At 54.3% G+C, this 111,601-nt stretch carries 126 protein-coding genes, 1 tRNA gene, 2 pseudogenes and 1 riboswitch (1 of these 130 only partly in view); of the genes and pseudogenes, 92 read left to right on the plus strand and 37 right to left on the minus strand.

Features of this window, described 5'->3' with window-relative positions; genetic code table 11:
* Positions 1–587 precede the first annotated feature (587 nt).
* The 13 genes from C7434_RS14675 (at position 588) to C7434_RS14730 (ending at position 7,573) form a co-directional block, all read left to right on the plus strand.
* Positions 588–782 (plus strand): hypothetical protein, encoded by a 195-nt coding sequence (locus C7434_RS14675; RefSeq protein ID WP_072021722.1) that lies wholly within the window; start codon positions 588–590, stop codon positions 780–782.
* Positions 783–1,435: 653 nt separating this feature from the next.
* Positions 1,436–1,639, plus strand: a complete 204-nt coding sequence (locus C7434_RS14680) for a tail protein X (RefSeq protein ID WP_033739932.1) — start codon at positions 1,436–1,438, stop codon at positions 1,637–1,639.
* Between the two features lie 5 nt (positions 1,640–1,644).
* Complete coding sequence (locus C7434_RS14685) at positions 1,645–1,869, plus strand: HP1 family phage holin (RefSeq protein WP_033739930.1); 225 nt, start codon at positions 1,645–1,647, stop codon at positions 1,867–1,869.
* A complete protein-coding gene (locus tag C7434_RS14690) occupies positions 1,853–2,362 on the plus strand; it encodes a lysozyme (protein ID WP_033739928.1) in 510 nt (169 codons plus the stop codon). The genes C7434_RS14685 and C7434_RS14690 overlap by 17 nt, the downstream gene beginning before the upstream one ends.
* Positions 2,359–2,793 (plus strand): Rz-like lysis system protein LysB, encoded by a 435-nt coding sequence (gene lysB / locus C7434_RS14695; RefSeq protein ID WP_033739927.1) that lies wholly within the window; start codon positions 2,359–2,361, stop codon positions 2,791–2,793. The genes C7434_RS14690 and lysB (C7434_RS14695) overlap by 4 nt, the downstream gene beginning before the upstream one ends.
* Positions 2,675–2,950: an Rz1-like lysis system protein LysC gene (gene lysC, locus C7434_RS22210; protein ID WP_226374589.1), complete on the plus strand. Its 276-nt coding sequence runs from the start codon at positions 2,675–2,677 to the stop codon at positions 2,948–2,950. The genes lysB (C7434_RS14695) and lysC (C7434_RS22210) overlap by 119 nt, the downstream gene beginning before the upstream one ends.
* The gene (locus C7434_RS14700; protein ID WP_133745575.1) at positions 2,880–3,350 is read left to right on the plus strand and encodes a phage tail protein; all 471 of its coding nucleotides are present in this window, start codon (positions 2,880–2,882) and stop codon (positions 3,348–3,350) included. Before lysC (C7434_RS22210) ends, C7434_RS14700 begins: the two co-directional genes overlap by 71 nt.
* A gap of 91 nt (positions 3,351–3,441) precedes the next feature.
* A complete protein-coding gene (locus tag C7434_RS14705; RefSeq protein WP_033739923.1) occupies positions 3,442–4,026 on the plus strand; it encodes a phage baseplate assembly protein V in 585 nt (194 codons plus the stop codon).
* A complete protein-coding gene (locus C7434_RS14710; protein ID WP_033739922.1) occupies positions 4,023–4,373 on the plus strand; it encodes a GPW/gp25 family protein in 351 nt (116 codons plus the stop codon). The genes C7434_RS14705 and C7434_RS14710 overlap by 4 nt, the downstream gene beginning before the upstream one ends.
* A 3-nt stretch (positions 4,374–4,376) precedes the next feature.
* Complete coding sequence (locus C7434_RS14715) at positions 4,377–5,285, plus strand: baseplate assembly protein (RefSeq protein ID WP_033739920.1); 909 nt, start codon at positions 4,377–4,379, stop codon at positions 5,283–5,285.
* On the plus strand, positions 5,278–5,886 hold the full coding sequence (locus C7434_RS14720; RefSeq protein ID WP_033739917.1) for a phage tail protein I: 609 nt from the start codon (positions 5,278–5,280) through the stop codon (positions 5,884–5,886). Before C7434_RS14715 ends, C7434_RS14720 begins: the two co-directional genes overlap by 8 nt.
* Positions 5,883–6,962: a phage tail protein gene (locus C7434_RS14725; RefSeq protein WP_133745576.1), complete on the plus strand. Its 1,080-nt coding sequence runs from the start codon at positions 5,883–5,885 to the stop codon at positions 6,960–6,962. Before C7434_RS14720 ends, C7434_RS14725 begins: the two co-directional genes overlap by 4 nt.
* Positions 6,962–7,573 (plus strand): tail fiber assembly protein, encoded by a 612-nt coding sequence (locus C7434_RS14730; protein ID WP_033739916.1) that lies wholly within the window; start codon positions 6,962–6,964, stop codon positions 7,571–7,573. Before C7434_RS14725 ends, C7434_RS14730 begins: the two co-directional genes overlap by 1 nt.
* A gap of 460 nt (positions 7,574–8,033) precedes the next feature.
* Here the strand turns inward: C7434_RS14730 and C7434_RS14735 are convergent, their stop codons facing one another.
* Entirely contained in the window at positions 8,034–8,477 is a 444-nt protein-coding gene (locus tag C7434_RS14735) for a phage tail protein (protein WP_133745577.1), read from the minus strand.
* Positions 8,478–8,585: 108 nt separating this feature from the next.
* Between C7434_RS14735 and C7434_RS14740 the strand changes: the two genes are divergently transcribed.
* Together C7434_RS14740 and C7434_RS21985 are read left to right on the plus strand one after the other, a co-directional pair.
* Positions 8,586–9,221, plus strand: a complete 636-nt coding sequence (locus C7434_RS14740) for a hypothetical protein (RefSeq protein ID WP_133745578.1) — start codon at positions 8,586–8,588, stop codon at positions 9,219–9,221.
* Entirely contained in the window at positions 9,218–9,394 is a 177-nt protein-coding gene (locus tag C7434_RS21985) for a hypothetical protein (protein WP_166649059.1), read from the plus strand. The genes C7434_RS14740 and C7434_RS21985 overlap by 4 nt, the downstream gene beginning before the upstream one ends.
* A 332-nt stretch (positions 9,395–9,726) precedes the next feature.
* On the opposite strand, the gene C7434_RS14745 is transcribed toward C7434_RS21985, so the two are convergent.
* Positions 9,727–9,975 carry a hypothetical protein gene (locus tag C7434_RS14745; protein ID WP_133745579.1) on the minus strand — a complete coding sequence of 83 codons (249 nt, stop codon included), beginning with the start codon at positions 9,973–9,975 and terminating at the stop codon, positions 9,727–9,729.
* 461 nt (positions 9,976–10,436) lie between these two features.
* Here C7434_RS14745 and C7434_RS14750 point away from each other — a divergent pair, with 461 nt between their 5' ends.
* The 10 genes from C7434_RS14750 (at position 10,437) to C7434_RS14795 (ending at position 17,826) form a co-directional block, all read left to right on the plus strand.
* Complete coding sequence (locus C7434_RS14750; protein ID WP_033739914.1) at positions 10,437–11,015, plus strand: recombinase family protein; 579 nt, start codon at positions 10,437–10,439, stop codon at positions 11,013–11,015.
* Positions 11,016–11,027: 12 nt separating this feature from the next.
* A complete protein-coding gene (locus C7434_RS14755; RefSeq protein WP_039341965.1) occupies positions 11,028–11,321 on the plus strand; it encodes a YciI family protein in 294 nt (97 codons plus the stop codon).
* A 101-nt stretch (positions 11,322–11,422) separates the two neighbouring features.
* Entirely contained in the window at positions 11,423–12,592 is a 1,170-nt protein-coding gene (locus tag C7434_RS14760; RefSeq protein WP_033739912.1) for a phage tail sheath protein, read from the plus strand.
* Between the two features lie 12 nt (positions 12,593–12,604).
* The gene (locus C7434_RS14765; protein WP_033739911.1) at positions 12,605–13,117 is read left to right on the plus strand and encodes a phage major tail tube protein; all 513 of its coding nucleotides are present in this window, start codon (positions 12,605–12,607) and stop codon (positions 13,115–13,117) included.
* A gap of 54 nt (positions 13,118–13,171) precedes the next feature.
* Complete coding sequence (locus tag C7434_RS14770) at positions 13,172–13,468, plus strand: phage tail assembly protein (protein WP_033739909.1); 297 nt, start codon at positions 13,172–13,174, stop codon at positions 13,466–13,468.
* 32 nt (positions 13,469–13,500) lie between these two features.
* Complete coding sequence (locus tag C7434_RS14775) at positions 13,501–13,623, plus strand: GpE family phage tail protein (protein ID WP_013027268.1); 123 nt, start codon at positions 13,501–13,503, stop codon at positions 13,621–13,623.
* Complete coding sequence (locus tag C7434_RS14780) at positions 13,616–15,862, plus strand: phage tail tape measure protein (protein WP_133745580.1); 2,247 nt, start codon at positions 13,616–13,618, stop codon at positions 15,860–15,862. The genes C7434_RS14775 and C7434_RS14780 overlap by 8 nt, the downstream gene beginning before the upstream one ends.
* A 6-nt stretch (positions 15,863–15,868) precedes the next feature.
* Positions 15,869–16,372 (plus strand): phage tail protein, encoded by a 504-nt coding sequence (locus C7434_RS14785; protein WP_033739905.1) that lies wholly within the window; start codon positions 15,869–15,871, stop codon positions 16,370–16,372.
* A 1-nt stretch (position 16,373) separates the two neighbouring features.
* Positions 16,374–17,531: a contractile injection system protein, VgrG/Pvc8 family gene (locus C7434_RS14790; RefSeq protein WP_133745581.1), complete on the plus strand. Its 1,158-nt coding sequence runs from the start codon at positions 16,374–16,376 to the stop codon at positions 17,529–17,531.
* A 73-nt stretch (positions 17,532–17,604) separates the two neighbouring features.
* Positions 17,605–17,826 (plus strand): ogr/Delta-like zinc finger family protein, encoded by a 222-nt coding sequence (locus C7434_RS14795; RefSeq protein ID WP_033739904.1) that lies wholly within the window; start codon positions 17,605–17,607, stop codon positions 17,824–17,826.
* 422 nt (positions 17,827–18,248) lie between these two features.
* Here the strand turns inward: C7434_RS14795 and C7434_RS14800 are convergent, their stop codons facing one another.
* A complete protein-coding gene (locus C7434_RS14800; protein ID WP_226374570.1) occupies positions 18,249–18,656 on the minus strand; it encodes a hypothetical protein in 408 nt (135 codons plus the stop codon).
* A 260-nt stretch (positions 18,657–18,916) separates the two neighbouring features.
* On the opposite strand from C7434_RS14800, the gene C7434_RS14805 reads away from it, so the two are divergent.
* Positions 18,917–19,108, plus strand: coding sequence for a toxin-antitoxin system HicB family antitoxin (locus C7434_RS14805; RefSeq protein WP_033739903.1), 192 nt, complete (start codon positions 18,917–18,919; stop codon positions 19,106–19,108).
* A gap of 754 nt (positions 19,109–19,862) precedes the next feature.
* On the opposite strand, the gene C7434_RS14810 is transcribed toward C7434_RS14805, so the two are convergent.
* From C7434_RS14810 to C7434_RS14825, 4 genes are read right to left on the minus strand one after another with little or no spacing between them, the layout of a single operon-like run.
* Positions 19,863–20,543: a DUF2290 domain-containing protein gene (locus C7434_RS14810; RefSeq protein WP_226374569.1), complete on the minus strand. Its 681-nt coding sequence runs from the start codon at positions 20,541–20,543 to the stop codon at positions 19,863–19,865.
* A 43-nt stretch (positions 20,544–20,586) separates the two neighbouring features.
* Positions 20,587–22,668: an ATP-binding domain-containing protein gene (locus C7434_RS14815; RefSeq protein WP_133745583.1), complete on the minus strand. Its 2,082-nt coding sequence runs from the start codon at positions 22,666–22,668 to the stop codon at positions 20,587–20,589.
* Positions 22,669–22,713: 45 nt separating this feature from the next.
* Positions 22,714–23,736 carry a tyrosine-type recombinase/integrase gene (locus C7434_RS14820; protein ID WP_133745584.1) on the minus strand — a complete coding sequence of 341 codons (1,023 nt, stop codon included), beginning with the start codon at positions 23,734–23,736 and terminating at the stop codon, positions 22,714–22,716.
* A gap of 9 nt (positions 23,737–23,745) precedes the next feature.
* Positions 23,746–24,351, minus strand: coding sequence for a phage repressor protein CI (locus C7434_RS14825; protein WP_133745585.1), 606 nt, complete (start codon positions 24,349–24,351; stop codon positions 23,746–23,748).
* An 89-nt stretch (positions 24,352–24,440) separates the two neighbouring features.
* Between C7434_RS14825 and C7434_RS14830 the strand changes: the two genes are divergently transcribed.
* The 14 genes and pseudogenes from C7434_RS14830 to C7434_RS14895 all read left to right on the plus strand — a co-directional run bounded on the left by C7434_RS14830 (position 24,441) and on the right by C7434_RS14895 (position 33,924).
* On the plus strand, positions 24,441–24,677 hold the full coding sequence (locus C7434_RS14830; RefSeq protein ID WP_014604979.1) for a hypothetical protein: 237 nt from the start codon (positions 24,441–24,443) through the stop codon (positions 24,675–24,677).
* 34 nt (positions 24,678–24,711) lie between these two features.
* Positions 24,712–25,221: a phage regulatory CII family protein gene (locus tag C7434_RS14835; protein WP_133745586.1), complete on the plus strand. Its 510-nt coding sequence runs from the start codon at positions 24,712–24,714 to the stop codon at positions 25,219–25,221.
* 10 nt (positions 25,222–25,231) lie between these two features.
* The gene (locus tag C7434_RS14840) at positions 25,232–25,411 is read left to right on the plus strand and encodes a phage filamentation protein Fil family protein (protein ID WP_133745587.1); all 180 of its coding nucleotides are present in this window, start codon (positions 25,232–25,234) and stop codon (positions 25,409–25,411) included.
* A gap of 1 nt (position 25,412) precedes the next feature.
* Complete coding sequence (locus C7434_RS14845; RefSeq protein WP_133745588.1) at positions 25,413–25,796, plus strand: hypothetical protein; 384 nt, start codon at positions 25,413–25,415, stop codon at positions 25,794–25,796.
* Between the two features lie 70 nt (positions 25,797–25,866).
* Entirely contained in the window at positions 25,867–26,094 is a 228-nt protein-coding gene (locus C7434_RS14850; RefSeq protein ID WP_133745589.1) for a DUF2732 family protein, read from the plus strand.
* Entirely contained in the window at positions 26,094–26,321 is a 228-nt protein-coding gene (locus tag C7434_RS14855) for a TraR/DksA family transcriptional regulator (protein ID WP_133745590.1), read from the plus strand. Before C7434_RS14850 ends, C7434_RS14855 begins: the two co-directional genes overlap by 1 nt.
* Positions 26,318–27,154, plus strand: a complete 837-nt coding sequence (locus tag C7434_RS14860; protein WP_133745591.1) for a DNA adenine methylase — start codon at positions 26,318–26,320, stop codon at positions 27,152–27,154. The genes C7434_RS14855 and C7434_RS14860 overlap by 4 nt, the downstream gene beginning before the upstream one ends.
* Entirely contained in the window at positions 27,151–28,155 is a 1,005-nt protein-coding gene (locus C7434_RS14865) for a phosphoadenosine phosphosulfate reductase family protein (protein WP_133745592.1), read from the plus strand. The genes C7434_RS14860 and C7434_RS14865 overlap by 4 nt, the downstream gene beginning before the upstream one ends.
* A pseudogene (locus tag C7434_RS14870) lies at positions 28,155–30,440 on the plus strand (replication endonuclease). Before C7434_RS14865 ends, C7434_RS14870 begins: the two are co-directional and overlap by 1 nt.
* 83 nt (positions 30,441–30,523) lie before the next feature.
* Positions 30,524–30,712: a hypothetical protein gene (locus C7434_RS14875; protein ID WP_039342025.1), complete on the plus strand. Its 189-nt coding sequence runs from the start codon at positions 30,524–30,526 to the stop codon at positions 30,710–30,712.
* A 16-nt stretch (positions 30,713–30,728) separates the two neighbouring features.
* On the plus strand, positions 30,729–30,995 hold the full coding sequence (locus tag C7434_RS14880; protein ID WP_058707109.1) for a hypothetical protein: 267 nt from the start codon (positions 30,729–30,731) through the stop codon (positions 30,993–30,995).
* Positions 30,996–31,349: 354 nt separating this feature from the next.
* A complete protein-coding gene (locus C7434_RS14885; protein WP_133745593.1) occupies positions 31,350–31,808 on the plus strand; it encodes an STM2901 family protein in 459 nt (152 codons plus the stop codon).
* A complete protein-coding gene (locus tag C7434_RS14890; protein ID WP_133745594.1) occupies positions 31,802–32,101 on the plus strand; it encodes a DUF1493 family protein in 300 nt (99 codons plus the stop codon). The genes C7434_RS14885 and C7434_RS14890 overlap by 7 nt, the downstream gene beginning before the upstream one ends.
* 161 nt (positions 32,102–32,262) lie before the next feature.
* Positions 32,263–33,924, plus strand: a complete 1,662-nt coding sequence (locus C7434_RS14895; protein WP_226374568.1) for a P-loop NTPase fold protein — start codon at positions 32,263–32,265, stop codon at positions 33,922–33,924.
* Positions 33,925–33,952: 28 nt separating this feature from the next.
* On the opposite strand, the gene C7434_RS14900 is transcribed toward C7434_RS14895, so the two are convergent.
* Together C7434_RS14900 and C7434_RS14905 are read right to left on the minus strand one after the other, a co-directional pair.
* Positions 33,953–34,984 carry a phage portal protein gene (locus C7434_RS14900; protein ID WP_133745595.1) on the minus strand — a complete coding sequence of 344 codons (1,032 nt, stop codon included), beginning with the start codon at positions 34,982–34,984 and terminating at the stop codon, positions 33,953–33,955.
* Complete coding sequence (locus C7434_RS14905; RefSeq protein ID WP_133745596.1) at positions 34,984–36,750, minus strand: terminase ATPase subunit family protein; 1,767 nt, start codon at positions 36,748–36,750, stop codon at positions 34,984–34,986. The genes C7434_RS14900 and C7434_RS14905 overlap by 1 nt, the downstream gene beginning before the upstream one ends.
* A gap of 144 nt (positions 36,751–36,894) precedes the next feature.
* Between C7434_RS14905 and C7434_RS14910 the strand changes: the two genes are divergently transcribed.
* From C7434_RS14910 to C7434_RS14960, 11 genes are all read left to right on the plus strand, one after another.
* Positions 36,895–37,746, plus strand: a complete 852-nt coding sequence (locus C7434_RS14910) for a GPO family capsid scaffolding protein (RefSeq protein ID WP_104933724.1) — start codon at positions 36,895–36,897, stop codon at positions 37,744–37,746.
* Between the two features lie 44 nt (positions 37,747–37,790).
* Positions 37,791–38,984, plus strand: coding sequence for a phage major capsid protein, P2 family (locus C7434_RS14915; RefSeq protein ID WP_133745597.1), 1,194 nt, complete (start codon positions 37,791–37,793; stop codon positions 38,982–38,984).
* 3 nt (positions 38,985–38,987) lie between these two features.
* Positions 38,988–39,632 carry a phage terminase small subunit gene (gpM, locus tag C7434_RS14920; RefSeq protein WP_133745598.1) on the plus strand — a complete coding sequence of 215 codons (645 nt, stop codon included), beginning with the start codon at positions 38,988–38,990 and terminating at the stop codon, positions 39,630–39,632.
* A 97-nt stretch (positions 39,633–39,729) separates the two neighbouring features.
* Positions 39,730–40,194 (plus strand): head completion/stabilization protein, encoded by a 465-nt coding sequence (locus C7434_RS14925; protein WP_133745599.1) that lies wholly within the window; start codon positions 39,730–39,732, stop codon positions 40,192–40,194.
* The gene (locus C7434_RS14930; RefSeq protein ID WP_133745600.1) at positions 40,194–40,397 is read left to right on the plus strand and encodes a tail protein X; all 204 of its coding nucleotides are present in this window, start codon (positions 40,194–40,196) and stop codon (positions 40,395–40,397) included. Before C7434_RS14925 ends, C7434_RS14930 begins: the two co-directional genes overlap by 1 nt.
* A gap of 3 nt (positions 40,398–40,400) precedes the next feature.
* Entirely contained in the window at positions 40,401–40,613 is a 213-nt protein-coding gene (locus C7434_RS14935) for an HP1 family phage holin (protein WP_013027023.1), read from the plus strand.
* A complete protein-coding gene (locus C7434_RS14940) occupies positions 40,594–41,109 on the plus strand; it encodes a lysozyme (RefSeq protein ID WP_133745601.1) in 516 nt (171 codons plus the stop codon). The genes C7434_RS14935 and C7434_RS14940 overlap by 20 nt, the downstream gene beginning before the upstream one ends.
* Positions 41,106–41,537: an Rz-like lysis system protein LysB gene (gene lysB, locus C7434_RS14945; protein ID WP_133745602.1), complete on the plus strand. Its 432-nt coding sequence runs from the start codon at positions 41,106–41,108 to the stop codon at positions 41,535–41,537. Before C7434_RS14940 ends, lysB (C7434_RS14945) begins: the two co-directional genes overlap by 4 nt.
* Positions 41,425–41,670, plus strand: a complete 246-nt coding sequence (lysC, locus tag C7434_RS22215) for an Rz1-like lysis system protein LysC (RefSeq protein ID WP_232374217.1) — start codon at positions 41,425–41,427, stop codon at positions 41,668–41,670. Before lysB (C7434_RS14945) ends, lysC (C7434_RS22215) begins: the two co-directional genes overlap by 113 nt.
* A complete protein-coding gene (locus C7434_RS14955) occupies positions 41,633–42,064 on the plus strand; it encodes a phage tail protein (RefSeq protein WP_133745604.1) in 432 nt (143 codons plus the stop codon). Before lysC (C7434_RS22215) ends, C7434_RS14955 begins: the two co-directional genes overlap by 38 nt.
* A complete protein-coding gene (locus C7434_RS14960; protein ID WP_133745605.1) occupies positions 42,057–42,503 on the plus strand; it encodes a phage virion morphogenesis protein in 447 nt (148 codons plus the stop codon). Before C7434_RS14955 ends, C7434_RS14960 begins: the two co-directional genes overlap by 8 nt.
* On the opposite strand, the gene C7434_RS14965 is transcribed toward C7434_RS14960, so the two are convergent.
* Positions 42,496–43,587 (minus strand): hypothetical protein, encoded by a 1,092-nt coding sequence (locus C7434_RS14965; protein WP_133745606.1) that lies wholly within the window; start codon positions 43,585–43,587, stop codon positions 42,496–42,498. The two genes, C7434_RS14960 and C7434_RS14965, sit on opposite strands and share 8 nt — an antisense overlap.
* A 123-nt stretch (positions 43,588–43,710) precedes the next feature.
* Here C7434_RS14965 and C7434_RS14970 point away from each other — a divergent pair, with 123 nt between their 5' ends.
* The 14 genes from C7434_RS14970 (at position 43,711) to C7434_RS15035 (ending at position 54,846) form a co-directional block, all read left to right on the plus strand.
* Positions 43,711–44,289, plus strand: coding sequence for a phage baseplate assembly protein V (locus C7434_RS14970; protein WP_133745668.1), 579 nt, complete (start codon positions 43,711–43,713; stop codon positions 44,287–44,289).
* The gene (locus C7434_RS14975; protein ID WP_133745669.1) at positions 44,289–44,642 is read left to right on the plus strand and encodes a GPW/gp25 family protein; all 354 of its coding nucleotides are present in this window, start codon (positions 44,289–44,291) and stop codon (positions 44,640–44,642) included. Before C7434_RS14970 ends, C7434_RS14975 begins: the two co-directional genes overlap by 1 nt.
* Positions 44,629–45,546 carry a baseplate J/gp47 family protein gene (locus tag C7434_RS14980; RefSeq protein ID WP_133745607.1) on the plus strand — a complete coding sequence of 306 codons (918 nt, stop codon included), beginning with the start codon at positions 44,629–44,631 and terminating at the stop codon, positions 45,544–45,546. The genes C7434_RS14975 and C7434_RS14980 overlap by 14 nt, the downstream gene beginning before the upstream one ends.
* Positions 45,543–46,145, plus strand: a complete 603-nt coding sequence (locus tag C7434_RS14985) for a phage tail protein I (RefSeq protein WP_133745608.1) — start codon at positions 45,543–45,545, stop codon at positions 46,143–46,145. The genes C7434_RS14980 and C7434_RS14985 overlap by 4 nt, the downstream gene beginning before the upstream one ends.
* A gap of 1 nt (position 46,146) precedes the next feature.
* Positions 46,147–47,334 carry a phage tail protein gene (locus tag C7434_RS14990; RefSeq protein WP_133745609.1) on the plus strand — a complete coding sequence of 396 codons (1,188 nt, stop codon included), beginning with the start codon at positions 46,147–46,149 and terminating at the stop codon, positions 47,332–47,334.
* A gap of 4 nt (positions 47,335–47,338) precedes the next feature.
* Positions 47,339–47,767, plus strand: coding sequence for a tail fiber assembly protein (locus C7434_RS14995; protein WP_133745610.1), 429 nt, complete (start codon positions 47,339–47,341; stop codon positions 47,765–47,767).
* Between the two features lie 117 nt (positions 47,768–47,884).
* Positions 47,885–49,057 (plus strand): phage tail sheath protein, encoded by a 1,173-nt coding sequence (locus tag C7434_RS15000; protein WP_133745611.1) that lies wholly within the window; start codon positions 47,885–47,887, stop codon positions 49,055–49,057.
* Positions 49,058–49,069: 12 nt separating this feature from the next.
* The gene (locus C7434_RS15005) at positions 49,070–49,585 is read left to right on the plus strand and encodes a phage major tail tube protein (protein ID WP_014605015.1); all 516 of its coding nucleotides are present in this window, start codon (positions 49,070–49,072) and stop codon (positions 49,583–49,585) included.
* A 58-nt stretch (positions 49,586–49,643) separates the two neighbouring features.
* Positions 49,644–49,946 (plus strand): phage tail assembly protein, encoded by a 303-nt coding sequence (locus C7434_RS15010; protein WP_133745612.1) that lies wholly within the window; start codon positions 49,644–49,646, stop codon positions 49,944–49,946.
* 14 nt (positions 49,947–49,960) lie between these two features.
* Positions 49,961–50,083: a GpE family phage tail protein gene (locus tag C7434_RS15015; RefSeq protein WP_013027006.1), complete on the plus strand. Its 123-nt coding sequence runs from the start codon at positions 49,961–49,963 to the stop codon at positions 50,081–50,083.
* Complete coding sequence (locus C7434_RS15020; RefSeq protein ID WP_133745613.1) at positions 50,076–52,988, plus strand: phage tail tape measure protein; 2,913 nt, start codon at positions 50,076–50,078, stop codon at positions 52,986–52,988. The genes C7434_RS15015 and C7434_RS15020 overlap by 8 nt, the downstream gene beginning before the upstream one ends.
* Entirely contained in the window at positions 52,985–53,467 is a 483-nt protein-coding gene (locus C7434_RS15025) for a phage tail protein (protein ID WP_133745614.1), read from the plus strand. Before C7434_RS15020 ends, C7434_RS15025 begins: the two co-directional genes overlap by 4 nt.
* Positions 53,467–54,567, plus strand: coding sequence for a phage late control D family protein (locus C7434_RS15030; RefSeq protein WP_133745615.1), 1,101 nt, complete (start codon positions 53,467–53,469; stop codon positions 54,565–54,567). The genes C7434_RS15025 and C7434_RS15030 overlap by 1 nt, the downstream gene beginning before the upstream one ends.
* A gap of 60 nt (positions 54,568–54,627) precedes the next feature.
* Positions 54,628–54,846: an ogr/Delta-like zinc finger family protein gene (locus C7434_RS15035; protein WP_014605020.1), complete on the plus strand. Its 219-nt coding sequence runs from the start codon at positions 54,628–54,630 to the stop codon at positions 54,844–54,846.
* A 168-nt stretch (positions 54,847–55,014) separates the two neighbouring features.
* Here the strand turns inward: C7434_RS15035 and C7434_RS15040 are convergent.
* Positions 55,015–55,090 (minus strand) — tRNA-Ile (locus tag C7434_RS15040).
* A 302-nt stretch (positions 55,091–55,392) separates the two neighbouring features.
* Here C7434_RS15040 and mug point away from each other — a divergent pair.
* The gene (gene mug, locus C7434_RS15045) at positions 55,393–55,908 is read left to right on the plus strand and encodes a G/U mismatch-specific DNA glycosylase (protein WP_033739838.1); all 516 of its coding nucleotides are present in this window, start codon (positions 55,393–55,395) and stop codon (positions 55,906–55,908) included.
* A 69-nt stretch (positions 55,909–55,977) separates the two neighbouring features.
* Here the strand turns inward: mug and rpoD are convergent, their stop codons facing one another.
* The 3 genes from rpoD to rpsU all read right to left on the minus strand — a co-directional run bounded on the left by rpoD (position 55,978) and on the right by rpsU (position 60,212).
* A complete protein-coding gene (gene rpoD / locus C7434_RS15050; protein ID WP_028723590.1) occupies positions 55,978–57,822 on the minus strand; it encodes an RNA polymerase sigma factor RpoD in 1,845 nt (614 codons plus the stop codon).
* A 312-nt stretch (positions 57,823–58,134) separates the two neighbouring features.
* Complete coding sequence (dnaG, locus tag C7434_RS15055; protein ID WP_033739835.1) at positions 58,135–59,880, minus strand: DNA primase; 1,746 nt, start codon at positions 59,878–59,880, stop codon at positions 58,135–58,137.
* Positions 59,881–59,996: 116 nt separating this feature from the next.
* Positions 59,997–60,212, minus strand: a complete 216-nt coding sequence (gene rpsU / locus C7434_RS15060) for a 30S ribosomal protein S21 (protein WP_001144069.1) — start codon at positions 60,210–60,212, stop codon at positions 59,997–59,999.
* 278 nt (positions 60,213–60,490) lie between these two features.
* Between rpsU and tsaD the strand changes: the two genes are divergently transcribed.
* On the plus strand, positions 60,491–61,504 hold the full coding sequence (tsaD, locus tag C7434_RS15065) for a tRNA (adenosine(37)-N6)-threonylcarbamoyltransferase complex transferase subunit TsaD (protein WP_006118207.1): 1,014 nt from the start codon (positions 60,491–60,493) through the stop codon (positions 61,502–61,504).
* A gap of 34 nt (positions 61,505–61,538) precedes the next feature.
* On the opposite strand, the gene plsY is transcribed toward tsaD, so the two are convergent.
* A complete protein-coding gene (plsY, locus tag C7434_RS15070) occupies positions 61,539–62,138 on the minus strand; it encodes a glycerol-3-phosphate 1-O-acyltransferase PlsY (protein ID WP_039342115.1) in 600 nt (199 codons plus the stop codon).
* A gap of 108 nt (positions 62,139–62,246) precedes the next feature.
* On the opposite strand from plsY, the gene folB reads away from it, so the two are divergent.
* Both folB and bacA read left to right on the plus strand, forming a co-directional pair.
* Positions 62,247–62,606 (plus strand): bifunctional dihydroneopterin aldolase/7,8-dihydroneopterin epimerase, encoded by a 360-nt coding sequence (gene folB / locus C7434_RS15075; RefSeq protein ID WP_006118205.1) that lies wholly within the window; start codon positions 62,247–62,249, stop codon positions 62,604–62,606.
* 193 nt (positions 62,607–62,799) lie between these two features.
* Positions 62,800–63,618, plus strand: a complete 819-nt coding sequence (bacA, locus tag C7434_RS15080; protein ID WP_054633121.1) for an undecaprenyl-diphosphate phosphatase — start codon at positions 62,800–62,802, stop codon at positions 63,616–63,618.
* A gap of 28 nt (positions 63,619–63,646) precedes the next feature.
* On the opposite strand, the gene C7434_RS15085 is transcribed toward bacA, so the two are convergent.
* Together C7434_RS15085 and C7434_RS15090 are read right to left on the minus strand one after the other, a co-directional pair.
* Positions 63,647–64,864, minus strand: coding sequence for a multifunctional CCA addition/repair protein (locus C7434_RS15085; protein WP_133745616.1), 1,218 nt, complete (start codon positions 64,862–64,864; stop codon positions 63,647–63,649).
* 159 nt (positions 64,865–65,023) lie between these two features.
* The gene (locus C7434_RS15090) at positions 65,024–65,644 is read right to left on the minus strand and encodes a TIGR04211 family SH3 domain-containing protein (RefSeq protein ID WP_006118202.1); all 621 of its coding nucleotides are present in this window, start codon (positions 65,642–65,644) and stop codon (positions 65,024–65,026) included.
* A gap of 264 nt (positions 65,645–65,908) precedes the next feature.
* Here C7434_RS15090 and C7434_RS15095 point away from each other — a divergent pair, with 264 nt between their 5' ends.
* The 3 genes from C7434_RS15095 to hldE all read left to right on the plus strand — a co-directional run bounded on the left by C7434_RS15095 (position 65,909) and on the right by hldE (position 71,587).
* A complete protein-coding gene (locus C7434_RS15095) occupies positions 65,909–67,219 on the plus strand; it encodes an inorganic triphosphatase (protein WP_133745617.1) in 1,311 nt (436 codons plus the stop codon).
* Positions 67,220–67,248: 29 nt separating this feature from the next.
* Complete coding sequence (gene glnE / locus C7434_RS15100) at positions 67,249–70,101, plus strand: bifunctional [glutamate--ammonia ligase]-adenylyl-L-tyrosine phosphorylase/[glutamate--ammonia-ligase] adenylyltransferase (protein ID WP_133745618.1); 2,853 nt, start codon at positions 67,249–67,251, stop codon at positions 70,099–70,101.
* 61 nt (positions 70,102–70,162) lie between these two features.
* The gene (gene hldE, locus C7434_RS15105; RefSeq protein ID WP_133745619.1) at positions 70,163–71,587 is read left to right on the plus strand and encodes a bifunctional D-glycero-beta-D-manno-heptose-7-phosphate kinase/D-glycero-beta-D-manno-heptose 1-phosphate adenylyltransferase HldE; all 1,425 of its coding nucleotides are present in this window, start codon (positions 70,163–70,165) and stop codon (positions 71,585–71,587) included.
* Between the two features lie 38 nt (positions 71,588–71,625).
* On the opposite strand, the gene C7434_RS15110 is transcribed toward hldE, so the two are convergent.
* Positions 71,626–71,964: an accessory factor UbiK family protein gene (locus C7434_RS15110; protein WP_006118198.1), complete on the minus strand. Its 339-nt coding sequence runs from the start codon at positions 71,962–71,964 to the stop codon at positions 71,626–71,628.
* 171 nt (positions 71,965–72,135) lie between these two features.
* Positions 72,136–72,284: riboswitch (FMN riboswitch) on the plus strand.
* Between the two features lie 110 nt (positions 72,285–72,394).
* Here C7434_RS15110 and ribB point away from each other — a divergent pair.
* Positions 72,395–73,051, plus strand: coding sequence for a 3,4-dihydroxy-2-butanone-4-phosphate synthase (ribB, locus tag C7434_RS15115; protein ID WP_006118197.1), 657 nt, complete (start codon positions 72,395–72,397; stop codon positions 73,049–73,051).
* Between the two features lie 182 nt (positions 73,052–73,233).
* Complete coding sequence (ygiD, locus tag C7434_RS15120; protein WP_133745620.1) at positions 73,234–74,016, plus strand: 4,5-DOPA dioxygenase extradiol; 783 nt, start codon at positions 73,234–73,236, stop codon at positions 74,014–74,016.
* A 40-nt stretch (positions 74,017–74,056) separates the two neighbouring features.
* Here ygiD and C7434_RS15125 read toward each other — a convergent pair whose 3' ends face one another.
* From C7434_RS15125 to tolC, 3 genes are all read right to left on the minus strand, one after another.
* Positions 74,057–75,217 (minus strand): glutathionylspermidine synthase family protein, encoded by a 1,161-nt coding sequence (locus C7434_RS15125; RefSeq protein ID WP_006118195.1) that lies wholly within the window; start codon positions 75,215–75,217, stop codon positions 74,057–74,059.
* Positions 75,218–75,225: 8 nt separating this feature from the next.
* Positions 75,226–75,894 (minus strand): DUF1190 family protein, encoded by a 669-nt coding sequence (locus C7434_RS15130; protein ID WP_033739822.1) that lies wholly within the window; start codon positions 75,892–75,894, stop codon positions 75,226–75,228.
* Positions 75,895–76,036: 142 nt separating this feature from the next.
* Positions 76,037–77,509, minus strand: a complete 1,473-nt coding sequence (gene tolC / locus C7434_RS15135; RefSeq protein WP_006118193.1) for an outer membrane channel protein TolC — start codon at positions 77,507–77,509, stop codon at positions 76,037–76,039.
* A gap of 211 nt (positions 77,510–77,720) precedes the next feature.
* Here tolC and nudF point away from each other — a divergent pair, with 211 nt between their 5' ends.
* The 5 genes from nudF to parE are packed head-to-tail and all read left to right on the plus strand — an operon-like array spanning position 77,721 to position 82,177.
* Entirely contained in the window at positions 77,721–78,356 is a 636-nt protein-coding gene (gene nudF, locus C7434_RS15140; RefSeq protein WP_133745670.1) for an ADP-ribose diphosphatase, read from the plus strand.
* Positions 78,353–78,778 carry a DUF1249 family protein gene (locus tag C7434_RS15145; protein ID WP_006118191.1) on the plus strand — a complete coding sequence of 142 codons (426 nt, stop codon included), beginning with the start codon at positions 78,353–78,355 and terminating at the stop codon, positions 78,776–78,778. The genes nudF and C7434_RS15145 overlap by 4 nt, the downstream gene beginning before the upstream one ends.
* Positions 78,779–78,820: 42 nt before the next feature.
* On the plus strand, positions 78,821–79,648 hold the full coding sequence (cpdA, locus tag C7434_RS15150; protein ID WP_033739819.1) for a 3',5'-cyclic-AMP phosphodiesterase: 828 nt from the start codon (positions 78,821–78,823) through the stop codon (positions 79,646–79,648).
* Between the two features lie 3 nt (positions 79,649–79,651).
* Entirely contained in the window at positions 79,652–80,233 is a 582-nt protein-coding gene (gene yqiA / locus C7434_RS15155) for an esterase YqiA (RefSeq protein WP_039342135.1), read from the plus strand.
* 48 nt (positions 80,234–80,281) lie between these two features.
* Positions 80,282–82,177, plus strand: a complete 1,896-nt coding sequence (gene parE, locus C7434_RS15160; RefSeq protein ID WP_006118187.1) for a DNA topoisomerase IV subunit B — start codon at positions 80,282–80,284, stop codon at positions 82,175–82,177.
* Between the two features lie 65 nt (positions 82,178–82,242).
* Here the strand turns inward: parE and C7434_RS15165 are convergent, their stop codons facing one another.
* Both C7434_RS15165 and C7434_RS15170 read right to left on the minus strand, forming a co-directional pair.
* On the minus strand, positions 82,243–82,551 hold the full coding sequence (locus C7434_RS15165; RefSeq protein WP_033739815.1) for a putative quinol monooxygenase: 309 nt from the start codon (positions 82,549–82,551) through the stop codon (positions 82,243–82,245).
* Positions 82,552–82,582: 31 nt separating this feature from the next.
* The gene (locus C7434_RS15170; protein ID WP_033739814.1) at positions 82,583–83,164 is read right to left on the minus strand and encodes an NAD(P)H-dependent oxidoreductase; all 582 of its coding nucleotides are present in this window, start codon (positions 83,162–83,164) and stop codon (positions 82,583–82,585) included.
* A 157-nt stretch (positions 83,165–83,321) separates the two neighbouring features.
* Between C7434_RS15170 and C7434_RS15175 the strand changes: the two genes are divergently transcribed.
* Positions 83,322–84,089 (plus strand): transporter substrate-binding domain-containing protein, encoded by a 768-nt coding sequence (locus C7434_RS15175; RefSeq protein ID WP_133745671.1) that lies wholly within the window; start codon positions 83,322–83,324, stop codon positions 84,087–84,089.
* 288 nt (positions 84,090–84,377) lie between these two features.
* Here the strand turns inward: C7434_RS15175 and C7434_RS15180 are convergent, their stop codons facing one another.
* From C7434_RS15180 to C7434_RS15205, 6 genes are all read right to left on the minus strand, one after another.
* Positions 84,378–85,238 carry a ketose-bisphosphate aldolase gene (locus tag C7434_RS15180; RefSeq protein ID WP_006118185.1) on the minus strand — a complete coding sequence of 287 codons (861 nt, stop codon included), beginning with the start codon at positions 85,236–85,238 and terminating at the stop codon, positions 84,378–84,380.
* Between the two features lie 86 nt (positions 85,239–85,324).
* Positions 85,325–86,176, minus strand: a complete 852-nt coding sequence (locus tag C7434_RS15185) for a class II fructose-bisphosphate aldolase (RefSeq protein WP_133745621.1) — start codon at positions 86,174–86,176, stop codon at positions 85,325–85,327.
* Positions 86,177–86,185: 9 nt separating this feature from the next.
* Positions 86,186–87,277 carry a PTS fructose transporter subunit IIC gene (locus C7434_RS15190; protein ID WP_054633136.1) on the minus strand — a complete coding sequence of 364 codons (1,092 nt, stop codon included), beginning with the start codon at positions 87,275–87,277 and terminating at the stop codon, positions 86,186–86,188.
* 11 nt (positions 87,278–87,288) lie between these two features.
* Positions 87,289–87,603 (minus strand): fructose PTS transporter subunit IIB, encoded by a 315-nt coding sequence (locus C7434_RS15195; RefSeq protein WP_133745622.1) that lies wholly within the window; start codon positions 87,601–87,603, stop codon positions 87,289–87,291.
* Positions 87,604–87,623: 20 nt separating this feature from the next.
* Positions 87,624–88,094, minus strand: a complete 471-nt coding sequence (locus C7434_RS15200) for a fructose PTS transporter subunit IIA (RefSeq protein WP_133745623.1) — start codon at positions 88,092–88,094, stop codon at positions 87,624–87,626.
* An 18-nt stretch (positions 88,095–88,112) separates the two neighbouring features.
* Positions 88,113–89,675, minus strand: a complete 1,563-nt coding sequence (locus C7434_RS15205) for a transcription antiterminator (protein WP_133745624.1) — start codon at positions 89,673–89,675, stop codon at positions 88,113–88,115.
* 392 nt (positions 89,676–90,067) lie between these two features.
* Between C7434_RS15205 and parC the strand changes: the two genes are divergently transcribed.
* The 3 genes from parC to ftsP all read left to right on the plus strand — a co-directional run bounded on the left by parC (position 90,068) and on the right by ftsP (position 94,701).
* Positions 90,068–92,341 (plus strand): DNA topoisomerase IV subunit A, encoded by a 2,274-nt coding sequence (parC, locus tag C7434_RS15210; protein WP_133745625.1) that lies wholly within the window; start codon positions 90,068–90,070, stop codon positions 92,339–92,341.
* Between the two features lie 45 nt (positions 92,342–92,386).
* Positions 92,387–93,124 (plus strand): 1-acylglycerol-3-phosphate O-acyltransferase, encoded by a 738-nt coding sequence (locus tag C7434_RS15215; RefSeq protein ID WP_039342149.1) that lies wholly within the window; start codon positions 92,387–92,389, stop codon positions 93,122–93,124.
* A gap of 146 nt (positions 93,125–93,270) precedes the next feature.
* Complete coding sequence (ftsP, locus tag C7434_RS15220; protein ID WP_039342152.1) at positions 93,271–94,701, plus strand: cell division protein FtsP; 1,431 nt, start codon at positions 93,271–93,273, stop codon at positions 94,699–94,701.
* A gap of 44 nt (positions 94,702–94,745) precedes the next feature.
* Here ftsP and C7434_RS15225 read toward each other — a convergent pair whose 3' ends face one another.
* The gene (locus tag C7434_RS15225; RefSeq protein WP_033739799.1) at positions 94,746–95,678 is read right to left on the minus strand and encodes a flagellin; all 933 of its coding nucleotides are present in this window, start codon (positions 95,676–95,678) and stop codon (positions 94,746–94,748) included.
* 478 nt (positions 95,679–96,156) lie between these two features.
* A complete protein-coding gene (gene dkgA / locus C7434_RS15230; protein ID WP_006118176.1) occupies positions 96,157–96,984 on the minus strand; it encodes a 2,5-didehydrogluconate reductase DkgA in 828 nt (275 codons plus the stop codon).
* 193 nt (positions 96,985–97,177) lie between these two features.
* Between dkgA and C7434_RS15235 the strand changes: the two genes are divergently transcribed.
* A complete protein-coding gene (locus tag C7434_RS15235) occupies positions 97,178–98,086 on the plus strand; it encodes an AraC family transcriptional regulator (protein ID WP_033739797.1) in 909 nt (302 codons plus the stop codon).
* Positions 98,087–98,097: 11 nt separating this feature from the next.
* Here the strand turns inward: C7434_RS15235 and C7434_RS15240 are convergent, their stop codons facing one another.
* The 3 genes from C7434_RS15240 to C7434_RS15250 form a co-directional block, all read right to left on the minus strand.
* The gene (locus C7434_RS15240) at positions 98,098–98,757 is read right to left on the minus strand and encodes a DedA family protein (protein ID WP_006118175.1); all 660 of its coding nucleotides are present in this window, start codon (positions 98,755–98,757) and stop codon (positions 98,098–98,100) included.
* 218 nt (positions 98,758–98,975) lie between these two features.
* A complete protein-coding gene (gene metC, locus C7434_RS15245; protein ID WP_133745626.1) occupies positions 98,976–100,166 on the minus strand; it encodes a cystathionine beta-lyase in 1,191 nt (396 codons plus the stop codon).
* A 78-nt stretch (positions 100,167–100,244) separates the two neighbouring features.
* A complete protein-coding gene (locus tag C7434_RS15250; RefSeq protein WP_033739792.1) occupies positions 100,245–101,051 on the minus strand; it encodes an IclR family transcriptional regulator C-terminal domain-containing protein in 807 nt (268 codons plus the stop codon).
* Between the two features lie 186 nt (positions 101,052–101,237).
* Between C7434_RS15250 and C7434_RS15255 the strand changes: the two genes are divergently transcribed.
* The 6 genes and pseudogenes from C7434_RS15255 to pcaC all read left to right on the plus strand — a co-directional run bounded on the left by C7434_RS15255 (position 101,238) and on the right by pcaC (position 106,290).
* Positions 101,238–101,927, plus strand: a complete 690-nt coding sequence (locus tag C7434_RS15255) for a 3-oxoacid CoA-transferase subunit A (protein WP_054633141.1) — start codon at positions 101,238–101,240, stop codon at positions 101,925–101,927.
* A 10-nt stretch (positions 101,928–101,937) separates the two neighbouring features.
* A complete protein-coding gene (locus C7434_RS15260; protein ID WP_033739788.1) occupies positions 101,938–102,594 on the plus strand; it encodes a 3-oxoacid CoA-transferase subunit B in 657 nt (218 codons plus the stop codon).
* 10 nt (positions 102,595–102,604) lie between these two features.
* Positions 102,605–103,807: a 3-oxoadipyl-CoA thiolase gene (gene pcaF, locus C7434_RS15265; RefSeq protein WP_033739787.1), complete on the plus strand. Its 1,203-nt coding sequence runs from the start codon at positions 102,605–102,607 to the stop codon at positions 103,805–103,807.
* A 3-nt stretch (positions 103,808–103,810) separates the two neighbouring features.
* Positions 103,811–105,151, plus strand: a complete 1,341-nt coding sequence (locus C7434_RS15270) for a 3-carboxy-cis,cis-muconate cycloisomerase (protein ID WP_033739785.1) — start codon at positions 103,811–103,813, stop codon at positions 105,149–105,151.
* Positions 105,148–105,894: pseudogene (pcaD, locus tag C7434_RS22220) on the plus strand (3-oxoadipate enol-lactonase); the annotation flags it as partial. The gene C7434_RS15270 and the pseudogene pcaD, both read left to right, overlap by 4 nt.
* 9 nt (positions 105,895–105,903) lie before the next feature.
* Complete coding sequence (gene pcaC, locus C7434_RS22225; RefSeq protein ID WP_206536933.1) at positions 105,904–106,290, plus strand: 4-carboxymuconolactone decarboxylase; 387 nt, start codon at positions 105,904–105,906, stop codon at positions 106,288–106,290.
* Between the two features lie 9 nt (positions 106,291–106,299).
* Here pcaC and C7434_RS15280 read toward each other — a convergent pair whose 3' ends face one another.
* The 3 genes from C7434_RS15280 to pcaH are packed head-to-tail and all read right to left on the minus strand — an operon-like array spanning position 106,300 to position 108,650.
* A complete protein-coding gene (locus C7434_RS15280; protein WP_033739783.1) occupies positions 106,300–107,232 on the minus strand; it encodes a LysR substrate-binding domain-containing protein in 933 nt (310 codons plus the stop codon).
* A 60-nt stretch (positions 107,233–107,292) separates the two neighbouring features.
* Positions 107,293–107,913, minus strand: a complete 621-nt coding sequence (gene pcaG, locus C7434_RS15285) for a protocatechuate 3,4-dioxygenase subunit alpha (RefSeq protein WP_033739781.1) — start codon at positions 107,911–107,913, stop codon at positions 107,293–107,295.
* A complete protein-coding gene (pcaH, locus tag C7434_RS15290) occupies positions 107,910–108,650 on the minus strand; it encodes a protocatechuate 3,4-dioxygenase subunit beta (RefSeq protein ID WP_033739780.1) in 741 nt (246 codons plus the stop codon). Before pcaH ends, pcaG begins: the two co-directional genes overlap by 4 nt.
* A 233-nt stretch (positions 108,651–108,883) precedes the next feature.
* On the opposite strand from pcaH, the gene C7434_RS15295 reads away from it, so the two are divergent.
* A complete protein-coding gene (locus C7434_RS15295; protein ID WP_033739778.1) occupies positions 108,884–110,776 on the plus strand; it encodes a sugar phosphate isomerase/epimerase and 4-hydroxyphenylpyruvate domain-containing protein in 1,893 nt (630 codons plus the stop codon).
* A 279-nt stretch (positions 110,777–111,055) separates the two neighbouring features.
* Positions 111,056–111,601: the 5' portion of an aromatic acid/H+ symport family MFS transporter gene (locus C7434_RS15300; RefSeq protein ID WP_039342179.1), read on the plus strand. The gene runs 831 nt beyond the window's last position; only the first 546 of its 1,377 coding nucleotides appear in the window; its start codon is at positions 111,056–111,058; its stop codon lies beyond the right edge, outside the window.

Below are 111,601 nucleotides of genomic sequence, written 5' to 3' on the forward strand. Positions count from 1 at the left end.
CATCATGTTGCTGCAGATTAAGGTTTTAAATAATTGAGCCATACTACTTATCATAATTTCAACTCATTCATTCAAATAAGTAACTGGCAACAACGCTATGTCAGGTATTGGATATCGAGCATGCCAGGATAGCGAAGGGAACGCTGAACATCTTTTCAGTAGGTTTTCCCTCCCGCTTTCACCCTTCGCAGAAGTGCACTGGTGGATGGTTGCGCTGTAGGGGGTATCGCTTACCCATCTCCTTTTGTAAGGACGGCTTTATGGCAATCTTGCCTTTAGACGCATCCGCTCAAAAGTGTGTCTGCATTTATGGCTGGTAGCGCTCTGTGTGGAAGAGCATACATGAAATGCTTTCAAATCCGGACGAAACACACGCCACGTTTTTGGCATCATTTAGAGGAAAATCTATTGATTTTTCTTACGCTTCTGCAGGTCAGTGCTGAAGGTTTGTCTTAAGGGAAGGTTAATAAAAGTTGATGCCTATCAACATGATATAATTTTTTACCAACTATCTTAAAACGCTTCCACAGTTAATCAATGCTATGATACTGTATGTATGTACAGTGTTTATTTTGGGGGAGGGAATTGTGGGAAATGAATTACATGAGCGAGTTATGCTTGAGCGCGTTGAGCTTATCGCCAGGCTCACCAGTGAAGGGGCCTGCGGCGAACGAGACAGGGAAATTGCGTTAAATTTGATTGCTGAACTCGCAGCTAACTACACCCTTTCCGATAACCGATTTTCCGTTGTCTTTTCGGCTACGCCTTTAAAAAAACCATGATGCCGGCGTTCTCACTGTAACGTCAGCGGGTTGTCTGTCGCCTGAGCCCACCCAAAGGATGATGTGGGCTCAGGCGCGGGCAGCGGTCCGGGCAAACAGACCTTCACTTCGATCGGTCTTTAGCGTTCCTTACTGTCGTGTCAGGCCACAAAAAACGCCAGGCAGTTGTCACGTTCCTTTCCCGTTTCACTGCTTCGTCCGGCCGCAAACGCTCATCGTTAAAACACGCACTTTTCTTTCCCGTTTCGCTGACTCTTCCGCCTGCGGATCATCACGGCTAAAACACGCACCTTCCTTTCCCGTTCTATTGCCTCTTCCGGTCGTTGAACCTCATCGTTAAAACGCGCGCTTTTCTTCCTTCCTGCCGTTTTTTTAGCCGGAGTCATCCCATTTTTACTGCCTTTGCCCGCTCACTGTTGAGCGGGCGCTCCCGCGTTGAGCAATGCGCTGCTGAAGCAGACACTACTCCTGTCGCGCGCTGGCAACGCAGGCCGCGCTGAGCACATGCCCCCTGTTTACCGCATGGCCTGAGCTTTATGAAACCTGCTTTTGCGACAGGAGATATGGCCTGGCGATGCGGTGCCGGTAATGCAGGCTACCGACAACATTTCGCCCAGCCAACCATGGTTTTTATGCTCATAAGGGGCCAATCAATGCTGATTTATGCACGACAGGAAGAAACGGTTGATGAGATTTGCTGGCGTTATTACGGACGCACGCAGCAGGCGGTTGAACAGGTTTATGCCGCCAATCCTGGCCTGGCAGAAAAAGGCCCAACCTTACCGCACGGATGCAAAGTGGTCTTACCGGATCTGCCCCAGGCGGCTACTGGTGAGACGCTCAATCTGTGGGATTAGTGCCAATGGAAAAAATCAGTTCTCTGATTAATTACCTCATCGGGATTGTCCTGATGTGGTTTGGACGTCACACACCACAGGATATCGCTTTTATGGTGGGCTCTGGCGTTGCTGTGTTAACGATGTGCATCAATGTCGCAACCTTTTTTATCAACTGGTATTACCGCCGCAAAACCTACGAGCTGCAGCAGCGCAACGTTAAGGGGCTGAATTTTGAGCCAGACCGCTAAGCGATGTGCCGTCGTCGCCGTGCTGGCCATGGCCGCACTGCTACCGCAAATCAAGATGCTAAAAACCTCCGAAGCCGGACTCAGGCTGATTGCTGATGCCGAAGGGTGCCGCACGTCACCTTATCAGTGCAGCGCCGGCGTCTGGACTAACGGCATTGGCCATACACAGGGCGTTACGCCTGCCAGCGTGGTGAACGAGCGCCAGGCAGCAGTCAACCTGGTTTATGACGTCATGCGCGTTGAGCGCGGCATTGATCAGTGCATGACACGTGACATGCCCTCCGAGGTCTACGACGCGGTGGTGTCCTTTGGCTTTAACGTCGGCGTACATGCCGCCTGTAACTCCACGCTGGCCGGCTTCATTAACCGTGGCCGCTGGCGCGATGCCTGCCTGCAGCTCAGACGCTGGGTCTATGTCAAAGGGACGTATAACGCCGGGCTGGATAACCGTCGCCAGCGTGAAATGGCCTGGTGCCTGAAGGGGGCAGGATGATGCGACTGATGGTGTTTGCGATCGTGACGTTACTTGCGGCACTGGGGGCCGGCGGCTGGCGTCTCAGCGTCATCGAGGCGCGGCTGGACAAGGCACAGCACAAGGCCGCGGCGCTGGCCGCCGACCTGAGCAACCGGGAGAAGGCCATCGATCAACTCAACCGGGACAGTCAGGCCAGCCGAAAACGTGAGGCCGAACTGCGGCTACAGCAAAACCAGGCCAGCGCTCAGGCGCTGAACCGCGAAACGACAATCAGAAGAGAAACCGATGCGAATCCCGCTTTACGTGCCTGGAGTGCGACTGCTTTGCCTGCTGACGTTATCCGGCTGCACAGCCGTCCCGCCTTCAGCAATGCCCGAGATTATCTGGACTGGCTGTCCACGCGTGACCAGTTGCCCCATCCCGGAGAACCGCCTGCAAACGCAGGGTGATTTGGCGGCAGATAACCGCCAGTTAGAGGCTGCGCTCGCATCGTGCGGGTTGCAGGTAGAGATGATTAAAGCGTGCCAGGAGCAGCATGATGTTGAAAGCAACCCAACTCCGTCAGGTGCTGATAAACAGCGTTCCGCTGCTACAGCAAAATCCTGACAACCTGACCATCAATATTCAGTCCGGCAGTCTGGTCTCCACCCTCGCCAGCTCGCTGTCGTTTGAATACCACTTTCAGCTGGCTGTCGTCATTACTCAGTATGCCGACGATATTGATCTGATCATGGTGCCCGTGCTGGCCTGGCTGCGGGAAAACCAGCCCGACATCATGGTGTCGGAGGAAAAACGCCGCACCGGCTTTACCTTCACGCTCGATGCCACGGGCGAGGGAAAGCACACCGTGACGGTCACGCTCCAGCTGACCGAACGTGTCTGGGTTGAGCAGCAGGAGGGCGGATTACACATCACGCATCTGCCGGAACCTGCGCTGCCAGAAAACGATGCGCGGCCCTGGCAGTTGTATATCAAAGGCAAGCTGGTCAGCGAATGGAAGGCATAGCCACTGCCGCTTTTGCTGAGGCGCTGTTTAGTCATTTCTGAGTAAACGGCATTCGATTGCTGCTTTTCTCCTGCAACGTGAAACTACTGCCATGAACGAGCAAATATTAGAAATCAAGCGCTTGCTGCGCAACATGGTCCGCATCGGTACTGTCTCCGACGTCAATCTGGAGGCGGGCACCTGCCGTGTAAAGACCGGTGATAACACCACTGACTGGCTGCACTGGCTGACAGCCCGGGCGGGACGCACCCGTACCTGGAATGCCCCTTCGGTTGGCGAGCAGGTGTTGATCATGAGCCTGGGCGGCGAGCTGAACAGCGGCTTTGTTTTGCCCGGTGTGTTTTCGGATGCCAGTCCGGCGCCATCGGCCTCTGCGGATGCGCTGCACTGCTCCTTTCCCGATGGGGCGGTTATTGAATATGAGCCCCAGACCGGCGCGCTAAAAGCGGAGGGGATCCAGACTGCCACTCTCAAGGCGGCCGTTAAAATCCTGCTGGATACGCCCGAGGTGGAGTGCACAACGTTACTTAAAACCGCCACGCTGGAAGTCACCCAGGGCGGCACGATGAAGGGCGACGTATCGCACAGCGGCGGCAGTTTCGCCTCCAATGGCAAAGTGCTGCATACGCACCAACATCCGGGCGACAGCGGTGGGACAACAGGAGCGCCATTATGACAACAGCACGCTACAGCGGTATGAGCCGCGAAACGGGTACGACGCTGGAAGAGCTGGATCACATCCGACAATCCGTGCGCGACATTTTAACCACGCCACTCGGGTCGCGGGTGATGCGCCGTGATTATGGCTCGCTACTGTCGGCGCTGATTGACCAGCCGCAAAACGACACGCTGCGTCTGCAAATCATGTCGGCCTGTTATATGGCGCTGCTGCAGTGGGAGCCGCGCATCAGCCTGACCGGCATCAATTTTGAGTCTGCGTTTAACGGCGGGATGGTGGTGGAAATCACCGGCAACCGTGCGGATACCGCGCAGGATTTTTCGTTAACCGTCCCTGTGAGTTGAATCATGCCTACTATCGACCTGAGCCAGCTGCCTGCGCCAAATGTGGTGGAAACGCTGGACTATGAAACGCTGCTTGCGGAACGCAAGGCGACATTGATTTCGCTCTATCCTGCCGACCAGCAGGCGTCGGTTGCCCGCGTACTGGCGCTGGAGTCGGATCCGCTGGTGAAGCTCCTGCAGGAGAACGCGTACCGGGAAGTTATCCTGCGCCAGCGCGTTAACGAGGCGGCAAAGGCGGTGATGGTTGCCTGGGCCAACGGCAGCGATCTGGATCAACTGGGCGCGAATAACGGCGTGACGCGACTGGTACTGACCCCTGCAGATCCCACCGCCACGCCGCCTGTTGAAGCCGTAATGGAGCGCGACGAAGATTTTCGCGCCCGCATTGCTGCCGCCTTTGAGGGGCTGAGTGTGGCAGGGCCATCGGGTGCCTATGAGTTTCATGCGCGCAGTGCCGACGGACGCGTCGCCGATGCTTCCGCCATCAGTCCGTCTCCTGCCAGCGTCACCATTACCGTGCTGTCACGCGAGGGCAACGGCGTGGCGGATAACGATCTGCTGGCAATCGTGGATGCCGCCCTGAACGATGAAGATGTACGACCGGTCGCCGACCGCGTCACTGTTCAGTCGGCTCAGATTGTGGATTATCGCGTCGAGGCCACGCTGTACCTCTATCCCGGCCCCGAAGCCGAACCTATTCGCGCTGCCTCAGAAGCAAAACTGCAGGCGTTCGTGAACACCCAGGCACGTTTGGGCCGCGATATCCGTAAGTCTGCGCTTTACGCCGCCCTGCACGTCGAAGGCGTACAGCGTGTCGAACTGGCGCAGCCGACTGCGGATGTGGTGCTGGATAAAACCCAGGCGGCGTTCTGCACCGGTTATCAGATCACGGTAGGAGGTTCTGATGAGTAAACGCCTGCTGCCCACCGGATCTTCGGCACTGGAAGTGGCGGCGGCGGAAGCCTGCGCAACGCTGGAGGCCATCCCTGCGCCGATGCGCATGTTGTGGAATGCTCAGACCTGCCCGGTCGAGCTGCTGCCTTATCTGGCCTGGGCCTGGTCGGTTGACCGTTGGGATTCAGGCTGGAGCGAAAGCACCAAGCGCAGCGTAGTTGCCGCATCGGAATACATCCATAAGCACAAGGGAACGATTGGATCGCTGCGCCGTGTGGTGGAGCCGCTTGGCTATCTAATCCGCATCAAGGAATGGTGGAACACCAACGAAGCGCCGGGCACATTCCGCCTGGACGTGGGCGTGCTGGAAACCGGTATCACTGAGGCCATGTACAACGAGCTGGAGCGATTAATTGCCGATGCCAAGCCGGTCAGCCGTCATCTGACGGGGTTATCCATCAATCTGGACAGCACCGGCACCGTTCCTGTTGCGGCCGCCAGTTACAGTGGCGATGAGCTTACCGTTTATCCCTATACACCTGAAGTTATCACCGCAGGCGGTTCCGGTTACACCGGCGCAGCGGTCCATCTTATTGACCTGACGGAAGTGAGAGCATGACAACGAAATATTTTGCCATACTGACCAATCAGGGCGCGGCTAAGCTGGCCAATGCCGCGGCCCTGGGTACCCAACTGCAAATCACCCAAATGGCGGTGGGGGATGGCGGCGGCACCTTGCCCACGCCCGATCCTGCACAGACCAAACTGGTCGGCGAAAAGCGACGCGCCGCACTGAATTCACTGAAGGTGGATGCGGCGAACACCAGCCAGATTATTGCTGAGCAGATTATCCCTGAAGGTGAAGGCGGCTTCTGGATCCGCGAAATTGGCCTGTATGACGCCGATGGCGTTATGGTTGCGGTGGCAAACTGCGCTGAAACTTATAAGCCACAACTTCAGGAAGGCAGCGGCCGTACCCAGACCGTGCGCATGATTCTGATCGTGAACAGCACCAGTGCCGTCACATTAAAGATTGATCCTTCGGTGGTGCTGGCCACGCGCCAGTATGTGGATGACAAAGTCATCGAAGTGAAAGCCTATACCGACGACGTGATGAAGAAGCATGTCGATGCGGCAAACCCTCATAGCCAGTATCTGCAAACGGCTAAAGCGCTGGCAGAGATTAAAGATGCGGGGCTGGTGGCGGAGGTTCTCAAAAACCTCGGTTTAGGCGAAGGCTCTGCTTTGCCGGTTGGTGTGCCGGTTCCATGGCCTTCGGAAAATCCGCCAACTGGGTGGTTAAAGTGTAATGGTGCCGCTTTCAGCGCTGCCACCTATCCGCTTCTGGCTAGAGCCTATCCATCGCTTAAATTACCGGATTTGCGTGGGGAGTTTATTCGTGGCTGGGATGATGGGCGGGGGGTTGATAGCGGAAGAAGTCTCCTCTCTTATCAACATGGATCGGTAGTTGTCGGAGACGATGGAGTAAGCACAAATACGCTCGTTACGATAAACAATTTAAATGACCAGTCTCGATGGGGCTACGACAATACACCTTTACCAAGCATTACTGGAATGTATGTCTCAATGACACCGGCCACGAATGATTATGTGTCTAATACGTGGCCCTTGGGTATTTATGGTATAAGCCGCCCAAGGAATATTGCATTTAATTACATTTTGAGGGCAATCTAATGAACAATAAACAAGACTTTCCTTTTGATGAAAATGAACTATCTACAAAAGAACTTTTTTTGGAAGTATACAATTACGATGCCGTAACTGGAGAGTTTAAAAACATATCAAAGGAATATATTTTAAAAGGTGTTGGTATTCCTGCATTTTCAACCATCAAGCCAAATTTATCAGTAGAAGCAGGTACTACTTGCGTTTATGAAAATAATGAATGGAAATTAGTTGATGATCATCGCGGTGAGACTGTATATGACACTAAAACGGGTAGTGAAAAAATAATAAACACCATAGGTCCATACCCAAAAGACACTACGACTATCAAACCAAAAACGAAATATGATTCATGGGATGGCAATTCATGGATAACCGATAGCCGTGCACAGCACGAAGCGGAAGTGGCCTTTGCAGAAGAAAAACGAAATCTATTATTAGCTAATGCGCAAAATATAATTAGTGTCTGGCAGACAGAGCTGCAATTAGACATGATCACTGACAAAGATAAGGCCAGCTTAATCGATTGGCTAACCTATATAAAAAAATTAAAAGAAGTTAAAACCTTTCAGGTACCAGATGTTACATGGCCTTTGCCACCGGAGGAGGCGGCCAACTGATTTCAGAAGCCGTCGATACGTCGACGGCATTTACTATAATTTTATACGCGACAAAAACGATAGCCTTGCCATATCATTATCAATTACATCACCAAACAAAGGTTTAATTTCGAATTAATATGATCACGTAAACTCCATAAATAACTACTTATGAGTTATTACCTATGATTAAAACTGGTATTTTAACATCTGAGCGCCTCCAGGTTATATTGAGATTCAGGGGCATGATTAGTAGATTACACCGCCGCCTTGCCATGTATTAATGTTTATTTAGCTTTGCATATTATTTTTAACCGCCAAATTTTTCTCTAAAAACCCCGATTGCAATTGAATTTTTTCTGTAGTGCTTATAATCTGAAAAAATTAACCCTGTATTTTAGCTGGTAATTTAAACAGAGTTAAGTAATGAGTTATGTAGATGGTGAATAATCATTTAATCTTCATTAATGTGTTCTTTATGTTAAGACGCTCTCACGATGTAGTTAAATGCAATGTTACGAGGACGGTTTTCATTAGCTGTAGGAACGACACGTGAAGCATCAAAATAAATGTCATCTGAAAAATTAGCCTTGTTAGACAAGCTAGGAAATGTTGCGTCTCTTGATCCCGAATCATAAAATGCACCAGAGAAAGCATCAAAAACTATTCCACCACTGCCACTAACCATACCTTGAATATTTCTGATCGCATCTCCCTGCGATGTAAGTATTGATCTTCCATTATCGACACCGCGAGCATTATCCCATCCGCGAATAAACTCTCCACGCAAATCCGGTAACTTAAGCGATGGATAGGCTTTCGCCAGAAGCGGGTAATCAGCTGCGCTAAAAGCGTCACCATTACATGTCAACCAGCCTGATGGCGGTACTTCAGATGGCCAGGGAACCGGCACGCCAACCGGCAAAGCAGAGCCTTCCCCTAAACCGAGGTTTTAAAGTTTTTCCGGGCTTTGTGCCAATAATAAAAAGAGGATACAAACCTCGGTTTAGACGAAAAGCTTTTTGGCCGATTATTGAAGGTAAATATTTTCAGTCAAAATACGACTTATGCAAAACCGACCGCGAGACTACTAAAAATAATCGTTACAGGAGGCGGCGGCGGTGGCGGTGGGACTTCTGCAGTTGGAGCAAATCAGGGAGCGGTTGGCTCAGGTGGAGGGGCGGGTGGTACCGCTATCTCCTGGCATTCAGTCGATGAGCTTGAGTTTCCCATATTGCTAACCGTCGGAAAGGGTGGCTCTGGTGGAGTCGGTGGTAACGAGCCGCAATCAGGGCAAAGCAGCAGTTTTGGTAGATACCTCTCTGCATCAAACGGCGCTCGAGCGGCAAGTGGCACAGCATTTAATTACGGAGAGAATCGCTTACTTTCTAACGGCGGCAGTGGTCTTGGCTATGGTGGTAATCACATGAATGTCAGAGGCTCTGCAGGAACCCCAGCAATTACCTTAAGCTCGGGCTATGAGAGTGGAGGTGGTGGCGCATCGTTTTTCTGTGGAGGGGGAAATCCTATTGCTGCAGGCTCATCTTTGTCTGGTGATCCTGGCGCGTTTGGATCAGGCGGTGGTGGTGCATTTTCTGTTAGTAATTCATCTGCTCAAAATGGAGGGAGCGGTGGCGATGGCATTATTATCATTGAGGAATATGCATGAAAAACTATGCGCGAATTGAAAAAAACACAGTAAGAGAACTATTTTCAACGGAAGATGATATAACGGAATTGTTCCACCCTTCTATTCAGTGGGTTGATATCACAGAATGTGAAGTTAAGCCTGAAGAAGGTTGGGAGTATGTAAAAGGTATGTTCGTGCCGCCCAGGAAATGAACACCACGTCGGAAAAAGACCCGCGGCAGCGGGTCTTAATTTAAATCTCATAAATATCAAAAAGATGCTTATAAAATGATTAGTAAATGATTCTACGTTATGGCTTCAACTGTTATGGATTGCGTTAATAAACTTATGCTGAAGTATATTTTTAAAAATAACCCTTAAAAAGATATAAATTAAAAATCAACCATGGAAAGGTTGAATGTTTTTAATTATTTCTGGCCGGATTATTTCTTCAGGGTTATTAAATTCTTGTGAGAAAAAATTGTTTTTTCCCAATTACCATTCGACTATGACTAAACCTGGCTGCCCCACAGCCCCTTTACCGTTTATTCCTGTTGACCCGCCAGCACCGCCAGCACCATAACCATCGCCAACGTAACCATTTTGGCCTCCAGCACTACCTGCGGAAGATGAGCGAACGGAGCCACCGCCTCCACCGAATGGACATGATGCGCCTGCGCCGCCGCAACCTGTTCCAATCGTCGAGCCCGTTGTTCCTGCTCCATCATTTCCAGTGCTTCCGCGAGGATAACCTCCTCCGCCAGCTCCGCCATACTGCGCTGAACCACCACCACCAGGGTCTCCACCCTGACCGGCGATGAGGGTCAAATAATTGCCAAAAACAGTATTGCCACCAACTCCTCCAGCTTTGCCATCGGAGTTTACTGACGTGGTTCCACCGGCACCACCAGCCCCGATGACTACATCGATCATTTCTCCAGGCTTAACTGCTATGGCGCGCTTAATAACTGACTGTCCAGCGCCACCGCCACCGCCGCCACCGCCAAACTCACTGGTGTTTGTACGGCAACCCCCACCGCCCCCGCCGCCTCCAGCAGCACATCCGGATAAGTAGACAGTGCTTACGCCATCCGGGACCTGGAACTTGCCGTTACTCGTGAATTGTTTAACGCCTCGGGAGCGCGAAATTTCATTTTGAACCGCTTCTACAAAACCGAGGTTTCCGCGAAACAAATCCCTGGCCCCTGTAACCTGCACAATGGCAAACTCCCCCTCTTTTACCAGAGGAAAAACGATGCTGATTGGCTATGTCAGGGTGTCAACAAATGACCAAAACACCGATTTACAACGGAATGCCTTGCAGAGTGCAAATTGTGAACAGATTTTTGAGGATAAAATCAGCGGTAAGACCAGCGAACGACCAGGCCTAAAGCGGGCGCTCAGGACGTTAAAAGAAGGCGATACTCTGGTGGTGTGGAAGCTGGATCGGCTTGGCCGCAGCATGCGTCATCTGGTCATGCTCACTGAGGAGCTGCGTGAACGTGGAGTCAATTTCCGTAGCCTGACGGACAGCATCGACACCAGCACGCCGATGGGGCGTTTTTTCTTTCATGTGATGGGCGCCCTGGCGGAGATGGAGCGTGAATTGATCGTTGAACGCACGCGAGCGGGCCTCTCCGCTGCGCGAGAGAAAGGACGCATTGGTGGGCGGCGGCGCATTATGACGCCGGACGTCGTGGAGCGGGCAAAAAGAATGCTGACGAACGGCGCCACACGTTACCAGGTGGCACTGGTGCTGGATATTTCTGTCAAAACCCTGTATCGCTATCTTCCAGTCAACGCCGCTAAACCCACCGATCACAGTAGTAACTAACAGGAATAAGCGATGTTATTTGCCGTGCGTTTTTACGATCGTGCCGACCGGGCTGATATCCGTAAAATCTATATGGACGCTCATCTACAGTGGCTGGAAAGCGTCAGGTCAGGCGTACTGATTGCGGGCTCCCTCAGAGAGCATGCCACGGCCCATCCCGATGGTGCGTTATGGATTGTGGAAGCCGCATCCAAAGAAGCCGTTGAAACCCTCCTGAAGCAGGACCCGTTATGGCAAGAGGGGCTGCGTCAAAACGTGGATATCCGGCTCTGGAGTAAGGCTTTTGACAGCCCCGTTACCCTGTAAATTATCGCCGCTGTTTAGCCACGCGCCAGCAAACCGCAATCGCATGCATCCTTTCTGCTGACCTGACACTCTGAGCACACCCTCAACACGGAGTGCTACAGATGTCTGATTTTCATCACGGTGTCCGCGTCATCGAAATTAATGACGGCACACGCACCATCTCGACTGTTTCAACCGCCATTGTTGGCATGATCTGCACCGCAGAAGATGCTGATGCAACGGCGTTCCCTCTTAACACACCTGTTCTGCTGACCAACGTGCAGGCAGCCATCGGCAAAGCCGGTACCCAGGGCACCCTGGCGGCCGCGCTGCAGGCGATTGCTGACCAGGCGAAGCCAGTGACTGTCGTGGTTCGCGTAGCAGAAGGCGCGAGTCAGGCGGAAACCACCTCTAACCTGATTGGCTCGACAGACGCGAACGGTAAATACACCGGCATGAAGGCGCTGCTCAGCGCGCAAACTCAGCTGGGTGTTAAGCCACGTATTCTGGGCGTGCCAGGGCTGGATTCGCTGGAAGTGGCGACCGCGCTGGCCAGCATTGCACAGCAGCTGCGTGGCTTTGCTTACGTGTCCGCCTGGAACAGCAAAACCATCTCTGATGCCATGAAGTACCGCGAAAACTTCAGCCAGCGTGAGCTGATGGTCATCTGGCCAGACTTTATTGCCTGGAATACCGCGACCAGCAAATCTGAAATGGCTTATGCCACCGCACGTGCGCTGGGCCTGCGCGCCAAAATTGACAACGATACGGGCTGGCATAAAACCCTGTCCAACGTGGGCGTCAATGGCGTAACCGGCATCTCTGCAGACGTTTTCTGGGATCTGCAACAGACCGGCACCGATGCCGATTTGCTGAATGAGAAGTGCGTCACCACGCTAATCCGCAAAGACGGCTTCCGTTTCTGGGGCAACCGCACCTGTAGCGACGATCCGCTTTTCGCGTTTGAGAACTACACCCGTTCAGCGCAGGTGCTGGCCGATACCATGGCGGAAGCGCACATGTGGGCCAACGATAAACCGCTGACGCCAGTGCTGGTACGCGAAATCATCGCCGGCATCAACGCGAAGTTCCGTGAACTGGTCAGCGCTGGTTATCTGCTGGGTGCGAACTGCTGGTACGACGAAAGTGCGAACGATAAAGAGAGCCTGAAGGCGGGCAAACTGTTTATCGATTACGACTACACGCCGGTGCCCCCGCTGGAAGATCTGACGCTGCGTCAGCGCATCACTGATACCTATCTGGCGAACTTCGCCGCATCCGTAAACAGCTAAGGAGCCGGATAAATGGCACTGCCACGTAAACTCAAGGGGTTAAACCTCTTTAATGATTCAAACAGCTATCAGGGCATTGTAACCGCCGTTACGTTGCCGAAGCTGTCACGCAAGCTGGATACCTATCGCGCAGGCGGCATGAACGGCGCCGCGTTTATCGATAACGGCCTGGACGATGCGGCGCTCGATATGGAGTGGACGCTGGGCGGTATGGATGAGCTGGTACTCAGCCAGTGGGGCGCAACGGCCAACGTTCCGTTACGTTTTACCGGTTCTTATCAGCGCGATGACACCGGCGAAGAGATTGCCGTTGAAATTGAAGTGCGCGGTAAGCACCAGGCGTTTGACTTCGGTGAAGCCAAGCAGGGTGAAAACGCCGAAACCAAAGTCACCAGCAAAAATACCTATTTCAAACTGACCTGGAATGGCAAAGAGCTGATTGAAATCGACACCGTCAACATGGTGGAGAAGGTCAACGGCGTCGATCGTCTGGAACAGCGCCGTAAAAATCTCGGCCTGGTGTAATAACAAAGGCCAGCGCGTTCTGCGCTGGCCCCTCTTGATTGAGATGGAGAAAAAATGGAACAGCTGGATAAGCCGGAACAGAAAGACAACCTGGTGGTGCTGGAAAGCCCGATTTCACGCGGTGATGTAGTGATCGCCCAGGTCGAACTGGTCAAACCGAACGCCGGCGCGCTGCGCGGTGTACGACTGGCCGAGCTGGCCTCGTCCGATGTGGATGCGCTGTTGATGGTGCTGCCTCGCATCACGATGCCTTCGCTGACCAAAGCGGAATGCAATGCGCTGGACCCGGTTGACCTGATTGCCCTGGGCGGCAAGGTGATTGGTTTTTTGTCAGCGAAATCGGCCACGTAAGCTGGCCCCGCGATATGACGGTCAATGATCTGATGGCCGATATTGCCAGCGTTTTTCACTGGCCCCCCTCAGAAATGTATCCCATGTCGCTGGAAGAGTTACTCGACTGGCGGCATAGAGTGATGATCCGCAGTGGAGTAACCTCAGATGAGTAACACGCTCAAGCTGCAAGTGCTGCTGGAAGCGGTTGATCGGGCGACGCGCCCGTTCAGTGCCGTGCGTAAAGAAACAGAAAAACTGTCTGCGGATATCCAGGAAACGCAGGACCACCTGGATGCGCTCAACGCTAAATCCGCGCAGATTGAAGGGTTCCGTGCGACGCGCAAAGAGCTGACGCTGACCCAACAAAATCTCAAAAATACCCGGGCAGAAGCGGCAGCACTCGCCATTCAACTTAAAAACACCCAAAACCCCACCGCGGAACAAACGCAGGCGCTGGATAAGCTGCGTCAGTCGGCTAACGCGCTGCAGCAAAAAAATATTCAGCTGCGTCAGTCGGTACAGGAGCAACGCCAGGCGCTGAATGACGCCGGGATTTCCACGCGCCGGTTGAGCAGTGAGCGCCGGAAGCTGAACCAACAAGCCGAGCAGACGACATCCACCCTCAATGCGCAGGGTCAGTCCATGGATCGGCTGAATCAACGTCAGGACAAGCTCAACCGCATACGCGATCGCTACCGTGCCGGCATGGCGCTGGCAGATAACGTGCAAAGTGCCAGTTCGAAGGCCAAAGACTTTGTTGAGAAGGGCCGAAAAGTCATTGATTACCTGTCACCTGCAAATGAGATTGTGCAAGCCCGCGCGGCGATTACGCAATCGGGTGGCTCATCGGGTGAGGCAAAAGCTGCAGCACCGGCAGTGGCTAACCTTGCAAACGCGACGCAACGTAGCATGCAAGAAAGCGCGTCTTTGGTGCTCAATATTAAAAACGCGTTCGGCATTGCAGATGACCAGGTTGGTCAGTTAGGCGACGTGCTCTCATCGACCTTTGCCAATAAAACCACCGATTTTACCGCGCTTAAGACGGCGATGGTCGCCGTAGGGCCAGCCGCGAAGGACGCTGGTGTAAGCGTCGGTCAGACCGCGGCCATGATGGGCGTGCTGGCGGAAAACGGCATGACGGGCAGCCAGGCCGGTGCTGGCGTCAGCGCCATGTTGACACATGTTCAGGCACCGGACGCCAGCGCAGACAGCGCTCTGAAAGCGTTGAATGTGCAAACCGCTGACGACCAGGGCAACAACCAGCCCATTTTCGCGGTGCTCGGTCAGGTACAGGCGGCATTTGAGAAAAATAAACTCGACGCAGCCCAACAAGCCGCTTATCTGCAGGCCATTTTTGGTGAACAGGGCGCGGCCCCTGCCGCAGTGCTGATGAAGGGCGCAGCAAGTGGCCGACTGGATCAGCTGTCTCAGGCGCCCGCTGCCCAGCCGCCAGCCGCAGACGCGTCGGTTGATACCAGCCTGCAGGCTATCACTCAGGATGGCTTGTCCGTACAGTCCGTACTGACCGGCGTCATGAATATCAATCCTCAGCTCTCGGACAGCCTGCTGACGCTGGCGGCCGGTGGGCTGACGTTGGTGGATTCCCTGGCCAGCGTGGGGAACATTGCCTGGCCCGTCATTAGCGGGCTGAGTACTATCATGGCGGGTGTGGAGCTGCTGGGCAGCGCGTTTGCCATCATCGGTGGCGCGATTACGGCCACGCTGGGGGCGATTACGCTACCGGTGGTCTTGCTTGGCGCGGCTATCGCGGCGGGTGCCATGTTGGTTTACCAGTACTGGGAACCGATTAGCGCTTTTATCAGCGGCGTTGCTGAAGGTTTCAGCGCGGCGATGGGGCCGATAAGCGACGCGTTCGCGCCGCTGAAGCCGGTATTTGACTGGTTCAGTAACAAAGTGTCCGAGCTGGGCGCCTGGTTCTCGAAGCTGCTGGAACCCGTGAAGTTTTCTCAGCAGGAACTGGCTTCAGCAGGGGAGATGGGACAGCGCTTCGGCAACATGCTGGCGACAGCGCTGAAATTACCTGGTGAAGCCCTTAACCAACTGCGGGGCGGCATTGACTGGGTTCTGGGCAAACTTGGCATCATCGATGAGAAATCTGACAAGGTGAAAGACAAGCTGCCACCGCCCAAAATGCGCGAGCAGGACGACGAGGATGAGGATAACGCGGATGCCCGTCCGGCCGCATCGCGCGCCAGCCTTAACAGCACGCTCAATCAGCCTTTGCCCTCGGTTAACAATTCAAACGTGGATAACCGTCAGCACACCGTAACCAACAACATCTATGCGACAGGAGACCCCCAGTCGATCGGACAGGCCGTTGCACAGTATTCCACGGCATCGCCGTGGTCCACGGCTGATAGCAGCTATAACTCCATGTTTAGCAGGGATTAATTCACCATGATGATGATATTAGGCATGATGCCGTTTGTACGGCAAACCCTTCCCTTCGACAATCTGAAGCATGACGTGGGCTATCGCTGGGCAAAAAACAGCCGCGTAGGGCGACGTGAGTCGACCCAGTTTTTGGGTGCCGGTGACGATAAAATCACCCTGTCTGGCGAGCTCCGGCCTGAAATCACCGGCGGCAATGTCACGCTGCTGGCACTGAAGGCGATGGCCGATGAAGGCCTGGCGTGGCCGCTGATTGGCGGCAATGGCATTATTTACGGCATGTTTGTCGTCACAGATTTCTCGGCCACGCATACGGAATTTTACAGCGACGGCAGCGCGCGCAAGATAGGCTTTACCCTCAACCTGTTGCGGGTAGATGATTCATTGACCAGCATGTTCGGCGACTTAAAAAGGCAGGCGGAAGAACTGCAAAACAGGGCCAGTGACGCAGCGCAACGGGTGGGTTCTGTCATCAACAGCGTTACCTCTGCGCTGAGCGGAGGGCGCTGAGATGAGCGATATCGCCCCGATTCCGGTGCCTCTGCGCGTTGCGCCTACGCCGGACTTCAATATCAAAATTGAGACGAAGGATAAAACGGAAGATATTCGCCCACGGCTGATTTCTCTGAAGTTAACGGATAACCGTGGCTTGCAGGCCGATCAACTGGAGCTGACGCTGGACGACAGCGACGGCCAGTTGGTCATGCCGCCTTTTGGCGCAAAAGTCGCCCTGGAGATTGGCTGGAAAGGACAGCCGCTTGCAAATAAAGGCATCTACCTCATTGATGAGGTCACCTACCAGGGCGCGCCGGACACGATAACGGTGGTCGCCCGAAGCGCCGATTTTAGCGGTTCGCTCGATGTTAAAATCACTGATTCATATCCAGACATGACGGTTGGCGAGGCCGTGGAGAAAATCGCGAAACGTAACAACCTCAAGTGGAAAGTTTCGCAGGAGATAGCTAAGAAAAAGATTAAGCATCTCGATCAAACGCAGGAAACGGACGGCACATTTATTACTCGTCTGGCTATGCTGGTTGGCGCGGTGGCGACAATTAAAAAAGAAATGCTGCAGTTCTTTGCCCCCGGGCAGGGCGTGACCGTGAGCGGAAAGCCGATTTCACTCCTGAATCTGAACCGACAGGATGGCGATAAGTATGAGTACAAATTGTTTAAGCGCGACGATTACAGTGGCGTAGAAGCAAAATGGTACGATCAGAAAAAGGCGCAGCAGAAAGGGGTAACCGTCAACACGATACCGCCAGCAACACCGGCGGTGAACCCTGTCCATCCCGCGGCCCAAAATATCCCCACTATCGGGCAACAAGACCCGGGAAAAACCTATGTTTTTGGCAGCAATAAGAAGCTGTATGTACTGAATACGCACTTCAGTAGCCAGGAGGAAGCAGAGGAGGCGGCTAAGGCAAAGTGGCAGGAACTGCAACGCAACCGGGCTACGCTGAAGATCCTACTGGCGCTGGGTGCTGCGGAGTTGATTCCTGAAACGCCGGTCAAAGCTCAAGGTTTTAAATCGGTCATCGATAATCAAAAATGGCTGATTACCAATATCGTGCATACCCTCGATAAAAGTGGCTTTACCACCCAGTTGAACCTGGAGTTGATGACCGAAAACGTGGAATACATCTTAGTTGAAAAGCAAGGTGGTTAGATTTAGTCTAATTATCGTTGCTTTTTGTTTAGCCTTTGGCTAATGTTGCACTATGCCAGAGAGGAGAACAACTATGATGCATTGCCCAAAATGTCAGACCGCCGCCCATACGAAAAGCAGCCGTTACGTTTCGAAAGAGACGAAAGAACGTTATCACCAGTGCCAGAACATTAACTGCAGTTGTACCTTTAAAACCCTGGAGAGCGTATCCGGGATTATCGTCGAACCGGCGCAGATTAATACCGTGCCGGTGATGGCGAAAGGCAGCAATAACCCGTCACCGCAGCTGTTGTAAGCCCAACCCGCGAAAGCGGGTTTTTTTATGGCTGCGGCCTGGATGGGATCGCTGGGAGATCAGGCTGAAGGCCAGCGAGCCGTTGACGTTCAAGGGCGCGAAAGCGGCCTCTGGGAGTGCTGTTAATAACTGTACGGTGGTGAGGGCCGCGGGGCCCTTGGAGTGCTGTTAATAACTGTACGGTGGTGAGGGCCGCGGGGCCCTTGGGGACACTGGCAATTACTGTACGGAATAAAAAGATTTTACTGATATGAGTCAGGCAAAACAGGCTTCCGGTGAAGAGAGAAAAAGCGTGGCGATTTTCGGCAGAAGAAAACGCAGGGGTGATAAAGTATTTTGGTACTAAGAGTAAGTCCGCGCTGGGATTTGAATTCGGTATGCGAATTCCCTTCTTCCAAAGGGAAGAAGGGAAAGGGCCGGAATTAATGAACGCTATCTGTAAGTTTGCTATCGATCATCACCAGCCCCGACGCTGTTTGCACAAAACGCGGCGCGGTTAAGTCATCAGTCATGATGTTAATCATCTGGAATAACAAACCGGTGATGTGTTTCTGCAAGTCTGTAGAAGCCGGCTGATTCAGCAACACTAACGTCAATGCGCTGCAATATTGCCGCATCTCTTCCGAATCTATCGAACAACCGCTGCGACAGGCTTTGTCATTACCTTTCTCCAGCGTGAGGCGTTTAATCAGGTGTTCTGGCAGTGGCTTGTCTAACAGAACTTTCAAGACTTCCAGTGCAGCGAGCAGACGGCCGCATAGTGCCATACGAGCGGTGATATCGTGACATTCCACCAGGGCATCGACATAGTGGCTACATGCCTCCAGCACCTGAAAGAGATCGTGCGTCGTGCCGAGCGGTGTTTCAAAAGGGTTGATACTGCCGGTTCGATAACTGGCTGAATGTCCACGATTTCATAATGAGTGGTTGTGTTACTATTGGTATTAGCCATAGCGTTGTTTCCTTTAGAGTGAACGTTGTGGTCAGACGCTCCGGTATGTGTTGCATCACTGCCGGGGCGTTGCTCTCATAAAAGGCCTCATGTTAGTGTGGTCTTTTAAAGGATTAAAATGAGGGAATAGGTCAGTACATGTCAATTATAATGCGTGAAAAAAAACCAAAAGGTGGAGGCAAGTCCCCACAATTTCAAATGCGCATTGATCCCGCCTTGAAAAAACAGCTCGATGCGGTTGCAGCTGAAGAAGGAATTAGTCTGGCAAGCTGGCTGAAGAACCTGGCGAGAGAGGCGTTAAAGGCAAGGGGGATTGAGCCGGAGGGGTGAGTTTGTACGTGAAATATTGAGTTAATTATATGTGTGGTAAATGAAAAAAAGCTAAATTTCACTATTGTGAATTTTTTAATGTGGCCATTACAAGTTTGATAAAATAGCTGAGGCTTTGATGGAGTTGTGAGTAAATGAAGCTTTTTATTTTATGGTTACTTCAATCTTTTTTCTATCTTGTACCGATTATAGTCAGTGTTGTTGGTGCTTATTTTATTGTGCGATTCGTTCCATTTTACCCAATGGGGTTTGTGGTTGCCTGGGTCGGTATCGTTGCTTATCTTTATGTAAGATACAGTAAGTGGGTTTAATTTTAAACACAGAATTTATATCTACCATTTTTAAATTTCCCAAAGTAATATCGTCTTTTTCTGCAACCTATTTATCGATGTAAGCGAAAAAAATTGTATGTTACCTCAGCAAATCATTTTGAAATTTGGGCTAACCTCGAAAGCTTCGTTTTCGTTAGACTTAAGGCAGTGAGCAAGCGATTATGAGTCCCAAATCGAAGGGATAAAAATCAGTAACTTACTGATTTTTATGTTTTCTTGAGGCCGAATAGTGATGAAAAGTGGCACATAGCGTTACACTCTGCTGCCACTTTGTTGCCACTTATCAACCATGCTTTAGCACAAAAAATTCATACGGCATCGATGTAAAATTAGGTGTGATGAATAATATCGCTTTTCATAGTACTAATTTTTTAGCCGTAATAAATATCCCTATGATTTTACTGTGTTGTGTGCAAAGTGTTTTAACGAATGTAGTTGAAGTGAATTTTTCCTTTATGGTGTGCAGTCAACATGTCATTACTTTCCCAGCTTGGCAGGCCGTTAACGAGCGAACCCTCAAGAGGAATATTTTGGTAAAAATTCCCTATAATGAATTGCATAAACATTCTTATACAAAGCGGCGTTTTAACAGGGATTCTACAGTTTTCGTTACTAATATGTAAATGTACATCAGGATGGTTGTCTTTTTTATCATCAGGCATAACTGAAAAATCAAAACGTAGCGGACTTCTATTGTAGATTCCTTTTAGATTGATGGGATGGCTTGCTTGAGGGTTAGTAATGTGATCTTCCAAAACGTTACTGTTATCGCTCATGATATGATGTAACTTTATTATTATATCATCAATTTCTTGTGTTCCGGAAATATCTAATGGAGATGGGTACCAACATAATCTATGCCCAGCTATCCCATTTCTATCAAATGTATATGAAATTTGAATTAATGAACCATCAAATAATACGAGAGTATATTGTGAACATGATAGGAGCGTGATGTATTCTTCGAGGCTTGAAAATTCATTGTCTTTTAAAACAATATTTTCGCTATCCCAACTCACTAGTGTTTTACCACTTTTCATTTGGCGTATACAAGAACGATTAGAGCCCAGGGTAAGGCCGGATTTATCCCACTCAAAGCACAATTATTCAAGTGGCTGACCATGGCTTCAGGTTTTATCATTATACTTACTCCCCAAAAAAACTTCTGATATCTTCGGGGACATCATCAAGTGTTAATTCTCCGCTATTTAACATTATCTTTATTCTTTTTATTTGTTCAAAGCCAGATGCTAATTCATTGCGCTGTTCTTCACTTTTATCTCCGTAAGTGTTATCCATTGCATCCATCTTATCAGCCTGAGGATATTCAAAAGATAACCTAAAGTTATTTTCAAGAACCTTGTTGTATTCATTAATTAGAACATCCATGCCTTCTCCCACTCCACACACACGTAACCACGCTTTAGTTCTTGTTATCGCAGTAAATAATGAATTCCTTTTCTTACCAAGTTCAAATCCACCTTGGTAAAATTGTGAATTCATTACATAGACCATCGCAGCTTCATTACCTTTAGCTCTATGAATGTGTGTAATAGCAATTGAATTTTCTTTGAAAATAACATCTCTACTCGTATCCTTTCCGACAATATGGCAGTTGATGTTTAATTTTCTTAATTCATAGATTAAATGTGCTGATTGTTTAGGCATTGTATATGGAACTGGATATATCACTAAGATATCGCTTGAATCAAGCTCTTGGCTTTCCAAGTTTTCCTTGATTTGATTAGCAACCCATTTAGCCTGCTCTTCATTAGAGTTATATTTATTAACAATTATTGCATTATCAGGGTCTATAAGGTCATAGAAGAAGTCAGGGGTTCTGTCTCGAGCTCTTTGTAATGTAACTCCAGAACCAAGGCTCAAACTTCCACCAACGGTCTCAAATCCTATATTATTCCAAAATGAAGGCTCTCTAAACATCTTGACCAAACCATCTTGACGATAGATCCCTAGTCCAAAACTTAATGCTAAAGTAAGTGTCCACGGCGGGTTTCGATAACAAATTGGCAATAATACATCTTGCTGAGGCTTATCTTTTGCATTTTGTAATGTTACGAGTGGTATTGAATTTTGGTCTGTGCCAAACAATTTTTCAGGAGGTAACATTTTATACTCTCCTAAATTTTGTAGTTCATCATATGCCCAAACTACTCTGGTTGGTTCTTTGGTGAGCATATAAATCAGCTTGAAAAATTCTTCTGGAAAATCTTGGGCTTCATCGATTAAAACATAATCATAAATTGGCTCTAATTTTTTATCTCCAATAAAATCCAATAGTTCTTTACAGATTCCTTTAAATGCATCATCTCTGCCATACTTTGTTTCAGCTGCAGACCAACTCATCGATGCATAGCCTATATGTTTACAAATTTCTGAGTATACACCTTGTTCCACACCTCCCCATGAATGCTGTATTGTCAAAAAAGAATAATCAGGTTCATCCTTTTTATGATCGAAGTAAAATTTTTCAATAAGCCTTTTAAATTGTTGGTAAAGTGTTCTACTATGAAAAGTCACAACTATTCTTTTATTTTCTTCGAAAGCATGTAAATATGCTGCTTTCATTGCTAAAATTATAGTTTTTCCAGAGCCTGCAAGGCCTCTAATTCTTTGCGGTTTGTCAGGGCTTTCAATTGCCGCTTTTTTCTGCCATGCATCGAGGTTAGCAATTTCCTTCTCGATTTTCTTCATTACGCCGCCATATGAATCTTCACGTGTGACGTTACTTCTTTTTTTTGCTGGTTTTAAAACATCTGTTTTTTGAATCGTAGCATTTATTTGTTTAAAAATCGGCAAGCTAATTTCATTAAACGTTGATATTTTATCTATTAGAGAATCAATCGTTGAGAAGGAGTCATCACTTTCATCGTTGCTTCTGATGCTTATTACATTTATTTTAAAAGCAAGTTCTCTTCTGTTTAATAATTCCTTTTGAGAAAGAAATTTTTGGAAAACGCCGCGATATAATTCGTCTTGGTAATTTAAGATGGTTTCAATATCACTTTCGTTGAAATTCTTCAAATCAAAAATAACAACGCCGTGTTCTCGACTAATAAGCATCGCGTCTGTAAGTACTGCTTCATTTCCAGATTCAAACATGGGGTAGCCTATATAAAGAGTACCTTCAGCCTCCATTTTAGAAAGACACTGGACTAACTCGTCAACAGCAACAGGATTGCTCTTTTTGCCAAAAACAACATCTAACATGGTATTCTCCTAAATGAAATTAAAAAATGAAAATTAATCACCTGATTAGCCTTTTTGTATACTACTTAGCGGGTTGAACAATATTGCCTCCGACAGATGGTCCGGAGCAAAGTGCGCATAACGCATCGTCACTTTAATATCTGTGTGCCCTAATATTCTCTGTAGTACAAGTATATTGCCTCCGTTCATCATGAAGTGCGAGGCGAATGTGTGACGCAGAACGTGTGTCAGTTGCCCTGCAGGAGTTTCAATACCGGCCCGCTGCATTGCTTTTCTAAAAGCTGAATAGCAAGGTTTAAAAAGTGGCAGCGCTTTCCTGCTCGATGGTAGTTCAGCCTGTAGTTTTTCAGTTATTGGCACCGCTCGGTTTTTCTTGCCTTTAGTTTTTACAAAGATGATCTGACCGGCCCGGATTTGGTTTCCCTTCAAACCTTCGGCTTCACTCCATCGTGCGCCAGTTGCAAGGCAGATTTTCACAATGGTAGTCAGATCCTTAGAACGGCTCTTTTCACACTCAGTGAGAAGGGTTCTGATTTCCTCAATGGTGAGATACGCCATCTCTGATTCACTGATCTTAAACTCGCGTACGTTCTCAAGCGGATTAGGCGCGGTCCATTCATCTAACCGACGTAACTCATTAAACATTGCTCTGAAATACGCCAGCTCTAAATTTACTGTGCGAGGTGTAACTGTCTTTACTCGGTTGGAGCGAGTAATTTTGCCGCTTAATCGCTGTTCACGATAAGACGCAAAAATTTTCGCGTTAAACTCGGTTGCGAGTGGATTCCCCATCACCTCGCATGCGAACGCCATAGTGGTTCGTCGCTTCTCGCCGTCCGCCAACGTGATGCCGTGCGTGTTGAACCACAATTCAACCAACTCAATTAGCCGCCGCTTATCTGCTTTTTCTCCCAGCCAGGGCTTATCTTGAGCCTGTTCTTTTACGAACTTCTCGTAGGATTGTGCTTCGCCCTTCGTTGCAAACTGGCGGCGAATCCTTTTGCCGTTTCGGCCATTTGGGAAAACTTGTACTTGCCACTTCCCATTGGGTAATTTGTTAATCGCCATGCCGTGCCTTTAAAGGTACTCAGTGCGGGCAACAACTTTGCCTAAAACCTTGATGTCGTCTGCTTTGCATTCGAAAGAGGCTTTTCCATTCTCAACGCGAATACGGCCGCCGGGAAAACGATACAACTCTTTAACGCTAATGAGATTATCAATCTCGATGAGCCACAGTCCGTCGGTGATCTCTGCGGCGGTCATATCAACCAGGTAATTCTGCTTCTCGAAATTTACTAATAAAGGGGCTTTAACATCACTTGGTAAGAGCTGAGCATCATATTCAACCCAATTGGATGATGAAAAAATCCCATTTGAGATTTTTTTTAGCTCGATTTTTGTAGACGTATTATCTTGGTCTGTGATGTTTGGATTGCCTGTGCCGTAAGTTAGCCATTCCAAAGAGGCACCTGTTTCCATGGAGCAAATTAGCACCCAATCAGCAGGAAAGTTCCCGCGCATTATACGGTTAGCCATAGTGCTCTGAGATACGTTGAGGTGACGACATAACGCTTGTCTTGATGAAAGCCCATATGCCTTAACTATGCGTTCAACGGGATCTTTCCCCCCCTCTGGTAGAATTGGGGATTTACGACTCGTAAAATCTTTCGTTGACCTTTCCAATTTGAGATCCTAATATTCACTCGTCGTAACGAGATCTGTTTAATAGAGATAAATAGAGTTGGCTAGAACTCAACAGAGGATAGTGCATCATGACCCGTAAACTTTCAATGCGCCCTTCAATCAATCTCGTGATTTCAGAACCCTACATTACTGTCGAAGAGTTTTGCCGTCGCACTGGTTACAAGGAAGGCACCGTTCGCCAGATGTACCGCGAGAACCGTTTACCCATTAGGAAGAAGGAGGGCTTAAACGGGCTTATCGAAATCAACATGGTTGCTCTCACTATCGAAGCCGCTTCTGGCTGCGAAATCACAATGCAGGGTTGAAGTATCCATATTGGGATATTGAAAGGGATTGATCATGTTTGATTTTCGTGTGTCCACACATCTCCACTTTGACGAGGCCTGCCGTAGATTCGCCCTGTCTCACAATATGAAAGAACTGGCACTGGCTGCAGGCATGAACGTACAGACCCTGCGCAACAAACTAAACCCTGAGCAGCCGCACCAGTTAAACGTTGCGGAAATGCTTTTGCTCACTGACCTGACCGAAGATGCAACTTTGATGGATGGCGCGCTGGCACAGCTACAGTGTCTGCCTTGTGTACCGGTGAACGAACACGCTGAAGAAAAGCTATCAGCCTATGTGTTGAAGGCAACAGCAGAAGTGGGGCAACTGGCAGCTGGTGCAATGCGTCAGGATGTCTTAAGCACGTCATGCCGCCGCAGCCTGATGCAAAGCGTTAATACCGGCATTCGATGCCTTAGCCTCGCAGCTATAGCAGTGCAGGCCCGCATCCATTCCAATCCCACTATGGCATCAACCGTAGACGCTATAAGCGGCCTCGGCGCATCTATTGGCCTGAGCTGAGGGACTGATAATGATTTCACTTGCATCACGTCTTAAGCGTCAAAACCCGTCGGTAGCCTACGGCAACGGCTGGATCATGGGTGAGAACGGCAAACCCTGGCATCCGTGCAACAGCCAAAAGCAACTGCTGCAGGGGCTGACCAGCAAACGCAAACCCGCCGGTTTTATGGCGCGTTTATTCAGGGGGTAACATGCAGCGAGTAACAGGAAACACAACCGCACAGCAAGGCCTGGCATCTTTTGCCAGAACTCATTCAACGGGCAATCGTGCTGATGCTGTTAACAAAATGTCGTTTGATGAGTTTAGGAAAAGCTGGCGGCAGCAGCGCGACAATAACGCTAACCCGTCGCTGCGTTATTTCAATCGTCAGAATGACGAGTTTAAATTTTGCGTGTTAACCCTGGCTAACCGCGAAAATCCTAAAACCTTTTCGCAGGAGGAAATCGGAAAGCCGTTTGAATATTTCGACGAATATCGCCGCGAATTAATCATCATGGCAATGAATAAAATGGCTCGCTGGGGAAAAATATTACCCCGACAGTTTTCTACCGCAGACTGTTTTTTACCTGAGTAAATAAGACTCAAAAAATTAATGGCGTAAACCCGCCGGGCATCCTTTTGCCTTGAATCTGGAGAACTGAACAATGAGAAATACCGAAATCCGTAATTTTGAAGCCGACGCAGACACGCTTAATTCACTGCTGAGCAAGGCCAAAACAGAACAGCGCAGCGATGATGCTCTTGCCGTGTCAGTCCGCATTGCGGCGCTGGTCATCCATGCCCGCAAGCACGAAATGACAGCGCCGGAAATCATTGAGCTGCTGGATAAAGAGGCAGAGCGTTTTGAGCATCAGGCACGGGAGCTGCACTAATGGCCGATTCAATGGATTTAGTCCAGGCGCGCGTTGAGGAAGAACTGCAGCGCAATCTCGCTAACGCACGTCACCAGCCTGTCGGGGCTGGTGAGTTCTTTTGTCTGGGCTGCGATGAGGCGATACCGGATGCCCGTCGCCGCGCGGTACAGGGTGTTACTCACTGCGGCGCCTGTCAGGAAATCGTCGAGCTGAAAAGCGCCCACTATAAAGGCGGTGCTGTATGAGTACGATCCTCAAGTGGGCGGGCAACAAAACCCGCCTCATGCCCGAGCTGCTTAATCATCTGCCGCAGGGGCAGCGCCTCGTTGAGCCGTTCGCCGGTTCCTGCGCGGTAATGATGGCAACGGATTACCCTGCCTATTTAGTGGCTGACGTTAATCCTGACCTGATTAACCTTTATCGCCAGATTAAAGAACACACGCGCCCGTTTATTGTGGTGGCGATGAGCCTGTTCACCCAAAACAAAGCGGCAGAGGATTATTACCGCATCCGCGAAGCGTTTAATCATGATCCGGCTTTACCTCTGCTTGAGCGCGCCGTACATTTCCTCTACCTGAACCGCCACGGCTACCGTGGCCTTTGCCGTTACAACCGTAAGAGTGAATTTAATATCCCTTACGGAAACTATTCTGAACCCTATTTCCCCCGGGAAGAAATAGAAACGTTCGCAGCCAAAGCCCACCGTGCAACGTTTATCTGCGCTGATTTCCGCGAAACACTGAGCATGATTCAGACCGGCGACGTCGTTTATTGCGATCCGCCTTATGACGGTACGTTTAGCGACTACCACGCAGGCGGATTTGATAAGGGCGCGCAGCAGGACTTAGCCAGCATGTTGACCAGCGTGTCAGAGCACTGCCCGGTCATCGCTTCAAACAGCGATACCGACTTTACACGCGCGCTTTTTAATGCCTACGAGCTAACAAGTGTAAGAACGGCCCGCGCGGTTGGCGTAGCTGCCGGTGACGGGAAAAGCGCAGCAGAAATTATCGCGGTTCGCCGTCCTGCTGTCTGGATTGGTTTTGACCCTGCAGCATCTTCGGAGGTGATCGCATGATCGATAAACGCTGCTTTGGTAAGAACGTAATAAATCTTGTAACGGTATCCGGCGGTAAAGATAGCCTTGCCGCCTGGCTTCGTGCTATCGAATCTGGTGTTGAGTTTGAGGCTGCGCACGCTGACACCGGTCATGAACACCCGCAGACAGTCGAGTATTTGAAATATCTGGAATCCCGGTTAGGCAAGGTAAAGCGCGTCAAGGCCGACTTTACACAACGCATTACAGATAAGCGGACCTTTGTCAGAGACAAATGGCCGACCACTCTTACACGTGACTTAGGGTATAGCGAGGCCGAAGCATTAGCGATTGTCGCACGTGCCCTGAAAGCACTGAAACCAACTGGCATCCCATTTTTGGATTTATGCATCTGGAAAGGGACCTTTCCGTCAACACGCCGCAAGTTCTGCTCATTTGAGCTTAAGCAGATCCCTATGCAGGAACAGGTTGTCGATAAACTCATTGCCGAAGGTAAGCGCGTTATCACCTGGCAGGGTGTAAGGGCGCAAGAGTCATCAGAACGTGCGGCGCTAGCTGAGTGGGAAGAAGGTTTTGATATTGGTCCAAAGCTTTCAATTTATCGTCCTGTTCTCGGTTTGACGCATGAGGACGTATTTGCTCTGGCTAAGCGCCACGGTATTAAACCTAATCCCCTTTATGAACAGGAATGCAGCCGCGTTGGGTGTATGCCCTGCGTTAATGTGAACAAAGCTGAACTAGGTCAGATATTTACGCGCTGGCCAGAAGAGATAAGCCGTGTTGCCGAGTGGGAAAGGATTGTGGCGCAGTGCTCACGTCGAGGTAATGCCGCTTTTTTTCATTCTGGCATGGATCCAATGAAAGCCGAGACTGACGGGGCAAACGTAACGCTCGAATCGCATGGAATAGAGGCTTATCGCGATTGGGCGCTCACATCGCGAGGCGGGCGGCAGTTCGATATGTTTGCCACTACAGGTAATAAATCCGTTTGTAACAGTGTTTATCTCGGGGTTTGTGAGTGATGACGCAATACGCCTACCCGTGGAATGCGCCACGGGAAGCCATCGCCAGCCCTTATCCCACCTATGAGGAAATGCACAGCCGCAGTCAGATGATTGCGGCTTTAGTGCTTACGCAGGAGCTGCTTGAGCAACAGCCGACGCTGATCCAGATTGACGTTAAGCGTCGCGTCAACGAGCTGGAAAAATCACAGGGCATTGCCCGCGCCAATGCGTACTTAACGAAAACTTTCGTTGAGCGCACATTGCCGCGTGTTGAATGCGTTAACGAGCAGTACCGGGTTAAGACTATGGACGCCAGCACTTTTAACCTGCTAACACAGAACGCCCCGAAAGAGACTGGCGCAGCGCGTGCCGGGGGCCAGCTGTGGGAGCTGATGAAGCGTTTTAACCGCCTGGCTGATATGTCGCGTGCCGATGTGGATTTGCTGGCCGGTGATATTGCCAGTTTCATTCTGGCCGAGCTGGTATAGGCACATGCGCAGGCAGCTGATGAGTCAGATTATAAATACACGCACCGCGTCTACATGACAGCGGCGGCCATTACCCGTGAATTTAATCAGACGCCGCCACTGTGGGATAAGGTGACGTCCCGTTTCTTTGATCCCGAAGAAGTCACGCCCGCCGTGCTGCGTATGCAGACAGAGAAATGGTGGACGGGGCGACTGCGCCGCGTGGCTGCGTCATGGCGGGAACACCTGCAGATTGCCTTGGCTAACGTCAGCAAAAAGCACACGCCGTATGCCAGTAGAATGACGGTTTCCGAATGGCGGGAGCAGAAACGCCGCACCCGTGAGTTTTTAAAGGGTATGGAACTGGAAGACGAGGAAGGCAACCGCATCAGCCTGATTGAAAAATACGACGGCAGCGTGGCAAATCCGGCAATACGTCGCTGTGAGCTGATGACCCGCATCCGTGGCTTTGAAAATATCTGTAATGAGCTGGGCTATGTTGGCGAGTTTTATACGCTGACCGCGCCGTCACGCTATCACGCCACAATCAAAACCGGCCATCGCAACCGCAAGTGGAATGGCGCCAGCCCGGCAGACACGCAGCGTTACCTCTGCAGCGTGTGGCAGCGCATCCGGGCAAAGCTGCACCGTGATGACATTCGAATCTTTGGCATTCGCGTTGCTGAACCCCATCACGACGCAACGCCACACTGGCACATGCTGATGTTTATGCGTCCCGAAGATGCGGATCAGGTTCGCCAGACAATCCGTGACTACGCCTTTCAGCAGGACAGCAACGAGCTGACCACGGATAAAGCCCGTAAAGCGCGCTTTCATGCCGAGGCCATCGATCCGGAAAAAGGCAGCGCTACGGGGTACGTGGCTAAATATATCTCTAAGAATATCGACGGCTACGCGCTGGATGGCGAGCTGGACGACGAAAGCGGCAAAGAGCTGAAAGAAACCGCCCCCGCCGTTTCTGCCTGGGCGGCCCGCTGGCACATCCGCCAGTTTCAGTTTGTAGGCGGTGCGCCGGTCACGGTTTACCGCGAGTTGCGCCGCATGGATGACACCGACACCGCCCACGGCCTCAGCGTGGAGTTTGCCGCTGCGCATGACGCGGCAGACGTGGGCGACTGGGCGGCATACGTTAACGCGCAGGGCGGCCCGTTCGTGCGTCGTGATGAGCTGGCCGTGCGTACGTGGTATCAGCCGGGCGATGAGCTGAATGAATACGGTGAGGAAACCGTGCGCATTAAGGGCGTCTACGCAACTGAGGTTGGCGCAGACACTCCGATTTTAACCCGTCTGGCACAGTGGAAGATTGTTCCGAAACGTGCCGTTGTTTTTGGTTTTGACCTGCAGGGCGCGCCCGCGCCCTCTCGGAGTTCTGTCAATAACTGTACGGGGCGTTTGAGATCTGAGGATTCAAACCCGCCGGAAAGTGTGGAAGAAATTGACCTTAAAGGGATGAGCCGTAAAGAACGGCGACGGCTGCTGGCCCGACTGAGGGGTGAAAAATCAGATAAAAAACACTTAGTGCTGAGGCGGCCAGACAAAATCGAGACAGCTTGCGACAACGTGATCGGTCAGGTCAGAGATTTAAGCGGCGAAACCATCAGTCGCGGTCTGGCCGTGCGACTGATAGGCGGTACGCAGACAGAAATTGCGGGAAAACTGTTCCGCAGTACCTGTTACGGTGATTTAGTGCGGCCATTCAAAAGCAAGGCTGACACTTCACGTAAAGACGAAATACTGAGCCGTTTCAACAGGCTCGCTGAAAGGGCAAAGGCAGCCAACTTACTTAAAGCAGAAAGCGAAGCGCACAAAAAGTAAGGATAAAAGTAAAAAAACATTTCACTTTAAGAATCCTCTAATATACTGTGTTTATGTACAGTTGTTTGTAGGGAGAAAATGTTATGCAGGATTATTTCTTTGAATCATTGAAGTTACAGCGTATTGATTTATTTATGAAATTAGTCGCATCAAGTGATTGTAGTGAAGATGAAAAGAATCTGGCGATCCAATGGGTGTCTGAGCTGACTGATGAGCTTATGAAAAAGGTCAGAAGTCACGAATATGCCCGTTTGATGGAAGTATCTGAATAGAAGGGCAGGGCTGGATATGGGCGGAAAAGACAGCTTTTACCGGATTGTCTATCACGGCCAGGTTCTTGAGCATTACAAAGAAGGTGAGTTCATTTTCTTTCAGCGCGCCAAAGAACAAGGTGGCGGGTACTGGCTGGGGCAGACGTTTGATGGCGTTTTTGTATTCACGCTGCCGCACCCAACAAAGTTTTGGGACGGTTGGGAATACCTGATCAGGTACGCACGCAGGCCGCCGCCAAAGCCTAATGTTATCGAATCCGGTGATACCTTCCCTCTTTTCTGAGCGCTGATGCGAGAGTGCATGTCTATGCTGCATGAATCCGCATGATCCCAAAAGGATCGTTTACCCTCTGGCCCGCCAATATTGGTGGGCTTTTTCATAGGTCATGCAGGTGCATGAAAACCACTACATAAAGCGGGCAGGCGTGGCGGGGCTACGAGCGCGCGCCAACATGTTTAGCCTATAAGAATGCATCCCAATTTTCAGTCCGCTGCCGTCCGATTTACTATCGGGTTAGGTCAAGCGAGGCCAATGGATATCATTCGCCTGGATGAGGTTGAGGTATACTGTGTCACACTAGAAATCGTAAGCCGTTGTGGTTAATGTTTAATCATTTTGTGACGGTGGAGTGTGTGTATGGATACAACGGAACAGCTTAACGGGACCTACTTCTACGGTGGCCTCGCTAATCTTTCAGCCGGTGAGCTTTTCTTCTGGATTATGATTGATGTAACAACCGAGCATTTTACAGGTGGAAAGGATGTCATAGCTGCTGCTGCTATATATGCCGGAGATAATGCCATCCCGGTGCGAGGTAAGTTGGGTGGCGCTAAACCAGACACTAGCGTTGCCTCAAAGTTTGCCCGTAGGTTACTACAGGATTACAGGCTTCCATTGAGGTTGCCTACGTTTATCCAGGACAAAAGTAATCCCTTCATTGTTCGAACATATATGACTCACAAGCTCGGCACATTCGTTGGTCGCACCGTCCCGGTATTTGGTTGGGCTATACTTGCAGTCGATGTGGCTCAGATTAGCTATGAGTCGATGGTACGCTACAACAGGATTGCACTTAGTGGTGATGAAATATGGTAGAAGTCATAGAAAAGTCTGTGTTTGAGCTTGTAGAAGATTATAACGCGCAAAGCTTATTCACTTTTAAGCGCCATCCTTTAAATCATCAAACTGAGTTAAACGGTGATTTTCGTATGGATCCCAATGATGCCTATGAGCTTTTAGAAAAGTTTGCGGAAAAGTTTTCTATCAAACCCAATGAGATTGATTTTAGTAGGTACTTCCCTGAAAGCAGAGAAGAGCCAAAACATATTTTAACTATTCAGATGCTTATTGATTCAGCCCGTGCGGGTCGCTGGGTTGATAATAATTAATGTGATTTTGGCATGCTGGAATTGAGCAGGGTTAGGCTATTATTAGCGGTGTATCTTGCTTTTAAATTATCTTAAGATGAGAAACCTTCTGTAGTTGTAAGTGTTTAAAATATGTATTGGCAATTATCAACTTCTGGTGTGTGTATTTAAATGGAGTAATTATGGCTTTGAGAATAATTAGAGAGCAGTTGCTGAAATTTATATCTGACTCATCTCCTTCGGTTGTAGCAATTAAAGGTGAGTGGGGGGTGGGTAAAACGTACGCTTGGGAGGGATATCTTGCTGAAGCAAGAAAGGAAAAAATGATTTCTTGTAAAAGATATTCCTATGTTTCATTATTTGGTGTGTCCTCAATGGAAAACCTTAAGAATTTAATATTTGAAAATTCAATTGATTATGTCTCTGGCGGAGGTGAGCCTAGTTTTGAAACATACCGTGCTAATGCGTTCAATATGCTTGAAAAACTGGGTAGGGGATCCTTAAGAAAATTTAGGGATGTACCTTTTATAAAATCTGCAGCACCTGCGGTTGAAACCTTCTCGTTTATGTCAATTAATAATACTTTAATTTGTATTGATGACCTGGAAAGAAGAGGGGCTGGTCTTGATCTAAAAGATGTTCTGGGTCTGGTTTCACATTTGAAAGAGAAAAAGAAGTGTAAGATTATACTACTTCTTAATGATGGCACTGAAACTACAGAAGATTATGAAAAGCATAAAGAAAAAGTAATGGACATGGAGCTGGATTTCTCGCCGACTCCGGAAGAAAGTGCCAACATAGCTTTCGATGGTAGCAAAACATATCATCACGAAATAATAAAGTACACTACAGAATTAAAAATTATAAATATAAGAATTCTTCTAAAGATAAGGAAGTATGTTGATATGGTTTTTGGTTTTTTTGAAAAGGCAGAAGAGAAAATAAAAAGCCAACTGCTAATGTCTACTACTTTGTTTTGCTGGTCATATTACAGTTCGAAAAACGACACGAAAATCCCAACACTAGAATTTATTGAGAAAGTTAAAGATTATATTTTCATGGGTAAAAAAGATGGCGGTTCTAATCATAAGCTTTGGAGAAATATACTTTTAAGTTATAATTTTACTAATTTTGATGGCCTGGATAAGCAACTTGCTAAATTGGTGAGGAAGGGATATATAGATAGGCTTGAGTTCGAAGCAGCTGTGCAGGATGTTAATAAAAAAGCATTAAATGATAAGAGTCTAAAAGATTATCAAAGCGCTTGGGATGATTTTCATCACGACTTCTCAAAGACTGAAGCAGAAATAAAAACAAAATTATACGCGTCATTTTTGAATGGTATTAATTTAATGACGCCGGGTAACTTGAACAGCATAGTGCGTTTATTCAATGAACTAGGTGACGAAAGAGCTTGTTATCTAATTGATAAGTACATTGACGTCAGAGGGGGCGAGGTTGAACTTTTTAATGTCAATAGTTTTGAAAATTCGGTCACTGATTTTGATGAAAAGATAAAGTCTAGATTTAAGATTGTTTACGAGAAAATCATCCCCAGAATGAGTGTTGCTGATGTTGTCGATAGAATGGTAAACCGAAGTGGGTGGAGGGAAGAAGATGAAATTGTTTTGTCAGAAGCTACGGAAGAAGATTTTTATAATTATTTCATAAATCTTTCTGGGGTAGATATAACTCAGAATATTGCGGCTTGTTTAAAGTATCGAGGTTCCAGTAATAGTTCTGGTAGACAAATAAAAATTATTAATAATGTCGAGAAGGCTTTGCGTAAAATTGCCTCTCAAAGCAAGCTTAATGCTCTGCGTTTAAGTAAGTTTGGTATATAATGGAAGACGCCTTAGGGCGTCTTCATCGCTATAGTTCATATTTATTAAAAGATATTATTTCTTCTCCCATCCATACATTCAATTCTTTAATGCGCTCTTGTAGTGGAATAAGTTCATTTCGTACGAATACCATGCTGGCTTTTTCAATATCACCAAACCCGCCTGTATTGTTCGGAATTATCCCCATCAACTGCGGCGGTACGCGATGCACGGCCAGCATGTCATCACGGCTCACGTTTTTGATATTCAGAAACTCATCCTTTGCCGCCACTTCTGACAGCGGGATGATCTGAATGCCGTCTTTCTTTCCGTTCGGGCTGTACATAAACAGGTTGCGGAAGTTGCCTGGGCCTTTTGCGCTTTTCATGGCGCTGCGGATGTTGTCAACGTCCTGCTGGCTCTGCGCCGGGTCAGTCATGTACATGATAAAACCCGCATGACTGCCGTTAATGTAATACTTGCGGCGAAACAGCGTGGCCGACTCATTCAGCAGCGCGGACGGAATGGCCGACAGGTAGCCCGGCACGCCGTAGATTTCCTGATTGATGTCCGGCTCCATCAGGTGAAACACGCTCCCTTTTGTAAATTCATACGGCTCGGAGTTAAGGCCGTAATGCGCATACCAGTAGGTGTCCAGGTCGAGCCCGCGCCGTGTGTATTTGGCAAGTGAAGGCTCCAGTTTCAGCGTGGTGCCGAGGCGGCTGGTTCTTTTCTCCAGGTACGCATTACCAAAAATCAGATAATCCATTGCGAAGCGGGTAAAAGCCTGCTGGCTCAAAAGCGGGTGCGGGATAAAGGTACTCGCCAGAATGTTGCACTTAACACTGATGGGCGAACTGTGATGCACGGCGGCGCGGAACGTGCGCGCCAGCCCGTCAACGCTTACGGGCGGCTCATACCAGCGGTCATTGATGACGCACTCCACGTAGTCCAGCAGTTCGCGCCGGTCGAGTACCGGGATCGGGTCGCCAAAGGTAAACGCCTCCGAGGCGGCTGTGCTGGTCATCTGTTCCGGCTGCTGCACGGGCTGAGTGCGCGTGCGGTTCCTGCGTCTGCTCATCAATACATCTCCACAATGTTCTGCGTGTGTGCCGCCTGTCCCTGAAGCGGCTCATTTGCCAGCGCGTGCATGGTCGCCCAGGCTAAATCGCCGTGGCTGACTTCCTCGCTGCGGCTGGTTTCATAGGTCGGACGGTTGCCGCTGGCCGTGGTGGCCTTGCGTATGGACATAAACGACTGCGCGATATCGAGGTGGCTGGCGTCAAACTCCATGCGCCCGCTGCTGATGGTGTCGTAGGCTTTTAAGACCAGGGCATTTTTCACCGTCGGGTTATAGACAAACTCTTTAACCTGCGGAAAAAAGGCTTTCACGTTCTCATAGACGCCGAGACCGACGCCGGTCGAGTCGATGCCGATGTAGGTCACGTTGTACTGCTGCGTAAGGGTTTTAATGGCGTCGGCCTGCGCGCGGAAATCCATCCCGCGCCACTGGTGCCGCTCAAGGATGCGGAACTTGCCGCCCGGCACGGCTGGAGGGGCAATCACCACACAGCCCGCGCTGTCGCCGTGCTGCGTACCCTTCGCCGGATCGTACCCAATCCAGACCTCTTTCCAGCCGAACGGGCGCAGCGCCAGCGCTTCGAAGTCGTCCCACACTTCCCAGCTGTCCACCATGCATTTCTGCAGCATGGCAAGCTGGAACACCGAGGCGAGGTCATCCATAAACACGCACATCAGCAGGTTCTGGTAGTCCTCGGGGCTGTAGCGTGTGCGCAGCTGCTCCAGGTCGAACAGGTCACAGCCGCCGCGCACGGCATCCTCAACGGTCACAATCTGGCGGAACTGGCCGTCGGCACACAGGCGGCCGGCGGCAAGTGATGCGTGACTTAAATCAATGTCAACGCGGTCGGCCTTGGCGCGGCCCTTGTTGAACTGTGCGCCAGACCAGAACGGATAGGCGCTGTGCGTGAGGCTGGACGGCGTGGAAAAGTAGGTTTCGCGCCACTTCTTGTGCAGCGCCATGCCTGAAGCGACTTTCTGCAGTTCCTGAAATTTCGGTATCCAGAAATATTCGTCCAGGTACAGGTTGCCGTGATAACTCTGCGCCGTGCGGGCGTTGGTGCCGAGGAAGTACAGGCACGCGCCGTTAGCCAGCGTCATCGGGTCGCCTTTCAGGTCTACGTCGGCCTCGCGGGCAAACTCCACGATGTACTGCTTGAAGACGTGCGCCTGCGCCTTGCTGGCCGAGAGAAAAATCTGGTTGCGTCCGGTGGTAAGCGCATCCAGCAGCGCCTCGCGGGCAAAAAAGAACGTCGCCCCAATCTGGCGCGATTTCAGCAGGTTGCGGACGGCGTATTTATTGCCCGCTTCCCACCACTGGCGCTGGTAGCCGAACATCGTGCTGTGAAAGATGTCCTGCAGCTTTTCGATCTGCGCGTCGCTGAACACGTTTTTTTCAGGCGGCTTGCGCGGGCCTCTGTTGCGGTTTTCGACATTGGGGTTTAGATCCGCCTCGTTGCCGCCGTTGTTAAATTTCCCGATGCGCGCATGGCGCTCTGACTGCCGGGCCAGCAGGTCAATTTCTTTGTAGTCCTTTCCTTCCTTCACCTCTTTCATGACCAGCTGACAGTAGCGCGCGGCGGTGGTGAGCTGCATCTGATCAAGCGGGCCATAATCGCCCCACCTGTCGCGCTTCTTCCAGCTGTGAACGGTTGCGGGTTTCTCTCCCAGCATTTCAGCAATGCGGGCGATGCGGTATCCCTGAAAGTACAGCAGCAAAGCCTGTCTGCGGGGATCGAGGTCTGCGGGGGCGATTGTCGTTGTCATGGCCCCAAAATACGGCCCGCCCGTTTCCTTTTCTGCCGCCCGTGATTGTGTGAATTACGGTACAACGTCGCCGCGTTGTTTCAGTTCCCCCGTCGCCGCAAACATAGGGACTCACAGAGTTTTTATCTAACCGGAGCCTGGACAATGGCAAAGAAAGCAAAGCGTTTCCGCATCGGGGTGGAAGGTGCCACCACGGACGGGCGCACCATCGAGCGCAGCTGGCTGGAACAGATGGCGGCCAATTACGATCCGGCTGTCTACACCGCCGTGATCAATATGGAGCACATCAAGGGTTACACGCCTGACAGCGCGTTTCGCCGTTTCGGTGTGGTCGATGCGCTGGACACCGAAGAAATCAGCGACGGCCTGCTGAAAGGCAAGCTGGGCCTGTACGCGGTGATTAACCCGACGGATGAGCTGGTCACGATGACCGGCAACATGCAGAAGCTTTTCACCTCAATGGAGATTCGCCCGGAGTTCGCCGACACCGGCGAGGCGTATCTGATTGGCCTTGCGGTGACCGACGATCCGGCCAGCCTCGGCACCGAAATGCTGCAGTTCAGCGCCAGTGCGGGCGCTAATCCGCTGGCAAACCGCAAGCAGCATCCTGACAACCTGTTTACCGCCGCCACCGAAACCGTGATCGAGTTTGAGGACGTGGCCGACGAAAAACCGTCCCTTTTCAGCCGCGTGTCCGCGCTTTTCAGCAACAAACAGAAGTCTGATGACGCCCGTTTCAGCGACGTTCACAGGGCCGTCGAGCTGGTCGCCACCGAGCAGCAGGCATTCAGCCAGCGCATCGAAACCGCCCTGAGCGAGCAGGCCAGCAGCCTGCAGGTGCAGCTGAGCGCAGAAGCTGCAGCCCGTGAGCAGCTGCAGGCGGATTTCAGCCAGCTGCAGGCACAGCTGAGCCGTGAAGACGGGCGGCAGGACTTCCGCCCGCGTACGCCCGGTAACGGCAACAGTAACAGCCAGGACGTGCGCACCGACTGCTGATGCAGGCGCGGCCAATCCTCTTAACGAACAGAGAACACGAAACGATGAAAAACAACACCCGCTTTAAGTTAAACGCCTATATGTCGGTACTGGCGGAAATCAACAACATCAACCTGTCGGCTCTCAACAGCAAGTTTACCGTTGAGCCATCCGTCGCGCAGACGCTGGAAACCAAAATTCAGGAGTCATCTGACTTTCTGACGCGCATCAACATTGTGCCGGTGCCTGAGCAGAGCGGTGAACGTCTGGGGCTGGGGATCGGCGGCACGATTGCCGGTACAACCGACACCACGCAGAAAGAGCGCGAGCCTACCGATCCCACCTACATCGACGGCGAAGGTTATAAATGCACGCAGACCAACTTTGACACGGCGCTGCCTTACGCGAAGCTGGACATGTGGGCGAAGTTTTCCGACTTTCAGGTGCGTATCCGCGACATGATTGTGAAACGCCAGGCGCTTGACCGCATCATGATCGGCTTTAACGGCCTCAAGCGTGAGAAAACCTCCAACCGCGTACAGAACCCGCTGCTGCAGGACGTCAACATCGGCTGGCTTGAGAAAATCCGCCAGGAGAAACCATCGCAGGTGGTCGGCCAGCATATCGACAGCAACGGAAAAGTTATCGCCGATAAAATTACCATTGGTAAAACGGGGCTTTTCCGCAATCTGGACGCAGTGGTAATGGGTGCCGTAACGGAAAAAATTGCCGTGCAGTATCAGGATGACACCGAGCTGGTTGTGATTTGCGGCCGCCAGCTGCTGGCCGACAAGTATTTCCCGATCGTCAACAAAGACCAGCCCAACACCGAAGCGCTGGCCGCTGATTTGATTATCAGCCAGAAGCGCATCGGTGGCCTGCCTGCGGTGCGTGCGCCGTTCTTCCCGGCTGATGCCATGCTGATTACGCGCCTTGATAACCTGTCGATTTATGTCCAGGACGACACCCGCCGCCGCTCCATCATCGACAACCCGAAACGGGATCGCGTTGAAAACCTTGAATCGGTCAACGAGGCGTATGTGGTCGAGGACTATGACTGCACCTGCCTGATTGAAAACATCGAAATGCTGGAGCAGGAGCCAGAGCCGGAAGCGGGCCAGATGAGCGACGCCGAAATCGCACGCATTGCCTCCGTTGCGGCAAGCGTGGTCAAGGCCATGAGCGAATCGGGTACGGCGCAGGCCGAATCTGACGCCAGCACTGGCGTTGACAACGGCACCGGCAACGCAGGAGCGTAAACCGTGACCAATCCTTTCCGCGCGCACACGCGCTTCATTCAGGGACAGGAGGCCGCCCGCACGGGCGGCAATGGCCGCCATGCGAAAGGCTATGACCTGATGCTGCTGCAGCTTAACGAAGACCGCCGCCGCCTCAAGGGCACTCAGTCCACTGTCACCAAGGCGCAGATTAAGGTTGAGGTGCTGCCGAAATATGCCGCCTGGGCAGAGGGCGTGCTGAGCGCCGACGGGGCGCAGCAGGACGACGTGATCATGTACGTCATGCTGTGGCGTATCGATGCCGGTGATTATGCCGGAGCGCTGACCATTGGCCGTCATGCCCTCAAACATGGCTGGGTAATGCCGGTCGGCAAGCGCAACACCGCCACCGTGCTGACCGAGGAAATGGCCGACGCCGCAAAGGCCGCCATGCTAGCCGGAACCCCGTTTGACGCTGACCTGCTGCTGCAGACGCTGGACGCGGTGGACGGGGAAGACATGCCGGATCAGTCGCGTGCCCGCCTGCATAAATCCATCGGCTGGGTGCAGACCGAAAGCAACCCGGTATCCGCGCTGAATCACCTTAAGCACGCCCTGCAGCTGGACGAAAAGTGCGGGGTGAAAAAAGACATTGAGCAATTGGAGCGGAAACTCCGCAAAGACAGCTGATAACCGAACGTGCCCACGCGCGGGGCGGCACGGGGTGGCGACAGGCAGCGCCGCATCAAAACCCCGTCCACCGCCCACCTATTCAGGAGTAGTAAGGATGCAGTTTACAGCGCCAGAGCAGTCACCGGTTGCGCCGGTCATTATCCCGAACAATTCATTCTGGCCGGATCTGGATTTGGCTAAGTTTCGCAGCGCGATGCGCGTTGACGGCACCTTGACGCAGGAGCGGCTTAAGCAGGTGGTGCTGACCGCCATGTCAGAGGTGAACGCCGAGCTTTACCCGTGGCGGGAACGGCAGGAAATGGCAGGTTACAACGGGCTGGCCGACGTACCGGCTGAGCCGCTGGCCGGAAAGAGCGTGCGCCTGCACCACTATGAAAACGCCGTCTGGTGCTGGACGCGTGCGGTACTTAACGAGCGTTACAGCGACTTTGACGCCACCGCATCCGGCGCGAAGCGCGGCGAGACGCTGGACGATGCCAGCGGCGATTTATGGCGCGATGCGCGCTGGGCCATCAGCCGCGTGCAGGATCTGCCGCACGTAACCGTTGAGCTTATCTGATGAAAGTGCGTGCGCAGCAGTATGACACGGTGGACGCACTTTGCTGGCGTCACTACGGGCGCACGCAGGGGCTGTGCGAGCGTGTGTTACAGGCCAATCCGGGGCTGGCGGAATACGGCCCCACCTTACCCCACGGTTTAGAGGTCGAGCTGCCGGACGTTGCGCCCGCAGCCACGGCGCAGACCGTGCAGCTATGGGACTGAATCATGTGGGAAAGAATCAGCACGTTTATTACCTGGTCGATGGCCGTGTTTATGGCATGGCTGGGCGACTTATCGGTTAAGGACGTTTCAACGTGGGCCGGGCTGATTATCGGCATCGGCATGGCGCTAATCAGCTGGTACTACAAGCACAAAACCTACCAGTTACTGGCAAGCGGGCGCATCACACGGGAGGATTATGAATCTGCAAACCGTTAAACGCTGCGCCGTCGGCGCGGTGCTGGCCATCGCCGCCACACTGCCGGGCTTTCAGCAGCTGCATACCTCGGTTGAGGGGCTGAAACTGATTGCCGATTATGAGGGCTGCCGCCTTAAGCCATACCTGTGCGATGCGGGCGTGTGGACCGACGGCATCGGCAACACACAGGGCGTTGTACCCGGCAAAAGTATCACCGAGCGGCAGGCCGCCGGGACGTTTATCACCAACGTGTTACGTGTTGAGGCGGCACTGGCGCGCTGCGTGGCGGTTTCCATGCCGCAGCAGGTTTATGACGCGCTGGTGTCGCTGGCGTTTAACGTTGGCACCGGCAACGTGTGCGGATCAACCATGGTGAAACTCATCAGGGCCAGCCGGTGGCGCGATGCCTGTCATCAGCTGCCACGATGGGTGTACGTGAAAGGCGTATTTAATCAGGGGCTGGATAACCGGCGCGGGCGGGAGCTGAGCTGGTGCCTGAAAGGGGCGGCATCATGATGCGCGCCGTTGTGGTGACCTGCTTTGTCATGCTGCTGGTGACCGCCGGGCTGCTGTCGTGGCAGTTGCACAGCGCAAACAGGACTATCGGCACGCAGGTGGCAGAGCTGGCCGCAAAGGATAAAAAGCTGAGCCAGAAAAACAGCCAGCTGATGGCGGTCAACATCATGGTACAGAGCAGTAACCTTGCACAGACGCAGCTGTATGCGGCGGCTGAGAAAAACAACGCACTGCTGCGCCAGCGGCAGCGCCAGATTGAGGATCTGAAACGTGAAAATGACGCCCTTCGCCGCTGGAGTGATGCCCCTCTGCCTGATGCTGTTATCCGGCTGCGCCAGCGACCGGCCATCACCGGAGGTGAATCTTACCGTGAGTGGCTGTCCCAAAATAACCCGGTGCCAGCTGGGGCCGTCAGCGGCGCGCACTAACGGCGATTTACTGGCCCTGCTGGATGAAACAGAAACTGCCTGGGCGGCCTGCGCCGACAAGGTGGACACCATAGTAACCTGCCAGGATAAAGACGATGAACAAGCCGCAGTCCTTACGCGAAGCCCTGAATAGCGCTGTTGCTTACCTGCAGGAGAACCCCGACAGGCTGCACCTGTTTGTTGACAGAGGCGCGCTGGTTGCCACCAGTGCCACGTCCGTGTCGTGGGAATACCGCTATACGCTTAACGTCATCATTACGGACTTCACCGGCGATCAAAATCTGCTGATGGCGGCCGTAATGTACTGGCTGCGTACCAACCAGCCTGATGCGCTGCAGAATCCCAACGAGCGCGACCAGCTGTGCACGTTTGAAGTGGATATTCTCGGCAACGGTGCGTGTGACATCAGCATTAATTTAAAGCTGACAGAGCGTGTTATTGCCGAGGAAGTCAGCGGCGTGACCGAGGTCAGAGCCATGCCGGAGCCGGACGAGCCAGAGGAAGCCTGGACGGTGAAACGTGGATAATCTGCACGAGGTTGACGCCTGGCTGGATGCGCTGCTGGCAAAGCTGGAACCGGCAGAGCGCAAAAAGATGCTGCGCGAGGTGGCACGCGACGTGCGGCGGATTCAGCAGGCCAACATGACGGCACAGCGTGCGCCCGACGGCAGCGCATGGGAACCGCGCCGCGTATCGGCCAGAACAAAGCCGGGGCGAATAAAGCGCAAGATGTTTGTGAAGCTGAAAACCGCAAAGTACCTGAAAACAAAGGCAACCGGCGACAGTACCGAGGTGGCTTTCATTCCTGCCGTGCAGCGTCTGGCCCGCGTTCACCATTACGGCCTGCGTGATCGGGTGAGTAAGCGAGGCATTATGGTGAAATACGCAGAGCGCCCGCTGCTGGGTACAAACGGGGAAACGGAAACCACGGTCAGCGATATTCTGTTTCGCTGGCTGGCTAATTAGTATTTTCGTTTTTATCTGTAAAAGCGTTAACCTTTGTCATCAAGCTTTCAATATTTGTAATCATTGCACTTACTTCGTTCTCACTAGGTTCGTAGGATGTGTGCGCGGTTTTATGTCTTATTGTGTCTCTATCTTCTTTGACTTTTTGCCACTCTAAAGGTGCAATGTCAGGGATTGACTTGGAAAAATTTTCAGCAAATAATTTTTTGCATCTAACTTCAAAGCTTTTATTGGTTGAAAGAGTTAGGCTAATTTTTTCTTCAGTAAGATTTTTTTTTGCCATTTGCTTTTCAAGCTTAATTCTCACGTAATTTTCTATTGAGGCTGAAGCCTCAAGTGTAGCAGAACGGTACATGTTTCTTGTTTTTAAGTGCTTAGCTCTTATAAGGAGTAATGAGGATTTATTTACAGCGTCCACTTGTAGAAGTTTATTTTTGAATTCTGATGTTTGGTCTTGGTTGTGTGTGAATAATGGGCTGCGGAAAATAGGAGGGACGAGGCCGAGAACAGGAATTGAAGTAATATGCTCATCGTTAAAAAAAAGCTGAACCAACACCCCATTAGTTAAACTGGCACCGACTTGGTAAAGGGATATTTCTTCTGCGAAAAGGTCATTGAAATGTATGCTATAGGTGCGAATAAAATGATTGAATAATTCAATGCTTGAAAGAGCCAATGTAGGTGGGAAAATTTTTTCAGCCGTTTTTTTTATACTTATGCTCTCCTTGAGTTTCTGTAATTCAGTTTCGTTAAGGGATTTTAAGGCTTTTTCTCCATCATCTTCTGATGGATAGTCACCACCATGATGCATCGATGAGCGCATTGAATCCCTCAATTCTTCTTTGGATGCTTCCAGAATCTCATCTGTTTCGTATATGGTGTAAAAGCTTAGTATTGTTCGGGTTTTAACTAGAGAGAATGAATCATTTAAATGAGGTTTTAATATTTCTTTAGTGCTAATGGCGCTGGTGAATTGGCAAGAGTTTGCCATTGTAGTTAATGCATATAAGTCGTTGTTGACAAATACTCTTAAGATTGAATTTTCATAGAGGAAGTCATAGTGGCCGTCTTCCAAATTCATCACGTACGGTAACTCTATTAAATGCCTCGCAGAAAAGATCATATGGCGTATTTCCATTCCATTGTGTGAAAAACTAAACAATAGCACACGCTGACTTTAATCATGAAAAAGTGTCAGTCTCACGCCATGAACGAAAAATTTACCGAAATCATGCGCCTTATCACCAACCTGATCCGCACCGGCACCGTGTCCGAAGTTGATCCGGTTAACTGGCTGTGCCGGGTGAAAACGGGCGACCTCGAAACCAACTGGATCAACTGGCTCACCCTGCGCGCCGGTAATACGCGCACATGGTGGCAGCCCACCGTTGGCGAACAGGTCATATTGCTGAGCATGGGCGGCAATCTTGAAAGCGCCTTTGCGCTGCCCGCCATCTATTCCGATGCATTCCCGCCGCCTGCGAATTCAGAGAACGGCAGCGCCACACAGTACAGCGACGGCGGATTTTTTCAGTACGAACCGGCAACCGGCCAGCTGCTGATAAAGAACATCAAAAGCGTGCGCATCGAAGCGGCGGACGGCATTCAGCTGCTGACTGAGGCATTCGGCGTTGAGGCCGGTAAAACAACCCTCAACAGTGAAACGGCCATTAACGGCGCAGTCACACAGGGCGGCGGTGATATGAGTTCTAACGGCGTCGTGGTGCATACCCATAAACACGGTGGCGTGAAGTACGGCAATGACACATCAGGAGGCCCGGCGTGATGTATCTCGGCATGAACCGTGACACCGGCAAAGCGATTACCGATATCGATCATATTCGCCAGAGCGTCAGCGACATTCTGATGACCCCGGAGGGCAGCCGACTGGCGCGTCGTGAATACGGCTCCATGCTTTCCGCACTCATCGATCAGCCGCAGAACGGCGTCACCCGTATGCAGGTCATGGCGGCAACCTACACCGCACTGAGCCGCTGGGAGCCGCGCATCCGGCTGATTTCAGTGAATTACACAACGGCTTATGACGGTTCGATGGTCGTTGAGATAAACGCACAGCGTGCCGACGGTTCGCCGCTGGCAATGACCATACCAACGGGGGTGAACCGTGGCAGTGATTGATTTATCGCAGCTTCCCGCGCCGGAAGTCATTGAGGTGCCGGACTTTGAAACGCTGCTGGCCGAACGTAAAGAGAACCTGATTGCGCTGTATCCGGCTGACGAACAGGCCGCCATGCGCAGCGTGCTGGCGCTGGAATCCGATCCGCTGGTCAAGTGCCTGCAGGAAAACGTCTACCGCGAAATCCTGCTGCGCCAGCGCATCAACGAGGCGGCGCAGGCGGTCATGGTGGCCTATGCGCTCGGCACCGATCTGGATCAGCTGGCGGCTAACAACAACGTTAAACGCCTGACCATCAGCCCGGCTAACCCCGACGCCGTGCCGCCCGTGGCGGCGGTGATGGAGTCCGACGACGATTTACGCCTGCGCGTGCCGGGTGCCTTTGAGGGGCTGAGCGTGGCCGGGCCGACGGCGGCGTATGAGTTTTACGCCAAGAGTGCCGACGGGCGCGTGTCTGACGTGTCGGCAACGAGTCCGGCACCGGCGGAGGTGCTGATCACGGTACTGAGCCGGGACAACAGCGGGGCGGCAACGGATGATTTACTGAACGCAGTGAATGTTGCGTTAAATGCCGAGGAAGTGCGCCCGGTGGCAGACCGCGTAACGGTGCAGGCGGCCGCGATATTTGATTATCAGGTAAAAGCCACGCTGCACCTGTTTGACGGCGTGGCCGCAGGCCCGTGCCTGGAGGCAGCGCAGGCCGCAATGGATGCCTACCTGACTGACCAGAAAAAGCTGGGCCGCAGCGTGCGCCGCGAGTCTTACGGGGCGGTGTTGCGCGTGGCGGGCGTGGACTGGGTGGAAATCACCGAACCGGCGCAGGACATCATTCTGAACCGCACGCAGGCGGGCAACTGCACGGCGGTAGCTGTTACCGTTGCCTGCGATAACGGGGGCAAAGGATGAGCCAGAGCCTGTTGCCGCCCGCATCCTCGGCGCTTGAGCGCAGGCTTGCAGAGGCGTGCAGCGGCATAAGCGGGCTGGACGTCCCGCTGCGCGACCTGTGGAACCCTGCCGCCTGTCCGGTGTGGTTTCTGCCTTACCTTGCCTGGTCATTTTCGGTGGACCGCTGGGACGAGGCCTGGACAGAAACCGTTAAACGCCGCGTGGTGATGGATGCCTTTTACATCCATCAGCATAAAGGCACCATCACTGCCGTGCGCCGAGTGGTGGAGCCGTTTGGCTTCCTGATCCGTGTGCTGGAGTGGTGGAAAACCGGCGAAGCGCCCGGCACGTTTCGCCTGGATATTGGCGTGCAGGAACAGGGTATTACCGAGGAAACCTATCAGGAGCTTGAGCGGCTTATCAGCGATGCCAAGCCCTGCAGCCGTCACATGCTGGGAATGAGTATCAACCTGCAGAGCAACGGCACGGTGATGACGGGTGCCGGGGCTTACGTGGGCGAAATCATGACGGTTTACCCCTACACGCCGGAAGTTATTGAAACCGGCGGCAGTGCGGTGACGGGTGCGACACTTCATTTAACAGACATACTGAGGGTTTAACATGGCAGCAAAATTTTACGCCCTGCTTACCCTGCGCGGGCAGGCCAAACTGGCGCAGGCCGCCGCGCTGGGAACGCAGCTGAAAATCACGCATATGGGCGTTGGCGACGGTGGCGGCGTGCTTCCCACGCCTGACGCCACGCAGACACGTCTGGTGCGCGAGGTTCGCCGCGCAGCGGTCAACTCGCTGATCATCGACCCTGTAAACGCCAGCCAGATTATTGCCGAGCAGGTCATCCCCGAAGATGAGGGCGGGTGGTGGATTCGGGAAATCGGCCTCTATGACGATGCCGGAGAGCTTATTGCGGTGGCGAACTGCGCCGAAACCTATAAGCCTAAACTGGCAGAAGGTTCCGGCCGCACGCAGGTTATCCGCATGATCCTGATTGTGAGCAGCACGGACGCGGTGACCATCAAAATTGACCCCTCGGTGATTCTGGCTACGCGCCAGTATGTGGATAACGCGGCCATTGAGGTGCGCGCTTACGCTGACGGCCTTATGGCAAAGCACCTCGCCGCCGCTGATCCGCATTCACAGTATGCCCCTAAGAAAGACCCGGTTCTGAGCGGCACGCCTAAAGCCCCGACCCCGGCAGCCGGTGACAGCACCACGCAGATTGCGACCACGGCGTTTGTTATGGCCGCGCTGGCAAAGCTGGTTGACTCATCACCGGCGGCACTGGACACGCTTAACGAGCTGGCCGCTGCGCTCGGCGGCGATCCGAACTTTGCCGCCACGATGACCAATGCGCTGGCAGGTAAGCAGCCGCTGGACAACACCCTGAGCAGCCTGAGCGGAAAAAGCGTGACCGCGCTGCGTGACTTCCTGCAGCTGGGAAACGCTGCGCTGAAAAACACCGGCACCGGATCCGGGCAAATACCGGACATGAGCGCCTTTGAAGGCGGGGCGAATTACTTCCGTCTGCCGGGCGGGCGTATTGTCCAGTTCGGCATCATCGGATTCAACGTCGGAAACTACCGGACAAAGGTCAGTTTTCCCATTGCGTTTCCAGCTTCCTGCGACAACATCCAGCTGTCGTGGATGGATGCCTCGGTAGATCTAAGCGGCGAAAAAACCAACGTTGATTTTGGGGTTGTCGCGGATGATTTATCGCGGAAAACCGGTTTCAGCGTCTGGATGAGCGGATCGGGCGGCTTCAACCTTTACTGGATGGCAATCGGGAGATAACCCTATGAGCGAAACGTATTTCTACAGCGCGTCAACGAACTGCTTTTACCCGCAGTCGATGAGAGCAGCGTATGAAAGCCAGGGCGGCTGGCCTGCTGACTGTGCAGAGGTATCCGGCGCGGTGGCGGCTGAGTTTATGGGCGCCGCACCGGAGGGCAAGTACCGCGCACCCGGCACCGGTGGTGCTCCTGCGTGGGTGGATTTGCCGGAACCGACGCGGGACCAGCTGGCCGCGGCTGCCGCAAGCCGCAGACAGGCTTTGCTTACCGCCGCCACGGCGGCCATTGCCCCGTTACAGGATGCCGTTGATCTGGATATGGCACAGGAGGCGGAAAAGGTGCAGCTGACCGCCTGGAAAAAATATCGCGTACTGATAAACCGTATCAGCCCGGCTGATGCGCCGGACATCAGCTGGCCCGACACCCCCGTATGATAAAAGGCCCGCTGCGGGCCTTTTTCCTTTGTGTCATCTGCCAGACAATGGCCGCAGGGTGCGCCCGCGCGCCATCCCTTTCACCATAGCGGAACCCCTTAACAGAGGATCTGCTCTATGGCACAGGATTATCATCACGGCGTGCGCGTTATTGAAGTCAACGAAGGCACCCGAACCATTACCACCGTCAGCACGGCCATCATCGGCATGGTCTGTACCGCCGACGACGCCGACGCGACAGCGTTTCCGCTCAACCGCCCGGTTTTACTCACCGACGTCACAACTGCCATCGGCAAGGCCGGTAAAACCGGTACGCTGGCCGCTTCACTGGACGCCATCGCCGACCAGGCAAAACCGCTCGTCGTCGTTGTGCGCGTCGCGCAGGGCGAAACCGAGGCGGAAACCACATCCAACATCATCGGCGGCGAGACCGCAGACGGGATGCGCACCGGCATGAAAGCACTACTGGCCGCGCAGAACGTCTGCGGCGTCAAACCGCGCATTCTCGGCGTGCCGGGGCATGACACAAAGGCGGTGGCAACTGAGCTGCTGAGCGTCGCGCAGACCCTGCGCGCGTTTGCGTATATCTCCGCTTACGGCTGCAAAACGGTTTCAGAAGTCATCGCCTACCGCGCTAATTTCAGCCAGCGCGAAGGGATGCTCATCTGGCCTGATTTCATCAGCTTTGACACCGTACTGAACGCTGACGCGACGGCGTATGCCACCGCCCGCGCGCTCGGACTGCGCGCCAAAATTGACGAGGCGACCGGCTGGCACAGGTCCCTGTCTAACGTCGGCGTGAACGGCATCACCGGCATTTCAAAAGACGTGTTCTGGGATTTACAGGATCCGGCAACCGATGCGGGTCTGCTGAACCAGAACGACGTCACCACGCTTATCCGCAAGGACGGTTTCCGCTTCTGGGGTTCGCGCTGCCTGAGCGATGATCCGCTGTTTGCCTTTGAGTGCTACACCCGCACGGCGCAGGTGCTGGCCGACACGATGGCCGAGGCGCAGCTGTGGTCCGTTGACGGCGCGCTGAATCCGTCGCTTGCCCGCGACATTATCGAAAGTATCCGCGCCAAGCTGCGCAGCATGGTGAATCAGGGCTATCTCATCGGCGCAGACTGCTGGCTGGATGACACCGTGAACACCAAAGACACGCTAAAGGCCGGGCAACTCATTATTGATTATGACTACACGCCGGTGCCGCCGCTGGAAAACCTGATGCTGTGCCAGCGCATTACTGACCAGTACCTGGTCAACTTCGCCGCCAGCGTTAAAGCATAAGGAGCTGAACACATGGCCTTACCCCGTAAGCTAAAACACCTGAACCTGTTCAACGCAGGCAACAACTGGCAGGGGCTGGTTGAGTCCCTGACGCTGCCAAAGCTGACCCGCAAGTTTGAGAAGTATCGCGGCGGCGGCATGGCCGGTGCGGTTGATATTGATATGGGCCTGGATGATGGCGCGCTGGACACGGAATTTACCGTCGGCGGCACCGAGGCGCTGCTGTTTAAGCAGCTGGGCGCGGAAACCGTGGACGCGGTGCAGCTGCGCTTTACCGGCTCCATCCAGCGCGACGACACCGGCGAGGTGCAGGCGGTGGAGCTGGTCACCCGTGGCCGTTACAAGGAGCTGGATTCCGGCGAGTGGAAAACCGGCGATGCCAACACGACAAAGGTTTCCGCGACCAACAGCTACGCCAAGCTGACCATTAACGGCGAAGTGCTCTATGAGGTGGATCTGGTCAATATGGTTCACATCGTGGACGGCAAAGACATGATGGAAGCGCACCGAAGCGCACTGGGCCTGTAATCACGGCGGCAGGCGCTGGCCTGCTGCTTTTATCAATTTTATTCGGTGGATTAAGAACATGAGCGACATCAAAAACGAAAAAACCGTCACCCTCGACGCCCCAATCAAACGCGGCAAAACCGAGATTAAAGAGATTGTCCTGCGCAAGCCGCAGTCCGGCGCACTGCGCGGCGTGCGCCTGCAGGCGCTGATGGAAATGGACGTCAACGCCGTGATGGCCGTGCTGCCGCGCGTGTCAACGCCTGCGCTGACCGTGCAGGAGGTCAACGAAATGGACCCCGCCGATTTACTGGCGCTGTCGGTGGAGGTGGTCACTTTTTTGTTGCCGAAGTCGGCGCTGTCGGCTTTCCCGCAGAGCTGACCGTTGACGATCTGGTGGCAGACATCGCCACCGTGTTTCACTGGCCGCCGCCGGTCATGTTCGCGGAATCGCTGGCGGACGTGCTGATGTGGCGGCACAAAGCGATCCTGCGTAACGGAGCCGGTGACGATGAGTGACAGAAACCTGCGCCTGCAGGTGGTATTAAGCGCGGTGGATAAACTTACCCGCCCGTTTCGAAACGCGCGCGACGGCTCCAGGGAGTTGTCCGCCGCCCTCAAAGCCAGCAAAGACAGCCTGAAAAGTCTGAACGATCAGGCCGGGCGCATTGACGGCTTTCGCAAAACACGCCAGCAGCTTGCCATCACGGAGCGCAATCTTGCCTCGGCCCGGCAGGAGGCCGCCGCACTGGCGACGCAGTTTGCCGCCACCAACCGCCCCACGGCACAGCAGTCCCGTTTACTTGAGCAGGCAAAAAACCGTGTTAATGACCTGCAGCAGAGCTACAACGGCCTGCTGCGCTCGGTGCAGCAGCAGCGCGGCGCGCTGACCGCCGCCGGTATTGATACAAAGCAGCTGAGCGCGGCACAGCGTCGCCTGAAAACTGACGCCAGCGCCGCAACGGAGGCGATTGAGCAGCAGCAGCGTGAGCTGAAAAAGCTGGGCGAGCGCCAGGCTAAATTGCGCGCCGTGCGTGAGCGCTACGGCAAAACGCTGGAGGCCCGCGATAAGGTGGCCGGAGCCGGGGCGACAGCCACGGCGGCGGGCATGGCAATGGGCGTGCCGTTTGCGGCAGCAATTAAAGCCTCGGCGGATATGGAAGACGCCATGAAGGGCGTGGCTAAGCAGGTCAACGGCCTGCGCGATGACAAGGGCAACCGCACCGCGCAGTTTTACGACATGCAGGCCGCCATCAAGGCCGCCAGTGAGCAACTGCCGATGGAGCACGGCGCGGTTGACTATGCCGCGCTGGTTGAGGGCGGCGCGCGCATGGGTGTCACCAACCAGAATGATTCTTACGCCGACCAGAAGCGCGATTTACTGGCCTTTGCCACCACGGCGGCCAAGGCGTCCACGGCGTTTGAGCTGCCCGCCGACCAGCTGGCCGAGGGGCTGGGTAAAATCAGCCAGCTGTACAAGATACCGACCCGCAACATTGAGCAGCTGGGCGATGCGCTGAACTATTTAGACGATAACGCCATGTCGAAAGGCGCAGACATTATCGACGTGCTGCAGCGCATGGGCGGCAACGCCGACCGGCTGGACTTTCGCAAGGCGGCGGCGCTGGGTTCAACCTTCCTTTCACTCGGTGCCACCTCTGAGATTGCGGCGAGTTCGGCCAACGCGATGGTGCGCGAGCTGTCGATTGCCACCATGCAGGGCAAGCGCTTTCAGGAAGGCATGACGCTGCTTAAGCTGGACCCCAAAAAGATTGAAAAGCAGATGACCACGGACGCGATGGGGACCATCATCAGCGTGCTGGAGAAGGTCAAAAAGCTGCCGGAAAACAAACGTCTGTCTGCACTAACGATGATATTCGGCAAGGAGTTCGGCAAGGATGCGGCGAAACTCGCCAACAACCTGCCGGAGCTGCGCCGACAGCTGGCCCTGACGCAGGGTGATGCGGCCAAAGGCTCGATGCAGAAAGAATCTGACATCAACAAAGATTCCCTTTCCGCACAGTGGATGCTGACCAGAACAGGCGTAGCCAACACCATGAGCGGCCTGGGCGACACGCTGCGCCAGCCGCTGATGGACATCATGGGGGCGATTAAAAAAGTCACCGGCATGGCGGCGCAGTGGATCGAGAAAAACAAGGCGCTGGCTGGCGCACTGGTGAAAGTCGGCGCGGCGGTGTCTGCCATCGTCATCGGGCTGGGAACGTTAGCCATCGGCTTTGCTGCCATTGTCGGGCCGATGGCGGTTATCAGGCTGAGTATGGCAACGCTGGGCTTTAAGGGCGTGGGCGCTTTCGGGATGATCGGTAAGGCATTGCGTATTGTCGGCAGCGGTATCCTGTGGCTGGGCCGCCTGATGTTTGCCAACCCGATTCTGGCCGTTATTGGCCTGATCGCAATGGGTGCAGTTTACATCTGGCGTAACTGGGACACCTTCGGGCCGAAGTTTGCGGCACTGTGGAAGCAGGTGACAGATAACACGTCGGCGGCATGGGAGGCCATCAAAGGCAAAATAGCTGGTGCGTGGATGTGGGTTAAATTCCTGTTCGCGGATGGCGCGCTGCAGGGAATCATCGGCAAAGGTTGGGATGCGATACGCGACGGCATCGCCGGGGCATGGCAAAGCATTAAGATAGCCGTGTCGCAAAAGTGGGATGAACTGGTTAACTCGGCCAGCACGCTGCCGGAGCGGTTCAAAGAAGCGGGCAGCAACATGATCAGCGCCATGCTCGACGGCATCACGGCCAAATGGGAAGCGCTTAAGGCCAGGCTGTCATCCATGACAGACCTGCTGCCGGACTTCATGAAACCGTCCGGCGACAAGTCTGCGGTCCCTGCCGCGACCAGTGGCGGTACACACCCCGACAGCCCGGTGGTCCCGCCGCGTCCGTTAAGGGTTTTCAGCCTTCTGCCTGATTTCATGAGGCCAGACGCCGGAGCGTCAGACCGGCCCGCCGCTGTCGCCGGGAGTGCCAAAACGGCGACCGGTTTTGCCGGGCTGTTTGATAACGGCGGCTATATTCCTTCTGGTCAGTATGGCATCGCGGGCGAGAACGGGCCGGAGCTGGTCAACGGCCCGGCGCACATTACCAGCCGCCGCCGTACTGCCGCACTGGCCGCCTCGGCGGCGCTGGCGATGGGTATGGCCGCCGCACCTGCGGCTGCGCGCCCGCTGCACCCGATGAGTCTGCCCGCCGGTAGCCACGCGCAGAACAACGGAGCACAGCAAAGCGCCCTGAACGCCGCGCCTGTCACCATTCACGCGCCCATTACCATTCATCAGCAGCCAGGCCAGAGCGCGCAGGACGTGGTGGCAGAGGTGATGCGGCAGCTGGATGCAAGAGAGCGCCGGGCGAAAGCCCGCGCGCGGAGTTCTTACCGTGATCAGGGGGGATTAGACGAATGATGATGACGCTGGGGCTGTTCGTTTTCATGCTGGAAACGGTGCCTTATCAGGAGCTGCAACTGCAGCGCAGCTGGCGGTTTCCGTCCAACAGCCGCGTGGGCTTTCGCCCGTCGCTGCAGTTTGCCGGGCCGGACACCGACACGCTGACGCTTTCCGGCGTGCTGCTGCCGGAGCTGACCGGCGGCAGATTATCGCTGTATGCGCTGGAGCAAATCGCGGAGCTGGGGCGCGCGTGGCCACTGATTGAGGGCAGCGGCACCATTTACGGCATGTTCGTGATTGAGAGCCTGAGCCAGACAAAGGCCGAGTTTTTCAGTAACGGCGCGTGCAGGCGGATTGAGTTCACGCTCACGCTTAAGCGCGCCGATGAATCGCTGGGCGAGATGTTCGGCAGCCTGAGCGGCCAGCTTGACGCCATGAAAAGCTCGGCGGCAGGCGTGGCTGGCAAAGTCACTGCAGTAGCGGGAGGGCTTTTCTGATGATGCAGGCAGAAAGCTGGGTAAAAGGGGCGGCCAGCGCCCCGACGTTTCGCCTCACGATGGCAGGCGCAGACGTCACGCAGACCATACAAAAGCGGCTCATCAGCCTGACGCTGACCGATAACCGGGGCTTTGAGGCCGACCAGCTTGATATTGAGCTGGACGACGCGGACGGCCTGCTGCAGCTGCCGCGCCGGGGCGTTGTTTTAAAGCTGGCGCTGGGCTGGGAGGGTGAACCGCTTATCGTCAAGGGCAGTTACACGGTTGATGAGATTGAGCACAGCGGCATGCCCGACAGGCTGACGCTTCGCGCCCGCAGCGCCGATTTCCGCCAGACCCTGAACACCAAGCGCGAAAAATCGTGGCACAAAACCACGGCAGGCGAAATTGCGAAAGCCATTGCGGAAAGGCACAAGCTGGATTTAGCGCTGGGCGCAGACGTTGAGAAAATGGCAATCGACCACATCGACCAGACCAACGAATCCGACGCCAGTTTTCTGATGCGCGTGGCCCGCCAGTGCGGTGCGCTGGCCTGCGTCAAGGACGGCAAGCTACTGTTTATCCGGCAGGGGCAGGGCAAAAACGCCAGCGGCAGGGCGCTGCCGGTCATCACCATTCAGCGCCGCGATGGCGACAATCACCGCTTTACCTTGGCTGACCGTGACGCTTACACCGGCGTGATAGCCAGCTGGCTGCATACGCGCGAGCCAGCGAAAAAGCCGGAAATAAAGGTAAAGCGACGCCGCAAAACCACGGCGAAGAAAAAAGAGCCGGAAGCGAAACAGGGTGATTATCTCGTCGGCACCGACGAAAACGTACTGGTGCTGAGCCGCACCTATGCCAACCGTTCAAACGCAGAGCGGGCAGCAAAAATGCAGTGGGAACGGCTGCAGCGTGGCGTAGCAACCTTCTCGATCCAGCTGGCGCGCGGGCGTGCTGAGCTTTATACCGAAATGCCGGTAAAGGTGACGGGGTTTAAAAAGCAGATTGATGACGGCGAATGGATCATTACCACGCTGACGCACAGCCTGAGCGCCGACAGCGGCTACACGACCAGCATAGAGCTGGAAGTGAAAACTGATTCATTGCAAATGGAATGAGATGTATCTCAAAACAAATGTTTGTGTATAATTGATTAAAAATGCGATGGGGCTTAAGCGATGATGAATTGTCCTATGTGTGGTAATGCCGCACACACGAGAAGTAGCTTTCAGGTATCTAAAAATACTAAAGAGCGTTATAACCAGTGCCAGAACATTAACTGCAGTTGTACCTTTAAATCACATGAAACTGTGACTGACATAATCATGACACCAGGAAAAGTGGCTAGCGTCCCGCCCCACCCTGATCGAGGTTCTCAGCAAGTCTTATGGATGTAAAAAATGCCCGCTTAGCGGGTTTTTTTTGCCCCTCGCAAGAGAAAAGTTGATGGACATTGAAATATGCAAAAAAAAAGTCTGCTGCCATTTTGCTGCCATCGAGACTGCAGCCAACAAAAAAGCCACCCTTGATAGGTGGCTTAACTGCATGATTTTCATGACTAAATCTGGTGGCCCCTGCTGGGTTTGAACCAGCGACCAAGCGATTATGAGTCGCCTGCTCTAACCACTGAGCTAAGGGGCCAATGGAGCGGGGATTATAAAGTATCTGTTCGGGGCAATCCAGCGTTGTTCGGCTGGTTGCTGAAATAAGCAGCAATGTTTTACTTGCTGATAACTATGATAAAACCGCCAAAAACGCTACGCTGATACGCAGCATCGTCACATGCGCGATGAAGCGCGATTGTCTTATTGGGCTTAACAGTAGGAAAGACAGCCGCGATCACGACATTGCTCCGCAAATAAGCGTTAACCACTGGCAAGATTATGACGAATACGGATTCTTTGCGTGAGCGGCCAGGACGCAGCGCAAAGCCAGGAGGCCCCATGAGCGAACACAACATCACCGATATCATTGCACCGGACCTGAACGTCCTCTTCTGCGGCATTAATCCCGGTCAGTCGACCGCGCACACCGGCTATCATTTTGCCCATCCCGGCAATCGCTTCTGGAAGGTGATTCACCTGGCAGGGTTTACGGTGCAGCAACTGAAGCCGGAAGAGGAGCAGCGCTTACTGGAGACCGGCTGTGGTATTACGATGCTGGTCGAGCGCCCGACCATCCAGGCAAATGAACTGGCCAGTGATGAGCTACGTGATGGCGGTCAGCGGCTGATGGACAAGGTTCTATGCTATCAGCCTGCCGCGCTGGCTATCCTGGGCAAAGATGCCTTTAAACGCGCGTTTCGTCAGAGCAAAGTGCAATGGGGCGAGCAGCCGATCTACATGGGGAAAACCCAGGTGTGGGTGTTGCCGAATCCCAGCGGATTAAACCGGGCCTCACTGGAAGAGATGGTGGCGCTATATCGCCAGATGTACGAGGCGTTACAGCTGCGGCATTAATGTTGGCGGTTTGGAAAAGGGCAGGGCAGCAGGCATAAAAAACCCCGGCGAACCGGGGTTTTAACAGGCTTAATCGTCGAGGAAGCTACGCAGCACTTCCGAGCGGCTCGGGTGGCGCAGTTTACGCAGGGCTTTCGCTTCAATCTGACGAATACGCTCACGGGTAACGTCAAACTGTTTGCCCACTTCTTCTAACGTGTGGTCGGTGTTCATATCGATACCGAAACGCATGCGCAGCACTTTGGCTTCACGCGCGGTCAGGCCAGCCAGCACGTCGTGGGTCGCAGAACGCAGGCTCTCAGAGGTCGCAGAGTCCAGCGGCAGCTCCAGCGTGGTGTCTTCGATAAAATCACCCAGATGTGAATCTTCATCATCACCAATCGGCGTCTCCATAGAGATAGGCTCTTTGGCAATCTTCAGCACCTTGCGGATCTTATCTTCTGGCATCAGCATACGCTCAGCCAGTTCTTCTGGCGTCGGCTCACGGCCCATCTCCTGCAGCATCTGGCGCGAAATACGGTTGAGTTTGTTGATGGTCTCAATCATATGCACCGGAATACGGATGGTACGCGCCTGGTCAGCGATAGAACGGGTAATCGCCTGACGAATCCACCATGTGGCGTAGGTCGAGAACTTGTAGCCGCGACGGTATTCAAACTTATCAACCGCTTTCATCAGACCGATGTTACCTTCCTGAATCAGATCCAGGAACTGCAGACCACGGTTGGTGTATTTCTTGGCGATTGAAATCACCAGACGCAGGTTAGCTTCAACCATCTCTTTCTTCGCGCGGCGGGCTTTCGCTTCACCGATCGACATCCGACGGTTGATGTCTTTCACCTGCTCGATGGTCAGGCCGGTTTCTTCTTCAATCTGTGCCAGCTTCTGCAGCGAACGCATCACGTCATCCTGCACGTCCAGCAGTTTTTCAGACCATGGCTTGTTCATCGCCAGTGCGGCTTTGAACCAGCTCTCGTTGGTCTCGTTACCGGTGAACAGCGTAATGAAGTTTTTCTTCGGCATTTTGCACACTTCAATACACAGCTTCATGATCAAACGCTCCTGGGTACGGACACGTTCCATCATTTCGCGCATGTTGTTCACCAGGTAGTCGAACTGCTTCGGTACCAGGCGGAACTGTTTGAAGACGTCAGACAGGTTCTGGATCTCAGCGACAGAGGCCGCATGGCTGCGTCCTTTGCTCTTGATCACATCGCGCGTCGTTTCGTATTGCGTACGCAGGTCAGAGAACTTCTCGCGCGCCAGTTCCGGGTCGATAGAGTTATCGTCGTCAGAGCTGTCGTCGTCGCTCTCTTCGTCGTCATCGTCGTCGTCATTACGATCTTCTTCGGACAACTCAGAACCGACGTGGGTAGCGGTCGGTGCCAGGTCTTCTTCTGCGTTAGGATCGACAAAGCCAGTGATAAGGTCTGACAGACGCGACTCACCGGCTTCAACACGATCGTACTGATCCAGCAGGTAGGTAATGGCTTCCGGATATTCAGCAACGGAACACTGAACCTGGTTGATACCGTCTTCAATACGCTTCGCGATGTCGATTTCGCCTTCGCGGGTCAGCAGTTCAACGGTACCCATTTCACGCATGTACATGCGAACCGGGTCGGTGGTGCGGCCAATTTCAGATTCAACGCTGGATAATACCTGAGCGGCAGCTTCCGCGGCATCTTCGTCAGTATCGGAGCTGTTTTCATTCAGCATCAGATCGTCGGCGTCCGGGGCTTCTTCAACCACCTGGATGCCCATGTCGTTAATCATCTGGATGATGTCTTCGATCTGATCGGAGTCGACGATATCTTCCGGCAGATGGTCATTGACCTCAGCATAGGTCAGATAGCCTTGCTCCTTACCACGGGTGACAAGAAGCTTGAGCTGTGACTGCGGGTTTTGCTCCATAAGACGGTATCCACACTTCTGTTAATTAGATTGGTGTCGGTCGGCAGCGAGCCAACAATAACATTGAAGGCATTTCGTTCTCGCCGCTGCCTTCGTCGCGGCCTGGGCTTTGCCCATTAGTAATCGGCACTTAAGCCGCAAATTTTATGTCGGGCCTGGCTTACTCGTCATTTTTGCCTCTGACAGTGCTCGTCATCCTCACGTACATCAGTACGCTCCGGTGACTGCGCGCTTTCAGCGACAAAACCTGCTTCGCCCTGAATAACTAAACCTGCCGCTCCGGTTACGGGCAGCAGCAGGTAGGGTAACCTGTTACTTTTTCGCGAAGGCCTGGCTCAGTGTCCAGAGCTCGCGACGTTCATCGGTGCTGAGTCCATGGGTGCGTTCTCGCGCAATCAGGAACTCCAGTCGTTCTTCCAGAGCCGCGTCATAAATACTGGCCAGGGAATCCTGGAACACCGCTTCGCTCTCTTCATCCACTATCATGTGGTTCCACACGGCCAGTGTTTCAAGCGTTTGGCTAAAATTTGTTCCGCGATATAACTCTAGTAGCTGACCGGTGGTCAATCCAGGATTCTCGTTACAGCGCTTCACTAATTCAATAAATAGCGGTAAACCGGCTATTTTTGACTCGGCCAGCCCATCCAGTGCAGGGACCAGACTTGCCAGTTGTGGATTCTGAATCAGCAACGCCACCAGAACGCGCATTGTGGTGCGTTTCAGCGGCGGAGCAACCGGTGCGCTTGCGCCCTGTGCCTGTTTAGGCATCAGCTTTTCAAGCTGCGCATCATCCAGAATACCGAGTTTGTTGCCCAGTTCCTGACGCAGATAAATGCGTAACGTTTCACCAGGAATCTGCGTGATCAGTGGCAATGCCAGTGTACTTAAACGCGCTTTGCCGTCACGAGAGCTTAAATCGACCTGCGGCAACAGGCTGTCGAACAAAAACGAAGAGAGCGGCATAGCCTGCTCCATCCTCGCTTCGAATGCGGCTTTACCTTCTTTGCGAACCAACGTATCCGGGTCTTCGCCGTCAGGTAAAAACATAAAGCGTAGTTGACGACCGTCATTCATGTAAGGCAATGCGGTTTCAAGCGCTCGCCAGGCGGCTTCACGTCCGGCGCGATCGCCGTCGTAACAGCAAATCACGTTATCCGTACTGCGAAACAGCAACTGAATATGTTCAGCCGTGGTCGATGTACCCAGTGAGGCAACCGCGTAGTCCACGCCGTATTGCGCCAGGGCAACGACATCCATATAGCCTTCCACCACTAACAGGCGTTTCGGTTCAGGATGATTTTTTAAGGCTTCATACAGGCCATACAGCTGACGACCTTTATGAAAAACAGGCGTTTCGGGCGAGTTAAGATACTTCGGCGTATCATTACCCAGCACGCGGCCGCCAAAGCCGATAACGCGGCCTCGCTTATCGCGGATGGGAAACATCACACGCTCGCGAAAGCGATCGTAAACCCGGCCTTTGTCATTACTGACCAGCATGCCCGCTTCCATTAATGACTCGCGATCTTCCGGCTGCTTACCAAAGCGTTTGAGAACATTGTCCCAACCGGCGGGGGCATAACCTATCGCGAAATGATTAATGATATCGGCGCTCAGGCCGCGATGTTGAAGATAATCGCGCGCTGACTGGGCACTGGATTGCTGCAAACTCTGCTGATAAAAACCGTTAAGGTTGTCCATCAGTTGGTACAGGCTCTGGCGCTGATGGCGTTCCATCGGGCTGGGCCCGTTACCCGCTTCGTAAGGGACATCTAACCCGTGAGAAGTGGCTAACTCTTCGATACTTTCAACAAACTCCAGACGATCGTAGTTCATCAGAAAGTCGATGGCATTACCGTGCGCACCACAACCAAAACAGTGATAAAACTGTTTTTCGCCATTTACGGTAAAAGAGGGGGTTTTCTCATTATGAAAAGGACAGCACGCATGATAATTCTTTCCCTGCTTTTTTAGCTTTACGCGAGCATCGATCAACTCCACGATGTCCGTGCGGGCAAGTAAGTCATTGATAAATACGCGTGGAATTCGTCCTGCCATAAGCCCCGTTTTTTCAGCTCATAAACGACAACAAGCCGCGCTTCCTTTCGGAAAGCACGGCCTTTTACTTGACTCGGTCTGCGTTTATCACGCTGTGGAGGCGAACCTCCGGGATATTAGTACAGACGAGTGCGGCGTGCGTTTTCGCGAGCCAGTTTTTTGGCATGACGCTTAACTGCAGATGCTTTAGCGCGCTTACGCTCGGTCGTTGGTTTTTCATAAAACTCACGACGACGAACTTCAGCCAGAACGCCTGCTTTCTCGCAAGAACGCTTAAAGCGACGCAGTGCTACGTCGAACGGCTCGTTTTCACGTACTTTAATTACCGGCATGTAACTCTCACCTCAATAAAATTCGGTTTTTCTGCTGACTGCGGCGCCAGCACATTTCAAAATGGTGCAGCATTTTACTCCAACTCGCGTCGGCTTGTAAAGCACCATGGATAATTAAGAACCAACAGGAGCGTATGCCTGTGCGGCTGCCGGTTTTTTCCAGGGGCGGGAGTATAGCGCACTCTTTAGGCAGCAGAAAATGACTTTTTGCGTGGATTGAGTCCTCTTTTTGCACAGTGGCTATGCTAAACTGCGCGCCGCAAGAATGAGGTGAAGCAATGCGAATTCTGGGTATTGAAACATCGTGCGATGAAACCGGCATCGCAATCTATGATGACGAGGCTGGCTTAGTCGCGAACCAGCTCTACAGCCAGGTAAAACTGCATGCCGATTACGGCGGCGTGGTACCGGAACTGGCTTCGCGCGATCACGTACGTAAAACGGTGCCCCTGATTCAGGCGGCGCTGAAACAGGCGGATTTAGCGCCGCAGCAGATTGATGCGGTGGCCTATACGGCGGGGCCGGGCCTGGTCGGCGCGTTGCTGGTGGGCGCGACGATTGGGCGCGCGCTGGCCTTTGCGTGGAAGGTGCCTGCGGTGCCCGTGCATCATATGGAAGGCCATCTGCTGGCGCCGATGCTGGAAGACAATCCACCCGCCTTCCCGTTTGTGGCCTTGCTGGTTTCTGGCGGCCACACGCAGCTGATCAGCGTTACCGGCATTGGTGAATATGTACTGCTGGGCGAGTCAATTGACGATGCCGCAGGCGAAGCCTTCGATAAAACCGCCAAATTGCTGGGGCTGGATTATCCCGGCGGTCCCATGCTGTCGAAAATGGCGCAGCAGGGCACGGCTGGACGCTTCACGTTCCCGCGTCCGATGACCGATCGTCCGGGGCTGGATTTCAGTTTCTCGGGCCTGAAGACCTTTGCGGCGAATACCATTCGTGGCCATGACGATGACGCGCAAACCCGTGCCGACATCGCCCGTGCGTTTGAAGATGCGGTGGTGGATACGTTGGCCATCAAATGCAAACGCGCCCTGGATGAAACCGGTTTTAAGCGGCTGGTGATTGCGGGCGGCGTAAGTGCCAACCGTACGCTGCGCGAGCAAATGGCGGTCATGATGCAGAAGCGCGGTGGTGAGGTATTTTATGCCCGTCCTGAATTTTGCACCGATAACGGTGCCATGATTGCCTACGCGGGCATGGTGCGTCTGAAAGGCGGTACGCGGGGAGAGCTGGGCGTAAGCGTCAGGCCGCGCTGGCCGCTGGCCGAACTGCCTGCCATCTGACAGAAAAAAGCCGGTCAACCGGCTTTTTTTACGCTTACTGTTTCTTTTTGCGCTTCCAGATTTTATTTTCCTGACGACGCCACAGACGTTGGATGTTGTCATGATGTCGCAGCAAAATCAGGCAGGAGAGCATGGAAACCGGGAACGTAAACTGCGGTTTAAACCACCAGACATAGAACGGCGCAATCAGGGCGCTGACAATCGCCCCAAGCGATGAGTAACCGCTGAGCAGCACGGTCAAGAGCCAGGTGCCGGTCATCAGCCCGGTCAGATCCCAGCCGATAGGCGCGATAGCACCAAACGCGGTCGCCACGCCTTTCCCGCCTCTGAAGCGGAAAAACACCGGATAAATATGGCCCAGACAGGCGGCAATGGCGGTTAAGCCCAGGTAGAGCGGGGGCACGTGAAGCAGGTACGCCAGCCAGACAGGCACCATACCTTTCAGAATATCGAATACCAGCACCGTTGCTGCCGCCGCTTTGCCGCCAAGGCGCAGCACATTGGTGGCACCCGGGTTGCCTGAACCGTGGGTGCGGGGATCGGGTAGCCCGGCGAGTTTGCATACCAGAATCGCACTGGAGATGGACCCACACAGATACGCGAAAATAATCATACCAAGCGCGAAAGCACTCATAACACCGTCCCGTTTCCTTTGGGGTCGTTTTGATCACGTCAACTATGGATAATACGCACAATCTGCCGGAAGTGGTATCCGGCCTGGCCAAAAACAGAGAGCACCGTCATGGATATCGTCTTTATAGAACAACTCACCGTCTTCACTACAATTGGCGTTTACGACTGGGAGCAGGGGATTCAGCAGAAGCTGGTGATCGATATCGAAATGGCGTGGGATAACCGCCAGGCGGCCGCCAGTGACGATGTTAAGGATTGTCTGAGCTACGCCGACGTCTCTGAGGCGATCCTGACACATCTGACGGGCGGACGTTTTGCACTGGTCGAACGCGTTGCCGAAGAAATTGCGGATCTGTTGATGAACCGTTTCAATTCGCCCGGTGTGCGTATAAAGGTAGCAAAACCGGGCGCTGTAGCGCAGGCCGCGCAGGTTGGCGTGCGAATTGAGCGCGGGACTATTCCTAAATAGTGATGATGTGATTGCCATCACAATGAAACCAAACCAAATTATGGTCTGTCTCAGCAGGTGCCGTTTCGTTATAACAAACTCAATGGCAAGCGAGCTTAATGTTATATTCAGGCTGGACAGATAAGATTCAAGGCGATAGCGCGACTGCTAGCGCCTTTTTCATGGTTTTAAAACGGACAGAGGAAATACATTGATGGCAGATATTCATCAGCTGTGGGTAGCTGCAATCCTGGGCGTGGTAGAAGGGCTGACCGAGTTTTTACCGGTCTCTTCCACCGGGCACATGATTATAGTGGGGCATTTGCTTGGCTTTGAGGGTGACAAAGCCGAAACCTTTGAAGTCGTGATTCAGCTAGGCTCCATTCTGGCGGTAGTCGTGATGTTTTGGCGGCGTTTGTTTGGCCTGATCGGCATTCACTTTGGCGAAGTCAAACACGAAGGGACAGGAACCGGTCGCTTAACGCTGATTCATATCCTGCTGGGCATGATTCCTGCTGTCGTGATAGGGCTGGTCTTACACGATCAAATTAAAACGCTGTTTAATCCGATAAATGTTATGTATGCGCTGGTGGTCGGCGGTTTGCTGCTGTTAGCGGCGGAATTCCTGAAGCCAAAACAGCCAAAATCCGTTGGCGTGGATGACATTACCTATCGTCAGGCGTTTATGATCGGCTGCTTCCAGTGTCTGGCGCTGTGGCCGGGCTTCTCGCGTTCAGGTGCCACGATTTCAGGCGGAATGCTGATGGGCGTGAGTCGCTATGCGGCGTCCGAGTTCTCCTTTATCCTCGCCGTACCGATGATGATGGGGGCGACCGGGCTGGATCTGTACAAGAGCCTGGGCTTCCTGAGCATGGCCGACTTCCCGATGTTTGCAGTGGGTTTTATCACTGCCTTTGTCGTCGCGATGATTGCGATCAAAGTGTTCCTGGAGCTGATCAAACGCATCTCTTTCGTATCGTTTGCGGTCTACCGCTTTATCGTAGCGGCTGCGGTTTACATGCTGTTCACGTAAACCCAACGCGGCCAGGCCACTGGCCGCGTTAACCTCTGCCTTCGGCAACGGCGTCGATGCGGCGCCGCGTCAGCTCTTCCCGCACCGCACTCCCTTTAAAGCCCGCCTCAACCACCGCTTTCGATGACACGGCCTGCGCCCGCGCAAATGCGCGTCGCAGATAGTTACCCTGTGGATACGGCATGCTGGCGAGCCCACCGCGCCCACGGGCATCGGCTTCGCTACACAGCGCCAGTTGATGCACGCGTTCAGGCTTACGCCATGCGTCGAGACGGTCAAATAACGCCACAATCGCCTCAGAAGGCAACTGCTCAATAGTGTGCATCGTGTCGTGGAATTCGGTTACCAGCAGGGCTAAATCGCGAATGGCATTCGGCACGCGCAAACGCTCACAGAGTGCGGCAACCAGCGGCACACCGGCGGGGCCATGACCGCGATGGCTGGGCCACTTTTCAACGGGCGTTAACGCTTTGCCTACATCGTGAAACAGCGTGGCAAAACGTACATCAATGGCCTCACTTAAGGCGGCGGACAGCGTCAATGCCATCAGCGTATGCACGCCCGTGTCAATTTCAGGATGCCATCTGGCGGGGGCGGGGATGCCATAAAGGTTATCGATTTCCGGGAACAGCACCTTCAGGGCACCGCAGTCACGCAGCACCTGAAAATAGACCTGAGGATTATGCGAGGACAGCGCTTTTTCGGTCTCTTTCCACACGCGCTCAGCGGTAAGATCGGCCAGCTCGCCGCTCTCCACCATTTGCCGCATCAGCGCCTGGGTTTCATCGGCAATGCGAAAGTTAAGGTGGGCAAAGCGCGCAGCAAACCGCGCCACGCGCAGCACGCGCAGCGGATCTTCACTAAAGGCTTCTGAAACGTGGCGCAGCAGTCGGTCAGCAATATCCTGTTGCCCCTGGTAGGGATCATAGAGCGTGCCGTTTTCATCGCGGGCGATGGCGTTGATCGTCAGATCGCGGCGTTGTAAATCCTGCTCCAGCGTGACGTCCGGGGCCGACCAGGTGGTAAAACCGGTATAGCCTTTGCCGTTTTTGCGTTCGGTGCGCGCCAGTGCATATTCTTCGCGGCTGTCAGGATGCAGAAACACCGGAAAATCGCGGCCCACCTGATGATAGCCCTGTTCCAGCATGCTTTCTGGCGTTGCGCCCACGACCACCCAGTCTTTGTCTTTAACCGGCAATTTCAACAACGCATCACGTACCGCACCGCCAACAAGAAACGTCTTCACGCACCACTCCAGAGATAAATAAGCGACCTGCGCGTCTGCGGGCGTCCTGCACCTGAATTCAGACGGGCACAACCCTTATTGTTACACAAATTCGACATATTGCAGACAGGCCAAAAGGGGCATCTTGCGATCCCCTTTTGCAGCGAGCGGTGGAAAAGGTTAGTTCATCCAGCGATCGTTTTTCTTACGACGCGGCACCATATGCGGCAGCAACAGACCCAGCAGCAGGCCCACGCCGAGCACGCCGCCACCGTACATAAACCACTGCATGATGATCGTGCGCTGTTTGTCATCCAGCTGAACGTTAGCGGCATTGACCTTCTTCTGGGCCACGATCAGTTCGTTCTTCAGCTTCTGATTTTGCTCTTTCAGCCCATTGATGACGCTGTCGCTGCTGGCCACTTTATTCTGCATCTCGGCCGTGCGCTGGTTCCAGCTGTTGTCAATGTTCGCTAACTTAGCCGTCAGGTCTTTAACCTGTTGTTCTAACTGAGGCACCCGGGTGCGCAGGCTGGGATTTTCACTCAACTGCGACAGGGGAATCCAGACGGTGCGGCCTTCCGCATCGCGCACCTGGCCATATTTGGTGGCGTCATTGGTTTGTAGCAGTTCGACCTGTTCACCCGCGTTCAGCTTACCGAGCAGGCGAAACTGGTCGCCGGGGCCGCTGCGAACCCAGGTGGATAATTCGTCAGAAACATAGCGTTTTTGATCGGCATGAGCAGGTGTAAGGGCGCTGAGGGCCAGCAAAGTGATTCCAGCAAGTGTGATTTTTTTCATTCGATTTCGTTTTGTTTAAAAATAAAGATAATTTACCGGCACAGTCTGTAGAGGCTTCGCATAAATCTGAATGAGAACTATCCTGGTCTCATAACAGTGCGAAAAGGCGAGCGAAAGCAGAAAGAAACCAGAGACAGCAAGGCTTCTGTGCATTACTCTTCGCCTGAAAACCCGCATCTTCGGCTCAGTGGATGCAGCAGAAGATAACCTTAAACGGGCAGGGAATATATCCTCAAGTGCCAGCGACGTAGTGAATAAAAAAATATGACCATCGAGATTGAGCTTAAGTTCATTGCAAAACCCAACGCTGCCGGGAAACTGGCAGAGAAGCTGGCGGCTTTTCCGCATCAGCATCAGGCAGCGCGCCAGCTGACCAATATCTATTTTGAAACCGACGATAACCAGTTACGTCGGTGGAACATGGGCTTACGTATTCGCGGCGTGGACCAGCGTTACGAAATGACGCTGAAAACGGCCGGCAGTACGCTGGGCGGTTTACATCAGCGCGGCGAATACAACGTTGACCTGACGGAACATACGCTGGATATCAGCCGTCTGCCCGCCGACATCTGGCCAGAGGGAACGGATATCGCGGCCTTGCAGCAGCGCCTGAACCCGCTGTTCAGCACGCATTTTGACCGTGAAATCTGGCTGGTGACGGCAGGTAAGAGCGAAGTGGAAATCGCGTTCGATAAAGGCGAGGTCGCGGCCGGTGAGCATCAGGAAGCGCTGTCAGAAGTCGAACTGGAGTTAAAAAGCGGTGAGCGCAGCGATATGCTGGCGTTTGCGCAGCAGCTGATTGCCGTGGGCGACCTGCGTATGGGCAGCCTGAGCAAAGCGGCACGCGGCTATCAGCTGGCGAAAGGTAACCTTCCACGTGAATTACGTGCTTTTCCGCTTTTGAAAGCCGGACCGAAGGCGACGGTGGAAGCTGGCATGGTGGCGGCAATGGCCGCTGGCCTGGAGCACTGGCAATATCATGAAGAAGTGTGGTTACGGGGCAATAAGCGCGCGCGGGAATCAGTACGTGAAGCGCTGGACGTGCTGCGCCAGGCCTTTGCGCTCTTTGGTGCGTTAGTGCCGCGTAAGGCCAGTAGCGATCTGCGTCAGAAGCTGACGACGCTGGAAGAAACGCTGCTGAATGAAGACGTGGATGCAGACAGCTTCTGCTTCTCTACTCGCTCCGTAGAAACTCAGTTAGCACTTACTCACTGGCTGGCTGAGGCACAATGGACGCCGTGGATTGATCATAAGGGGCAAGCCAAGCTGCAAGGTTCCTTCAAGCGTTTCGGCGATATCATGCTGGGCCGCATTAATGCCGATCTGAAAGAAACCTTTGCCACCATTCATCAGGCGAATGAATATCAGGACAAAGCCACGCGTCTCGATCGACAATTACTGGCCGTTCATTTGCTGGCGGGCGCTTACTCGCCGGACGCGGTAGAGCACTGGCTGGCCCCGTGGCAGCAGCTACAGCGCGCCATACACGAAAAGCAGCACGTCAGCTTAGACGGCTTAACCGCGCAGGCAATGAAACAACCGCCGTTCTGGTTAACCAGCGGCTCGCCGCGCTGAATCTAACAGCACGCTATCAGGGAGAGAACATGTTGCCAGCCTTACCTACCGTATTGCGTACTCAGGCCGAGCGGGCGGTCGAACAGTCAGGTCTTACCGGTTCTGCTCTTACGGAAGAGCAACTTGCCGGTCTGGCCTTCAGCGATTTCGTGCTCGACAACCTGCAGCAGAACCCGGACTGGTGGCAGGCGATCGCTGACCGCTCGCCTCAGCCTGAAGAGTGGCGGCACTATGCGCAGTGGCTGAGTGGTGACATGGCGGCGGCAGACAGCGAAGCCAGTCTGATGCGCGTGCTGCGCCTGTTTCGGCGTCGGATGCTGGTGCGCATTGCCTGGATGCAGTGCCTGCATCACGCCAGCACAGAACAGACGTTGCAACAGCTGAGTGTACTGGCGGAGGTCCTGATCAGTGCGGCGCGTGACTGGGTTTATCAGGACTGCTGTCGTGAGTTTGGCACGCCGTGTAATGCCGCGGGTGAGCCTCAGCCGCTGCTGATCCTGGGCATGGGAAAACTGGGCGGCGGCGAGCTGAATTTCTCCTCTGATATCGATTTAATTTTTGTCTGGCCCGAGAACGGCAGTACCCGTGGCGGTCGGCGTGAACTCGACAATGCGCAATTTTTTACCCGTATGGGGCAGCGCCTGATCAAGGTGCTCGATCAGCCCACCGCGGACGGGTTTGTTTACCGGGTGGATATGCGTTTACGGCCCTTTGGCGACAGTGGGCCGCTGGTGATGAGCTTTGCCGCGCTGGAAGATTATTACCAGGAGCAGGGGCGCGACTGGGAACGCTATGCCATGGTGAAAGCCCGACTGATGGGCGATGATCAGGATCGCTGGAGCCAGGAGTTGCAGCAGATGCTGCGGCCGTTTGTCTATCGCCGCTACATTGATTTCAGCGTGATTCAGTCGTTACGTAACATGAAGGCGATGATCTCACGTGAAGTGCGCCGCCGTGGCCTGAAAAATAACATCAAGCTGGGGGCGGGCGGCATCCGCGAAACGGAGTTTATCGTCCAGGTCTTTCAACTGATTCGTGGTGGACGTGAGCGCTCGCTTCAGCTCAGAGCCTTGCTGCCCACGCTTTCCGCCATTGAATCCCTGGGCTTACTGCCACCGGAGCAGGTTGCTGCACTGCGCGAGGCCTACCTGTTTTTGCGGCGGCTGGAAAACCTGCTGCAAAGCCTGGCCGATGAACAAACGCAAACGCTGCCGGAAGATGCCCTGCACCGCGCCCGACTGGCCTGGGCGATGCAGTGTCAGGACTGGTCAGAACTTAGCGCAAAACTGGATATGCACATGGCCGCCGTGCGGGCAATCTTTGACGAGCTGATCGGTGAAGATTCGCCGGATGTTGGCGATCAACCCGAGCTGGCCGATTTTAATATGCTCTGGCAGGACAGTCTGGAAGACAGCGAGCTGGCCCCGCTGGTTCCTCAACTGGACGCGGAACATTGTCAGGCGCTCAATCAGTCACTGGAAGCGTTTCGTCAGGATATCAGCCGCCGTTCCATTGGTCCGCGCGGCCGTCAGGCACTGGATCAGCTGATGCCGCGCCTGCTGAGCGAAGTCTGTCTGCGCAGCGATGCGGCCGTCACCTTTAGCCGGCTGGCACCGCTGCTGCTCAGCGTGCTGACGCGCAGTACCTATCTGGAGCTGCTGACGGAATATCACGGAGCCCTGCGGCACCTGATCCGTCTGTGTGCAGCCTCGCCGATGGTGGCAAGCCAGCTGGCGCATTATCCGCTGCTGCTGGATGAGCTTCTCGATCCCGCCACGCTGTATCAGCCCACCGCGACGGATGCCTATCGTGATGAACTGCGCCAGTACCTGATGCGCATTCCCGCCGATGATGAAGAGCAACAGCTTGAAGCGTTACGCCAGTTTAAACAGGCGCAGATGTTACGCATCGCGGCAGCCGACATTGCAGGGACATTGCCAGTGATGAAAGTGAGCGATCACTTAACCTGGCTGGCCGAAGCCATCATTGAATCGGTGGTGCAACAGGCCTGGAATATGATGGTGCAGCGTTACGGTCGGCCTTCGCATCTGGTGCAGGAGCACGAGCGGGGCTTTACCGTGCTGGGCTATGGCAAGCTGGGTGGATGGGAGCTGGGTTACAGCTCCGATCTTGATCTGGTTTTTCTGCACGACTGCCCGCTGGACGCGGTGACCCAGGGCGAACGCAGCATTGACGGCCGACAGTTTTATCTGCGGCTGGCCCAGCGCATCATGCACCTGTTTAGCACCCGCACCTCATCCGGGATTTTGTACGAAGTGGATGCGCGCCTGCGTCCTTCCGGTGCGGCGGGCATGCTGGTCAGCACGTTCGACGCTTTTGATGACTATCAACGTAACGAAGCCTGGACATGGGAACATCAGGCGCTGGTGCGTGCCCGGGTTGTCTTCGGTGAGCCCGCCCTGAGCGAACGTTTCAACGCCATTCGCCGGGCGATTCTCTGCCTGCCCCGTGAACCGGCGGCGTTGCAAACCGAGGTCAGGGAGATGCGTGATAAAATGCGCGCGCATCTGAGCAATAAGCATAAAGGGCGCTGGGAGATCAAAACCGACGAAGGCGGCATTACCGATATCGAGTTTATTGCCCAATATCTGGTACTGCGCTATGCCGCAGCAGAGCCTGCCTTAACGCGCTGGTCGGACAATGTGCGGATCTTTGAACTGATGGCAAACCATCAAAAAATGGCAGACGACGAAGCGGCGGCGTTAACCCATGCCTATGTCACGCTGCGCGATGCCTTGCACCATCTGGCGCTGCAGGCGCTGCCGGGACACGTCGAACCGGATGCCTTTGCGCAGGAAAGAGCGTCGGTCAACGCCAGCTGGCAGCGGTGGTTGCAGTCAGCAGAATCTCTCACGGCGTGATGCTGATAGCAACTGTGCTATCATCCGCGCACTATTTTGAATGCAGTCTGGAGTGTCTGGAATGAAAGTTACTCTGCCCGCGTTCGGCCAGGCTTCGGTGCTGGTCGTTGGCGATGTCATGTTGGATCGTTACTGGTATGGCCCTACCAGCCGTATTTCCCCTGAAGCCCCGGTGCCGGTGGTGAAAGTGGAGACCGTTGAAGAACGCCCTGGCGGCGCCGCTAACGTGGCGATGAATATTGCTGCGCTGGGTGCCGGTTCACGGTTGATCGGGCTGACCGGTGAGGACGATGCGGCTCAGGTCCTGAGTAAAACGCTGAAGGACGTTCGTGTTGACTGCGATTTTGTCACGTTAAAAAGCCATCCGACGATCACCAAACTGCGTGTGCTGTCCCGCAACCAGCAGCTTATCCGCCTGGATTTTGAAGAAGGTTTTGAGCAGGTTGATGCCGCACCGATGCACGAAAAAATGCGCCAGTCGCTGGCCAGCAGTGGCGCGGTGGTGTTGTCGGATTACGGCAAAGGGGCGCTCGACAGCGTTCAGCAGATGATCACTCTGGCGCGTGAAGCCAGTGTGCCCGTCCTGATCGATCCGAAAGGCACCGATTTTGCCCGCTATCGCGGCGCGACGCTGCTGACGCCCAACCTGTCGGAATTTGAAGCTGTTGTCGGTAAATGCAGGACGGAGCAGGAAATTGTTGAACGCGGCATGAAACTGATTGCCGATTGCGACCTTTCCGCGCTGCTGGTCACGCGTTCTGAGAATGGCATGTCGCTGCTACAGCCGGGGAAAGCGCCGCTGCACTTGCCCACGCAGGCACAGGAAGTGTTTGACGTTACCGGCGCCGGGGATACGGTGATTGGTGTGCTTGCTGCTGCTCTGGCGGCGGGGGATTCGCTGGAAGAAGCCTGTTTCCTGGCCAACGCGGCAGCCGGTGTGGTGGTGGGTAAACTGGGAACCTCAACCGTCAGCATCGTGGAGCTCGAAAACGCCATTCATGCCCGTCCGGAGCGCGGTTTTGGCATCATGACCGAAGCGGAACTGAAAGAGGCCGTCGCTATGGCCCGTCAGCGCGGCGAAAAAGTGGTTATGACCAACGGCGTCTTCGACATTCTGCATGCCGGTCATGTTTCCTACCTCGCAAACGCCCGTAAACTGGGCGATCGCCTGATTGTGGCGGTAAACAGCGATGCGTCGACGAAACGTCTTAAAGGCGAAAGCCGTCCGGTGAATCCGCAGGAAAACCGGATGATCGTGCTGGGTGCGCTGGAAGCCGTAGACTGGGTCGTGCTGTTTGAAGAAGATACGCCGCAGCGTTTGATCGCCAGCATATTACCGGATTTACTGGTGAAAGGCGGGGATTACAAGCCGGAAGACATTGCAGGCAGTAAGGAAGTCTGGGCGAATGGCGGTGACGTGCGGGTGCTGAACTTTGAAGATGGCATTTCAACCACCAATATCATTAAAACCATTCGCGGCAACTGAGTCGTGATGGCGGGAGCCTGCGCTCCCGCCAGCCAGCATCACTCGCCGGATTTATCCGCAGGGTTCGCCGCCGGGACAATCGCCGGTGCCGGGCCTGGTGTGGTGGGCACCGCTGGTGCAGACGATGCGGTCCCGGTTCCTTTGCTTTCCAGCTGGGCCAGACGTTGTTCCAGCGCCGCCAGTTTTTCCCGCGTACGCAGTAAAACCTGAGTCTGTACATCAAACTCTTCACGGTTGACCAGATCCATGCGGGTCAGCTGGGCCTGCAGAGTCTGCCGTATTTTCTTTTCAACATCATCGCCAAATTCACGAACTCCCTTCGGCAGCGCGTCATGAACCTGACGGGCAATTTGTTCAATTTTTTTCGTGTCGATCATGATGATTTCCTGGTTACGGGTTGCTGTGGCAGCATTTTACCAACGCTAGAGTCACTTAAGTGTAATGCCTGAATTGAAAAGGTTAAACCTGAAATCCATAGCGCAAAAAAAGCTAAAGCAATAATGGCTTTGTGGATTGCTGCCCTGACGGGGAAACGTTATAGTTAAAACGCTTATTCTCAGGGCGGGGCGAAATTCCCCACCGGCGGTAAATCAGCCCAGGCTGAAAGCCCGCGAGCGCTTCGCCGTAATGGTGAAGGTCAGCAGATCCGGTGTAATTCCGGGGCCGACGGTTAAAGTCCGGATGGGAGAGGGTAACGACATCTGTCAGGCATTATGTCTGTTTTGCGTCATTGCTACGTCTTTACGACGTCACTCCTAAGCTTGCCCTGATTCTGGTAACCCAACACATTTATAAGGTTTTATTACCATGAATCAGACTCTACTTTCTGAATTTGGCACGCCGAAACAGCGTGTAGAACGTGCTATTGCAGCCTTACGCGAAGGCCGTGGTGTTATGGTTCTCGACGATGAGAATCGCGAAAACGAAGGTGACATGATTTTCGCCGCGGAAACCATGACCGTGGAGCAGATGGCGTTAACCATTCGTCACGGCAGCGGTATCGTTTGTCTGTGCCTGACTGAAGAGCGTCGCCAGCAACTGGCGCTGCCGATGATGGTGGAAAACAACACCAGCGCCTACGGCACCGGTTTCACCGTGACGATTGAAGCGGCAAAAGGCGTAACCACCGGCGTATCTGCTCAGGATCGTATTACCACTATCCGTGCCGCGATTGCCGATGACGCAAAACCTGAAGATTTAAACCGTCCGGGTCACGTCTTCCCGCTGCGTGCCCATGATGGCGGCGTTCTGACGCGCGGTGGCCACACCGAAGCCACTATCGATCTGGTGACGCTGGCAGGCTTCAAGCCCGCAGGCGTTCTGTGTGAACTGACCAACGACGACGGTTCCATGGCGCATGCGCCGGAAGTGATCGCGTTCGCGAAACAACACGCCATGCCCGTCGTCACCATCGAAGATTTGGTAGCCTACCGTCGCGAACACGAAACGCGTCAGGCCAGCTAGTTTTCGTCTTAATCAGGCCAGTTCTCTGGCCTGATCGTCTCGCCTTGTCCTGTCTGTGCGCTTCCTCAGTCCCTGCCATTTTTATTCAAAATTTCTGACAGAGAACATCATGCTTATCCGCGTGATCACGCCGGTAAAAAGCGTATCGTGGTGTTCACAGAATGAACACATCAAGGATCACTATGAGTCAGGTTCGCATGCCGGCGCTGTTTTTGGGACACGGCAGCCCAATGAATGCCTTAGAAGAAAACCGCTATACCGCAGCCTGGCGTAAAGCCGGTGAAACCCTGCCACGGCCACGTGCGATTCTGGCGGTTTCGGCTCACTGGTACACACAGGGAACTGCCGTAACGGCGATGGACAATCCACGCACTATTCACGATTTTGGCGGCTTTCCTCAGGCGCTTTTTGATACCCGTTATTCCGCGCCGGGCTCACCCGCACTGGCGGAAGAGATTGCGGAACAGTTATCCCCGGTGCCGGTTCATCTGGATCACGCATGGGGATTGGATCATGGCTCGTGGGGCGTGCTGATTAAGATGTATCCCGACGCAGATATCCCGGTCGTCCAGCTCAGTATCGACAGCGGCAAGCCCGCCGCCTGGCATTTCGGGATGGGAAGAAAGCTGTCTGCGCTGCGCGATCGCGGCGTGATGATCGTCGCCAGCGGTAACGTGGTGCACAACCTGCGTAAAGTTCTCTGGGGCGGCGGCGAAGCTTACAGTTGGGCGACGGGGTTCAATAACTTCGTGCGGGACAATCTGGCGGTGCAGGCCGAGGCGGACGCACATCCGTTGGTGAGTTTTATGCAGCATCCGGATGCGGCCTTATCCAACCCGACGCCGGAACACTTCCTGCCATTGCTGTATGTGCTGGGTTCCCGTCACGCAGATGAGCCAGTGACCGTTCCGGTGGAAGGTATGGAGATGGGCGCAATCAGTATGTTGTCGGTACAGGTCGGTTAACGCGTAAGACAGGCCAGCGAACTGGCCTGGAGATAAAAGGCTATTCAATAAAGGCGTGCGGATAGAAACGCGACAGATCCTGCGTGATCAACTCCCGATCTTCCCGCAGGCCAATACCGGCCGGTTGATCGTCGATGAGCCAACTGCCAATCAGCGTATAACTGTCACCAAATTTTGGCAGCGGATGGAACTGTTGCACAATCATGCCTTCTTCGCCGTATGGACCATCCACCCGGGCGATCTCTTTGCCGTTTTCCACGATACGAATGTTAGCGCCTTCGCGGGAGAACAGCGGTTTGACCACATACTTGTCCATAGGCGGCACGTCGTCTTCAGCAAACCAGGCAGGCAGCAGGTTGGGATGATTGGGAAACATCTGCCACAGCATTGGCAATAACGCTTTGTTTGACAGAATGCTTTTCCACGCGGGTTCAAGCCACCGCACGCCCGCATCCGCCAGCTTGGTCGAAAACATTTCGCGCAGCATAAATTCCCACGGGTAAAGCTTAAACAGATTACTGATCACCTGATCGTGCGGGTCAGTAAACTGGCCTTTCTCACCCAGCCCTATCTCATCAATATAGAGAAATTCGCTGGGTAAGCCGGCTTCCGTGGCGCAGTCCTGCAGGTATTGCACCGTGCCGCGATCTTCCTCGGTATCCCGGCAGCAGGCAAAGTGCAGCCAGTTAAAGCCGTGCTGCTGATGCAGCACCGTGAAGCGATCGATAAGCTTTTCCTGCAGGCTGTTAAACTGGTCGCTGCCAGGCGGCAACTGGCCCGCATTCAGCTGGTCTTCCAGCCACAGCCACTGGAAAAACGCCGCTTCATACAGCGAGGTCGGTGTATCGGCGTTGTTTTCCAGCAGTTTGGCATCGCCTCGGCCATCCCACGCCAGATCGAGACGGGAATAGAGTGAAGGCTGACGCTGATTCCACGAGTCGCGCACGAAGTCCCAGGTGTGCTTTGGAATACGGAAGCGGGTAAGCAGGGCTTCACTGTTTACCACTTTTTCCACCACCTGCAGACACATCTGATGAAGTTCGGCGGTCACCTCCTCCAGATAGTCGATTTGCGCCAGGGTAAACTGATAGTAAGCATCTTCGCACCAGTAGGGCTCACCGTGCATGGTGTGAAAACGAAAACCAAACTCTGTGGCTTTTTCCCGCCAGCCCGGACGCTCAGAAATCGCGATACGTTGCATAAACGGTATTAGCCTCCCAGCGAACGGCTGGAGGTGCCGGAAGCACTGCTGCGCTGCATCGCGTTTTGTTTCGCAACCGTTTCGCCAAAACCACCACGTGTGATGGTGGAGGTGGTGGTCGGTTTCGGCGCCAGGGCAGTTTTGGGCACGTTCATGGTCTTACCTGGGGTGGCATTACCGTAGTTACGGCCAGAGGCATCCACGAACTGACCGTTTGCCGGACTGTTGGGGGTTTTCGGTGAGAACAACGGTTGTTGGGCAAAGCCCGCGCCACCGCCCATCATGCGCCCCATCATGTAGCCTGCCATTAACGGCATCCAGAAGCTGCCACTTTGCTGCGCTTCGGCATTCGTACTGCCTGTGCCCGCCTGTGCCGGTGCCTGCTGACACTGGTTTTCACCAAATTCGGCGACACAGTCTTCACGTGTCGCGTATTTTGGCGCGGTGCGTTCAGCTTCCTTTTTCGCGTTGTTAAACGCGGTGGTGCACTGCGCACTTTGTCCCGGATTGGCTTTTGAACAGTCGTCCGCGTTTTGATAAAGGGTGACGGTTTCGTCGTTTTGCTCACAACCTGCCAGCATAAATACCGCTGAAACAGCGATAGCAACAGGCGTTAAGTGTCTTGCTTGCCAGCTCTTACGAAAGGCGGCATAGCGGATCGTTTTAGTCCGTTTCATTATAAATATCCTGTGCCCAAAGGTAGTGCATAGAATAGGGGATGAGTGGTGAGAAATGAAGCTAACGGCCAGGCAGGACGGGGATCTTTACGTAGTTATACGTTTTGCAGAGAGGCGGGCCGCAAAGCAGCCCGCAACAGGCTTAGTGACTGAACGGATTACGGCTGCTCTTATGTGCGGCCTTATGTACGGGGGCCGGTGCTGGTGCCGTTTCGGAAGTGGAGATGTGATCTTCACCCAGCACCTGCTGTACATTTTGTGGCTGAACCGTTTCCGGCGAGGTTGAGATTTCTTTACCTAACTGACTGTTAAGCACACCCAAACTCTGCTCGTTCAGCGTGCCCAGGGCATAGCTGATATTCAACTGGTTAATCAGATAGCTGTAACGCGCATCCGACAACTGCTGCTTAGCGTTATAAAGCGTTGATGTCGCATTCAGCACGTCAACGATGGTACGGGTTCCCACCTGGTAACCGGCTTCCATCGCGTCTAATGAACTTTGCGCGGACACCACGGCTTGTTTGTAAGCGGCAATGCTACTTGCTGACGCATTGACGTTGTTGTAAGACGAGCGCACGGTCTGCACGGCTGAACGGTGCGCGGCTTCCAACTGCTCACTGGCGCTGACAAAGTTGTATTGCGCCTGTTTCACCTGCGAGGTCACGCTGCCACCGCTGTAAAGCGGCAGGGTAAAGCTCAGGCCCACTTTGTTGTTGCCGGTGATGGAATCTGTCGAGCTGGCATTTTGCTCAGCACGGCTTCCGCCGTATTTGCTGTTGGACAGGCCAGTCGAGGCGGTCAGATCCAGCGTCGGTAAATGGCCCGCCTCCGCTGAACGGATTTGCTCACGGGCTAAGTCCTGGTTCAGACGGGCAGAAAGCAGGTTCAGGTTGCGGCTTTCAGCCTGCTTAAGCAGCGAGTTAACCGCTTCAGGTTTAGTGGTTTTGAAGCGATCAATATCCAGCGACGCCAGCGCCAGGTAATCCATACCGGTAATCTGACGCAGAGACTCCACTGCGTTGTCCAGGTCATTACGCGCGGTCACTTCATTCGCCAGGACACTGTCGTACTGCGCGCGGGCGTTCTGCACGTCGGTGATGGCGACCAGGCCCACGTTGAAGCGCTGGGTCGTTTGATCCAGTTCGCGATAAATCGACATCTTCTGCGCTTCGACGTAAGAAAGCGTATCAATGGCTTTCAGCACATTGAAGTAGGCCGTCGCGGTGTTCAGAATCAGATCCTGCTGGGCGACCTGGTAGGTCACATCCTGAATACCGGCTGCTTTTTCCTGCAGCGTCAGCGCACGCCATTTTGACATATCGAAAATGGTTTGCGTCAATTGCAGCGAGCCACTGGTGGTATTGGAGTGAATACCGCTACTATCACGGTAGCCGTTTGCGTAGGTATAGTCTGCACCCAAACCCAGTTGGGGTAATAAAGGACTGCGCGCTTCGTTAATTTTCTCGAACGCCGCATCACGCGTCGCCGCAGAGCTACGCAGATCAGGGTTGCTTAAACGCGCTTGCTGGTAAACCTGAAGCAGGTTTTCCGCCTGGCTGGCGAAGCTGAAACCGCCCAGGCTCAGCCCAATAAAAAATGGGAGCAGTTTTTTCATTTGCATTCCTTTTGTTGCAGCAAATCGCAGTGACTGTGCCGCCTGTAAGCCAAAAATTATCGCAGATTCTAGCAGAGGGCAACTGTGAGATAAGGTGGCTGAACGTGCCATATTTGTGTGTTTCAGGTAAATAACTCAGTAATAACCCTTTGGATGGCATCTGGGCTTGTGTTTTATCTGTGTTATCCCAATCTGCATAAGGAACTTAATGATGAAGGACAATAAAACATCACCTGTGACTTTCACAAAAAATGATGTAGAAATTATTGCACGAGAAACCGCATACGAGGGTTTTTTTTCCATTGTGCGTTATCGCTTTCGTCATCGGTTGTTTAATGGCCAAATGAGCCGGGAAGTGACGCGTGAAGTTTTTGAGCGCGGTCATGCCGCTGTGCTGCTACCTTATGATCCCGTCCGTGATGAAGTGGTGCTGATTGAACAGATCCGCATCCCGGCTTTCGATTGCAGTCCCACGCCCTGGCTGCTGGAAATGGTGGCAGGCATTATTGAACCGGGTGAAACCCCGGAGCAGGTGGTGCGCCGTGAAGCCGTCGAAGAAGCGGATCTGACGGTTGGCTGGGTCAAACCGGTGCTGAACTACCTGGCCAGTCCCGGCGGCACCAGCGAACGGTTATCGGTAATGGTCGGAGAAGTGGATGCCAGCCAGGCAAAAGGATGCCATGGTCTGGAGGAAGAGAATGAGGATATTCTTGTCCATGTGGTCAGTCGTGAACAGGCTTACCACTGGGTGGAACAGGGGATTATTGATAACGCGGCATCTGTCATCGCCTTGCAATGGCTGGCACTGCACCATAAAAAACTTCGAGAAGAGTGGACGCAAAAATGAAACAGCGCTATATCCCTGATTTCCCCGAGATGATGAGGCTGTGCGAAACCAATTTCGCCCAGTTACGTCGTCTGCTACCACGTGATGACGCAGCAGGCGCATCGGTGATCTATCAGGTGAGTGGCGCCCGCTACCAGGTAACCGTTGAAGAATCAACGCGTTATACTACCCTGGTCGATATCCGTCAGACGGCCCCAGCCGTAAGTTACTGGAGCCTGCCGTCAATGTCTGTCAGGCTGTATCATGACGCGATGGTGGCTGAAGTGTGTTCGACACAGCAGATCTATCGGTTCAAAGCACGTTATGATTATCCGAATAAAAAAATGAATCAGCGTGATGAGAAGCATCAAATCAATCAGTTTCTTGCTGACTGGTTACGTTATTGCCTGACGCACGGCGCGATGGCAGTACCGGTTTGCTGATGCGTATAATGCACTGAATGGCGTAGAGACGAAGGAAACGCTTTGGATAGCCTGCTAACTCTTCCTGCGACAACAGAATCTGAGGTTCGGATTCTGCAAGTAACGGACACGCATTTGTTCGCAGGAAAACACGAATCCCTGCTGGGGGTGAATACCTGGGCCAGTTATGACGCGGTACTGGATGCGATCATCGCGCAGCAGCGTGATTATGATCTTATCGTTGCCACCGGCGATCTCTCTCAGGATCACTCAGTCGAAGCCTATCAGCATTTTGTTGAGGGCATTTCGCGCCTGCCTAAACCTTGCGTCTGGCTGCCGGGGAATCATGATTTTCAACCTGCGATGGTCGATACGCTGGCAGAGGCCGGCATTAACGCACACAAGCATGTGCTGTTAGGCGATCACTGGCAGGTTGTTCTGCTGGACAGCCAGGTCTTCGGCGTGCCCCATGGCATGTTAAGTGACTACCAGCTTGAGTGGCTGAATACCACGCTTGCCCGTTATCCGCAGCGCCATACGCTGGTGCTGTTGCACCATCATCCTTTAGCGTCGGGCTGCACCTGGCTTGATCAACACAGCCTGCGCAATCCGCATCAGTTAGACGCCGTGCTGCAGCACTATCCGCTGGCAAAAACGCTGGTCTGCGGCCATATTCATCAGGAAATGGATGTACCCTGGCAGGGCCGCCGTGTGCTGGCAACGCCGTCGACCTGCGTGCAGTTCAAACCGCACTGTACCAGCTTTACCATCGATACCGTTGCGCCCGGCTGGCGCTGGTTTACGCTGCACAATGACGGTCAGCTTGAGACCGAAGTCAACCGACTCACCACACAGGCTTTTCGCCCCGATCTGGATGCTGAAGGATATTAACGGATGAAGGCGCTGCTTTATCTGCACGGCTTTAACAGCTCACCGCGTTCAGCAAAAGCGACGTTGTTTAAACAGTGGCTGAGCCAGCATCATCCCGATATCGAGATGATTGTGCCGCAGTTGCCCACGTTTCCTGCGGATGCGGCAGCTATGCTGGAAGATATTGTGCTCAGCCACAGCGGACGACAGCTGGGCCTCGTCGGTTCTTCGCTGGGCGGCTACTACGCCACCTGGCTGTCACAATGTTTTATGCTGCCGGCGGTGGTGGTCAATCCCGCCGTTCGCCCGTTTGAGTTGCTGGTGGATTTTTTGGGTGAAAATCAGAATCCCTACACCGGTCAGCAATATGTGTTAGAGTCTCGCCACATTTACGATCTGAAAGTGATGCAGATTGATCCGCTGGAAGCGCCTGATTTATTGTGGTTGCTGCAACAAACCGGCGATGAAGTGCTCGACTACCGCCAGGCACTCGACTATTACAGCGCGTGCCGTCATACGGTTGAAGAGGGCGGAAATCATGCATTTACTGGATTCGAGCGCCATTTCCCGCAAATTCTGGACTTTCTGGGCCTGAATCACGCTTGAGCAACGTGGAAATCGCAACCATTTTCTTCATCTAATCAGACAGTTACCATGAGTCAATCAAGCTATAATGCGGGTGACATTGAGGTCCTGACTGGCCTTGAGCCGGTTCGCCGTCGCCCGGGAATGTATACCGATACGACGCGCCCTAACCACCTGGGTCAGGAAGTCATTGATAACAGCGTCGATGAGGCACTGGCGGGCCATGCCAAACGGGTAGAGGTGATTTTGCATGCCGATCAGTCGCTGGAAGTCATCGACGACGGGCGCGGCATGCCGGTGGACATCCACCCGGAAGAAGGCGTTCCGGCTGTTGAACTCATTTTGTGCCGGCTGCACGCGGGCGGTAAATTTTCCAATAAAAACTACCAGTTTTCCGGTGGCCTGCACGGCGTCGGGATTTCGGTGGTTAATGCCCTGTCCAAACGCGTTGAAGTGAATGTGCGCCGTAACGGCGAGATCTACACTATCGCCTTTGAAAATGGTGAAAAGGTGCAGGATCTGACCGTCACCGGCACGGTTGCCAAACGCAACACCGGCACTAGCGTCCATTTCTGGCCGGACGAACACTTCTTTGACAGCCCGCGTTTCTCGGTTTCCCGCTTATCTCACCTGCTGAAAGCGAAAGCCGTGTTGTGTCCGGGTGTCGAAATCGTCTTTAAAGACAAGCTCAACAATACCGAGCAGCGCTGGTGTTACGAAGATGGCCTGACAGATTATCTGTGTGAAGCCGTAAACGGCCTGCCGACGCTGCCGGAAAAACCGTTTGTGGGTGCCTTTGCAGGCGATATCGAAGCGGTGGACTGGGCGTTACTGTGGCTACCGGAAGGCGGTGAGCTGTTGACCGAAAGCTATGTGAACCTGATCCCGACCATGCAGGGTGGGACACACGTTAATGGTCTGCGCCAGGGCCTGCTGGACGCCATGCGTGAGTTTTGCGAATACCGCAATATCCTGCCGCGTGGCGTGAAGCTGTCCGCCGAGGATATCTGGGATCGCTGTGCCTATGTGCTGTCGGTCAAAATGCAGGATCCGCAGTTTGCCGGTCAAACCAAAGAGCGCTTATCTTCACGCCAGTGCGCCGCCTTCGTGTCAGCCGTGGTCAAAGATGCCTTCAGCCTGTGGCTGAATCAGAACGTGCAGGCGGCAGAACAGCTGGCAGAGCTGGCGATTTCCAGCGCCCAGCGCCGAATGCGCGCGGCGAAGAAGGTCGTGCGTAAAAAGCTGACCAGCGGCCCGGCGTTGCCTGGAAAACTGGCAGACTGTACAGCACAGGATCTGAATAAAACCGAACTGTTCCTGGTGGAAGGGGATTCGGCGGGCGGTTCAGCCAAGCAGGCACGCGACCGCGAATACCAGGCGATCATGCCGCTTAAAGGCAAGATCCTGAACACCTGGGAAGTCTCGTCGGATGAAGTGCTGGCCTCACAGGAGGTGCACGATATCTCTGTGGCGATCGGTATCGATCCCGACAGCGAAGATCTGACGCAGCTGCGCTACGGTAAGATCTGTATTCTCGCCGATGCCGACTCAGATGGGCTGCACATTGCCACGCTGCTCTGCGCGCTGTTCGTGAAGCACTTCCGCACGCTGGTGAAAAACGGCCACGTTTATGTAGCGATGCCGCCGCTTTATCGTATCGATCTGGGCAAAGAAGTCTATTACGCGCTGGATGAAGACGAGAAAGAGGGCGTACTGGAGCAGTTAAAGCGTAAGAAGGGCAAACCGAACGTTCAGCGCTTTAAAGGGCTGGGTGAAATGAACCCGCTTCAGTTACGTGAAACCACGCTCGATCCGAATACCCGCCGTCTGGTTCAGCTTACCGTCAGTGACGACGATATTGAGCAGACGCTGCGGACGATGGACATGCTGCTGGCGAAGAAGCGTTCTGAAGATCGCCGCAACTGGTTACAGGAAAAAGGCGACAAGGCCGATATCGAAGTCTGAGTCGGTTACCCGCTGCAAAAAGCCCCGGCCTGTACCGGGGCTTTTTCGTGTCAGCGTTGCAGAAATTACTGGCCGGGTTCCAGCACCAGAATTTTTACGTCTGTCACGTATTCTTTAATGGCAGCGCGATGGGCTTCCATATGCGGCATTTGCTGATGTTGGTCGAGATGACGCAAGGTTTCCCACTGCTCCAGCATGAAAATCGAATCGGGTGAGTTGTGTTTCCACGGCACCTGCGCCTGATGATCGACCAGCGCGCTGTACTGATGGCAGCCTTCTTCTTCCAGCACGGTGGGAATCACCTGATGAAACGCCTCCAGTACTTTCTGACGGTAGCCTGGCTTCACACAAATTTCAGCAACGACGGTTAACATTCACGTTTCCTCTTTCGGGGTGAAAGTTTATTTAAGCAAAAATTTCGCTGAGATGCGCCCGATAACGTGCAATATCCCGCGGCACATCAGGCTGCTTGATCACGTCGTTACAGATGAACGTCGGTAAGGCTTCCATTCCTAGGAACTGATTAGCCTTGTGAAAATGCAGGTACAGGCCATCCACGCCGACGCCTTCGAAGAATTGCTCAGGATCGGTAAAGGCTTCCAGCGGAGCGTTCCAGGTCAGGGAAAGCATATATTTTTTGCCCTGAAGCAGGCCGCCAGAACCGTATTTTTTCTCGCTGTCTGAACGTGTGCGACCATCACTGGCATACAGCTTGCCGTGGCCTTCCGTAAAGACTTCGTCAATATAACGTTTCACGGTCCAGGGTTCGCCCATCCACCAGCCTGGCATCTGATAAATCACGACATCGCTGTCGAGATATTTTTGGATCTCATCTGCCACAACATAGTCACTGTCGGCGACGGTAACGGTCACCTCATGACCCAGATCGCGCAACTGGCTGGCGGCCACGTCGGTCAGGGTATGATTCAGTTCACCTTTAGAATGGGCGAAAGTTTTACCACCATCGATAATTAAAATGTTGCTCATTAAGCGTGTCTCCCGTATGCGTTTATGGGGAGTAGCTTAGGCCGCGACGCGCGGGAGAAAAATGCGAGAATGATCACAACACTTTTGCGATTAGCGCAATAACCCGTAAGGTTATGTCACCATAACGGCGCAAACTCACCTCCGAAAAAAAAGAATGATGAAGAAAACACTCATAATGACTTTACTGCTGGTGGCTGGCGGTGCTCAGGCCCAGTCACGTCTGGACAGCGTGCTCAATACCAAAACCCTGAAAGTCTGTACGACCGGGGACTACAAGCCCTACAGCTTTCTGAAACCCGATGGCCACTATGAAGGGCTGGATATCAGCATGGCGGAGTCGCTGGCGGCGTCACTGGGAGCAAAAGTGCAATGGGTACCTGCCACCTGGAAAACCCTGATGCAGGACTTTTTAGCGAAACAGTGTGATATTGCACTGGGTGGCGTATCGGTTACGCTGAAGCGCCAGCAAACCGCCTGGTTTGCTCAGCCGCTTGGCGTGGACGGCAAAATTCCGCTGGTGCGCTGCGCGGATAAAACGAAGTATCAAACGGTTGACCAGCTAAATAAACCTGGCGTCCGGTTAATCGAACCCGCGGGCGGGACGAACGAAGCCTTTGTGCACAGTTATCTTCCTCAGGCGGCGTTAACGCTGTTTCACGATAACGTCACCATTTTCCAGCAGTTGGTGGATAACAAAGCCGATGTGATGATTACCGATGCCTCAGAGGCGCTGTATCAGCAAAAACGCTTTCCTTCCCTGTGCGCACTCAACCCGGATAAACCGCTTCAGTATGGCGAGAAGGCCTATATGCTTCCGCGTGATGATATGAGCTGGAAACAGTATGTCGATCAGTGGCTACACCTGAGCACGGCCACGGGAGAATATGCGAAGATTGCGCAGCAGTGGATGGGCGTGATGAAGTAATCATGTTTTGTGCGCTCAGTTTTTTTTGCAGCGGTGCACACGCCATCCGACAGGGTTTCTGAGCGGGCGTCCTCACGCCGCTGTCGCGGTTGCCTTCACGTCGCGCTTCAGCCTGACGGACCGACGGAGACGATACAGCCTGTACCGGCTCCGTCTTTTGCCCGCGTCCTGCAGGCAAATCCTGGCTTTATCGTTCTGTTCAGCGCTGCGGATTGCCTGCTTCGACTTTCTGTCAGATGGCTTTGAAACGCCACGGTGCGGTTATCTGAATCAAAAAAGCGAAGATGCTCAATACAACGACGCTTTACCCAGCCCACCAAACAAATTCATCTTGTAGCGAATGACCGCTTTTGCCGCCTCAATCGCTTCGGGATAAATTACGTTCGGATCCCACCAGGTTTCACGGGTTAACACTTCACGCACCTTCTGGAAATAGGCATATTTCATGTCGCTGGAGATGTTGATTTTACCCACGCCCAGCGTCACCGCCTCGGCCACTTCGGCATCGGGATTCGCCGAGCCGCCATGCAGCACCAGTGGAATGGAAACGCGCTGTGAAATGTCGCGCAGGATATGCATTTGCAACTCCGGTTTCATATCTTTGGGATAGATACCATGCGCGGTGCCGATGGCGACCGCTAAGGTATCCACGCCGGTTCGCTGCACAAAGTCTTCGGCCTGAGCCGGGTCGGTATAGATCACTTTGCTCACGCCGCCTTCCACGGTCGTCCCGGTATCGCCAATCGTCCCCAGTTCGCCCTCAACCGACACGCCCACCGCATGGGCCAGCTTCACCACCTCTTTCGTCAGCGCCACGTTTTCTTCATAAGGCAGCAGGGAACCGTCAATCATCACCGACGTGAAACCGCACTGAATAGCGCGCAGCACATGGGCCACCGATGCACCGTGATCCAGGTGCAGCGTAAACGGCACGCTGCTTTTCAGTGTGCGCTCCCGCACATAGCCAAAAAATGCATCGGTGACGAATTCCAGTTCACTGGGATGAATCGAAATAATGGCCGGGGTTTGAGTGGCTTCGGCTTCTTCCACGACCGCGCGGATAAAACAGCTGTCAGCGACATTGAAGGCGCCAATCGCAAAGCGATGTTGACGGGTGGGTCTTAACATCTCTTTCATAGAAATCAACATGTTAAATCTTCCTCAGCTTGTTTTATGACAAAGGGTTGCCCTGCGCTGACGTTCAGTGACGCGCACCGGGTTACAGCAGAAAGCCATCAGGCCTGGCGGGCGGAGCCAGACCAGCTCAGATAGTCACTGACGACTTCACAACAGGCGGACTCCATCAGGGCGAGTAAGTCCGGCAGTTCGGTGGTGGGATGGCGTTTAAGCGCCTGGTGCAGCGCCTGTTTACCGGCTTCAAATACCGCCGCGCCAACGTTAATCTTGGCGACGCCGTGCTGACTGACGCGCCGAATATCGTCCGCTGGCGTGCCACTGCCGCCGTGAAGCGCCAGTGGGCGCGATGAGGCCGCGTGCAGGTCTGCCAGACGCTGGAAATCGATTGTCGGCTGTACCCCAGCGGGATAAAGCCCATGCGCGGTGCCAACCGAAACCGCGAGCAGATCGATATGGGTCTGCTCAAGAAACGGCAGGACATCCGCCACCTGGGTCATTTTGACCGCCGCGTCGGCCAGCGCGTAGGTGGGCGCATCGGCGATATGGCCCAGTTCACCTTCGACGCAAACCCCGGCGGTGTGGGCCATGTCGACCACGCGGGCCGTCTGACGAATATTTTCGGCCAGCGGCTCCGCCGAAGCATCGATCATCAGCCCGGTAAAGCCTGCGCGAAAGGCCTGGCCAATCAGCGGAAAGGCCTTGCCATGATCGAGCGCCAGCGCGATTGGTACGCTGGCCTCTGCCGCCAGCGCCTGCACCAGCGGCACCGCGATGGCTGGCGAAAAATGACGGCTATGGCCTTGATACACATTCAGTATCAGGGGCGCACGCTGCTGCTCCGCCGCCTTAACCGCCGCCCGGGCACTTTCCAGGTTGAAGCAGTTGATGGCCAGAACGGCATATTTTTTCTGCGCAGCCTGGCTTATCAGGTCGTTCATTGCCGCGTACATACTCACTCCTTATTCCAGTGTGAATTTAATGTCGTCGTCGCGAACGGTGTGATCTTCCACGTCGTCAAACTCTTCGTCGGCTTCAGTGACGGGCTTTTTCAGCAGCGAAAGCATGACGCCACAGATCGTGGTGCCGATACCGAGCGCCAGGCAGAACAACCCGGGTTTGGTGAACAGCGGTACGACAAACATGCCGCCGTGAGGCACTGGCGCTTCCACGCCCCAGACCATGATCAGGCCACCAGCAACGGCTGAGGCAACCACACAACTCCCGACGACCCGGAACAGATCGCGTGCGGCAATGGGGATCACACCTTCGGTGATCATGCAGATCCCCATCGGGAAGGCCGCTTTCAGAGCTTCTTTTTCCGCGCGGGTGTACTTATGGCGCGTGAGCAGCCAGGAGAGCGTGATGCCAAAGGGCGGGATCATCGAACCGGCAAATTTGACCGCTTCCGGCCCGTAAATGCCGTCCACCAGCATGCCATCCGCAAACAGCGACATGGTTTTATTGACCGGTCCGCCGAAGTCAAAGGTCGCCATCGCCCCCAGAATCGCCCCCATGATGAACTTAGAGCCACCCTGCATTGATTCCAGCAGGGCGATCAGCGCCTTTTGCAGCCAGACAATGGGCTGACCGATAAATGTCATCATGAGCAGCCCGGCAATGATGGTGCTCAGTACGGGCAAGACCATAATCGGCATCAGCCCCTGCATCGACTGTGGCAACCGGATACTGCGCCGCAGCAAAATCACCGTGTAACCCACCAGGAAGCCACCCAGGATGCCGCCGATAAAGCCGGTGCCAATCTGTCCGCAGATAAACCCGACGATCAAACCCGGCGCGAAGCCCGGCCTGTCGGCAATCGAGTAAGCGATAGCCGCACTGATCAACGGGACGATTAAGCCCATGCCCCAGCCACCGATCTGGTTCAGCATCCAGGCGATCGTACCGGGATGTTTACCCACATCGGGCCCGCCAATCACCTGACCCAGCGCAATGCAGATCCCGGCGGCGACAATCAGCGGGATCATCCAGGAGATCCCGGTTAACAGATGGCCTTTGATCGCTTGCCCGTACTGGCTTTTGTTAGCGTTCATTGTGGATCTCCTCAGGCACGCGCCAGTGAATCCGCCACTTTTTCCAGAAACTTGATGGGCGACTTGATCACCACTTCGGTTTTCACCCGCACGATCGGTTTGCCCCGAAAACGTTCCTCGCCGGTGATCTTCACGTCCACCGCCAGGATCACCACGTCGGCTGCCGCTATCGTTTCGGCATCCAGGGTGTTTTCTGTCCCGATGGTGCCCTGCGTTTCCACATGGATGGTGTGGCCAAGGGCGTGAGCGCCTTTGATCATTTTTTCACGCGCAATGTAGGTATGCGCGATGCCCGCCGTACAGGCGGCAACACAGACAATGTTCATGATTACCTCGGACTCCAGGGTTAACAGAGGTCGGTTTCGGCGTACTGACTAAACAGCCGAATGATTTCGCTGGGATCGTTTTCCACCAGCAGTTGCGCAATCACCTCATCATCGGCCAGCGCACTGGCCACCTGTGACAGCAGGCGAATATGGGTCGTATTTTGATCTTCCAGCCGCACGGCAAACAGGATGATGCAGCGCACCTTGCTGCCATCCAGCGTCTCCCAGGGGATATCCTGCTGGCTGCGCCCGATGGCCAGCGTGGTTTGCTTAACGGCAGAGGACTTACCGTGAGGAATGGCGATATGATTCTCAAACCCGGTCGATCCCTCCGCCTCGCGTAGCCAGACATCGCGGATAAAGGCCTCTTTATCGCTAATGACACCGTCACTGAACAGCAACTCCGTCAGTTCGATAATGGCCGCTTCTTTGCTGCTGGCCTGCAGATTGAGATTGACGCGGCATGGCGTGAGAATGCGAGAAATATCCATTAATCAGACCTCATTCAGTTAATGTTCTGCCAGTGCGCGCGTTGCGGCCTGTGGCAGTTGGCGACCAATCATGGCGTCCGTCACCCGGCGAATATCGTCGTCGTTAAAAAACGCAGTAACATACACGGTGGGCAAGGTGCTGATATCGAGATGAATGGTGGAGATGACCAGATCCACCGGCTCCTGCTGACAAAAGTCGTCCAGCGTGCTGGCCGAAATAACGCCCACGATAATCCAGTCCGGAAAGGCGCGCAGGATGCGACTTTTCAGCAAATGCGACGTGCCGACGCCGCTGGAACACACCAGCAAAATACGTTTATGGGCGATTTGCCGTTCAAGCGCGGCCTGAAAATGCACGCACAGATAACCGATCTCATCGTCAGCGATTGGCCCATAATGAAACCGCTCGGCCGTTACCTGCATGGCGCGTTGGGTCAGCGTGAAAATATCCTGTAATTCCGCTTTTATGTCATCGAGTAAGGGATTGCGAATCGTAATATGATATTTAAGCCGGTTAAGTAGCGGCTTAATATGGAATAGCAAACCTTCAAATAATAAAGAATCGGTCGACAGATCCTTTTGGATGAATGCGGAAAAGCAATGAATTAATTCGAGCGTAATATTGCGCGATGCTGCATTTGAAAAAGGAGAGTGCGATAGCATGTGGCTGCCGCGTTCTTCGACTACAATGCCCGATGAAATAATATATTGATAAATAAATCCCACTTCATCCGCGGGCGCGGATTGCCCCAGCCGCTGTTCAATCTGTACTACCATCTGGCGGGCAATCTTCAGAATGCGGTTGTCCATTTCTGACGCGCTCAGAGCCAGCGGCAGGGACAAGGCTTTGCCCTGCGCCATACGGTGAATCATGATCAGAATATGGGTGGACAGATTGAGGTAATACGCATCGCTCAAAGGGTAGCCAAGCTGCTGCTCCATTTGCTGCAGTAAGCGCTGCACAAAGGCCACGTCCTCTTCGCCGAAATAGTGGATCAGCGCCTGATAACTGCCGGGGTCGAGCCGCGGCAGGGCCATATTGCTGCCCGTGTTATGCTGCATAACGTCGTTAATCAGCAAAACCATGGCCTGGCGCAGTGCCTGTTCGCTGCCTGCCACATGCGTGCCGCTCTGGCTACGGACCAGCTCCAGCGCCAGCGGTTGCAACCACTCTTCAATCACCTTGAGGTCATTAACAATCGAAGCGTGACTGATGAAATAACGTTCAGATAACTTACTGATCGAGGTTTCACGTGGCGCGTCTCGTAGCAACTGGGACAGGATTTTTACCCGCCGCGCATTGTTGCTTAAGCCCGCAGACCAGTTATCGTCGCTGGCAACATGCTGCTGCAAGCGCAGCCGCTGTTCATGATCGTATGTTTCCAGCGCCACACAGCGGCCAGGCAGCTTCACCAGTTGCGCCTGCCAGCCATGCAGCCAGGGTTCCAGACTTTGTAAATCGCGATAAATACTTTTTTCAGAAACGGTTAACTGTTGGGCTAATTGCGCTAACGCCAGCGGCGTGCCCGCCTGTAACAGTAATTTCAGTAATCGGTGTTGTCGTGAAGTCAGATTTTGCATTCAGTCACCTGTCTATTATTTCGTTAGCGGTGCTTAAGTGGCAATTCGTTAAATCCAACCAGGGCATAAAATAAAACCGGTATATGTCGCTGAAATTGAATTTAGGTGGTGAAAGAAAAAGCAACAATACTAAATGTTGTCCCGGGAACGGGACAGGATTAATACGCTATAAATAAGCTGATAATTAATTGCGAGGAAGGTCACAAACTATTAAAAATAAGCGCACGGGGATTTTTACCGGTGTGGTTTTTTCGGCGACCGGAAAACAGGGAAAAAAGAGTGACCAGCCCGCTCCAGGACTGTGACTAATACCCACGAATAAGGTACTATCCTCGCCAAACAACCGCCGGGTGATCCGCCGTTGCGGGTCACGATGTGAGGATGAGGACTTAATGAGCGAATTGACGCAGGATGGTGCAGAGCGTCTTGCCCTGCATACGTTTACTGAGAATGCGTACTTAAACTACTCCATGTACGTCATCATGGACCGTGCGTTGCCTTACATTGGCGACGGCCTGAAACCCGTCCAGCGCCGCATTGTATATGCCATGTCGGAGCTGGGGCTTAACGCTACCGCCAAATTTAAAAAATCGGCCCGTACCGTGGGTGACGTGCTGGGTAAATACCATCCTCATGGTGACAGCGCCTGTTACGAAGCCATGGTGTTGATGGCACAGCCGTTCTCCTACCGTTATCCGCTGGTCGATGGCCAGGGAAACTGGGGGGCACCTGACGATCCTAAATCTTTCGCCGCCATGCGTTATACCGAGTCTCGCCTGTCGAAGTATGCCGAAGTGCTGCTGGGTGAGCTGGGGCAGGGCACGGCAGACTGGGTGCCAAACTTTGACGGCACGATGCAGGAGCCGAAGATGTTGCCGGCGCGCCTGCCAAACATTCTGCTGAACGGCACTACTGGGATCGCGGTGGGCATGGCAACCGATATTCCGCCGCATAACCTGCGCGAAGTGGCGCAGGCCGCTATCGCCCTGATTGACGATCCGAAAACCAGCCTGGATGCGCTGCTGGAGATTGTGCAAGGGCCGGATTTCCCGACCGAAGCCGAAATCATTACGCCACGCGACGAGATTCGCAAAATCTATCAGAACGGGCGCGGCTCGATTCGCCAGCGTGCGGTGTGGAAAAAAGAGGACGGCGAGGTGGTGATCACCGCGCTGCCGCACCAGGTGTCCGGTGCCCGGGTACTGGAGCAGATTGCCAGCCAGATGCGCAATAAAAAGCTGCCAATGGTCGAGGATTTACGTGATGAGTCCGATCACGAAAACCCGACTCGCCTGGTGATTGTGCCCCGGTCAAACCGTGTCGATCTGGATCAGGTTATGAACCACCTGTTCGCCACGACCGATCTGGAAAAAAGCTACCGTATCAACCTGAATATGATCGGACTGGATAACCGTCCGGCCGTGAAAAACCTGCTGGAAATCCTGTCTGAATGGCTGGTGTTCCGTCGCGATACTGTTCGTCGCCGTCTGAATCATCGTTTAGAACGCGTGCTGCGCCGTCTGCATATCCTGGACGGTTTGCTGGTGGCCTTCCTTAATATTGATGAAGTCATTCACATCATCCGTACCGAGGACGAACCAAAGCCAGTGCTGATGTCGCGCTTTGAGATCAGTGAAACCCAGGCCGAAGCGATTCTTGAACTCAAGCTGCGCCATTTGGCGAAGCTGGAAGAGATGAAGATTCGCGGTGAGCAAAGCGAACTGGAAAAAGAGCGCGATCAGCTGCAGGCGACGCTGGCCTCTGAACGCAAAATGAATACGCTGCTGAAAAAAGAGCTGCAGGCAGACAGCAACAGTTTTGGTGATGATCGCCGTTCGCCTCTGCGTGAACGTGAGGAAGCCAAAGCGCTCAGCGAAACCGAGCTGGTTCCGTCTGAGCCGGTTACGATTGTTCTGTCGCAGATGGGCTGGGTGCGCAGCGCCAAAGGACATGATATTGACCCGGCGGGCCTGAGCTATAAAGCCGGTGACAGCTTCCTGGCGGCGGCACGCGGCAAGAGTAATCAGCCTGTGGCCTTTATCGATTCCACTGGCCGCAGCTATACGCTGGATCCCACCTCGCTGCCGTCGGCACGCGGGCAGGGCGAGCCACTGACCGGTAAACTGACGCCACCACCGGGTGCGGTTGTTGAACAGGTATTGATGGAGCCGGAAGAGCAGCGCCTGCTAATGGCTTCGGATGCCGGATATGGCTTTATCTGCACCTTCAACGATCTGATTTCGCGCAACCGTGCGGGCAAAGCGCTGCTGACCCTGCCGGAGAATGCGCGCGTCATTACGCCGATGGCTGTGCATCATGAAGACGACATGCTGTTAGCGATCACTCAGGCGGGCAGGATGTTGATGTTCCCGGTCGGCGAGTTGCCGCAAATGTCGAAAGGCAAGGGCAACAAGATTATCTCGATTCCGTCGGCAGATGCCGCAGCGGGCACGGATAAACTGGCCTGGCTCATGATTCTGCCACCAGGCAGCGCGATTACGCTGCACGTCGGTAAACGCAAGCTGTTGCTGCGCAGTGAAGAGTTGCAGAAATTCCGTGCCGATCGGGGTCGCCGTGGCACGCTGTTACCGCGCGGTCTGCAAAAAATTGATCGGGTCGAACTGGATGCCCCGGCACGTCCTGACAGCGCTGACAGCGACGCGTAATTCATCCGGCTGGTTCATCGCCAGCCGTGTTACATTGAGGAAGCTATGTTACTGATATTACGCACGATTATTGTGGTAATTTATTCGATTCTGGTCTGTGTATTTGGCTGCATCTGGTGTCTGTTCTCGCCGCGTAATCCGCGTCACGTCGCCACCTTTGGTCATCTGTTTGGCAAATTATCGACGCTGTTCGGTCTGAAGGTTGAACTTCGTCGCCCAGAGGGCGCGGATAATTACGGTAATGCGATTTATATCGCTAATCACCAGAACAACTACGATATGGTGACGGCCGCTAAAATTGTGCAGCCCACCACCGTGACCGTGGGGAAAAAAAGCCTGCTGTGGATACCGTTCTTTGGTCAGCTTTACTGGCTGACCGGTAATCTGCTGATTGACCGTGACAACCGGGCCAAAGCACACGGCACCATTGGCGAGTTGGTTGAGCAGTTCAATAAAAAACGGATTTCGTTCTGGATGTTTCCTGAAGGTACGCGCAGTCGCGGGCGGGGATTATTACCGTTTAAAACCGGTGCGTTTCACGCTGCGGTGGCGGCCGGCGTCCCGATCATTCCGATTGTGGTGTCCAATACGCACAATAAAATTAACCTCAACCGCCTGAAAAACGGCCTGGTGATTGTGGAAATGCTGCCGCCGGTAGACGTCAAACAATTTGAGTCGTCGTCTGTGCGCAAACTGGCTACCCACTGTCGTGAACTGATGGCGGCGAAGCTGGAAGAGCTTAACGCCGAAGTCGAAGAACGCGAAAAAAACGGTAAAATCTAACCGGCAAATCCGTTGTCGGACTATTCTGCATGGATGCCCCACGGCGAGTGACGTCCTGCGTCGCTCGCCGTGAAAGCAGCACAGCAATGACAGCAATAAAAACAGGGTTGGCGTTTCAGCGCCACGCGTAAAAGGTCTGAAATTTCATGTCTTTCAGCAGACGTCAGTTTATCCAGCTTTCTGCCGGTGTGGCGCTCAGTGCCACGGTAATGCCGCATGCGGCACGTGCCGCTTCCTTGCGTGGTGACACGCCGCTTCCCGTTCCGCCGTTGATCGAATCCCGCCGGGGTCAGCCGCTGTTTCTGACCTTACAGCGCAGCCACTGGTCGTTTAACGGTGACAATAACAAGGTGCCGGTCTGGGGCATCAATGGCATGTACCTTGGGCCAACTGTCCGTGTTTACAGCGGCGATGATGTCAAACTGATCTACAGCAACCGCCTCAATGAACCGGTTTCGATGACCGTCAGCGGCCTGCAGGTGCCAGGGGCACTGATGGGCGGCGCGCCGCGGATGATGTCAGCGGGCGTCGACTGGGCACCGGTGTTACCGATTCGTCAGAACGCCGCCACCTGCTGGTATCACGCCAACACGCCAAACCGCATGGCACCGCACGTCTATAACGGCCTGGCGGGCATGTGGCTGATCGAGGACGACCTCAGTAAGCAGCTTCCGTTGCCAAAACACTATGGCGTGGATGACTTTCCGCTGATCATTCAGGACAAGCGGCTGGATAACTTTGCGACACCGGTTTATGACCCACCCGCTGACGGCGGTTTCCTGGGCGATACGCTGCTGGTTAATGGCGTACGCAATCCGTTTATTGAGGTATCACGCGGCTGGGTGCGCCTGCGGTTGCTCAATGCCTCCAATGCCCGACGTTACGAACTCAGCATCAGTGATAACCGACCGTTTACGGTCATCGCCAGCGATCAGGGTTTTTTACCGTCGCCGGTAGCGGTACAGCGGTTAACGCTGGCTCCCGGTGAGCGGCGCGAAGTTCTGGTGGATATGTCGCAAGGGGATGAGGTCTCCATTACGGCGGGCACCGCGGCTGGCATCATGGATCGCCTGCGCGGTTTCTTCGAGCCTTCGACGATTTTGACCTCAACGCTGGTGCTCACGCTTCGCCCCACTGGCCTGCTGCCGCTGGTGACGGATAATCTGCCAATGCGTTTACTGGCCGATCAGATTCTGGACGGCGCTTCGGTGCGTACCCGGGAGTTTCGTATTGGCGACAGTATGCCCGGCATCAACGGTGCCGTGTGGGATATGAACCGCATTGATACCACCGCGCAGCAGGGCACATTTGAGCGCTGGATTATCCGTGCCGATCGTCCGCAATCGTTGCATATTCAGGGCGTAATGTTCCTGATTAAGAGCGTGAACGGTGCGCAGTCGATGGGGGAAGACCGGGGCTGGAAAGACACCGTCTGGGTGGACGGCGAGGTCGAACTGCTGGTCAACTTTACCCAAAGCTCTTCAGACCATTTCCCGTTTGTCTATTACAGTCAGACGCTGGAGCTGGCGGATCGGGGAACGGCAGGTCAGCTGCTGGTGCAGCCTGCCACGGCATAACGGAGCAGACTGTGCCGGGCAGGGCTTTCAGCTTTTGCGTTTGGCTAGCGCAGAAGCTGCAACATCAGTTGGGGCATCTGATTTGCCTGGGCCAGCATGGCGGTACCGGCCTGCTGTAAAATCTGCGCCTGTGACATCGCCGATACCTCCGCAGCGTAGTCCACGTCCTCTATCCTGCTACGGGCAGAGGTAAGGTTTGTGACCATATTGTTCAGGTTGGCGATAACCGACTGAAAGCGGTTCTCATAGGCACCCAGCATACTACGCTGACTATCAACGGATTTAATCGCCCGATCGAGATCGGCCAAAGGCGTACCGTCTGTCGCGGTTCCACTTGCTCCGCCGGTAACATCCCCTTTTAAAACGTCAAAGCCTTCTGCCGCAACCGTACGGGCCACGCCATTTACGGTATCTCCTGAGGTCATTTGCCGGATATTAAGTGTCGAGCCGGTGGTACCCGCTTTCAGAAGGTTATAGCTGTCGCTGGCATCCAGATCGATCGTGATCGTTTCGCCGTCTTCCGCACCGACCTGAAAGCGATACGCAGCCGAGCCCGAGCCGGTATTCAGCATACTAATGCCGTTAAAATTCGTTTGTGCGGTAATACGGTTAATCTCCTCCATTCGCTGATTCACTTCTGTCTGAATAGAGTCGATATCCGCAGCGGAGTTGCTGCCATTTTGCGCCTGCACCGTCAGGTCACGTATGCGTTGCAGGTTGTCGTTAATCGTGGAGAGCGCCCCTTCAGCGGTTTGTGATAGCGAAATCGCATCATTGGCATTCCTGCCCGCTACCGTCATGCCGTCGATGTTTGAGGTCAAACGATTAGCAATCGCCATTCCCGCCGCATCATCTTTCGCACTGTTAATGCGCAAACCTGAAGACAGGCGCTCAATGGCGGTCGATAAAGCATTTTGAGAGTTATACAGATCGTTTTGAACGATCAACGACACGATATTGGTATTGATAACCGACATGATACGCTCCCTGGTTAAGTCGCTTAACGTTCTGAAAACCGTGAAATGACGTTCAATGGTGGTAGCCGGGATCACGCGACAGGTGTGACAGAAAACAGTATTACCTGCACAACGACGTTTTCACAAAAGCGGAGCGGCTTCGGTGTGTTGCAAAATTTTACCTGTTATAACAAGGTAAGGTGAGGTGATTTGAATTTTAAGTTTCTGATTTAAAAGACAAAATACAAGGAGAAATTAAGGTGTCAGCGTTCAGCGCAAAAAATTTGATTTAACAGAGCGGAAAGACAGGGGGATTTCGGTCAGGGAAGGGTTTTTTTGCCCGGCGCCGCGCACTGCCCAGAAAGGCGTTGCGTAATTATTATGCGTTTTGTCATACATTTTAAGGACGTTTAACATTTTGCGTGGGCGCTAACCGTAAAAAAGCCCCTCCCGGAGGAGAGGCCTGCACGAGGCGTGCATCGGGTCCGATGCGCCCGTGTTAGCCGTTAAACGTATCCGGGTCAGGACCTAAACGCTTACCGGTATCAAGCTGGGCAATCTCACTCATTTCTGCCTTATCCAGGCGGAAATCGAACACATTGAAGTTTTCTTCGATGCGTGCCGGCGTGACGGATTTCGGGATAACCACCAGCCCGCTGTCCAGATGCCAGCGGATAACGATTTGCGCCGGCGTCTTACCGTATTTTTTGGCCAGAGACTTGATGATTTCCTGATCGAATACGCCTTCGCCGCCCTGAGCCAGGGGACTCCAGGACTCGGTCTGAATCTGGTGCATGGCGTTCCAGGCATGCAGCGTGCGCTGTTGCAGCATCGGATGCAGCTCGATCTGGTTGATCACCGGGGTTACACCGGTTTCTTCCAGCAGACGTTTCAGGTGCGGCTGGTTGAAGTTACAGACGCCGATGCTTTTGACCAGGCCTTGTTGCTGCATCGCAATCATGTTCTTCCAGGCGTCAACGTACTGATCTTTCTCCGGGCACGGCCAGTGCATCAGATACAGATCTACCTGCTCCAGCTTCAGTTTTTGCAGACTGGTTTCCAGTGCCTGCTGGACATTTTGCTGGTCAGCATTCCACAGTTTAGTGGTGATAAAAATATCCTCACGCGCGACATCGGTTTCCTGTAACGCCTGACCAATCGCTTCTTCATTTTTGTACGCGGCGGCGGTATCAATTGAACGATAGCCAACGTCCAGCGCTTTCAGCACGGCGTTGCGCGCATCTTCCATGCTGGCTTGCCACACGCCAAGTCCAAGCTGTGGCATCATGTTACCGTCGTGCAGTTTGATAATAGGTTGGTCTGCCATATCCTGCTCCTTACATTTGCAGTAAACCAGGGAATCTTCGCTGTGCTTAAGTCTAGCTAACAATTTTCAGGCTGCCTGCGAACAGGCGAGGATAACCCTGCCTGATCCTGTAAACTTCTTGCCTGATTCTCCATTTTGCTGGCGATTTAACCAGGCGCGCGGCAAACTGCGCTTTTAATTTTCAGGAGTGATGATGCCCCACGACTTACTGTGTCAGCGGCTGGCTCAACAGGTGGTCACGCTGATGACGAACGGACGCGAACAGCTGTGTCCGGTGGAAAATGTCTCACTGATTTATGCGGGGCAGCACCGACCGCGTGAGCCCATCATGTATCAGCCCGGCATTGTCATTTTGTTTCAGGGCAGCAAAACCGGTTATCTGGGCAGTACGGTTTTTCAGTACGACGCCACAAAATACCTGATGCTCACCGTGCCGCTCCCGGTCGAATGTGAAACCTGGGCGTCACCCGAGCAGCCTCTGGCCGGGATGTGCCTGCGCGTGGATACGGCCAGCCTGCAGGATTTGCTGATGGACATCGGTGATGACGAAGGGTTTCAGCCTCAGCCGTTGACCTCGGGCATTCACTCTGCCTTTCTCACGGAGCCGATGCTGTGTGCGGCAGAACGCCTGCTGGATGTGATGACCCAGCCTCGTGATGCAAGGGTGCTGGGGCCACAGATTGTGCGGGAAATTCTTTACTATGTGCTGACCGGCCCGATTGGGGGTGCACTGCTGTCACTGGTGAGTCGTCAGACGCAGTTCAGCCAGATTGCCCGGGCACTGCGCCGTATAGAGAATCACTATGCCGACAACCTCAGCGTGGACACGCTGGCGGCAGAGGTGAACATGAGTGTCTCAGCGTTTCATCATAATTTCAAAGCGGTGACGCAGACGTCGCCGCTGCAGTATCTCAAGCGGTATCGCCTGCATCAGGCGCGTTTACTGATGCTGCAGGATGGCCTGAAAGCCAGCGTCGCGGCGGTGCGCGTCGGTTATGAGAGTCCGTCGCAGTTTTCGCGGGAGTTTAAGCGCTACTTTGGCGTGACGCCGGGTGAGGAAGTGAATCGGGTGCGTCAGACGGTGGCCGAACCGCCCGCCTGACGCACGCGTGATCAGGCTCTTTGACGACGTTTTTTCCAGATAACCACGATGCTGCCAACCAGCCCGACGACCAGCAGCACCATCGGTAATACCATCAGGACAGCCATCACCTGATCTTCGTGCCGTTTGATAAACGGCACCTGGCTGATGCCGTAACCCAGCGTCACCACAATGCCCACCCACAGCAGACCGCTCAGCCAGTTAAACAGCTGAAAACGGCTGTTCTTCAGGCCGGAAATGCCCGCCATTGTTGGCAAAATGGTACGAATAAAGGCCAGAAAACGTCCCACCAGCAGCGCCATCAGGCCATGACGATTAAACATATTCCATGCGCGTTGGTGATATTGTGCCGGAAGCTGCATCAGCCAGCTCTTAACCAGTCGGGTATTACCCAGCCAGCGGCCTTGCAGGTAACTGAGCCAGCAGCCCAGACTGGCGGCGGTGGTCAGGATCAAAAGCGTGGGGAAAAAATCCATCACGCCTTTGGCTACCATCGCGCCAGCCAGCAGCAGCAGACTGTCGCCGGGCAGAAAAGAGGCGGGCAGTAAACCATTTTCCAGGAATAGCGTCATAAACATCACGCTGTAGACGATCCATACCACTTCCGGATTGGCCAGCGCGGCGAAGTCTTGATGCCAAAGCGCGTGCACAATCTCATGTAAAACACCCATTAGCTATCCCATTACGTCACAATCATGCTGAATTATAGTGTTCAGATCGGCCTGACCTCTTGGTTGTCGCCTGCCCCAGAGTGGGCGACAACCTTAACCTGCGGGGGTTCTTCTGCTCGCTGAACACTTTTATATTAAGAGAATTTTAACATCTATCTGGCTGTGGCCTGTCGATATATCACACGGGTCTGTATCTGGTTTATATCAGGTTTACTCTTTTAGCGCGTCAGGCGTGCAAAACCCGCGTCAAGATCAACCAGTAAATCATCCACATGTTCCAGACCGATGTGCAGCCGTACCAGCGTACCGCTGAAATCAATGCCGCCCGCCGGGCGAATAGCCGCCAGCTCTTCGGGTTGACTGGCTAAAATCAGCGACTCATAACCGCCCCATGAGTACGCCATGCTAAAGTGCTGAAAATGATCAAGATACATCGCTAACTGCTCGCGGCTCAGTTTTTCCTTCAGCACAAACGAAAATAATCCGCTGCTGCCGCTGAAGTCGCGTTGCCAGAAGGCGTGACCGGGGCATGAGGGCAGCGCCGGATGATTCACTCTGGCGACCTCCGGGCGGGCGGCCAGCCATTCCGCGACCTGAAGTGCACTTTCTTCATGCTGCCGCAGACGTACGCCCAGCGTACGTAACCCCCGGCTGGCCATGTAGGCGGTATCGGCATCCACCATCTGCCCCATCAGGTAGCTGTTCTCGCGCAGTTGATCCCAGCAGCGGGCATTAGCGACGGCGGTCCCAATCATGGCATCGCTGTGACCAATCAGGTATTTGGTGCCAGCCTGAATCGAAATATCCACGCCCAGCGCTAGAGGACGAAACAGCACGCCCGCCGCCCAGGTGTTGTCGATCATAATAATCGCGTCCGGTGCTTTTGCGCGCACCGCCGCCACAATGGCGGGGACGTCCTGCACTTCCATCGTGATGGAGGCGGGCGACTCCAGGAACACCACGCGCGTGTTGGGCTGAATCAGGGTGGCGATCGCATCGCCGATGCCGTGATCAAACCAGGTGGTGGAGACCTGAAGTTTAGCAAGGATTTTGGTGCAGAAATCCTGGGTTGGTTCATACACCGCGCCGCTCATCAGCACATGATCGCCTGCTTCAACAAACGCCAGAATAGCGTTAGAGACCGCTGCGGCGCCGCAAGGATACAGCACACAGCCCGCGCCGCCTTCCAGCTCTGTCATGGCGTCCTGCAAGGCAAAGTGGGTCAGCGTGCCACGACGACCATAAAACAGTTCGCCCTTTGCCCGCCCTGCGGTCGCGCGTTTTTTCTCCGCAACGGTATCGAAAACCAGCGACGAGGCTCGCTGAATGACCGCATTCACCGAACCCTGGGTATAACGTTTATCGCGTCCTGCGCTGACGAGTGTGGTATCAATTTTTTTTGTGGTCATGAACTCCCTGCCTTGCCGCTTGCACCTGAGCCTTCACGTTAGCACGAATTCGGCGATGACGTTGAGGGGCAACACAGATTATTCGCGCAGCAACAGGGAGATTTCCCGTGCGGCCTCCTGCAGTAGCGGCAAATGGTGTTGACGCAGCGTATCCGCAGAAACCTGTCCGGCATGGACGCCGACGTTCAGAGCGGCCACGATGCGTCCGTCCGCGCCACAAAGCGGCACGGCAAGCGAACGCAGACCGATTTCCAGTTCCTGATCGTTAATGGCGTAACCCTGCTGCCGGACGCGGGCCAGTTCTTCACGCAGTGCGCTGCTGCTGACCAGCGTGTGGCTGGTATAACGCAGCTGGGTCAGCCGCGCCAGATAGTCGTTCAATGGCTCAGCGGCAAGCCCGCTCAGCAGCACTCTGCCCATGGAGGTGGTACTGGCGGGCAGACGACTGCCGATATGCAGGTCGATCGTCATGATGCGCGACGCGGACGCGCGGGCGATATAGAGAATGTCATCCCCGTCCAGCACCGCCATTGAGCAGGACTCGTTCAGCGTCTGGCTCAGCTGGCGTAAAACCGGCTGTGAGGCGCTGGCGAGCGGCGTGGCGCCCAGCCAGTTATGACCCAGAGTGAGCACGCGCGGACGCAGTTCAAAGTTTTTACCATCTTCGGCATAGACAAAACCCAGCTTACTCAGGGTATACAGACAGCGCCGCACGGCTGCGCGCGGAATACCGGTGCGCTGACTGATTTGCGACACGGACATCACGCGTCGCTGTGGGGTGAATGCCTGCAAGACTTCCAGCCCACGCGCCAGTGAAGCCATAAAGTTCGGATCCCCTTTCCAGGGATCGCTGCTGCCGCGCAGCGTCTGATCGTCATCCGTCATGCTTTTCTCCCGAGATTAACTGGATCGTCCTGCAACTGTGCGAACGATCACATTGTGCTATTTGGTTTTGCCAGTGACCGATAATCGCACACTATTTCGATAATCGGTATTGTTTGCGCTCACAGAGCGATCTACTTTTTGGCTATTCACTACCAACCGGCTGATGCCGGGCTAAAGGAACAGCTAATGATCAATAAAAGTGTGGCAACACTGGCAGAGGCCGTGGCGGTCATCCCGGACGGGGCCAGCATCATGATTGGCGGATTTGGACCTGCCGGTCAGCCGCTGGAACTGATCGATGCGTTGATCGAAAGCGGCGCTCGCGGGCTGACGGTGATCAGCAATAACGCTGGCAACGGTGACAGCGGCCTGGCCGCGCTGCTTAAGGCAGGCCGCGTTGATAAAATGATTTGTTCATTTCCGCGCCAGGTTGACTCCTGGGTGTTCGATGAGCGCTATCGTCGTGGAGAGATTGAACTGGAGCTGGTGCCACAGGGCAACCTTGCCGCCAGGATGCAGGCCGCAGGCAGCGGTTTAGGCGGCATTTTCACCCCCACCGCCTTTGGCACGCCGCTGGCGGAAGGCAAGGAAACGCGGGAAATCGATGGCCGCCATTACGTGTTCGAAAAACCGCTCAAAGCCGATTTCGCGCTTATCAAAGCCCATCAGGGCGACCGCTGGGGCAACCTGGTGTATCGCAAAGCGGCGCGGAATTTTGGCCCCGTGATGGCGATGGCCGCCACCACGACCATTGCCCAGGTAGCAGAGCTGGTGCCGCTGGGCCAGCTCGATCCTGAAAACGTCGTCACGCCGGGCATTTTTGTCCAGCGCCTGGTGTGCGTTCCCCATCCCGTTACCCTGACCGTTTCAGCCTGAGGAGTCGGCAATGCAAAAACTCACCCGTGACCAACTGGCACAGCGCGTGGCGCGCGATATTCCGGAAGGGGCTTACGTTAACCTGGGGATTGGCCTGCCGACCCGCATTGCGAACTATCTGCCTGCGGACAAAGAAATCTTTTTGCACAGCGAAAACGGACTGCTCGGCATGGGGCCAGCGCCTGCGCCGGAAGACGCCGATCCGGAGCTGATCAATGCCGGAAAAGAGCTGGTAACCCTGCTGCCGGGCGGCTGCTTTTTCCATCATGGCGACTCCTTTGCCATGATGCGTGGCGGGCATCTGGATATCTGCGTCATGGGCGCGTACCAGGTATCCGTCAGCGGCGATCTGGCGAACTGGAGTACCGGTGCGCAGGATGCAATTCCTGCTGTCGGCGGCGCCATGGATCTCGCCATTGGCGCGCGCAAGGTTTACGTGATGATGGACTACCTGACGAAAAAAGGGGAATGCAAGCTGGTGAAGCAGTGCAGCTATCCGCTCACCGGGCTGGGGTGCGTCAGCCGGATCTATACGGATATGGCCGTGATTGATATTACGCCGGACGGTCCGCTGGTGGTCGAGTGCTGCCCCGGGCTGAGTTTCGAGGCGCTCCAGGCGGTCACGCCGGTGCGTTTACTGCAACCTGAACTGGCGACCACCGCCTGAGGAACCGCGAATGCAACAGGCTTTTATTTGTGATGCGCTCCGCACGCCATTTGGCCGTTATGGCGGCGCGCTCGCGGGAATTCGGGCAGACGATTTGGCGGCCTTACCGCTGGCGGCGCTGCTTGCCCGTCAGCCTGCTTCTGTCGCGCAGGCGATCGATGATGTGATCTATGGCTGCGCCAATCAGGCAGGCGAAGACAATCGTAACGTGGCGCGTATGGCCCTGTTACTGGCCGGGCTGCCGTCCAGCGTGCCTGGCACGACGATCAATCGTCTTTGCGGTTCGGGGCTGGATGCCATCGGCATGGCGGCCAGGGCAATAAAATGCGGCGAAGCCGAGGTCATGATCGCAGGCGGCGTAGAGAGTATGTCGCGCGCGCCCTTCGTGACCGGAAAAGCAGAAAGCGCGTTTAGTCGCAGCCTGAAAATGGAAGACACCACCATGGGATGGCGTTTCATCAACCCGCAGATGCGCGCCCGCTTTGGCGTTGAAACCATGCCGGAAACGGCGGAAAACGTGGCACGCGATTTTGCTATCAGCCGCGCCGATCAGGATGCCTTTGCGTTACGCAGCCAGCTTCGTACCGCGCGTGCGCAGGAGATGGGCCTGTTCAGTGACGAGCTGATGACCGTCACTCTCCCGCAGCGCAAAGGTGAAGCTATCACTGTTGCCTGCGATGAGCATCCGCGCAGTACCTCCCTGGCGGCGCTGGCGGGATTAAAAGGCGTCGTGACGCCGGACGGCAGCGTGACGGCAGGCAACGCCTCGGGCATCAATGACGGGGCCTGCGCCTTATTACTCGCCAGTGAAAACGCGGTTGCCGCCCACGGCCTCACGCCGCTGGTGCGTGTGGTCGCGATGGCTGCCTGCGGCGTTGAACCGCGTATCATGGGTTATGGTCCCGTACCTGCGGTACGCAAAGTGCTGGCCCAGAGTGGCCTGACGCTGGCACAAATGGACGTAATCGAATTAAATGAAGCGTTTGCTGCCCAGGCGCTGGCCGTGACGCGGGCGCTCGGGCTGGCCGACGATGCCGCGCAGGTGAACCCTAACGGCGGCGCAATAGCGCTGGGCCATCCGCTCGGCGCATCCGGTGGCAGGCTGGCCATGACCGCGGCCTATCACCTGCGGCGCACCGGAGGACGTTACGCACTCTGCACCATGTGCGTCGGTGTCGGGCAGGGAATCGCACTTATTCTGGAACGGGTATAATTAATGTCTCTTTACCGCGCCATGTTTATGGCTTCTCCTCTCAGTGAGGGCTTCAGCGATACGGCGCTGCTGCAGGGGATGCTGGATTTTGAAGCTGGCCTGGCACAGGCGCTTGCCAGTGCGGGGCTGATGGACCGCGAATCTGCGCAGATCATTCAGGACTGCTGCCGTGCCGACGCGATCGATGCCGCTGCGCTGACCCAGGCCGCAGGGCTGGCCGGCAACCTGGCGATTCCCCTCGTCAAACAATTGACCGCTTTGGTGGCTGCCCGATCGCCCGAGGCGGCGCGCTATGTCCACTGGGGCGCAACCAGCCAGGACGCAATCGACAGCGGACTGATGCTGCAACTGCGCGCGGCGCTCAGCGGTACGGCTACGCTGTTGGATCGGCTGATTGCCGTGCTGAGCGCGCAGTGCGAACGGCACAGCAAAACGCTGATGGTCGGACGCACGTGGTTGCAACATGCCTTGCCCGTTACCCTTGGGCTGAAGCTGGCAGGCACGCTGGACGCCCTGGTACGCGATCGACAACGCCTCAGGGCGATGCAGACGCGGGTACTGGCGCTGCAGTTTGGCGGGGCGGCAGGCACGCTGGCCTCGCTGGGCGATAAAGGCGAGCAGGTCGAGCAGGCACTGTCCGAGGCGCTGAATTTGCCGCGTAGCGCCACGCCCTGGCATGCTCAGCGCGACAGGCTTACCGAGCTGGCAGGCTGGTATGCCGGCCTGACCGGGACGCTGGGCAAGCTGGCGCGGGATATGTCGCTGCTGATGCAGAGCGAGGTAGGGGAGATCAGCGAACCTCAGGCGGCAGGGCGCGGCGGCTCCTCAACCATGCCGCATAAACGTAATCCGGTACTGTGCGCCGCCATTCTCAGCGCGGCCAATCGGGTACCGGCGCTGATGTCCGGTCTGTATGCCGGGATGGTGCAGGAACACGAGCGTGCGCTGGGTGGCTGGCAGGCCGAGTGGCAGAGCCTGCCGCAACTGATCATATTAAGCGGCGCGGCGCTGGCCCACAGCACGGAACTGATCGACGGGCTGGAGGTGCATGAAGATGCCATGCAACGTAACCTTGGCCTGACGCAGGGATTAATTATGGCGGAAGCGGTCACGCTGGCGCTGGCGAACGAGATGGGACGCCAGCAGGCGCACCATCATATTGAGCAGTGCTGCCGCCGGGCGCTGGACACACAGCAGAGTTTGTTGTCCGTACTGAGCGCGGATGAAACGGTCAGAACGCGCCTGAGTCATTCAACGCTGGAGGCGCTGCTCGACCCGGCCAATGCCACGGGCAGTGCGGCGCGCTTTATTCAACAGGTTTTAGCGGCGGCGAGGGAATCATGACACTTCATTACATCCTTGAGGGGCCAGACGATGCTCCGGTGGTGTTATTCAGCAACTCCTTAGGAACGGCGGCAGACATGTGGCAGCCCCAGCGCGATGCGCTGATCGGTCATTATCGCATTCTGCGTTACGATGTCCCGGGGCACGGTGCCTCGGCACCGAACGGACAAACCCGTTCGCTGGAACAGCTGGGGAGGGCGGTGCTGTCGCTGCTGGATAAGCTGGCTATCGACAGGGTGCATTTTTGCGGCATTTCGATGGGCGGGCTGACCGGACTCTGGCTGGCCCGTTTCCATCCTCATCGCCTGATCACGCTCACGGTCGCCAACAGCGCCGCGAAGATCGGTGAGTCTGCGGCCTGGCAGCAGCGCGCAGCGCAGGTGCGTCAGTACGGTATGGCGGCGATTGCTGACGGGGCCGCCGCACGCTGGTTTACGCCGGCGTTCTGCGAACGGGCACCCGCCACCGTGCAGGCGTTGCTCACGCAACTGCGTGCCTGTGATGCAGAAAGTTATGCGGACTGCTGCGATGCGCTGGCTGCCGCAGATTTACGTCACGAACTGGCGGCCATTCATCTTCCTGTGCTGGTCATTGCGGGGCGGGACGATGCCGTGACGACGGTGGCCGACGCAGAAGCCATGGTGGCGCACATCCACGGCGCGCAGCTGGTGGTGTTGCCTGCGTCGCATCTCTCCAGTGTGGAGGTGTGGCTGGCGTTTAATCGTGCCCTGCAGCCGTTTATTGACGCGCAACTGACGCAGCAGCAGCGTTATCAGCAGGGAATGACGGTGCGCCGCGCGGTACTCGGTGACGCGCATGTGGACCGCACTTTGGAGAATCTGTCCCCTCTGAACGACGAATTTCAACACTTCATCAGTCGTTACGCCTGGGGAGAGATCTGGACCCGGCCCGGATTGTCGCGCCACACGCGCAGCCTGATCACCATCGGTATGCTGATTGCGCTTAACCGTGAAGCCGAACTGAAAATGCATCTGCGGGCCGCATTCAACAACGGGGTCAGTCGGGATGAGATCAAAGAGGTGCTGATGCATGCCGCGTTGTATTGTGGCCTGCCTGCGGCGAACGCGGCCTTCCACCTGGCGCAAAGCATTTTCGACGAGCGGGATAGTGCCCGTTAAATCGCGGTGTCAGACCGGGACATCCAGCACCCGCTGACGCAATGCCGCCACCAGATGTTGTTGTTCAGGGGGCGGTGTATGCTGCTGACGGGTCAGGATGCCCACCGCTTCGGCCATGCCCTGGTTCGGCAGCGGCAGAGCCCGAAGCTGATTACTCGTTAAGTCGTCGCGCACCGCGCCGTAGGGCACCAGCCAGACGTAACCGTGGTTTTGCGTCAGCCGCCGCGCCAGCGTCGTTGACAGGGTTTCTACCGCGCCTTCGGGCAGGGTCAGCCCATGGCTGGTCATCAGCGATTCCGCATTTTGACGCGGTACGGTGCCGCGTGGCGAAAGGATCAACGGCCAACTGAGCGCTTCTGCCAGGGTCACGCCCGCATGCAGCAAGGGATGGTGCGGGGCCACGACCAGACGCAGTGTTTCCAGATACAACAGTTCAAAGTTCAGACCGTCCATCAGAACCGGTTCCGCCATCCGTCCGATTCCCAGCGTCATTTGCCCCGACTTTATCGCCATCAGCAGCGCGTCGTTCGAAAGCGTAGTGACCTGTATACGCCAGCCCGGATAGTGCTGCTGCAGGCTGGCCAGCACCGGCGCAACCACGCTGCCGATGGCGGTCGGCAAGGCACCGATATGCAGAGGCGCGAGATGTGGCGCGCTGTCCGGACGCATGACCTGATCGACCAGCGTAAGTGCATCCAGGATGCGAATGGCGTCATGCAGAAAGCGCGTCCCGCTGGCGGTCAGCGCTGTTCCCTGGCGGCTGCGCACCAGCAGTTGTTCACCGGTCAGGTATTCCAGTTCGCTGAGGGTTTTCGATAAGGCGGGCTGAGTAATACCCAGTTGGCGGGCGGCACGGCCCAGCGTCCCTTGCTGCGCGGTGGCAACAAAAGCGTGAAGATGACGCAGGCGCACGCGCTGACTGAACCGGGAAACACTATCCATGGCTCATGGTAAGAATTTGCCGCCGCAGCGGCAAGGACAATGTAGCGAGATTGTTAAGCGTCAGACATCAAAAAATACGGTTTCGTTTTCGCCCTGCAGAACGATATCGAAACGGTAAACCGTTTCGCTGCCGCGTTGTTCACGGTGTGCCAGCAGGGTGTTGCGCCGCTTCTCCCACTCAATCAGATTCAGCACCGGATCCCGGGCATTTGCCGCCTGTTCATCGGCAAAATAGAGGCGGGTGTTCAGGCCGATATTGATACCTCGTGCCACAATCCATAAGTTGAGGTGAGGCGCCATGGGACGTCCGTCGCGGCCGGTCACGCTGCCGGGCTTGATGGTTTCAAAACGCCAGATGCCGCTGTCAAAATCGGAGCAGGTGCGCCCCCAGCCGCGAAACGCCGGATCCAGCGGCTTGTCGTGCTGCTGATCAGCGGGATGCTGGTAGCGCCCGGCGGCATTGGCCTGCCACACTTCAATCAGCACATCGCGCACCGGCGTGCCAGAACCATCGTAAACACAGCCTTCAACGGTAATGCGCTCACCGCGCGTTTCCGGCTGCGTGAGCACCTCGCTGAAATTATGTTCAAAGATATCAAAGCCCGCGGCATGCGGTGCCAGGCCAATGTGCACGTAAGGGCCGGCAGTTTGTGAGGCCGTTTCAGGCAGATAGTTTTTCATGATGCGGCTCCCTGAGTGCGGTTTTCGAACCAGGTTGCGCGGTGACCCCGCAATACCAGATCAAAGCGATAGGCCAGACAGTCCAGGGGAATCGCCGAATGCGTATCCAGCTCTGCAATCAGGGTGCGGACGGCTTCTTCGCTGCCTACCGACTGCAGGATAGGACAGCGTCCTACCAGCGGATCGCCCTCAAAATACATCTGCGTAATCAAGCGCTGAGCAAAGGCTTCGCCAGAAAGGGAAAAATGAATATGGGCTGGACGCCAGTCGCTGACCTGGTTACGCCAGGGATAGGGGCCGGGCTTAATGGTCCGAAAGCAGTAGTAGCCATTGTCGTCGGTCAGCATGCGACCACAGCCGCCAAAATTCGGATCGATGGGGGCCAGATACTGATCTTTTTTATGACGATAGCGACCGCCAGCATTGGCCTGCCATACCTCAACCAGGGCATTCCGCACCGGCTGACCAAACGCATCGCGCACGTAGCCATGCACAATGATGCGCTCGCCAATCGGCAGGCCGTCCTTCGCATAATTAAGAATCAGATCGCTGTCCCGGGGGCCCAGCTCCTGACGGGTGAACACCGGCGCGGTGATTTCCGATAAGGAATTTTGCAGAGAAATCAGCGCATTGCGCGGCGAGCGCAGTATGCTGGTTTTGTACAACGGCGCAAGCGCCGGCGGGTGATGGCGGTAATCACGGTGTACCAGTTCACGGGCGGGCCAGTCATTTTTCATCCAGGCATCCTTATTGTTTTGTTTTTCGCGTACAGAGGAACGAGTGTAGGAAGCGTAACTTGTAAAAGAAAAGTGAAAAAACGTAGCTGTGCTCATAACCAAAAATCATGACCTGTCACATTGACGAAATGTTCCATCTGGTTCATAACAATTGCCAATCTCCGTTAGCAGAACGCCTCGCTGCTGACTGGCTGCTTTAAGGTCACCCTGTGACCGTTTATCAGGAGGCAATAATGAAACGTTCTGTCGCAACGGTCTCGGTATCGGGCACGCTGCCGGAAAAGCTGCGCGCAATCGCCGCCGCCGGCTTTGATGGTGTCGAAATTTTCGACAACGATTTAGTCTATTATCCCGGCTCACCCGTGGAAATTCGCCAGCTGTGCGAAGAGCTGGGGCTGGAAATTTTGCTGTTCCAGCCCTTCCGTGACTTCGAAGGCGGCCCGCGTGACAGGCTGGCACAAAATCTGGCCCGTGCGGCGCGCAAGTTTGAGGTGATGACGCAACTGGGCTGCCAGCGGATGCTGGTATGCAGTAATGTGTCACCCGACTGCAGCGATGATTTCAACACCCAGGTCAGCGATCTGCGTGCGCTGGCGGAGCTGGCCGCGCAGTACGGTATTACCCTCGGTTATGAGGCGCTGGCCTGGGGCCGACATGTCAGCCTGTGGCGTGATGCCTGGGCCCGCGTGGAAGCGGTGGACCATCCCTCCTTTGGCATTGTGCTCGACAGTTTTCATATTTTGTCTCGCGGCGACAGCCTTGACGGCCTGGACATCGTGCCGCCCGAAAAAATAGTGTTCGTGCAACTGGCAGATGCGCCGCTGCTGAAAATGGACGTGCTTTCCTGGAGCCGTCACTTCCGCTGCTTCCCCGGCCAGGGGGAACTGAATCTGACGCAGTTTATGACGCAGCTGTCAGCACATGGCTATCGCGATGCCTGGTCGCTGGAGATTTTTAACGACGGATTCCGCGCTTCACCGGTAGTGCCGACGGCGCAGGACGGCTACCGATCGCTGTTGTGGCTGGAGGAGCAAACCCGCGACTGGCTGGTCAGGCAACCGCTGCTGCCCAGCGCGCTGGCTTCGCTGGCGGGAGAAGAATTATTTCACTCAGCGCCTCAGCCGCCGCTGATGGCACTGGAGTTTATTGAATTTGCCGTCAGCCATAACGATGCGCTGGCGTTAGGGCAGTGGCTCACGCAGCTTGGCCTGGTGCACGCGGGCGAGCACCGTTCGAAACAGGTTTCGCTTTATCGCAACGGCAAGGTCAACGTCATTCTGAATGCGCAGCCCGACAGCCAGGCCAGCGGTTACTACCATCAGCATGGTATTTCCCTCTGTGCAGTGGCCTGGCGCGTACGCGGCGTGGAGAACCTGATTCAGCGGGCGCAGGATTATGGCTACGCTATCTGGCAGGGCGAAACCGGCCCGAATGAACGTCAGATACCGGCTTTATGCGCGCCGGATGGCAGCCTGATTTATCTGGTGGAAGACGAGCCCGCCGGTCAGGACGGTTACCACAGTGATTTCAATTTAACGCATCGCAGCGCGCCTCAGCCTGCGATGCAGACCCTGGATCATCTGGCGATCGCGTTGCCGGATGAAACGCGCGACAACTGGATTATGTTCCTGCGCAGCGTACCGGGCTTTGTTCAGGATACCGAATGGGAACTGCCTGATCCGCTTGGGCTGGTGCGCAGCCGTGTTTTACGCAGCCCGAATGATGCTATCCGTCTGCCGTTGAATATGTCGGTCAGCCGGGAAACGCAGATCGCCCGTGCGTTGACGACCTACCAGGGGGCGGGATTACAGCACGTGGCGTTTGGTTGCGACGATCTGTTCAGCGCAGTAAAAGCCGCCCGCGAACGCGGCCTGAAAACTTTGCGCATCCCCGCTAACTATTATCAGGATCTGCTGGCGCGCTTTGACCTCGACCCGGATTTTCTGGCGCAGTTACAGCGCTTTGACGTGATGTATGATCGCGATGAACAGGGCGGAGAGCTGCTTCACGTCTATACGGAACCCTATGAAAAAGGGCGCTTTTTCTTTGAACTACTGGAGCGGCGGCGTCGCTATCACGGCTTCGGTGCGGCAAACGCGCCGGTACGGCTGACCGCCATGCGGTAATTCACAGGGGCCAGGCTGACTGGCCCTGTTACCCCAATCCCGCGTTTTCTCTCTTTCCCTTTGCTGGCATCACGCCGATCACGCTCACAATCCTCACCGGACAGTCCAGACAGACTTTCCAGAAAATTCCTTATTTTTAACAAGCCATTAACGCATTTCAGCTGCCCGCACGGGCGCAGGTTGCGCGATAAACGCACAAAATTTCGATTATCGCCATTTCTTGCCCTGCAGCGCCTGCATATAGTAACTGCACATTACTTATTTCACCGGAGAGTCACCGTGGCGGAAAGCAAAGCAATTGATGTTCGGGCGTTAATCGACAGCCGCCCGCTGGGGATGTGGCAAAAGATGGTGGTGCTGTTCGGCTTCTGCATCATCGCGCTTGATGGGTTCGATATCGCCATCATGGGGTTTATTGCCCCTGAATTAAAAGCAGACTGGGGGATCACGAATCGCGAACTGGGGCTGATTATCAGCGCGGCGCTGGTGGGACTGGCGCTGGGGGCGATGCTCTCGGGTCCGCTATCCGATAAGCTGGGCCGAAAAGTGGTCATCATTAACAGTGTGTTCTTTTTTGGCGCGTGGACGCTGATCACCGCCTTCTCGCAAAATATGGAACAGATGGTCCTGTTTCGCTTTCTCACCGGCCTGGGTTTAGGCGCGGCGATGCCGAATGTGGGGACGCTGGTGGCGGAGTTTGCCCCGGCCAGACGGCGCGCCTTTCTTATCACCGTCGTTTTTTGTGGCTTTACTTTTGGCGCGGCACTGGGCGGTTTCGCCGCCTCCTGGCTGATGCCGCACTTTGGCTGGCATGCTGTGCTGTTG

Origin of the sequence: Pantoea sp. PNA 14-12, from assembly GCF_004364735.1 — a bacterium.
GTDB lineage: Bacteria > Pseudomonadota > Gammaproteobacteria > Enterobacterales > Enterobacteriaceae > Pantoea > Pantoea stewartii.

Bases quoted from the DNA above. Each gene is read 5' to 3' on its own strand.
- C7434_RS14680 (WP_033739932.1), top strand. From the start codon at position 1,436: ATGCTGATTTATGCACGACAGGAAGAAACGGTTGATGAGATTTGCTGG.
- C7434_RS14685 (WP_033739930.1), top strand. From the start codon at position 1,645: ATGGAAAAAATCAGTTCTCTGATTAATTACCTCATCGGGATTGTCCTG.
- lysB (WP_033739927.1), top strand. From the start codon at position 2,359: ATGATGCGACTGATGGTGTTTGCGATCGTGACGTTACTTGCGGCACTG.
- C7434_RS14700 (WP_133745575.1), top strand. From the start codon at position 2,880: ATGATGTTGAAAGCAACCCAACTCCGTCAGGTGCTGATAAACAGCGTT.
- C7434_RS14705 (WP_033739923.1), top strand. From the start codon at position 3,442: ATGAACGAGCAAATATTAGAAATCAAGCGCTTGCTGCGCAACATGGTC.
- C7434_RS14710 (WP_033739922.1), top strand. From the start codon at position 4,023: ATGACAACAGCACGCTACAGCGGTATGAGCCGCGAAACGGGTACGACG.
- C7434_RS14715 (WP_033739920.1), top strand. From the start codon at position 4,377: ATGCCTACTATCGACCTGAGCCAGCTGCCTGCGCCAAATGTGGTGGAA.
- C7434_RS14720 (WP_033739917.1), top strand. From the start codon at position 5,278: ATGAGTAAACGCCTGCTGCCCACCGGATCTTCGGCACTGGAAGTGGCG.
- C7434_RS14725 (WP_133745576.1), top strand. From the start codon at position 5,883: ATGACAACGAAATATTTTGCCATACTGACCAATCAGGGCGCGGCTAAG.
- C7434_RS14730 (WP_033739916.1), top strand. From the start codon at position 6,962: ATGAACAATAAACAAGACTTTCCTTTTGATGAAAATGAACTATCTACA.
- C7434_RS21985 (WP_166649059.1), top strand. From the start codon at position 9,218: ATGAAAAACTATGCGCGAATTGAAAAAAACACAGTAAGAGAACTATTT.
- C7434_RS14750 (WP_033739914.1), top strand. From the start codon at position 10,437: ATGCTGATTGGCTATGTCAGGGTGTCAACAAATGACCAAAACACCGAT.
- C7434_RS14755 (WP_039341965.1), top strand. From the start codon at position 11,028: ATGTTATTTGCCGTGCGTTTTTACGATCGTGCCGACCGGGCTGATATC.
- C7434_RS14760 (WP_033739912.1), top strand. From the start codon at position 11,423: ATGTCTGATTTTCATCACGGTGTCCGCGTCATCGAAATTAATGACGGC.
- C7434_RS14765 (WP_033739911.1), top strand. From the start codon at position 12,605: ATGGCACTGCCACGTAAACTCAAGGGGTTAAACCTCTTTAATGATTCA.
- C7434_RS14770 (WP_033739909.1), top strand. From the start codon at position 13,172: ATGGAACAGCTGGATAAGCCGGAACAGAAAGACAACCTGGTGGTGCTG.
- C7434_RS14775 (WP_013027268.1), top strand. From the start codon at position 13,501: ATGGCCGATATTGCCAGCGTTTTTCACTGGCCCCCCTCAGAAATGTAT.
- C7434_RS14780 (WP_133745580.1), top strand. From the start codon at position 13,616: ATGAGTAACACGCTCAAGCTGCAAGTGCTGCTGGAAGCGGTTGATCGG.
- C7434_RS14785 (WP_033739905.1), top strand. From the start codon at position 15,869: ATGATGATGATATTAGGCATGATGCCGTTTGTACGGCAAACCCTTCCC.
- C7434_RS14790 (WP_133745581.1), top strand. From the start codon at position 16,374: ATGAGCGATATCGCCCCGATTCCGGTGCCTCTGCGCGTTGCGCCTACG.
- C7434_RS14795 (WP_033739904.1), top strand. From the start codon at position 17,605: ATGATGCATTGCCCAAAATGTCAGACCGCCGCCCATACGAAAAGCAGC.
- C7434_RS14805 (WP_033739903.1), top strand. From the start codon at position 18,917: ATGTCAATTATAATGCGTGAAAAAAAACCAAAAGGTGGAGGCAAGTCC.
- C7434_RS14815 (WP_133745583.1), bottom strand. From the start codon at position 22,668: ATGTTAGATGTTGTTTTTGGCAAAAAGAGCAATCCTGTTGCTGTTGAC.
- C7434_RS14820 (WP_133745584.1), bottom strand. From the start codon at position 23,736: ATGGCGATTAACAAATTACCCAATGGGAAGTGGCAAGTACAAGTTTTC.
- C7434_RS14830 (WP_014604979.1), top strand. From the start codon at position 24,441: ATGACCCGTAAACTTTCAATGCGCCCTTCAATCAATCTCGTGATTTCA.
- C7434_RS14835 (WP_133745586.1), top strand. From the start codon at position 24,712: ATGTTTGATTTTCGTGTGTCCACACATCTCCACTTTGACGAGGCCTGC.
- C7434_RS14840 (WP_133745587.1), top strand. From the start codon at position 25,232: ATGATTTCACTTGCATCACGTCTTAAGCGTCAAAACCCGTCGGTAGCC.
- C7434_RS14845 (WP_133745588.1), top strand. From the start codon at position 25,413: ATGCAGCGAGTAACAGGAAACACAACCGCACAGCAAGGCCTGGCATCT.
- C7434_RS14850 (WP_133745589.1), top strand. From the start codon at position 25,867: ATGAGAAATACCGAAATCCGTAATTTTGAAGCCGACGCAGACACGCTT.
- C7434_RS14855 (WP_133745590.1), top strand. From the start codon at position 26,094: ATGGCCGATTCAATGGATTTAGTCCAGGCGCGCGTTGAGGAAGAACTG.
- C7434_RS14860 (WP_133745591.1), top strand. From the start codon at position 26,318: ATGAGTACGATCCTCAAGTGGGCGGGCAACAAAACCCGCCTCATGCCC.
- C7434_RS14865 (WP_133745592.1), top strand. From the start codon at position 27,151: ATGATCGATAAACGCTGCTTTGGTAAGAACGTAATAAATCTTGTAACG.
- C7434_RS14875 (WP_039342025.1), top strand. From the start codon at position 30,524: ATGCAGGATTATTTCTTTGAATCATTGAAGTTACAGCGTATTGATTTA.
- C7434_RS14880 (WP_058707109.1), top strand. From the start codon at position 30,729: ATGGGCGGAAAAGACAGCTTTTACCGGATTGTCTATCACGGCCAGGTT.
- C7434_RS14885 (WP_133745593.1), top strand. From the start codon at position 31,350: ATGGATACAACGGAACAGCTTAACGGGACCTACTTCTACGGTGGCCTC.
- C7434_RS14890 (WP_133745594.1), top strand. From the start codon at position 31,802: ATGGTAGAAGTCATAGAAAAGTCTGTGTTTGAGCTTGTAGAAGATTAT.
- C7434_RS14895 (WP_226374568.1), top strand. From the start codon at position 32,263: ATGGCTTTGAGAATAATTAGAGAGCAGTTGCTGAAATTTATATCTGAC.
- C7434_RS14900 (WP_133745595.1), bottom strand. From the start codon at position 34,984: ATGAGCAGACGCAGGAACCGCACGCGCACTCAGCCCGTGCAGCAGCCG.
- C7434_RS14905 (WP_133745596.1), bottom strand. From the start codon at position 36,750: ATGACAACGACAATCGCCCCCGCAGACCTCGATCCCCGCAGACAGGCT.
- C7434_RS14910 (WP_104933724.1), top strand. From the start codon at position 36,895: ATGGCAAAGAAAGCAAAGCGTTTCCGCATCGGGGTGGAAGGTGCCACC.
- C7434_RS14915 (WP_133745597.1), top strand. From the start codon at position 37,791: ATGAAAAACAACACCCGCTTTAAGTTAAACGCCTATATGTCGGTACTG.
- C7434_RS14925 (WP_133745599.1), top strand. From the start codon at position 39,730: ATGCAGTTTACAGCGCCAGAGCAGTCACCGGTTGCGCCGGTCATTATC.
- C7434_RS14930 (WP_133745600.1), top strand. From the start codon at position 40,194: ATGAAAGTGCGTGCGCAGCAGTATGACACGGTGGACGCACTTTGCTGG.
- C7434_RS14935 (WP_013027023.1), top strand. From the start codon at position 40,401: ATGTGGGAAAGAATCAGCACGTTTATTACCTGGTCGATGGCCGTGTTT.
- C7434_RS14940 (WP_133745601.1), top strand. From the start codon at position 40,594: ATGAATCTGCAAACCGTTAAACGCTGCGCCGTCGGCGCGGTGCTGGCC.
- lysB (WP_133745602.1), top strand. From the start codon at position 41,106: ATGATGCGCGCCGTTGTGGTGACCTGCTTTGTCATGCTGCTGGTGACC.
- lysC (WP_232374217.1), top strand. From the start codon at position 41,425: ATGCTGTTATCCGGCTGCGCCAGCGACCGGCCATCACCGGAGGTGAAT.
- C7434_RS14955 (WP_133745604.1), top strand. From the start codon at position 41,633: ATGAACAAGCCGCAGTCCTTACGCGAAGCCCTGAATAGCGCTGTTGCT.
- C7434_RS14970 (WP_133745668.1), top strand. From the start codon at position 43,711: ATGAACGAAAAATTTACCGAAATCATGCGCCTTATCACCAACCTGATC.
- C7434_RS14975 (WP_133745669.1), top strand. From the start codon at position 44,289: ATGTATCTCGGCATGAACCGTGACACCGGCAAAGCGATTACCGATATC.
- C7434_RS14985 (WP_133745608.1), top strand. From the start codon at position 45,543: ATGAGCCAGAGCCTGTTGCCGCCCGCATCCTCGGCGCTTGAGCGCAGG.
- C7434_RS14990 (WP_133745609.1), top strand. From the start codon at position 46,147: ATGGCAGCAAAATTTTACGCCCTGCTTACCCTGCGCGGGCAGGCCAAA.
- C7434_RS14995 (WP_133745610.1), top strand. From the start codon at position 47,339: ATGAGCGAAACGTATTTCTACAGCGCGTCAACGAACTGCTTTTACCCG.
- C7434_RS15000 (WP_133745611.1), top strand. From the start codon at position 47,885: ATGGCACAGGATTATCATCACGGCGTGCGCGTTATTGAAGTCAACGAA.
- C7434_RS15005 (WP_014605015.1), top strand. From the start codon at position 49,070: ATGGCCTTACCCCGTAAGCTAAAACACCTGAACCTGTTCAACGCAGGC.
- C7434_RS15010 (WP_133745612.1), top strand. From the start codon at position 49,644: ATGAGCGACATCAAAAACGAAAAAACCGTCACCCTCGACGCCCCAATC.
- C7434_RS15020 (WP_133745613.1), top strand. From the start codon at position 50,076: ATGAGTGACAGAAACCTGCGCCTGCAGGTGGTATTAAGCGCGGTGGAT.
- C7434_RS15025 (WP_133745614.1), top strand. From the start codon at position 52,985: ATGATGATGACGCTGGGGCTGTTCGTTTTCATGCTGGAAACGGTGCCT.
- C7434_RS15030 (WP_133745615.1), top strand. From the start codon at position 53,467: ATGATGCAGGCAGAAAGCTGGGTAAAAGGGGCGGCCAGCGCCCCGACG.
- C7434_RS15035 (WP_014605020.1), top strand. From the start codon at position 54,628: ATGATGAATTGTCCTATGTGTGGTAATGCCGCACACACGAGAAGTAGC.
- mug (WP_033739838.1), top strand. From the start codon at position 55,393: ATGAGCGAACACAACATCACCGATATCATTGCACCGGACCTGAACGTC.
- rpoD (WP_028723590.1), bottom strand. From the start codon at position 57,822: ATGGAGCAAAACCCGCAGTCACAGCTCAAGCTTCTTGTCACCCGTGGT.
- dnaG (WP_033739835.1), bottom strand. From the start codon at position 59,880: ATGGCAGGACGAATTCCACGCGTATTTATCAATGACTTACTTGCCCGC.
- rpsU (WP_001144069.1), bottom strand. From the start codon at position 60,212: ATGCCGGTAATTAAAGTACGTGAAAACGAGCCGTTCGACGTAGCACTG.
- tsaD (WP_006118207.1), top strand. From the start codon at position 60,491: ATGCGAATTCTGGGTATTGAAACATCGTGCGATGAAACCGGCATCGCA.
- plsY (WP_039342115.1), bottom strand. From the start codon at position 62,138: ATGAGTGCTTTCGCGCTTGGTATGATTATTTTCGCGTATCTGTGTGGG.
- folB (WP_006118205.1), top strand. From the start codon at position 62,247: ATGGATATCGTCTTTATAGAACAACTCACCGTCTTCACTACAATTGGC.
- bacA (WP_054633121.1), top strand. From the start codon at position 62,800: ATGGCAGATATTCATCAGCTGTGGGTAGCTGCAATCCTGGGCGTGGTA.
- C7434_RS15090 (WP_006118202.1), bottom strand. From the start codon at position 65,644: ATGAAAAAAATCACACTTGCTGGAATCACTTTGCTGGCCCTCAGCGCC.
- C7434_RS15095 (WP_133745617.1), top strand. From the start codon at position 65,909: ATGACCATCGAGATTGAGCTTAAGTTCATTGCAAAACCCAACGCTGCC.
- glnE (WP_133745618.1), top strand. From the start codon at position 67,249: ATGTTGCCAGCCTTACCTACCGTATTGCGTACTCAGGCCGAGCGGGCG.
- hldE (WP_133745619.1), top strand. From the start codon at position 70,163: ATGAAAGTTACTCTGCCCGCGTTCGGCCAGGCTTCGGTGCTGGTCGTT.
- C7434_RS15110 (WP_006118198.1), bottom strand. From the start codon at position 71,964: ATGATCGACACGAAAAAAATTGAACAAATTGCCCGTCAGGTTCATGAC.
- ribB (WP_006118197.1), top strand. From the start codon at position 72,395: ATGAATCAGACTCTACTTTCTGAATTTGGCACGCCGAAACAGCGTGTA.
- ygiD (WP_133745620.1), top strand. From the start codon at position 73,234: ATGAGTCAGGTTCGCATGCCGGCGCTGTTTTTGGGACACGGCAGCCCA.
- C7434_RS15125 (WP_006118195.1), bottom strand. From the start codon at position 75,217: ATGCAACGTATCGCGATTTCTGAGCGTCCGGGCTGGCGGGAAAAAGCC.
- C7434_RS15130 (WP_033739822.1), bottom strand. From the start codon at position 75,894: ATGAAACGGACTAAAACGATCCGCTATGCCGCCTTTCGTAAGAGCTGG.
- tolC (WP_006118193.1), bottom strand. From the start codon at position 77,509: ATGAAAAAACTGCTCCCATTTTTTATTGGGCTGAGCCTGGGCGGTTTC.
- nudF (WP_133745670.1), top strand. From the start codon at position 77,721: ATGAAGGACAATAAAACATCACCTGTGACTTTCACAAAAAATGATGTA.
- C7434_RS15145 (WP_006118191.1), top strand. From the start codon at position 78,353: ATGAAACAGCGCTATATCCCTGATTTCCCCGAGATGATGAGGCTGTGC.
- yqiA (WP_039342135.1), top strand. From the start codon at position 79,652: ATGAAGGCGCTGCTTTATCTGCACGGCTTTAACAGCTCACCGCGTTCA.
- parE (WP_006118187.1), top strand. From the start codon at position 80,282: ATGAGTCAATCAAGCTATAATGCGGGTGACATTGAGGTCCTGACTGGC.
- C7434_RS15165 (WP_033739815.1), bottom strand. From the start codon at position 82,551: ATGTTAACCGTCGTTGCTGAAATTTGTGTGAAGCCAGGCTACCGTCAG.
- C7434_RS15170 (WP_033739814.1), bottom strand. From the start codon at position 83,164: ATGAGCAACATTTTAATTATCGATGGTGGTAAAACTTTCGCCCATTCT.
- C7434_RS15175 (WP_133745671.1), top strand. From the start codon at position 83,322: ATGAAGAAAACACTCATAATGACTTTACTGCTGGTGGCTGGCGGTGCT.
- C7434_RS15180 (WP_006118185.1), bottom strand. From the start codon at position 85,238: ATGTTGATTTCTATGAAAGAGATGTTAAGACCCACCCGTCAACATCGC.
- C7434_RS15185 (WP_133745621.1), bottom strand. From the start codon at position 86,176: ATGTACGCGGCAATGAACGACCTGATAAGCCAGGCTGCGCAGAAAAAA.
- C7434_RS15190 (WP_054633136.1), bottom strand. From the start codon at position 87,277: ATGAACGCTAACAAAAGCCAGTACGGGCAAGCGATCAAAGGCCATCTG.
- C7434_RS15195 (WP_133745622.1), bottom strand. From the start codon at position 87,603: ATGAACATTGTCTGTGTTGCCGCCTGTACGGCGGGCATCGCGCATACC.
- C7434_RS15200 (WP_133745623.1), bottom strand. From the start codon at position 88,094: ATGGATATTTCTCGCATTCTCACGCCATGCCGCGTCAATCTCAATCTG.
- C7434_RS15205 (WP_133745624.1), bottom strand. From the start codon at position 89,675: ATGCAAAATCTGACTTCACGACAACACCGATTACTGAAATTACTGTTA.
- parC (WP_133745625.1), top strand. From the start codon at position 90,068: ATGAGCGAATTGACGCAGGATGGTGCAGAGCGTCTTGCCCTGCATACG.
- C7434_RS15215 (WP_039342149.1), top strand. From the start codon at position 92,387: ATGTTACTGATATTACGCACGATTATTGTGGTAATTTATTCGATTCTG.
- ftsP (WP_039342152.1), top strand. From the start codon at position 93,271: ATGTCTTTCAGCAGACGTCAGTTTATCCAGCTTTCTGCCGGTGTGGCG.
- C7434_RS15225 (WP_033739799.1), bottom strand. From the start codon at position 95,678: ATGTCGGTTATCAATACCAATATCGTGTCGTTGATCGTTCAAAACGAT.
- dkgA (WP_006118176.1), bottom strand. From the start codon at position 96,984: ATGGCAGACCAACCTATTATCAAACTGCACGACGGTAACATGATGCCA.
- C7434_RS15235 (WP_033739797.1), top strand. From the start codon at position 97,178: ATGCCCCACGACTTACTGTGTCAGCGGCTGGCTCAACAGGTGGTCACG.
- C7434_RS15240 (WP_006118175.1), bottom strand. From the start codon at position 98,757: ATGGGTGTTTTACATGAGATTGTGCACGCGCTTTGGCATCAAGACTTC.
- metC (WP_133745626.1), bottom strand. From the start codon at position 100,166: ATGACCACAAAAAAAATTGATACCACACTCGTCAGCGCAGGACGCGAT.
- C7434_RS15250 (WP_033739792.1), bottom strand. From the start codon at position 101,051: ATGACGGATGACGATCAGACGCTGCGCGGCAGCAGCGATCCCTGGAAA.
- C7434_RS15255 (WP_054633141.1), top strand. From the start codon at position 101,238: ATGATCAATAAAAGTGTGGCAACACTGGCAGAGGCCGTGGCGGTCATC.
- C7434_RS15260 (WP_033739788.1), top strand. From the start codon at position 101,938: ATGCAAAAACTCACCCGTGACCAACTGGCACAGCGCGTGGCGCGCGAT.
- pcaF (WP_033739787.1), top strand. From the start codon at position 102,605: ATGCAACAGGCTTTTATTTGTGATGCGCTCCGCACGCCATTTGGCCGT.
- C7434_RS15270 (WP_033739785.1), top strand. From the start codon at position 103,811: ATGTCTCTTTACCGCGCCATGTTTATGGCTTCTCCTCTCAGTGAGGGC.
- C7434_RS15280 (WP_033739783.1), bottom strand. From the start codon at position 107,232: ATGGATAGTGTTTCCCGGTTCAGTCAGCGCGTGCGCCTGCGTCATCTT.
- pcaG (WP_033739781.1), bottom strand. From the start codon at position 107,913: ATGAAAAACTATCTGCCTGAAACGGCCTCACAAACTGCCGGCCCTTAC.
- pcaH (WP_033739780.1), bottom strand. From the start codon at position 108,650: ATGAAAAATGACTGGCCCGCCCGTGAACTGGTACACCGTGATTACCGC.
- C7434_RS15295 (WP_033739778.1), top strand. From the start codon at position 108,884: ATGAAACGTTCTGTCGCAACGGTCTCGGTATCGGGCACGCTGCCGGAA.